123 protein-coding genes are annotated in these 112,544 nt (G+C 63.2%); 57 read left to right on the forward strand and 66 right to left on the reverse strand.

All coding sequences use genetic code 11. The features are described 5' to 3' along the window. Nucleotides 1-96: 96 nt before the first annotated feature. From CH286_RS26105 to CH286_RS26120, 4 genes are all read right to left on the reverse strand, one after another. Nucleotides 97-588: a DUF5956 family protein gene (locus tag CH286_RS26105; protein ID WP_094610824.1), complete on the reverse strand. Its 492-nt coding sequence runs from the start codon at nt 586-588 to the stop codon at nt 97-99. Nucleotides 589-642: 54 nt separating this feature from the next. Then, nucleotides 643-1,011: a fluoride efflux transporter CrcB gene (gene crcB / locus CH286_RS26110; protein WP_037147020.1), complete on the reverse strand. Its 369-nt coding sequence runs from the start codon at nt 1,009-1,011 to the stop codon at nt 643-645. After that, nucleotides 1,008-1,511: a fluoride efflux transporter CrcB gene (crcB, locus tag CH286_RS26115; RefSeq protein ID WP_094610825.1), complete on the reverse strand. Its 504-nt coding sequence runs from the start codon at nt 1,509-1,511 to the stop codon at nt 1,008-1,010. Before crcB (CH286_RS26115) ends, crcB (CH286_RS26110) begins: the two co-directional genes overlap by 4 nt. Before the next feature lie 158 nt (nt 1,512-1,669). Continuing rightward, entirely contained in the window at nt 1,670-2,815 is a 1,146-nt protein-coding gene (locus tag CH286_RS26120) for a citrate/2-methylcitrate synthase (RefSeq protein ID WP_094610826.1), read from the reverse strand. Between the two features lie 89 nt (nt 2,816-2,904). On the opposite strand from CH286_RS26120, the gene CH286_RS26125 reads away from it, so the two are divergent. Beyond that, entirely contained in the window at nt 2,905-4,113 is a 1,209-nt protein-coding gene (locus tag CH286_RS26125; RefSeq protein ID WP_255182766.1) for a citrate/2-methylcitrate synthase, read from the forward strand. On the opposite strand, the gene CH286_RS26130 is transcribed toward CH286_RS26125, so the two are convergent. Continuing rightward, nucleotides 4,107-4,745, reverse strand: a complete 639-nt coding sequence (locus CH286_RS26130) for a TetR/AcrR family transcriptional regulator (protein ID WP_032405467.1) — start codon at nt 4,743-4,745, stop codon at nt 4,107-4,109. The two genes, CH286_RS26125 and CH286_RS26130, sit on opposite strands and share 7 nt — an antisense overlap. Nucleotides 4,746-4,987: 242 nt before the next feature. Between CH286_RS26130 and CH286_RS26135 the strand changes: the two genes are divergently transcribed. Genes CH286_RS26135 through CH286_RS26145 form a run of 3 tightly spaced genes read left to right on the forward strand, consistent with a single transcriptional unit; the run spans nt 4,988 to nt 8,432 of the window. Then, nucleotides 4,988-6,112, forward strand: coding sequence for a DUF5938 domain-containing protein (locus CH286_RS26135; RefSeq protein WP_037147013.1), 1,125 nt, complete (start codon nt 4,988-4,990; stop codon nt 6,110-6,112). An 11-nt stretch (nt 6,113-6,123) separates the two neighbouring features. Further along, complete coding sequence (locus CH286_RS26140; RefSeq protein WP_094610828.1) at nt 6,124-7,680, forward strand: acyl-CoA synthetase; 1,557 nt, start codon at nt 6,124-6,126, stop codon at nt 7,678-7,680. Continuing rightward, nucleotides 7,677-8,432 (forward strand): SDR family NAD(P)-dependent oxidoreductase, encoded by a 756-nt coding sequence (locus CH286_RS26145; RefSeq protein ID WP_094610829.1) that lies wholly within the window; start codon nt 7,677-7,679, stop codon nt 8,430-8,432. Before CH286_RS26140 ends, CH286_RS26145 begins: the two co-directional genes overlap by 4 nt. A gap of 18 nt (nt 8,433-8,450) precedes the next feature. On the opposite strand, the gene CH286_RS26150 is transcribed toward CH286_RS26145, so the two are convergent. Then, on the reverse strand, nt 8,451-9,383 hold the full coding sequence (locus CH286_RS26150; protein ID WP_037147008.1) for a TIGR01777 family oxidoreductase: 933 nt from the start codon (nt 9,381-9,383) through the stop codon (nt 8,451-8,453). Beyond that, the gene (locus CH286_RS26155) at nt 9,380-10,051 is read right to left on the reverse strand and encodes a TetR/AcrR family transcriptional regulator (RefSeq protein ID WP_094610830.1); all 672 of its coding nucleotides are present in this window, start codon (nt 10,049-10,051) and stop codon (nt 9,380-9,382) included. The genes CH286_RS26150 and CH286_RS26155 overlap by 4 nt, the downstream gene beginning before the upstream one ends. A 158-nt stretch (nt 10,052-10,209) precedes the next feature. Here CH286_RS26155 and CH286_RS26160 point away from each other — a divergent pair, with 158 nt between their 5' ends. After that, nucleotides 10,210-10,626 carry a polyketide cyclase gene (locus tag CH286_RS26160; protein ID WP_094610831.1) on the forward strand — a complete coding sequence of 139 codons (417 nt, stop codon included), beginning with the start codon at nt 10,210-10,212 and terminating at the stop codon, nt 10,624-10,626. A gap of 10 nt (nt 10,627-10,636) precedes the next feature. Here CH286_RS26160 and CH286_RS26165 read toward each other — a convergent pair whose 3' ends face one another. Beyond that, entirely contained in the window at nt 10,637-11,017 is a 381-nt protein-coding gene (locus CH286_RS26165) for a MerR family transcriptional regulator (RefSeq protein ID WP_094610832.1), read from the reverse strand. A gap of 57 nt (nt 11,018-11,074) precedes the next feature. Between CH286_RS26165 and CH286_RS26170 the strand changes: the two genes are divergently transcribed. The 3 genes from CH286_RS26170 (at nt 11,075) to CH286_RS26175 (ending at nt 12,651) form a co-directional block, all read left to right on the forward strand. Beyond that, complete coding sequence (locus CH286_RS26170) at nt 11,075-11,635, forward strand: alpha/beta fold hydrolase (RefSeq protein WP_255182767.1); 561 nt, start codon at nt 11,075-11,077, stop codon at nt 11,633-11,635. Beyond that, nucleotides 11,629-11,922 carry an alpha/beta fold hydrolase gene (locus CH286_RS28320; protein ID WP_255182768.1) on the forward strand — a complete coding sequence of 98 codons (294 nt, stop codon included), beginning with the start codon at nt 11,629-11,631 and terminating at the stop codon, nt 11,920-11,922. Before CH286_RS26170 ends, CH286_RS28320 begins: the two co-directional genes overlap by 7 nt. A gap of 63 nt (nt 11,923-11,985) precedes the next feature. Continuing rightward, complete coding sequence (locus CH286_RS26175) at nt 11,986-12,651, forward strand: class I SAM-dependent methyltransferase (protein ID WP_094610833.1); 666 nt, start codon at nt 11,986-11,988, stop codon at nt 12,649-12,651. Here the strand turns inward: CH286_RS26175 and CH286_RS26180 are convergent, their stop codons facing one another. Beyond that, the gene (locus tag CH286_RS26180; RefSeq protein ID WP_032405475.1) at nt 12,652-13,008 is read right to left on the reverse strand and encodes a hypothetical protein; all 357 of its coding nucleotides are present in this window, start codon (nt 13,006-13,008) and stop codon (nt 12,652-12,654) included. Between the two features lie 150 nt (nt 13,009-13,158). Here CH286_RS26180 and CH286_RS26185 point away from each other — a divergent pair, with 150 nt between their 5' ends. Then, nucleotides 13,159-13,596, forward strand: a complete 438-nt coding sequence (locus CH286_RS26185) for a phosphatase domain-containing protein (RefSeq protein WP_094610834.1) — start codon at nt 13,159-13,161, stop codon at nt 13,594-13,596. A gap of 45 nt (nt 13,597-13,641) precedes the next feature. Continuing rightward, nucleotides 13,642-13,944 (forward strand): helix-turn-helix domain-containing protein, encoded by a 303-nt coding sequence (locus tag CH286_RS26190; RefSeq protein WP_255182769.1) that lies wholly within the window; start codon nt 13,642-13,644, stop codon nt 13,942-13,944. Here the strand turns inward: CH286_RS26190 and CH286_RS26195 are convergent. Both CH286_RS26195 and CH286_RS26200 read right to left on the reverse strand, forming a co-directional pair. Further along, complete coding sequence (locus CH286_RS26195) at nt 13,902-14,528, reverse strand: ClpP family protease (protein WP_094610835.1); 627 nt, start codon at nt 14,526-14,528, stop codon at nt 13,902-13,904. The genes CH286_RS26190 and CH286_RS26195 overlap by 43 nt on opposite strands. Beyond that, entirely contained in the window at nt 14,525-15,133 is a 609-nt protein-coding gene (locus CH286_RS26200) for a ClpP family protease (protein WP_037172932.1), read from the reverse strand. Before CH286_RS26200 ends, CH286_RS26195 begins: the two co-directional genes overlap by 4 nt. Nucleotides 15,134-15,232: 99 nt before the next feature. On the opposite strand from CH286_RS26200, the gene CH286_RS26205 reads away from it, so the two are divergent. The 6 genes from CH286_RS26205 to CH286_RS26230 all read left to right on the forward strand — a co-directional run bounded on the left by CH286_RS26205 (nt 15,233) and on the right by CH286_RS26230 (nt 19,538). After that, on the forward strand, nt 15,233-15,700 hold the full coding sequence (locus tag CH286_RS26205) for an SRPBCC family protein (RefSeq protein ID WP_032405479.1): 468 nt from the start codon (nt 15,233-15,235) through the stop codon (nt 15,698-15,700). A gap of 112 nt (nt 15,701-15,812) precedes the next feature. Then, nucleotides 15,813-16,262, forward strand: a complete 450-nt coding sequence (locus CH286_RS26210; RefSeq protein ID WP_094610836.1) for a YdeI/OmpD-associated family protein — start codon at nt 15,813-15,815, stop codon at nt 16,260-16,262. 103 nt (nt 16,263-16,365) lie between these two features. Then, nucleotides 16,366-16,854 (forward strand): hypothetical protein, encoded by a 489-nt coding sequence (locus CH286_RS26215; protein WP_032376149.1) that lies wholly within the window; start codon nt 16,366-16,368, stop codon nt 16,852-16,854. A gap of 77 nt (nt 16,855-16,931) precedes the next feature. Then, on the forward strand, nt 16,932-17,783 hold the full coding sequence (locus CH286_RS26220) for a DUF4097 family beta strand repeat-containing protein (protein ID WP_094610837.1): 852 nt from the start codon (nt 16,932-16,934) through the stop codon (nt 17,781-17,783). 16 nt (nt 17,784-17,799) lie between these two features. Then, nucleotides 17,800-18,741 carry an ATP-binding cassette domain-containing protein gene (locus CH286_RS26225; protein ID WP_094610838.1) on the forward strand — a complete coding sequence of 314 codons (942 nt, stop codon included), beginning with the start codon at nt 17,800-17,802 and terminating at the stop codon, nt 18,739-18,741. Next, complete coding sequence (locus CH286_RS26230) at nt 18,738-19,538, forward strand: ABC transporter permease (protein WP_094610839.1); 801 nt, start codon at nt 18,738-18,740, stop codon at nt 19,536-19,538. Before CH286_RS26225 ends, CH286_RS26230 begins: the two co-directional genes overlap by 4 nt. A 132-nt stretch (nt 19,539-19,670) precedes the next feature. Here the strand turns inward: CH286_RS26230 and yczR are convergent, their stop codons facing one another. From yczR to CH286_RS26260, 6 genes are all read right to left on the reverse strand, one after another. Then, nucleotides 19,671-21,134: a MocR-like transcription factor YczR gene (yczR, locus tag CH286_RS26235; RefSeq protein WP_094610840.1), complete on the reverse strand. Its 1,464-nt coding sequence runs from the start codon at nt 21,132-21,134 to the stop codon at nt 19,671-19,673. Between the two features lie 287 nt (nt 21,135-21,421). Next, entirely contained in the window at nt 21,422-22,042 is a 621-nt protein-coding gene (locus CH286_RS26240) for a TetR/AcrR family transcriptional regulator (protein ID WP_032405898.1), read from the reverse strand. 10 nt (nt 22,043-22,052) lie between these two features. After that, nucleotides 22,053-23,267 carry an NAD(P)/FAD-dependent oxidoreductase gene (locus tag CH286_RS26245; RefSeq protein WP_094610841.1) on the reverse strand — a complete coding sequence of 405 codons (1,215 nt, stop codon included), beginning with the start codon at nt 23,265-23,267 and terminating at the stop codon, nt 22,053-22,055. Next, nucleotides 23,264-23,437, reverse strand: a complete 174-nt coding sequence (locus CH286_RS26250) for a rubredoxin (protein ID WP_027495558.1) — start codon at nt 23,435-23,437, stop codon at nt 23,264-23,266. Before CH286_RS26250 ends, CH286_RS26245 begins: the two co-directional genes overlap by 4 nt. Further along, on the reverse strand, nt 23,434-23,598 hold the full coding sequence (locus CH286_RS26255) for a rubredoxin (protein WP_032405486.1): 165 nt from the start codon (nt 23,596-23,598) through the stop codon (nt 23,434-23,436). The genes CH286_RS26250 and CH286_RS26255 overlap by 4 nt, the downstream gene beginning before the upstream one ends. Next, on the reverse strand, nt 23,598-24,821 hold the full coding sequence (locus tag CH286_RS26260) for an alkane 1-monooxygenase (protein WP_032405487.1): 1,224 nt from the start codon (nt 24,819-24,821) through the stop codon (nt 23,598-23,600). The genes CH286_RS26255 and CH286_RS26260 overlap by 1 nt, the downstream gene beginning before the upstream one ends. 459 nt (nt 24,822-25,280) lie before the next feature. Here CH286_RS26260 and CH286_RS26265 point away from each other — a divergent pair, with 459 nt between their 5' ends. The 4 genes from CH286_RS26265 to CH286_RS26275 all read left to right on the forward strand — a co-directional run bounded on the left by CH286_RS26265 (nt 25,281) and on the right by CH286_RS26275 (nt 29,071). After that, nucleotides 25,281-27,107, forward strand: a complete 1,827-nt coding sequence (locus tag CH286_RS26265) for a DUF4012 domain-containing protein (RefSeq protein ID WP_094610842.1) — start codon at nt 25,281-25,283, stop codon at nt 27,105-27,107. A gap of 12 nt (nt 27,108-27,119) precedes the next feature. Further along, nucleotides 27,120-27,251, forward strand: a complete 132-nt coding sequence (locus tag CH286_RS28325) for a hypothetical protein (RefSeq protein ID WP_255182770.1) — start codon at nt 27,120-27,122, stop codon at nt 27,249-27,251. A 394-nt stretch (nt 27,252-27,645) separates the two neighbouring features. Then, nucleotides 27,646-27,864, forward strand: coding sequence for a hypothetical protein (locus CH286_RS26270; protein ID WP_032376460.1), 219 nt, complete (start codon nt 27,646-27,648; stop codon nt 27,862-27,864). A 97-nt stretch (nt 27,865-27,961) separates the two neighbouring features. Next, entirely contained in the window at nt 27,962-29,071 is a 1,110-nt protein-coding gene (locus CH286_RS26275) for a GGDEF domain-containing protein (RefSeq protein WP_094610843.1), read from the forward strand. 59 nt (nt 29,072-29,130) lie between these two features. Here CH286_RS26275 and CH286_RS26280 read toward each other — a convergent pair whose 3' ends face one another. Together CH286_RS26280 and praA are read right to left on the reverse strand one after the other, a co-directional pair. Continuing rightward, a complete protein-coding gene (locus CH286_RS26280; RefSeq protein ID WP_094610844.1) occupies nt 29,131-29,850 on the reverse strand; it encodes a hypothetical protein in 720 nt (239 codons plus the stop codon). 47 nt (nt 29,851-29,897) lie between these two features. Continuing rightward, nucleotides 29,898-30,407: an alkane oxidation protein activator PraA gene (praA, locus tag CH286_RS26285; protein ID WP_094610845.1), complete on the reverse strand. Its 510-nt coding sequence runs from the start codon at nt 30,405-30,407 to the stop codon at nt 29,898-29,900. 448 nt (nt 30,408-30,855) lie between these two features. Between praA and CH286_RS26290 the strand changes: the two genes are divergently transcribed. Beyond that, a complete protein-coding gene (locus CH286_RS26290) occupies nt 30,856-32,070 on the forward strand; it encodes an EAL domain-containing protein (RefSeq protein ID WP_094610846.1) in 1,215 nt (404 codons plus the stop codon). Between the two features lie 144 nt (nt 32,071-32,214). Here the strand turns inward: CH286_RS26290 and CH286_RS26295 are convergent, their stop codons facing one another. The 9 genes from CH286_RS26295 to CH286_RS27980 form a co-directional block, all read right to left on the reverse strand. Then, nucleotides 32,215-32,436, reverse strand: a complete 222-nt coding sequence (locus CH286_RS26295; RefSeq protein WP_080734223.1) for an ANTAR domain-containing protein — start codon at nt 32,434-32,436, stop codon at nt 32,215-32,217. Nucleotides 32,437-32,571: 135 nt separating this feature from the next. Further along, a complete protein-coding gene (locus CH286_RS26300; protein WP_032405493.1) occupies nt 32,572-32,880 on the reverse strand; it encodes a WhiB family transcriptional regulator in 309 nt (102 codons plus the stop codon). A 105-nt stretch (nt 32,881-32,985) separates the two neighbouring features. Beyond that, nucleotides 32,986-34,113 carry a cation:proton antiporter gene (locus tag CH286_RS26305; RefSeq protein WP_032405494.1) on the reverse strand — a complete coding sequence of 376 codons (1,128 nt, stop codon included), beginning with the start codon at nt 34,111-34,113 and terminating at the stop codon, nt 32,986-32,988. Nucleotides 34,114-34,128: 15 nt separating this feature from the next. Then, entirely contained in the window at nt 34,129-34,329 is a 201-nt protein-coding gene (locus tag CH286_RS26310) for a hypothetical protein (protein ID WP_094610847.1), read from the reverse strand. Between the two features lie 136 nt (nt 34,330-34,465). Then, the gene (locus tag CH286_RS26315) at nt 34,466-35,491 is read right to left on the reverse strand and encodes a zinc-binding alcohol dehydrogenase family protein (protein WP_094610848.1); all 1,026 of its coding nucleotides are present in this window, start codon (nt 35,489-35,491) and stop codon (nt 34,466-34,468) included. Then, nucleotides 35,488-36,960, reverse strand: a complete 1,473-nt coding sequence (locus tag CH286_RS26320; RefSeq protein WP_094610849.1) for a bifunctional aminoglycoside phosphotransferase/ATP-binding protein — start codon at nt 36,958-36,960, stop codon at nt 35,488-35,490. The genes CH286_RS26315 and CH286_RS26320 overlap by 4 nt, the downstream gene beginning before the upstream one ends. Before the next feature lie 41 nt (nt 36,961-37,001). Next, nucleotides 37,002-37,598, reverse strand: a complete 597-nt coding sequence (locus CH286_RS26325; protein ID WP_094610850.1) for an Rv1733c family protein — start codon at nt 37,596-37,598, stop codon at nt 37,002-37,004. A gap of 118 nt (nt 37,599-37,716) precedes the next feature. After that, nucleotides 37,717-38,616 (reverse strand): universal stress protein, encoded by a 900-nt coding sequence (locus tag CH286_RS26330; RefSeq protein ID WP_094610851.1) that lies wholly within the window; start codon nt 38,614-38,616, stop codon nt 37,717-37,719. Beyond that, the gene (locus CH286_RS27980) at nt 38,610-38,915 is read right to left on the reverse strand and encodes a three-helix bundle dimerization domain-containing protein (RefSeq protein WP_176458358.1); all 306 of its coding nucleotides are present in this window, start codon (nt 38,913-38,915) and stop codon (nt 38,610-38,612) included. Before CH286_RS27980 ends, CH286_RS26330 begins: the two co-directional genes overlap by 7 nt. A gap of 196 nt (nt 38,916-39,111) precedes the next feature. Between CH286_RS27980 and CH286_RS28030 the strand changes: the two genes are divergently transcribed. Next, entirely contained in the window at nt 39,112-40,539 is a 1,428-nt protein-coding gene (locus tag CH286_RS28030; RefSeq protein WP_217902955.1) for a DUF4389 domain-containing protein, read from the forward strand. Here CH286_RS28030 and CH286_RS26345 read toward each other — a convergent pair. Then, on the reverse strand, nt 40,514-41,287 hold the full coding sequence (locus tag CH286_RS26345; RefSeq protein WP_094610853.1) for a sulfite exporter TauE/SafE family protein: 774 nt from the start codon (nt 41,285-41,287) through the stop codon (nt 40,514-40,516). The genes CH286_RS28030 and CH286_RS26345 overlap by 26 nt on opposite strands. 129 nt (nt 41,288-41,416) lie before the next feature. Here CH286_RS26345 and CH286_RS26350 point away from each other — a divergent pair, with 129 nt between their 5' ends. From CH286_RS26350 to CH286_RS26360, 3 genes are all read left to right on the forward strand, one after another. Further along, on the forward strand, nt 41,417-42,796 hold the full coding sequence (locus CH286_RS26350) for a rhodanese-like domain-containing protein (RefSeq protein WP_094610963.1): 1,380 nt from the start codon (nt 41,417-41,419) through the stop codon (nt 42,794-42,796). 270 nt (nt 42,797-43,066) lie between these two features. Next, a complete protein-coding gene (locus tag CH286_RS26355; RefSeq protein WP_141215900.1) occupies nt 43,067-43,498 on the forward strand; it encodes a hypothetical protein in 432 nt (143 codons plus the stop codon). Then, complete coding sequence (locus tag CH286_RS26360; RefSeq protein WP_176458359.1) at nt 43,495-43,995, forward strand: flavodoxin domain-containing protein; 501 nt, start codon at nt 43,495-43,497, stop codon at nt 43,993-43,995. The genes CH286_RS26355 and CH286_RS26360 overlap by 4 nt, the downstream gene beginning before the upstream one ends. On the opposite strand, the gene CH286_RS26365 is transcribed toward CH286_RS26360, so the two are convergent. Next, entirely contained in the window at nt 43,970-44,518 is a 549-nt protein-coding gene (locus tag CH286_RS26365; protein WP_255182771.1) for a DUF1003 domain-containing protein, read from the reverse strand. The two genes, CH286_RS26360 and CH286_RS26365, sit on opposite strands and share 26 nt — an antisense overlap. A gap of 160 nt (nt 44,519-44,678) precedes the next feature. Between CH286_RS26365 and adhP the strand changes: the two genes are divergently transcribed. The 5 genes from adhP to CH286_RS26390 all read left to right on the forward strand — a co-directional run bounded on the left by adhP (nt 44,679) and on the right by CH286_RS26390 (nt 49,200). Continuing rightward, on the forward strand, nt 44,679-45,689 hold the full coding sequence (adhP, locus tag CH286_RS26370; RefSeq protein WP_094610856.1) for an alcohol dehydrogenase AdhP: 1,011 nt from the start codon (nt 44,679-44,681) through the stop codon (nt 45,687-45,689). Then, on the forward strand, nt 45,689-46,117 hold the full coding sequence (locus tag CH286_RS26375; RefSeq protein ID WP_094610857.1) for a hypothetical protein: 429 nt from the start codon (nt 45,689-45,691) through the stop codon (nt 46,115-46,117). The genes adhP and CH286_RS26375 overlap by 1 nt, the downstream gene beginning before the upstream one ends. A gap of 19 nt (nt 46,118-46,136) precedes the next feature. Further along, nucleotides 46,137-47,528: an NAD-dependent succinate-semialdehyde dehydrogenase gene (locus CH286_RS26380; RefSeq protein ID WP_094610858.1), complete on the forward strand. Its 1,392-nt coding sequence runs from the start codon at nt 46,137-46,139 to the stop codon at nt 47,526-47,528. Nucleotides 47,529-47,646: 118 nt separating this feature from the next. After that, on the forward strand, nt 47,647-48,450 hold the full coding sequence (locus tag CH286_RS26385) for a GAF and ANTAR domain-containing protein (protein ID WP_094610859.1): 804 nt from the start codon (nt 47,647-47,649) through the stop codon (nt 48,448-48,450). 150 nt (nt 48,451-48,600) lie between these two features. Beyond that, nucleotides 48,601-49,200: a hypothetical protein gene (locus CH286_RS26390; RefSeq protein ID WP_094610860.1), complete on the forward strand. Its 600-nt coding sequence runs from the start codon at nt 48,601-48,603 to the stop codon at nt 49,198-49,200. 21 nt (nt 49,201-49,221) lie between these two features. Here the strand turns inward: CH286_RS26390 and CH286_RS26395 are convergent, their stop codons facing one another. Genes CH286_RS26395 through CH286_RS26415 form a run of 5 tightly spaced genes read right to left on the reverse strand, consistent with a single transcriptional unit; the run spans nt 49,222 to nt 51,796 of the window. Further along, the gene (locus tag CH286_RS26395) at nt 49,222-49,647 is read right to left on the reverse strand and encodes a VOC family protein (protein WP_255182772.1); all 426 of its coding nucleotides are present in this window, start codon (nt 49,645-49,647) and stop codon (nt 49,222-49,224) included. 10 nt (nt 49,648-49,657) lie between these two features. Then, nucleotides 49,658-50,101 (reverse strand): universal stress protein, encoded by a 444-nt coding sequence (locus tag CH286_RS26400; protein ID WP_094610861.1) that lies wholly within the window; start codon nt 50,099-50,101, stop codon nt 49,658-49,660. A gap of 51 nt (nt 50,102-50,152) precedes the next feature. Continuing rightward, complete coding sequence (locus tag CH286_RS26405) at nt 50,153-50,980, reverse strand: slipin family protein (RefSeq protein WP_094610862.1); 828 nt, start codon at nt 50,978-50,980, stop codon at nt 50,153-50,155. A gap of 49 nt (nt 50,981-51,029) precedes the next feature. Further along, a complete protein-coding gene (locus CH286_RS26410; protein WP_094610966.1) occupies nt 51,030-51,542 on the reverse strand; it encodes a flavodoxin domain-containing protein in 513 nt (170 codons plus the stop codon). 38 nt (nt 51,543-51,580) lie between these two features. Then, nucleotides 51,581-51,796, reverse strand: a complete 216-nt coding sequence (locus CH286_RS26415; RefSeq protein WP_094610863.1) for a hypothetical protein — start codon at nt 51,794-51,796, stop codon at nt 51,581-51,583. A gap of 227 nt (nt 51,797-52,023) precedes the next feature. Between CH286_RS26415 and CH286_RS26420 the strand changes: the two genes are divergently transcribed. Both CH286_RS26420 and CH286_RS26425 read left to right on the forward strand, forming a co-directional pair. Beyond that, complete coding sequence (locus tag CH286_RS26420) at nt 52,024-52,509, forward strand: DUF5994 family protein (protein WP_094610864.1); 486 nt, start codon at nt 52,024-52,026, stop codon at nt 52,507-52,509. A 39-nt stretch (nt 52,510-52,548) separates the two neighbouring features. Further along, nucleotides 52,549-52,884 carry an alpha/beta fold hydrolase gene (locus CH286_RS26425; protein ID WP_255182784.1) on the forward strand — a complete coding sequence of 112 codons (336 nt, stop codon included), beginning with the start codon at nt 52,549-52,551 and terminating at the stop codon, nt 52,882-52,884. Nucleotides 52,885-52,945: 61 nt separating this feature from the next. Here CH286_RS26425 and CH286_RS26430 read toward each other — a convergent pair whose 3' ends face one another. From CH286_RS26430 to CH286_RS26455, 6 genes are all read right to left on the reverse strand, one after another. Beyond that, nucleotides 52,946-53,584: an SRPBCC family protein gene (locus CH286_RS26430; RefSeq protein ID WP_094610866.1), complete on the reverse strand. Its 639-nt coding sequence runs from the start codon at nt 53,582-53,584 to the stop codon at nt 52,946-52,948. Further along, nucleotides 53,581-54,066 carry a DUF2231 domain-containing protein gene (locus CH286_RS26435; RefSeq protein WP_094610867.1) on the reverse strand — a complete coding sequence of 162 codons (486 nt, stop codon included), beginning with the start codon at nt 54,064-54,066 and terminating at the stop codon, nt 53,581-53,583. The genes CH286_RS26430 and CH286_RS26435 overlap by 4 nt, the downstream gene beginning before the upstream one ends. A gap of 58 nt (nt 54,067-54,124) precedes the next feature. Then, nucleotides 54,125-54,952 carry an ABC transporter permease subunit gene (locus CH286_RS26440; protein ID WP_094610868.1) on the reverse strand — a complete coding sequence of 276 codons (828 nt, stop codon included), beginning with the start codon at nt 54,950-54,952 and terminating at the stop codon, nt 54,125-54,127. After that, nucleotides 54,949-55,896: an ABC transporter ATP-binding protein gene (locus tag CH286_RS26445; protein ID WP_094610869.1), complete on the reverse strand. Its 948-nt coding sequence runs from the start codon at nt 55,894-55,896 to the stop codon at nt 54,949-54,951. The genes CH286_RS26440 and CH286_RS26445 overlap by 4 nt, the downstream gene beginning before the upstream one ends. A 138-nt stretch (nt 55,897-56,034) precedes the next feature. After that, nucleotides 56,035-56,334, reverse strand: a complete 300-nt coding sequence (locus tag CH286_RS26450) for a DUF4342 domain-containing protein (RefSeq protein WP_094610870.1) — start codon at nt 56,332-56,334, stop codon at nt 56,035-56,037. A gap of 40 nt (nt 56,335-56,374) precedes the next feature. Continuing rightward, nucleotides 56,375-57,286, reverse strand: coding sequence for a universal stress protein (locus CH286_RS26455; RefSeq protein ID WP_094610871.1), 912 nt, complete (start codon nt 57,284-57,286; stop codon nt 56,375-56,377). 196 nt (nt 57,287-57,482) lie between these two features. Between CH286_RS26455 and CH286_RS26460 the strand changes: the two genes are divergently transcribed. The 4 genes from CH286_RS26460 (at nt 57,483) to CH286_RS26475 (ending at nt 61,694) form a co-directional block, all read left to right on the forward strand. Continuing rightward, on the forward strand, nt 57,483-58,151 hold the full coding sequence (locus tag CH286_RS26460) for a response regulator (protein WP_094610872.1): 669 nt from the start codon (nt 57,483-57,485) through the stop codon (nt 58,149-58,151). Beyond that, nucleotides 58,144-59,850 carry a sensor histidine kinase gene (locus CH286_RS26465; RefSeq protein WP_094610873.1) on the forward strand — a complete coding sequence of 569 codons (1,707 nt, stop codon included), beginning with the start codon at nt 58,144-58,146 and terminating at the stop codon, nt 59,848-59,850. Before CH286_RS26460 ends, CH286_RS26465 begins: the two co-directional genes overlap by 8 nt. 120 nt (nt 59,851-59,970) lie before the next feature. Beyond that, nucleotides 59,971-60,813 (forward strand): universal stress protein, encoded by an 843-nt coding sequence (locus CH286_RS26470; protein ID WP_094610874.1) that lies wholly within the window; start codon nt 59,971-59,973, stop codon nt 60,811-60,813. Continuing rightward, nucleotides 60,810-61,694: a universal stress protein gene (locus tag CH286_RS26475; RefSeq protein ID WP_094610875.1), complete on the forward strand. Its 885-nt coding sequence runs from the start codon at nt 60,810-60,812 to the stop codon at nt 61,692-61,694. Before CH286_RS26470 ends, CH286_RS26475 begins: the two co-directional genes overlap by 4 nt. Nucleotides 61,695-61,705: 11 nt before the next feature. Here the strand turns inward: CH286_RS26475 and CH286_RS26480 are convergent, their stop codons facing one another. Beyond that, nucleotides 61,706-64,096 (reverse strand): phosphoketolase family protein, encoded by a 2,391-nt coding sequence (locus tag CH286_RS26480; protein WP_094610876.1) that lies wholly within the window; start codon nt 64,094-64,096, stop codon nt 61,706-61,708. Then, nucleotides 64,093-64,971, reverse strand: a complete 879-nt coding sequence (locus tag CH286_RS26485) for a universal stress protein (RefSeq protein ID WP_094610877.1) — start codon at nt 64,969-64,971, stop codon at nt 64,093-64,095. Before CH286_RS26485 ends, CH286_RS26480 begins: the two co-directional genes overlap by 4 nt. A 150-nt stretch (nt 64,972-65,121) precedes the next feature. Here CH286_RS26485 and CH286_RS26490 point away from each other — a divergent pair, with 150 nt between their 5' ends. From CH286_RS26490 to CH286_RS26500, 3 genes are all read left to right on the forward strand, one after another. Continuing rightward, nucleotides 65,122-65,517, forward strand: a complete 396-nt coding sequence (locus CH286_RS26490; RefSeq protein ID WP_094610878.1) for a DUF6153 family protein — start codon at nt 65,122-65,124, stop codon at nt 65,515-65,517. Between the two features lie 81 nt (nt 65,518-65,598). Further along, entirely contained in the window at nt 65,599-66,216 is a 618-nt protein-coding gene (locus CH286_RS26495) for a DUF305 domain-containing protein (protein WP_094610879.1), read from the forward strand. A gap of 129 nt (nt 66,217-66,345) precedes the next feature. Continuing rightward, nucleotides 66,346-67,653, forward strand: a complete 1,308-nt coding sequence (locus CH286_RS26500; protein WP_094610967.1) for an NAD(P)/FAD-dependent oxidoreductase — start codon at nt 66,346-66,348, stop codon at nt 67,651-67,653. Here CH286_RS26500 and CH286_RS26505 read toward each other — a convergent pair. The 6 genes from CH286_RS26505 to CH286_RS26530 are packed head-to-tail and all read right to left on the reverse strand — an operon-like array spanning nt 67,650 to nt 73,995. Next, entirely contained in the window at nt 67,650-69,035 is a 1,386-nt protein-coding gene (locus tag CH286_RS26505) for an FAD-binding oxidoreductase (RefSeq protein WP_094610880.1), read from the reverse strand. The genes CH286_RS26500 and CH286_RS26505 overlap by 4 nt on opposite strands. After that, nucleotides 69,032-69,574, reverse strand: coding sequence for a gamma carbonic anhydrase family protein (locus CH286_RS26510; protein WP_094610881.1), 543 nt, complete (start codon nt 69,572-69,574; stop codon nt 69,032-69,034). The genes CH286_RS26505 and CH286_RS26510 overlap by 4 nt, the downstream gene beginning before the upstream one ends. Further along, complete coding sequence (locus CH286_RS26515) at nt 69,571-70,362, reverse strand: SDR family NAD(P)-dependent oxidoreductase (protein WP_094610882.1); 792 nt, start codon at nt 70,360-70,362, stop codon at nt 69,571-69,573. Before CH286_RS26515 ends, CH286_RS26510 begins: the two co-directional genes overlap by 4 nt. After that, nucleotides 70,359-71,243 (reverse strand): PCC domain-containing protein, encoded by an 885-nt coding sequence (locus CH286_RS26520; RefSeq protein ID WP_037146951.1) that lies wholly within the window; start codon nt 71,241-71,243, stop codon nt 70,359-70,361. Before CH286_RS26520 ends, CH286_RS26515 begins: the two co-directional genes overlap by 4 nt. Further along, nucleotides 71,240-72,823 (reverse strand): AMP-binding protein, encoded by a 1,584-nt coding sequence (locus tag CH286_RS26525; RefSeq protein WP_094610883.1) that lies wholly within the window; start codon nt 72,821-72,823, stop codon nt 71,240-71,242. The genes CH286_RS26520 and CH286_RS26525 overlap by 4 nt, the downstream gene beginning before the upstream one ends. A 2-nt stretch (nt 72,824-72,825) precedes the next feature. Continuing rightward, on the reverse strand, nt 72,826-73,995 hold the full coding sequence (locus CH286_RS26530) for a thiolase domain-containing protein (RefSeq protein ID WP_094610968.1): 1,170 nt from the start codon (nt 73,993-73,995) through the stop codon (nt 72,826-72,828). 245 nt (nt 73,996-74,240) lie between these two features. On the opposite strand from CH286_RS26530, the gene CH286_RS26535 reads away from it, so the two are divergent. Then, nucleotides 74,241-75,323 carry an alcohol dehydrogenase catalytic domain-containing protein gene (locus CH286_RS26535; RefSeq protein ID WP_094610884.1) on the forward strand — a complete coding sequence of 361 codons (1,083 nt, stop codon included), beginning with the start codon at nt 74,241-74,243 and terminating at the stop codon, nt 75,321-75,323. Here the strand turns inward: CH286_RS26535 and CH286_RS26540 are convergent. Next, entirely contained in the window at nt 75,310-76,521 is a 1,212-nt protein-coding gene (locus CH286_RS26540) for a PucR family transcriptional regulator (RefSeq protein WP_037146947.1), read from the reverse strand. The two genes, CH286_RS26535 and CH286_RS26540, sit on opposite strands and share 14 nt — an antisense overlap. Nucleotides 76,522-76,702: 181 nt before the next feature. On the opposite strand from CH286_RS26540, the gene CH286_RS26545 reads away from it, so the two are divergent. Continuing rightward, entirely contained in the window at nt 76,703-78,049 is a 1,347-nt protein-coding gene (locus CH286_RS26545) for an MFS transporter (protein ID WP_037146945.1), read from the forward strand. Between the two features lie 24 nt (nt 78,050-78,073). On the opposite strand, the gene CH286_RS26550 is transcribed toward CH286_RS26545, so the two are convergent. Then, nucleotides 78,074-78,472, reverse strand: coding sequence for a hypothetical protein (locus tag CH286_RS26550; protein WP_094610969.1), 399 nt, complete (start codon nt 78,470-78,472; stop codon nt 78,074-78,076). Nucleotides 78,473-78,526: 54 nt separating this feature from the next. Here CH286_RS26550 and CH286_RS28330 point away from each other — a divergent pair, with 54 nt between their 5' ends. The 3 genes from CH286_RS28330 to CH286_RS26560 all read left to right on the forward strand — a co-directional run bounded on the left by CH286_RS28330 (nt 78,527) and on the right by CH286_RS26560 (nt 80,205). Further along, nucleotides 78,527-78,661 (forward strand): hypothetical protein, encoded by a 135-nt coding sequence (locus CH286_RS28330; RefSeq protein WP_255182773.1) that lies wholly within the window; start codon nt 78,527-78,529, stop codon nt 78,659-78,661. Nucleotides 78,662-78,838: 177 nt separating this feature from the next. Further along, a complete protein-coding gene (locus CH286_RS26555; protein WP_441347144.1) occupies nt 78,839-79,804 on the forward strand; it encodes an alpha/beta hydrolase in 966 nt (321 codons plus the stop codon). 104 nt (nt 79,805-79,908) lie between these two features. Then, nucleotides 79,909-80,205, forward strand: a complete 297-nt coding sequence (locus CH286_RS26560; protein ID WP_032376174.1) for a hypothetical protein — start codon at nt 79,909-79,911, stop codon at nt 80,203-80,205. Between the two features lie 52 nt (nt 80,206-80,257). Here CH286_RS26560 and CH286_RS26565 read toward each other — a convergent pair whose 3' ends face one another. Further along, nucleotides 80,258-80,848 (reverse strand): CsbD family protein, encoded by a 591-nt coding sequence (locus tag CH286_RS26565; RefSeq protein ID WP_080730403.1) that lies wholly within the window; start codon nt 80,846-80,848, stop codon nt 80,258-80,260. 298 nt (nt 80,849-81,146) lie between these two features. On the opposite strand from CH286_RS26565, the gene CH286_RS26570 reads away from it, so the two are divergent. Further along, on the forward strand, nt 81,147-82,346 hold the full coding sequence (locus CH286_RS26570) for a lipid-transfer protein (RefSeq protein WP_094610885.1): 1,200 nt from the start codon (nt 81,147-81,149) through the stop codon (nt 82,344-82,346). Nucleotides 82,347-82,676: 330 nt separating this feature from the next. On the opposite strand, the gene CH286_RS26575 is transcribed toward CH286_RS26570, so the two are convergent. The 3 genes from CH286_RS26575 to CH286_RS26585 form a co-directional block, all read right to left on the reverse strand. After that, nucleotides 82,677-82,961 (reverse strand): hypothetical protein, encoded by a 285-nt coding sequence (locus CH286_RS26575; RefSeq protein WP_255182775.1) that lies wholly within the window; start codon nt 82,959-82,961, stop codon nt 82,677-82,679. Between the two features lie 31 nt (nt 82,962-82,992). Continuing rightward, nucleotides 82,993-84,705, reverse strand: a complete 1,713-nt coding sequence (locus CH286_RS26580) for a hypothetical protein (RefSeq protein ID WP_141215901.1) — start codon at nt 84,703-84,705, stop codon at nt 82,993-82,995. Nucleotides 84,706-84,842: 137 nt separating this feature from the next. Then, nucleotides 84,843-86,438, reverse strand: a complete 1,596-nt coding sequence (locus CH286_RS26585; protein WP_369597549.1) for an AMP-binding protein — start codon at nt 86,436-86,438, stop codon at nt 84,843-84,845. 155 nt (nt 86,439-86,593) lie between these two features. Between CH286_RS26585 and CH286_RS26590 the strand changes: the two genes are divergently transcribed. From CH286_RS26590 to CH286_RS26605, 4 genes are all read left to right on the forward strand, one after another. Then, nucleotides 86,594-87,745 (forward strand): PucR family transcriptional regulator, encoded by a 1,152-nt coding sequence (locus CH286_RS26590; protein WP_141215902.1) that lies wholly within the window; start codon nt 86,594-86,596, stop codon nt 87,743-87,745. A gap of 181 nt (nt 87,746-87,926) precedes the next feature. Continuing rightward, a complete protein-coding gene (locus CH286_RS26595) occupies nt 87,927-89,687 on the forward strand; it encodes a hypothetical protein (protein ID WP_094610888.1) in 1,761 nt (586 codons plus the stop codon). Between the two features lie 37 nt (nt 89,688-89,724). Further along, on the forward strand, nt 89,725-90,489 hold the full coding sequence (locus CH286_RS26600) for an SDR family NAD(P)-dependent oxidoreductase (RefSeq protein ID WP_094610889.1): 765 nt from the start codon (nt 89,725-89,727) through the stop codon (nt 90,487-90,489). Between the two features lie 34 nt (nt 90,490-90,523). After that, nucleotides 90,524-91,003 carry a hypothetical protein gene (locus tag CH286_RS26605; protein WP_141215903.1) on the forward strand — a complete coding sequence of 160 codons (480 nt, stop codon included), beginning with the start codon at nt 90,524-90,526 and terminating at the stop codon, nt 91,001-91,003. A gap of 13 nt (nt 91,004-91,016) precedes the next feature. On the opposite strand, the gene CH286_RS26610 is transcribed toward CH286_RS26605, so the two are convergent. Continuing rightward, nucleotides 91,017-91,691, reverse strand: a complete 675-nt coding sequence (locus CH286_RS26610) for a TetR/AcrR family transcriptional regulator (protein ID WP_094610891.1) — start codon at nt 91,689-91,691, stop codon at nt 91,017-91,019. A 144-nt stretch (nt 91,692-91,835) separates the two neighbouring features. Between CH286_RS26610 and CH286_RS26615 the strand changes: the two genes are divergently transcribed. The 5 genes from CH286_RS26615 to CH286_RS26635 are packed head-to-tail and all read left to right on the forward strand — an operon-like array spanning nt 91,836 to nt 98,540. Further along, the gene (locus CH286_RS26615; protein WP_094610973.1) at nt 91,836-92,756 is read left to right on the forward strand and encodes an alpha/beta fold hydrolase; all 921 of its coding nucleotides are present in this window, start codon (nt 91,836-91,838) and stop codon (nt 92,754-92,756) included. A 2-nt stretch (nt 92,757-92,758) separates the two neighbouring features. Further along, complete coding sequence (locus tag CH286_RS26620) at nt 92,759-93,637, forward strand: metal-dependent hydrolase (RefSeq protein ID WP_094610892.1); 879 nt, start codon at nt 92,759-92,761, stop codon at nt 93,635-93,637. Then, nucleotides 93,634-94,740 (forward strand): PDR/VanB family oxidoreductase, encoded by a 1,107-nt coding sequence (locus CH286_RS26625; protein WP_094610974.1) that lies wholly within the window; start codon nt 93,634-93,636, stop codon nt 94,738-94,740. Before CH286_RS26620 ends, CH286_RS26625 begins: the two co-directional genes overlap by 4 nt. A 42-nt stretch (nt 94,741-94,782) precedes the next feature. Continuing rightward, a complete protein-coding gene (locus CH286_RS26630; RefSeq protein WP_094610893.1) occupies nt 94,783-96,564 on the forward strand; it encodes an N-acyl-D-amino-acid deacylase family protein in 1,782 nt (593 codons plus the stop codon). Next, the gene (locus tag CH286_RS26635) at nt 96,561-98,540 is read left to right on the forward strand and encodes an SDR family oxidoreductase (protein ID WP_094610894.1); all 1,980 of its coding nucleotides are present in this window, start codon (nt 96,561-96,563) and stop codon (nt 98,538-98,540) included. The genes CH286_RS26630 and CH286_RS26635 overlap by 4 nt, the downstream gene beginning before the upstream one ends. A gap of 87 nt (nt 98,541-98,627) precedes the next feature. Here CH286_RS26635 and CH286_RS26640 read toward each other — a convergent pair whose 3' ends face one another. Together CH286_RS26640 and CH286_RS26645 are read right to left on the reverse strand one after the other, a co-directional pair. After that, on the reverse strand, nt 98,628-99,977 hold the full coding sequence (locus CH286_RS26640) for a lipase family protein (protein ID WP_094610895.1): 1,350 nt from the start codon (nt 99,975-99,977) through the stop codon (nt 98,628-98,630). Between the two features lie 154 nt (nt 99,978-100,131). After that, the gene (locus CH286_RS26645) at nt 100,132-100,431 is read right to left on the reverse strand and encodes a hypothetical protein (protein ID WP_141215904.1); all 300 of its coding nucleotides are present in this window, start codon (nt 100,429-100,431) and stop codon (nt 100,132-100,134) included. Nucleotides 100,432-100,616: 185 nt separating this feature from the next. On the opposite strand from CH286_RS26645, the gene CH286_RS26650 reads away from it, so the two are divergent. From CH286_RS26650 to CH286_RS26660, 3 genes are read left to right on the forward strand one after another with little or no spacing between them, the layout of a single operon-like run. After that, entirely contained in the window at nt 100,617-102,248 is a 1,632-nt protein-coding gene (locus CH286_RS26650; RefSeq protein WP_255182776.1) for a flavin-containing monooxygenase, read from the forward strand. Beyond that, on the forward strand, nt 102,245-103,066 hold the full coding sequence (locus tag CH286_RS26655) for an alpha/beta fold hydrolase (protein ID WP_441347143.1): 822 nt from the start codon (nt 102,245-102,247) through the stop codon (nt 103,064-103,066). The genes CH286_RS26650 and CH286_RS26655 overlap by 4 nt, the downstream gene beginning before the upstream one ends. After that, complete coding sequence (locus tag CH286_RS26660; RefSeq protein ID WP_094610897.1) at nt 103,063-103,740, forward strand: TetR/AcrR family transcriptional regulator; 678 nt, start codon at nt 103,063-103,065, stop codon at nt 103,738-103,740. Before CH286_RS26655 ends, CH286_RS26660 begins: the two co-directional genes overlap by 4 nt. A 52-nt stretch (nt 103,741-103,792) precedes the next feature. On the opposite strand, the gene CH286_RS26665 is transcribed toward CH286_RS26660, so the two are convergent. The 8 genes from CH286_RS26665 to CH286_RS26700 all read right to left on the reverse strand — a co-directional run bounded on the left by CH286_RS26665 (nt 103,793) and on the right by CH286_RS26700 (nt 112,508). After that, complete coding sequence (locus CH286_RS26665) at nt 103,793-105,142, reverse strand: ABC1 kinase family protein (RefSeq protein ID WP_441347145.1); 1,350 nt, start codon at nt 105,140-105,142, stop codon at nt 103,793-103,795. A gap of 61 nt (nt 105,143-105,203) precedes the next feature. After that, entirely contained in the window at nt 105,204-105,800 is a 597-nt protein-coding gene (locus CH286_RS26670) for a hypothetical protein (protein ID WP_094610898.1), read from the reverse strand. Between the two features lie 44 nt (nt 105,801-105,844). Next, nucleotides 105,845-106,945 carry an MCE family protein gene (locus CH286_RS26675; protein ID WP_176458361.1) on the reverse strand — a complete coding sequence of 367 codons (1,101 nt, stop codon included), beginning with the start codon at nt 106,943-106,945 and terminating at the stop codon, nt 105,845-105,847. 53 nt (nt 106,946-106,998) lie between these two features. Continuing rightward, nucleotides 106,999-108,123: an MCE family protein gene (locus CH286_RS26680; protein WP_141215905.1), complete on the reverse strand. Its 1,125-nt coding sequence runs from the start codon at nt 108,121-108,123 to the stop codon at nt 106,999-107,001. Nucleotides 108,124-108,134: 11 nt separating this feature from the next. Next, a complete protein-coding gene (locus CH286_RS26685; RefSeq protein WP_176458362.1) occupies nt 108,135-109,235 on the reverse strand; it encodes an MCE family protein in 1,101 nt (366 codons plus the stop codon). After that, the gene (locus CH286_RS26690; RefSeq protein WP_094610902.1) at nt 109,232-110,242 is read right to left on the reverse strand and encodes an MCE family protein; all 1,011 of its coding nucleotides are present in this window, start codon (nt 110,240-110,242) and stop codon (nt 109,232-109,234) included. Before CH286_RS26690 ends, CH286_RS26685 begins: the two co-directional genes overlap by 4 nt. Then, entirely contained in the window at nt 110,239-111,264 is a 1,026-nt protein-coding gene (locus CH286_RS26695; protein ID WP_094610903.1) for an MCE family protein, read from the reverse strand. The genes CH286_RS26690 and CH286_RS26695 overlap by 4 nt, the downstream gene beginning before the upstream one ends. Then, nucleotides 111,261-112,508, reverse strand: coding sequence for an MCE family protein (locus tag CH286_RS26700; RefSeq protein ID WP_176458363.1), 1,248 nt, complete (start codon nt 112,506-112,508; stop codon nt 111,261-111,263). The genes CH286_RS26695 and CH286_RS26700 overlap by 4 nt, the downstream gene beginning before the upstream one ends. Nucleotides 112,509-112,544 lie beyond the last annotated feature (36 nt).

The raw sequence follows: 112,544 nt of genomic DNA on the forward strand, positions 1-112,544 counted from the left end.
CTCCACAATCGGGATGCTCAGCCCCGCCAACTACGAACAGTCACTGATCGCGCCTGTCATGGCCGCGTAACCACTGTCCACTTTCCGGGGGGAACCTCAATAGTCGTAGTGTGACAGAGTCGGTGGTATCCCCTTCTGCATCATTTCGTACAGCTCCTTGACGGCGGCGTACACCTCCACTGGATCGACGTATTTGTTCTTCTCACGCAGTGCGCTTTCCAGCGCCTCACCGTCCTCGATGTGTTCGGGAACCAATACGTGCCAACGGTATCCATGGGGTCGCAAGCGGACACCGGCCTCGGCCAGGTAGGAATTGATGTCGTCGTTCTCGTCCTTCAAGTCGGCTTCGGTGTAGGGCTCGAACCACACTTCCGCCGGCGTTCTGCCGGGATGACCGCGAGTCACCCTGATAGGAGGGTGCGCGGCCGCGGGGTAGGGAGTTCGGTAGCACCGTCTGGGTCCGGCGACCCACGCAGTCAGCGCACCATGTCCACTCGGGATGACCGCAACGTATCGCCCGTCGGGCAGACCGTCGGGAATTTCGCCGTCGGGGTCCGCTGTCTGGAAGGTACTCCAGTACTGAGCCATGTCATCGCTCCTTGTGCGTTGCGTGAGCGAACGCGGAGATCGAACGACCCGTCATTACATGTACGCCGTGGCGATCATGGCCACGCCGACGACCGCGGTGGTACTCAGTGCCGTACCGATAGCGTTGTATGCCGCGAGGCCGTAACGTCGCCGTTCGAGTAGGCGCACGGTCTCCACACTTGCCGTGCTGAAAGTGGTGTAGCCACCACAAAATCCGACGCCGACTATTGCCTGGACCTGTTCCGGAGCCGAGCGAAACGCCACCAACCCCGCAACGATACCGAGCACAGCTGATCCGGTGACGTTGATCAGCACTGTGGCGTAGGGAAATTCGGTCTTCCGCCGTGATCGGATGACGCCGTCGAGCACGAATCTGCTGACCGCCCCTGCACTTCCGGCGAGAACGACCCACAGTGCGATCATCGCTTCTCCTCCGCCCGGGTGCCGAACCGTTGCGCGAGAACGATGCCCGCTCCGGCCGCGAACGTTCCGATGACCACGCTGATGGTCATGTACACCGCTGCAGCGACCACACGATGATCTCGTAGCAGCTCCACGGTCTCGAGGGCGAACGAGCTGTACGTGGTGTACGAGCCGAGCACCCCGGTGCCGATGCACAACCGGATCCGGCGTCGCCATCCCTGGTCGGGGCCGGCCAGTGCGAGGCGCTCCAGCAGCATTCCGAGGACGAACGCACCGGTGAGGTTGATGACGAGAGTGGTGAACGGGAACGAGCCGGCGACGGCCGGGTACGCGGACTCCGCGCCGTAGCGAATACCCGTACCCACCACGCCGCCGAGAGCTACCGCCGCGATCGCTTGTGGTTGGAGGTGCAGTGGGCGTGACGAACCCGGGCTGTCGGGGTCCACCGGCATGGATCGGTCGGCGGAGGTACCGCTCTGCGTCTCGTCGAATTCGTTCATCGAACTTCTCCCTATCTGCGGACATGCGACTGCCGAGACAGGGACTGTTGTCGGTCCGAAGACCGAGGTTCGGTTACGGCGAGCCCCACCGCCGCTGCGCACCGAGGCGCGTTTTCCATCATGGCACACCTCGGTGCGGCTTCGCCGCAGTGGCGCGGTCAAGTGCCCTGGGCGGCACCTATCCGCACCACTGCCGAAGGCACTGGACCGTCGTAGCGGGCGATCGGGCGAATGATCTTGCTGTCGTGTGACTGTTCGACGATGTTGGCGCACCACCCGACCATGCGGCTGCACGCGAACGTGGGGGTGAACATCGATCGCGGAATCCCGCACAGTTCCATCACAACGCCGGCGTAGTACTCCACGTTGGCGTACAGCTTTCGATCCGGCTTCAGATCTGCGAGCGCAGCGGCGATGACCTTCTCGACCTGCACAGCCTTGTCGATGAGCTCTCCGCCCATCTCCTGCGCAGTCTCGCGCAGCATCACCGATCGGGGGTCGTCGGTTCGATACACCGGGTGCCCGAATCCCATGATTCGTTCGCCTGCCGTGATTTTCGAGCGTGCCCACACATCCGCGGATTCTATGTCGATAATCTCGTCGAGCCCGTCGAGGGCGCGATCCGGCGCGCCTCCGTGCAATGGACCGGCGAACGCCCCGATCGCTGCGCACACCGCGGACGCGATGTCCGACCCCGTCGACGCGACAACCCGTGCGGTGAACGTCGAGGCGTTGAATCCGTGATCGATCGTGGCAGTGAGGTAGCGGTCGACGGCTCGGGCGCGGTCGGCGTCGGGCACTTCACCGGTGATCATGAACAGCCAGTTCTGTGCCATTGTCAGGTCTTCGCGCGGCTCGACGGGTTGCTTGCCGGACCGAATCCTGTGCACGGCAGCCAAAATGGTCGGCGTCATCGCGCACAGGCGTAGAGCCGTGGTCCGCTTGTCCGCCTCCGACGACTCGTACAGCGGTACCGCGCCCGCCAGACCGGACAGTACCGTCCGCAACGCCAAGAGGGGCTGCGCGGGTCCTGATTGCGCGACCGTTCTCACGGCGGCGGCGACGTCGTCCGGCAGCACTCGCAGAGGTGCCACCGCGTGCAGGAACTCGGCGCGTTCGGTCTCGCTTGGCAACCGGCCTTCGACCATCAGGAACCAGGCATCCTCGAACGTGCCCGTCAGAGCCAGGTCGATGGCCGAGTACTGGCGGTAGTGATAGAACCCCTCGTCACCTCGCACGTCTCCGATCGAGGTGGTGGTGACGACGACGTTGTGGAGCCCGCGTGGGGCTTCGAGAACGGTCATGACTGATCTCCTTTGTCCTGGTCAACCCCTACGATCCGCGTTACTGTTGATTGTTGTCAATGTTGATCCAGTCAATACGAAGGACGAGCATGACGTCGAACGACGGCCGAAATCTGCTCACCACGGCCCAGGCCGCAGCGCGACTGGGCGTCAAGCCTGAGACGGTGTACGCCTATGTCAGCCGCGGGCTACTGACCAGCACTCGACTGCCCGGGGTGCGGGGGAGTGTGTTCGACGTCGACGAGGTGGAAGCGCTCGCCGGCCGTGACACAGCCCGTCGCACCGATATCGGTGCAGTGGAACGTATTCGGACCCAGACCACACTGATCGACGACGGGCATCTGTACTACCGGGGGCGTGATGCCGTTCAACTCAGTTCTCTCTCGTTCGAGTCGGTTGCACACTTCGTCTGGACCGGTGAGCTGCCGGAAGACGTGCAATTTCATGCCGATTCCGCAGTGGTGCAACGATGTCGGCAAGCACTGGCGGCTATGGCACCGGACTGCCGCTCGATCGATCGGATACGCATAGCCGTCGATGTAGCGGCCACCTACCGCCCGCTGCGATTCGATATCGGCTCCTCCTCGGTGGTGCGCGAAGCGGGGCAGCTGCTGGCCACGGTGAGCGCGGCCCTCGGCGGGCAACCCTCGGAAGTATCGGTGACGGAATCTGTTTGGGCGGCAGTGAAGTCCGATGTATCGGATCCACGTGGACGAGTCCCGCTGCAGGCAGCGCTGGTGTTGATGGCCGAGCACGGTCTGGCGGCCTCGACCCTCGGAGTTCGAGTGGCGGCGAGCACCCGTGCCAATCTGTATTCGGTTCTCGCGGCGGGACTCGGGTGCATCGACGGCCCCCTGCACGGTTCCGCTGCCGACCCCGTGTACAGGTTCTTGGCGACGGCGATCGATGATCCGGTAGCAGCTCTCGCAACACAATTGAGGTCCGGAACGCGTATCTCAGGGTTCGGTCACGTCGTCTACACCGACCGAGATCCACGTGCGGAGGAACTGCTTCGGTTGCTCCGAGATCCTGCACACGGTGCCGATTCCTCGGTGATCGCTGCCGCGGATGTCGTCATCGACGAGGTGAGCGATCGGTTCGATACTTTTCCCAATTCGGACTTTGCTCTCGCCACGTTCGCCCTTGCCTACGGACTCAAAGCGGACACACCGGAGATGGTGTTCGCACTCGCCCGAATCGTGGGTTGGACGGCACACGCGCTCGAAGAATACGAGGAGGCACCTCTGCGTTTTCGAGTGCCGGGCATCTACACGGGGACCCGGCCGGGGACCTACTGAGGCGTCGAGCAATCCACCATCGCGAAAGCGGAGCGCAATTGTGCTCGCGCGGCGTCGATCTCGGCCGGCTTTCCTGCGAGGTGGTGCAGAAGGGCCCGCTGAAAGATGCCGTCGAGAAGGACATACGCCGACGCCCGATCGAGTGACGGCGTGGTTCCGCGAAGGTCGCAGTAGCGCGCAACAACGCGCCAGATCATGTCCACCCGACGCTCTTCGATCTCGAGCACCTCGGTACGGAACGAGTCGTCGAACAGGGCTTGATTCCGCAGGTCGTACCAGAGTCGATGGATGCCGGCGTCCGCAGCGAGAGTGGCGAAGTACTTGGCCTCGAAGTCCGCGTAGAGGCCCGTGGCGTCGACCGCGTTGGCCACCACCTCGTCGTAGCGGGTGACACAGATGGCCTCGTACTGGCGAACTGCGTGCGTGATGAGGTCTAGTTTGTCGGTGAAGTAGTAGTGCAGGACGCCATGCGAGAACTCGGAATTCTGTGCGATCTCGCGGAGTGAGGTGCGCGCATAACCCAGTTCGGCCAGCGTGTGCAGCGTCGCCTGCGCCAGTTCGGTTCGTTTGGACTCGAACTTGTTGCGAGCGCGCTCTTCGATACGCGCGCGCGGATCGACCGTCTGTGTCATGGTCCGGGTCCTTTCCGCGCGTAGGTCTCCCAGTGTATGCCCGACGGCGAGTTCGCGAACCACTGCATTTCGCCCGTCCTGGACAGTTGTCAAGAAAAAGCTTGACGGCTGTTCAAATTCTAGCTTACTGTGACCCACAGCACATGCCGGAACGGTGGATGCAGATGCGTCCCCTCCGGTACTCGAACTCGAAACCCAACTCGGTCCGCCGTGCGGACGGGCCATCCACGAGAGGACTTTCCATGCCAACGGACAAGCGCGTCGTCGTCTACGGTGCATCGGGATATACCGGCCGACTCATCTGTGAGTACCTGCGCGAGTACAACATTCCGTTCCTCGCAGCCGGACGCGACGAAGGCCGCGTCAAAGGCATTCTCGACGCGGTGCCCGGTATCGAGACCGTCGAACACGACGTCGTCGAGGTCGAACACACGGCCGCGGCCCTGGCCGAGGCGTTTCGTGGGGCCGAGATCGTCCTCAACACGGTCGGGCCGTTCTCTCGATTCGGTCACGAGGTGGCCCAGGCCTGCATCGAGATCGGGGCGCACTACACCGACACCACCGGTGAGCAGGACTGGATGATCGACGCCGAAACCAAATACGGTGCCGAGTTCGCCTCCCGAAACCTGGTGCTCACTCCAGGTTTGGCGCAGATGTACAGCATCGGCGAGATCGCCGCGAACATCTGCCTCGAGACACCGGGCCTGGACACCCTCGACATCGAGGTCTTCTGGAAGGGACATCCGACGGTCGCGTCGACCAATACGATTCTGACGAACGCCGCGTTCTCCAAGGCCTACTACCTCGAACAGAACGAATACGTGGAGTGGCCGGACGACGGAGTCATGCAGGTAGTGGTGCCCGGCCAGCACGACCTGGGCCTGGCGCTTCCGTGGGGCGGGACATCCCATCCGGTGTGGTTCAAGAACGACCCTCGAGTAGCGAACGCTCGCGCCCTCGGCGGCGTGATCAACAAGCCCCTCATGCTGGCGGTACCCCAAATCATCTCCGCCGCAATGGCTCAGATGGAGGGCAAGTCGGATGCAGAGAAGTACCAGATCATCGACACGGTCTCTGCCTCGGTACGAAGCGAGACACCTCCCCGGGAGAATCCGCGCATCAACACCTCACTCGACTCGGTCTACGCGTCGGGACCCCTCGGACGCGTGCACACGGTGATTCACGGCAACTGCAACTACAAGCAGACCGCACTACTCAACGCGTTCGCCGCGGCGCATCTGCTGCAGGGACCGCCGAAGAAGGTGGGCTTCGCGTCCAGCTGCCAGGCATTCGGGCATCGGGAACTGCTCGGCGTGCTCCGCGCCTTCGGGCTGGTGCTCGAACCCATCGTCACCGCGCACAGCTGAGGACTGGGCCGATGCGGTTGTCGGACTACCTCGACAAAGGGGTGTCGCTGGGCAGAGATGCCCCCTGTCTCACCATCGGTGACACCACTCGAAACTACGGCCAGGTGTACGACGACACGGTGACCATCGCCGCTGCGTTGCAGCACAACGGAATCGAGGTCGGCGATCGGGTCGCGGTGCTCTCCGCCAACGACCCGCTGGCACTGACCTGCGTGTTTGCGATTTCGCGAGCAGGGGCAGTGTGGTGCCCGATCAACCCACGCAACGAAGCCGACGAGAATCGGCAACTGTTCGATCTGTTCGGTTGTCGATTCCTGTTCTTCCAGAAAGCCTTTGCAGACCTGGTCGGTCGCATTCGCGACCAGCTTCCTCGGTTGGAATTGCTCGTCTGTCTGGACGGCGACGTGCCGGGAGCATTCTCCTACGAGCGATGGCTCGTCGAACACGGCTCCGATTCTGTGATCGACAGACGACCGGCGGACGGCCTGTGCATGATCGCCGGCACAGGTGGCACGACCGGAAAACCCAAGGGAGTGAGACTGACCGAGGAGAACATGATGACCTCCACGGCAACCGCACTCATGAGCTACCCCTTCGGCGACCGGCCTCGCTACTTGGCTCTCGCCCCACTGACGCACTCTGCCGGAGTGCTGACGTTTCCCATCCTCAGTCTGGGTGGACACGTCGTTGTCATGGGCGCTCCGGACGTCGGAAAGTTCCTCTCCCTCATCGAGCAACACGGAATCACCCACGCGTTTCTTCCGCCGACCGTGATCTACGGTGTGCTCGATCATCCGGATCTCGACATCACGGACCTGTCGTCGCTGCGGTGCCTCTGGTACGGGGCCGCGCCGATGTCGCCGACTCGACTGGAAGAGGCGCTGACCCGGATCGGGCCGGTTCTCGGACAGCTCTTCGGGCAGACCGAGGCACCGAACATGATCGCCACTCTTGCTCCGGCCGAACACTTCCGTAGCGACGGTTCCATCGCTATCGAACGACTCAGCTCGGCCGGTAAGCCGACGCCCCTGACGACTGTGGCGATCATGAACGACGACGGTGGGTTGGTCGATGGTGGCGAGCGCGGCGAGATCGTGGTTCGCGGGCCTTTGGTGATGCAGGGCTATCACGAGAATCCCGACGCCACAGCCGAAGTGGGTGCGCACGGATGGCACCACACCGGTGACATCGGATATCTCGACGACGACGGCTATCTGTACGTCGTCGATCGTGCCAAGGACATGATCATCACCGGCGGGTTCAACGTCTACTCGGCCGAAGTGGAACAGGCTCTGCTGTCGCATCCGGCGGTGAAGGAATGCGCCGTCGTCGGGCTGCCCGACGACAAGTGGGGCGAACGCGTCACCGCCGCAGTACTTCTACGTCCTGGTCGGGATGCATCCGACACGGACCTGATCGCCCATGTGAAGGCAAAGATCGGAAGCATCAAGACACCCAAACAGATTCAGATATGGACCGACCTTCCCCGCTCGAAAGTGGGAAAGATCCTCAAGACCGAAGTGCGCACCACCATGTCTCACTCACTATCGAAGGGAAGCACACCATGACCGAGTTCGAGGGCAAGCGAGTATTCGTCACCGGATCCGGAGCCGGTATCGGAAAAGCCATCTCCACGATGTTCATCGAGCGCGGTGCACGCGTCGTCGTCAGCGACATCGACGAAGGCGCAGCAGCGAAGACGGCCGAGGAGATCGGAGCTGCAGGCATCGCCAACTGCGACGTATCCGACGAGAGTCAGGTGCAGAACGCGGTGGCCCAGGCCGTCGAGATTCTGGGTGGTCTCGACATCGTCATCAACAACGCCGGCATCGAAGTATCGTCACCGCTGCTCCAGCAGTCGACGGAAAGCTTCGACAAGATCTACGCCGTCAACGTCAAGGGCACATTCTTGGTGATGAAGGCCGCGATCGGCGCGCTGATCGAATCGAAGGGGAACATCGTCAACATCGCGTCGCTGGCCGGCGTCGGCGGAACGGCGTTGCTCGGTTCCTATTGCGCCACAAAGGCTGCGGTCATCCAGCTCACCCGGGTCGCGGCCATCGAGATGCGAGCATCGGGAGTGCGCGTGAACGCCGTGTGTCCCGGATTCGCCGATACCGCAATGGTCGACCGCTTGGTCCCGGACTTCGAGGCTGCGACCCAGATTCCATTCGGTGACCTGGTCGCCGCAAAACAAGGACGGCTCGGAACACCGGAGGACATCGCCGAGGTGACGTTGTTCCTCGCATCCGACCGCGCGTCCTGGATCACCGGTAGCCACTACATCCTGGACGGCGGGTTGTCTGCGTCGCTGGTGTAGAGATCGAGGAGCTCCCCGTCATCCCAGGGCGACGGGGAGCAACCCTCGGGGCGTCTCGGATGCAATGTTCGCCAGCGCGTCGTCCAGCCTCGGATATCGAAACTCGAAACCGCTGTCTGTCAACACTTGTGGATCCACCCAGCGACTCTTCAAGACCAGTTCGGCCTCGGTGCGAATCACCCGTGCACCGAACTGAAGCAGCCACGCCGGTGTCGGTAGACCGTGACTGCGGCCCAGTGCATTCCGGACCTGATGCATCAGCTCTGTGTTGGTCACCGGAAACGGAGTGGCGACGTTGACGGGGCCGGAAATTCCTCGGTTGTCGTAGAGATGATCGAAAACCTGTGCAACGTCTGCGACGTGCACCCAGCTGAACATCTGACCGCCGTCGCCCATCGTGCCGCCGAGTCCGACTCGTGCCAGGTCGATGATCGGATTGATAGCTCCTCCGCCTGCACCCAACACGATCGACATGCGAAGCGCTACTTTCCGAATGGCCACGTCGGCGTCGAACAATTCACGCTCCCAGGCACGGGCGACCTCGACCGAGAAACCCGACCCCAGCTCACCCGACAGTTCGTCCATCGGCCGATCACGGGAATCGCGATAGATGGTTCCGGTACTGGCGTTGACCCACAACTCGGGTGCGGTCTTGACGTCGGCCAGGGCACGGCCGAGTTGGGCCGTCGTCTGGATGCGCGACGACATGATCTCGTCTGCGTTCTTCTTGTTGTAGCGACAGCTCACCGAGCGGCCTGCGAGATTGACGACCAGATCGGCACCGTCGAGAACATCGACAATGCTGCGATGGTCGGACCACGTTGCATCGCTGGATGTTCCGCGCCCGATGGTCTTGACTTGGATATCGCGTTCTTCGTAGTGGCGACGCAGATACCGGCCGATGTAGCCGGAGGCACCGCAGATGACGACAGTCGATGGTGAATCGTTCACTGGCCCAACCCTTCCGGAGAGGTCATTCGTTTCAGGAGACCGGCCACGTCGGTGACCAACCCCCGCGCCACGGGGAGACGAGCAAGGCGCACGGCCTTGGATACGACGGGCACGAGCCCGTCGACCAGTACGCGCGTGCGTCGCTGGTTGTCCGAGGAGTCGGTCACCCAGTGCAGAGTGACTCCCATGTAGATCATCCAGAGCAGTGTCGGGAGAGCGTCTTTCAGTGACGCCGGAACCTTCTGTTTCGATGCGCTCAGGGTGACTCGCATGAGATCGATGGCCATGGATCTGGCGTCGGAAGACTCTTCCGAGAACGGACTGGAGCTCGTGGTCGTCGGCAGCGCCAAGTGCAGGAAAGATCCACCGAACGCGTGATAGGGCTCCATCACGTCCAGGCCGGAATGCAATACGGCGGCTAGATTTTCGGATAGCGATCCGCCGTCGACGAGAACGCTGAGCGCGCGCTCGCGATGATCGCGCTGAATCACCATGTACAGCTCGTTGACCAGTTCGTCCTTGCCGGCGAAGTAGTAGTAGGCATTGCCGAGCGACACACCCGCTTCGTCGGCAATGCGACGCATCGTGGTTGCTTGAAACCCCTCCTCGCGAAAGAGGCGTAGAGCTACCTCGACCACCTTGTCGCGAGTCTCGGACGTGCGCGCCATCGATTCGCCTCATTTCTGAACGTGTTCAAATTCGACCATAGACCGCAGTTTGAACATGTTCAAGTCCCACGTGTGTGGCTAGGTTCGTGCACTCACGACTTCGGCGCAGGTCCGATTTCCGGCAGAACGTCGCGGCCCGTCGTCGTAGTGTCGCTGCTATGAATCCAGAACTCGTTGTGGCAAGTCGACACGTCAGTCGAGTCATAGGGCGCACACCCGAGGAGGTGTACGAGTTCGCAGTCAATCCCGCGAACTTACCCAGATGGGCAGCAGGATTGGCGAACAGTCCCGTGACCATCGACGGCGATCGACTCATTGCTGAATCGCCGATGGGGCAGGTGACAGTCCGATTCGTGCCACACAACGACCTCGGTGTCCTCGATCATGACGTGACGTTGCCGTCAGGGACGGTGGTGAACAATCCCGTTCGAGTACTGAGCCATCCGAACGGCGCGGAGATTCTGTTCACGGTCCGCCAGATCGAACTCAGCGATGAAGAATTCGAACGCGATCTCGCAACGGTCGCCGACGACCTGACAAGACTGGCGGAGGTGTTGGAAGCTCAGTCCTCCTGAGTGGGTCTCATCATGGCGGTGGGGTCGACGCGATCGAATACTCGCTGCATTGCGGGCATCGGGTGAGCAGATCATGTGTGCACGAGACGACGTGCGTCAGAAAGCGCTCGGCATGGTCGAGTTGAGCTTGTTGCCGTCGTATTCGAGCCAGTTGTTCTTCGATGACTGCGGTTCGTCCGAGCTCGTCTCGATGAAGTATCAGGCGAATATCGGCCAAGCTGATCCCGACGCCTTGACAGGCCTGCAATACCCGCAGTCGTCGCACATGCTCCTCGCTGTAATCGCGGTGGCCCGACGGTAGACGCTCGGGCACAACAACACCCACGTCGTCCCAATGTCTCAGGACATGGGTCGGAACGTCGAGCTCCTCGGCAACCTCTCCGATCTTCACCGTGCCGATGATCGCACATTGACTTCAGGTCGACCTGAAGTTCTAGGGTCCAATCGTATGGACGCAAGCAGACTCGATCTACCGGAGCCCATCTACGTGTCTGTTGGCGGCAGTACCGTCGCGACCTACGAGCTGAAACTCGACCCAGCGAAACCGTCCGCCGGTGTGGTGTTCTGCCATGGAACACCCTGGTCGGCTCAGGTGTGGGCGCAGGCTGCTCGCCACCTCAGCGCTGGGGATCGCGTCTACCTGTGGGACATGCCCGGATACGGCCGCTCCGCACAGGGATCCGATGTGCGGACCGATCTACCCACCCAGATGCTGCGTTTCGCGATGTTGCTCGACCACTGGCGGTTGGAGCGCCCCTTCGTCGTCGCACACGACATCGGCGGCGCCGTCGCCCTGGGAGCCCACCTGATACACGGACGCGACTACGGCAGTTTGTACTTGTGGGACGTGGTGACCCTGGACCCGTGGGGGTCCGATTCTTCCGGCTCGTCGCGGACAACAGTGACGTCTTCGCTGCCTTGCCGGATTCCCTGCACACGGCACTGGTCTCCGAATATATTGCGGGAGCCGCACATCAGCGGCTGGACCCAGACATCGTGGCGATGTTGATCGAACCCTGGATATCCGACGAGGGTAAGCCTGCGTTCTACCGACAGATCGGCGAACTGCGGCCCGAGGACACGCGACCGATCGTCGACGCACTTCCCCGAGTCCGCTGCGACACCTCCATCGGATGGGGTCAACAGGACCCCTGGATTCCCGTCGAACAGGCATATCGACTGCAACAGTTGTTGCCGGGACAATCGAATGTGAACACTCTTCCGGGTGTGGGGCACCTGGCACCGCTCGAAGCTCCATCACGCGTCAAACAGGCCTTGGACACATGGTTGGGTTGACATCGTTCTCCGCGGTGGAGTTGCCACGCCTCGTGGATACTGGGTTCCGTGGTGCTGAGACGAATGGGGACGTCCCTTATCGGAGGCAGAGGGGCCCAGTGGGTTCGCGAGCTGAACGAGCGACACCCATGGAGTCACAACGACTACTTTCACAGTTGGATTCTGGCGAACCTGCCCGACAGGCGCGGTAGAGCACTCGACATGGGCTGTGGTCGAGGCGGTCTGGTGCGTGCGTTGGCTCCCCATTTCGATCAGGTCGCGGGAGCCGACCGCGATTCGGAGATGCGCCGAATCGCCGAGTTCACCTCTGTCGACGTGAACAATGTGTCGATCACAGACAGCCAACTCGACTCCTGGGCAGACGATTCGATCGATCTTGTGACCATGGTCGCCGTCCTGCATCACCTCGACATGGACGACGCATTGCGTCATGTCGAACGAATTCTTGCGCCGGGCGGACGCGTGCTCATCGTCGGGCTCGCGCCACCGCGAAGCGCACGAGATCTGCTGTGGGACTCCGTCTCCATCGTCACCAATCCATTGATCGGATTTCTGCACCGCCCGTGGCCGAGCCCGGTTACGGCACGGCCGGCACCGTTCCCGGTGAAGGACCCGGTGCTGAGCTTCGACGAGATCGGTCACATCGTGAAGAAGCGGCTCCCGGGCGCGACCATGCGACACCGCATAGGGTTTCGGCACACAATCGAGTGGACCAAGCCGGGCGGGTAGTCACACCCACGGTGCTCGACGTTCCCACCATGGCATCGTTCTGGACCGGTCGATCTCTACGGTCACGTCGCGATACCGCTGATCCAATCGAGCTACCGCGACGCGTAATCGGTGGGCACGACGCCCGTCGCGTCGCATGAGTCGTTCCAATGCGTCGCGCGGCCCGTCGCCGAAGAAGTGGCCGTCGCATCCGGGACAACCCGTGAATCCGGCCAAGATCGGCACCCGATTGTCGAACAACGCTCTGGGCTTTTGGTCGACGCGATCTTCGAGATACTCGACTCGCCGACGCCACTGCGCCAGATATTGGAGTGCCCAACCCTCGGTCCGCGCCTTGCGCTGCCTGTGCGGGTTCACCGGACGAACGGGGGCATTGCCCTCTCGTGAAGAATTGTCATCATAAGCGCCATATCGGAGGCGGGGCCGGTGAGTGGTGCGGGCTGGTGAAGCGAACGATACCGCAGTATCGGTACTTGCAGAAGTCGACGCAGGGGAAGGAGGAGTCACATGTGGGATGTGCAGACAGCGGGCGTGATGCGGCTGCCGTCGGGCAGTCTCGTTCGGGGACGCGCCTTGCGTGATCCGATGCCCGGCGGCCCACGGCCGGATCTCGGGGTCTACCTGCAGGGCAGGGATCCCGGCGGGTTCGACTGGGACAGCCGATGGGTTCGTTGGCCCGACTTCTGGCTCCCGTCCGACTCGACGGAGCTCGGTGTTGTACTGCGAGAAGCATTGCGACGCTGCGCAACCGAGAGGGTCGAGATCGCCTGCACCGGTGGGACGGGGAGAACGGGCACAGCACTGGCGTGTCTAGTTGCACTCGACGGTATGCCCGGCAGTGCAGCCGTCGACTACGTTCGACACAACTACGCGCGTCGAGCAGTGGAGACGCCCTGGCAGAAGCGCTTTGCGAAGACGTTCGTGAAACCGGGTTCTCTGCTCTGAGCAGAATCCCCGACACCTCATGGAATCGAGGCCTAGGCTCCGATCATGGGCGAGGTCATACGAATCGATGAGCGCCGAGCAGCGCGCGCAGTGGAACCGTTGTGGCGTGAAGTGGTCGGCCGGAGGCTACGCGAGCGCAGGCACGCCCGCGGCGACACTCTTGCCGAGACCGCTGCCCGCGCAGGCATTGCGCCGCAGTACTTGTCGGAGGTCGAACGTGGCCGCAAGGACCCGTCGAGCGAAATCCTTGCGGCCATCGTCGGTGCGTTGGGCACGTCGATGGCAGACATCTCACGCCTAGCGCATCACGACCTGTCGCGAGGAGATGCGACGTTGATGGCTGCCTGACGCCCCTCGAGAACCTGGTCGACGACGCCGTACTTGCGGGCGGCAGAGGCCGTCAACACCAGATCGCGGTCGGTGTCATGGCGAAGCTTCTCGACGTCGCGTCCGGTGTGTTTTGCAAGGATCGATTCCATCTCGGCCCGGACGCGGACCACCTCGTCGGCAGCCAGAATCAAGTCGGGAATGGTGCCGCGTCCCTGCGCCGCAGGTTGATGCAACACCACCCGACTGTGGGTCAGCGCAGAGCGTCGCCCCGGTGCCCCGGCGGCGAGGAGCACTGCACCAGCTGCAACGGCTTGGCCCACACACGTTGTGGCAACAGGTGATCCGATGAACTGCATGGTGTCGTAGACGGCCAGCATGGCGGCCGTGTCACCGCCCTCGCAGTTGATGTACATCGAAATCTCCTGATCGGGGGAGTCGGCTTCCAAGTGCAGAAGTTGCGCGATCATCGCGTTCGCGACACCTGCATCGATTCCGGTACCGAGGTAGACGATGCGTTCACTGAGCAAATGCGAATACACGTCGACGACGCGTTCCCCGCGGGAATCTCGCGTGATCACATTGGGAATCGTGTACGTGCTCATCGTGCCAGCTCCATTCCGAAGGACACCCGTCGCGCAGGCATGACCTGATCGAACGAGTCGACGATCGCATCGACGAACCCGTACTCACGGGCAGCCTCCGCGGTGAACCAGCGATCGTGCAGAGAGTCGTCGAAGATCTGCTCACGTGTTTGTCCCGTGTCGTCGGCGATCAGGCCGAGCACCGTATCTCGGGTATGACGCAGATCGTTGGCCTGCACCTCCACTTCGACGGCCGACCCTCCGATGCCCGCCGAGCCCTGGTGCATGAGGATCCGTGAATGCGGCAGGGCGTACCGCTTTCCTCGCGTGCCCGACGATAATAGGAATTGACCGGCGCTGCAGGCCAATCCGAGCGCGAGGGTCGAGACGTCGCACGGGACGAGGCGCATCACATCGCGGATGGCGAGCATTGCGGGAACCGATCCGCCTGGAGAGTGAATCCACAGTGCGATGTCGGCCGAGGAATTCTCGGCGGCCAACGTCAGCAGATGAGTGGTGAGGACGGTGCCGTTGTCGTCGTCGAGCGGGCCGTCGAGCACCAGAACTCGGTGCCGTAGGAGTTGGTTGCGGAGTTCGGGCGGGAACATTCGAGGCGATTCGCTCATGAGTCGAGTGTGAGTCCGAATTCGCTTGCACACCAGTTGTTCTGCTGTGGGCAGCGACTCTGCTCTCAGCTGCGTCGGCCGCCGAGGGACAATGGTGAGATGACTGCACTCGAGTTCTCCGAATCCATCGCCGTCGCTGCGTCGGTCGACGACGTGTACGCCGTTGTCTCCGACGTCACCCGTACGGGTGAATGGAGCCCGATCTGCCAGGAGTGCTGGTGGAACGAATCCGATGGCGGTGGCGTCGGATCTACGTTCACCGGCCGCAACGTGGTGCCGGGTCGCACATGGGAAACGGTCTCGACAGTGGCTGCAGCCGAACCCGGCCGCGAATTCGCCTGGGTGGTGGGCGACAACTTCGTCCGCTGGGGTTACACGCTCGAGTCCGTCGACGGTGGCACACGCCTGACGGAGAACTGGAACTTCCTGCCCGGCGGCATCGCCCACTTTCACCGCAAGTTCGGCGACGACGCGCAGCAGGAAATCGACACTCGAAGCCGAGCGGCACTGGACGGCATCCCCCGGACCCTGGCGGCAATCAAGCGAATCGTGGAAGCCGAGGCCTGATTGCTGCCGGTCGGGTGCGCTGACTGTCCACTATTCGAGGCCTATGACGGAATCCCGCCTTTCGACGCGAATTGTGGACACTGAGAGCACCACCGACGGATAGCCTGTCCGCATGGCAGCAACGGTTCTGTGGGTGTCGACGGTCCTCGAATCACGGGGCCCTGCAGCAGCAATAGTGCTCAGTGACGAACAGGTCGCGTCGCTCGGTTCCACCAAGACTCCGCCGGTTCGGTTCACGATCGGTGGTCGGACGGTGCGCGGTCGCATCGGACGCATGGGCGGCGAGAATCTGCTCGGACTCAACAAGAGCGTTCGCGCCACACTCGGCGTGGAAGCCGGCGACACCGTCGACGTGACGATCGAATTGGACGACCAGCCGCAGGTGATCGAGGTACCGCCGGCGCTGGCGACAGCTCTGGACGCGGATCCCGCCGTCCGAGCAGCGTTCGATGCGCTCGCACCGTCGACGCGAAAAGAACACGCCCGCTCCGTCGCCGACGCGAAACGCGACGACACCCGCGAGCGGCGTATCACGGCAATCGTCCAATCCCTTCGGCCCTGAAGCGACCTGCTGCCTGCCGGGAGAGCGCCACAGGCAGCGATGCGAACTCAGCGTGACACCACTAGGGCTTGACGTGACACCATTGTGGTGTCACTCTTGATGCATGGAACTTGGGCAGTACGTCAACGACCTCCAACGTCGGTTGGTCGAGTCGGCAGCAACCGGGGACGAGAACACTCGTGCTGCTGCTGAACGACTCGTCGACGGCATGGATGCGGCGACGCGTCTGGTGATGCTCGACGTGCTGTCGGCCGCGGTAGGAGACATCAACCGCGACCTTGCCCCTGGTTCCGTGGACATCAGGCTCCGTGGACGTGAGATCGAATTCGTCGTGGCGGCACCTGTCTCGGAACCGGAAGACGATGAACAAACCCCTCCCAGCATCGAACTCGACGACACGAGCACATCCCGCACCACTCTTCGACTGCCGGACGCGCTCAAATCGCGAGTGGACGAGGCCGCGGCGTCGGACGGTATGTCGGTGAACACCTGGTTGGTGCGAGCCGTCGCCACCGCTCTTCAACCCAAACAGCGCCGTGCCGCGCAACGAACGGTTCGTACCGGGGACAACTTTGCCGGCTGGGCGCGCTGATCGTCCGCTCCAACAAAGCTTTTCAGTAACTCTGCGCCGAGCAGAGTGTCACAACCATGCCCATAGGAGGCATCGCCATGCCCGAATTCGCTACTCCGACGCCGATCGACCTGGCCATCGATCTGCAGGTCGGGAGCATCGACGTCGTTGCGACAGAACGTGCCGACTCCGTCGTGACCGTCACTCCCACCAACCCGTCCAAAGCCGTCGATCGTAAGGGGGCCGAGAACACCAAGGTCGACTTCGACGGCGAGCGCCTCACCGTCATCGGTCCCAAGGCCCGCATCAGCTTCTTCGGTCCGACTGAGTCCGTCGAGGTGAAAGTCGAGCTACCGCAGGGATCTCGACTCACTGCGGAGGTTGCAGTCGGCAGCCTACGCACCGTGGGCGATCTCGGTGCCGTGCGCATCAAGAGTTCGATGGGCTCGGTGGAAGTGGATTCGGCAGAGGACCTGTGGGTGCGCGCTGGGCACGGTAACGCGACAGTGGGTACGGCACAGGGCGATATCGACATCACTGCCGACCACGGCCAGATTCGACTCGGAACGGTCGTCGGTGATGCAGTGCTCAAGGCGTCGCACGGCTCGATCATGGTGCGGGAATCTGGCACCGAACTCGATGCCAAGCTCTCCTACGGCGATCTCGATGTCGAGAAGTCGCTCGGCGGAGTGAGCGCGAAGACCGCGTACGGCAGTATCACTCTCCACGAAGTAACCGGTGGCGCAATCCAAGTCGAGAGCGGATACGGCCAGGTCACCGTCGGTGTGCGGCGCGGTGTGCCCGCGTGGCTCGATCTGTCGTCGAAAGACGGACACGTTCGCAACGAACTCACGCCCGAAAGCGCACCCGACGAGACAGAAGAGAGCGTGTCGATTCGCGCTCGAACGCGATACGGCGACATTGCCGTCCGGCATGCACAGCACAGTTGACAGGCAAGGATCGGACATGGAAACACCCGCAATTCACGCCCGTGGTCTGCGAAAGTCATACGGCGACAAACGTGTACTCGACGGTGTCGACCTCACCGTCGACGCCGGCACCGTCACCGCTCTGCTCGGGTCCAACGGGGCAGGCAAGACCACAACCGTCCATATCCTGTCCACCCTCGTTGGGCCGGATGGTGGTACGGCAACAGTCGCGGGCTGCGACGTCGTCGGCAATCCTGATGACGTTCGTGCAGCGATCGGTCTCACCGGTCAGTTCTCGGCGGTCGACAACCTCTTGACCGGCGAGGAAAACCTGATGCTGATGGCGAGACTCCGGCATCTGGGACCGAAGCGATCCAAGCCGCGTGTCGCAGACCTGCTCGAGCAGTTCGATCTGGTCGAGGCCGCTCGAAAGCCGTTGTCCACGTACTCGGGTGGCATGCGGCGACGGCTCGATCTTGCCATGACCCTCGTCGCCCCACCGCGCGTCATCTTCCTCGACGAGCCGACCACCGGCCTCGACCCCCGCAGCCGACGCACCATGTGGGATATCGTGCGATCCCTCGTCGCCGACGGCACCACCGTGCTGCTCACCACCCAATATCTCGACGAGGCAGACGAACTCGCAGATCGTGTCGCAGTACTCGACGGCGGCCGGATCGTCGCCGACGGTACCCCGGACGAACTGAAACGTCGCATACCTGGCGGCCACATTCGATTGCGCTTCGCCGACATCATGACGCTCGACGACGCAACCCGCGCATTCGGCGATGCGGTCGTCGACGCCGACGGTCTGGCGCTGTCGGTACCGACCGACGGAAGCGTCCGCACCCTGCAGGCCGTGTTGAGTCGGCTGGATGCGGCGGGCGTTGCGGCCGACGACCTCAGTATCCACACTCCGGACCCCGATGACGTGTTCATGGCATTGACCGGCCGGACCGACAGCAAGGTCGAATCATGACAACTGCAACGACATTCGCGATGAGTGATTCGATCACCATGCTCCGGCGCAGTCTTCTGCACATTCGGCGATATCCCGGCTTGACGATGTTCGTCATCGGCGCGCCAGTGGTGTTCCTGATGTTGTTCGTCTTCGTATTCGGAGGAACCCTGGGCGCAGGTTTGCCCGGTGTGGACCCAGACGCCGGACGGTCTGCATATCTGCCGTACGTGATGCCGGGCATCCTCGCCATGACGATTGCCGGTACCGCCGGTGGAACGGCGACCACCGTTGCCATGGACATGACGGAAGGCATCACCGCGCGCTTCCGAACGATGGCGATCTCGCGTGCAGCGGTTCTCGCGGGCCACGTTCTCGGCAACACGGTGCAAGCCGTTCTCGGAGTGGTGGTTGTGCTGGCAGTGGGAATTGCCGTCGGCTTTCGACCGAATGCCAATCCTCTGCAATGGTTCTCGATTCTGGGAATGGTGCTGCTCATCGCCTTCGCGATCAGTTGGCTCGCGGTGGCGATGGGTATGGCGTCGAAGTCGGTGGAAACCGCGAGCAACCTACCGATGCTGTTGCTGCTGTTGCCGTTTCTGGGAAGTGGGTTCGTTCCGACCGACACGATGCCATCGGGGCTGCGATGGTTCGCCGACTACCAACCGTTCACGTCGTTCGTCGAAACCCTGCGCGGACTGCTGTCGGGGGAGCCACTGGGCACGAATCTGCCACTGGCACTTGCCTGGTGCGCGGTGATCGCAGCCACGGGATACGTCTGGTCGATGGCAATCTACGAGAAGAAGTCGGTGCGGTAGGGTCATCGGTGGTTGGGTGTCGTCGTCACAAACGCGTGCGCATTCGTCAGGTGCGCGCGATTCCGCTGGCGAACAGGTGACCAATTCGCGAGCGTTTCGCAAACGCGCGCGCGTTTGCGGGGGCCGGCGGGCTCAGACCACCGCAGCAGGCGTGCTCGACGCGATGGCCGCCGCCGGGCCGATCCCCGAGGACAGGCCAGCGAGAATGCCCACAGCCGAGGTGATGTCGGGAAGTGAGCGAGTGAACGGAATGCGCTGATGATCGTCGAAAGCGTATCCGGTTCCGAATCGCAGTCCGGGTGCCAGCAGCAAACCGTGAGAGTGGGCTTCGGCGACGAGTGCACTCGATCGGATGCCGTCGGGAAGGGAGCACCACAATGCCAGGCCTCCGTCCGGTACTCGAAAGTGCCAGTCCGGCAGATGATCACGCATCAATGCGACGGTGTGGTCACGAGCAACTCTCGATGCCTCCGCGCGCACCCGACGAACCTCGTCGTACTTGCCCATCAACTCGACCGCAGCCAGCTGATCGATGACGGACACCGAAAGTTGGCGTCGAGCATAGGTTGCGGCGATTCTCGCCAACAGACCTGCTTCGGCGCGAACCCAGCCGACTCGCAACCCACCCCACACCGTCTTGCTGGTGGACCCGATCGTCACCGTCGCAACATCCGGGGTGGCCGCCCCGAAAGGTTCGATGTCGGGTGACCCGTCGAGGGACAGGTCCGCTGCTACCTCGTCGACGATGGTCAGTATTGCGTGGCGGTGCATGGTGGCCGACAGCTGTCTGCGGGTGCGGAGGGGGAGTCGCGCACCGGATGGATTGGAGAAGTCGGGCATGACGTACGCCAGCGTGGGGGCGCTCTGTCGAGCGGCCCGATCTGCTGATGCCACGAATTCGTCGGTGTCATCCGGGTCGATGGGTACCGGGATGCATCGGCCGCCGAGCGAATGAACGAGCTCGACGACACCCGGATACGTCGGATGCTCGACCAACACTCGGGCACCGGGCTCTGTGAACGTTGCCAGCACCGCATGAATGGCGTCGGTGGCACCGGAGGTGACGAGAATGTTGTCGGCGGTGGTCGGGACCCCTCGCCCCCGGTAGTACGCGGCAATGGATTCGCGGAGCTCGAACAGACCGGAGGGAGCATAGCCGCCCAAGGTGAAACGATCTCGAATCTTCTCCGCCGCAACGCCGTACGCATCGGACAGCATGGGCGACGCAGAGGGGGACGCGTTGACGAACTCCAGGTTTGCAGTCTCCCGATCGCCGGCGAGCGAACCCCACGACGGCAGCGAACCGGTAGGCGAAACGTAGGTGCCCGACCCGCGTTGGGCACTGATCCACCCGCCGTCACGAAGATGCTTGTAGGCCGACGCGACCGTGACCCGACTGACATCGAGACTGATCGACAGCGCCCGCTCGGCGGGCAACCGCGTCTGAGCCGACACCTCGCCGTTCTCGATCAACCGCCGTAACTCGTCGGCGATCTCGAGGTAGAGCGGACCGCCGGATCTGTTCCGCAGCGTCGACGGGCCGATCCGTGCTGCCAACTCCGGGGCCGAGATCGCCGTTGCGTCGAAAGGATCCATACAGGCCACTCTTGCACACTGGACTGCAATATTCGGCCTAAAACCAGTCCATTGTTGTCTCATGATCGCAATTGGAGCTGTTATGGCCCTATCCGTCATCGGAGCAGGGTGGACTGTGGTCGCACTGCGCGACGGTGGGAGAAGTGCGCACATGGGCCCTCCTCGCAGCCGTATCGACGTCGACTGATCTGGCCGCGCTTCGGCAAACGCGTGCGCTTTTGCGAGAACTAGGGTGTAAGTGGGGTCGGCGTGCAAGGCCAGTGGGCTATGGGAGCCCGTTTGCGAGATCAGTTGCCGTCGGTGATCGAGTCGACGAACGGAGTCAGCAGCAGCGCGAAATCATCTGCAGCAGCGGTAATATCATGCGGGGGCTCGGGGATGTAGCTCAATGCCAGACGCACGATCGCCCTGCTGATGACGTCTGCCTGCCGCGGGCTCGCGCCTACCCAGCCGCGTTGGAAGGTATTCGCAAGACGGTCTCCCGCACGCTCGATCAGTACGGCACTGTCGGTGGTGATGAGGCGGAGCAGATCTTCGGGGGCGTCGCCACCGTGCAGTGATCGCACAAGGGGATCCAGTGCACTCAGCTGGAAGAACGACGAGAAACCCTGTCGCAGGGCAGCACCGGCATCGTCGGGATGCTCGTACAGCGCGGTTTCGCACAGGTCGACGAATATGTCCGTCAATCTGATGGCGTACCCCTGTGCGACACCGCGTCGTGAACCGAATTCGTTGTACAGGCTCTGTCTGCTCAGGCCGGCAGCCTTGGCGATGTGACTCATCGTCACGTTGCGCCAGTTGCGCTCGTGCAACAACTCGCGCAGCGCGTCGAGTGCGGTATCGCGGGCAAGGGTCGACGCGGCTTCACGGTATCGACCGGGGGTCGACGTCTGTTCGGCTGCGGGCATGAACACGACTCTATCGAACGACCGCATGCGGCTGATCCAGCCAATCCTCTCCGAGGAGATCCCGATCGACGCGGTCTCCGCTCGAGATGAGGGATCTGATCTGCCGGATGTCCTTGGGATACCCCACTCCGATAGCTCCGACGAGGGAATCGCCGCGCAGCGCACAGGCGGTGAAGCGGCGGTCCTCGATGGAGCCGCGAACCACGACGTACTCGTCGTCGGCGCTGGTCCACCCCGCGAACTGCAGGTTGACGCCGTGCTGAGTGGACCACCCCCACGGAACGTCGAGATCGCCGACGTCGAGACCGAGGATGGACCGGGCGGCCCGGGTCGCTTGATCGACGGCCCCGTTCCAGTGCTCACTCCGATAGGTGCCGCCGAGGATGGTGTTGGGCACCTCGGCGACGTCACCCGCCGCGTAGATGCCGGCCGCCGATGTTCTCATCTCCGCATCCACCAGGATTCCCGACGCGGTCTCGAGGCCCATATCCGCTCCGAGCTCGATGTTGGCGACCGAGCCGACGGACACCAGAACTGTGCCGGCAGACCATGAGCGTCCGTCCTGAGCGGTGGCACGGAGCGTGCCGTCGGGCAGCTTTTCCAGCTCGGTCACGGAGACGTCGGTGTGAATCGTTATGCCGTTGTCGCCGTGTAGGTCTCGATACATCTGCGAGATCTCGGCCGGTGCGATCCGGCTCAGCGGAGTCGAGGCTGCCTCCAACACCGTGACCTCGGCACCGAGTGACCGGGCCGCTGCCGCCGCCTCGCACCCGATCAGGCCGCCACCGATCACCAGCAGTGATCCTGTTCGGAGAATGTCGGCGTGCAGCGGGGCGACGTCGGCGGCGCTGCGGAGCGTGAACACGTGACCCGAACCCAACCGATCGAGTTGCCGTGCACGAGAACCCGTTGCCAGCAGCAGGGCGTCGTACGGGACCTGATCGCCGTCGTCCAGTTGCACGGCCGAATCGGTGACGGCTGTCGCCGTGACGCCGGTGCGAAGGTCGACACTGTCGATGGCGGCACCCAGCTGAACCTGATCGACCGACTTGGTACCCAGCAGCAGCTCCTTGGAGACCGCCGGACGACGATAGGTAGCCTCCTGTTCGTTGCCGATCAGCGTGACGGACCCGGTGAAGCCCTCGGCTCGTAGCACTTTGGCGGCGGTGTACCCGGTGGCACCGGTGCCGACGATCACGACGCGGCCGGGTTGCCGAGTATTCACCCGCGTTCGACCTCGACCATCTCGAAATCGGCCTTGGCAGCGCCACAATCGGGGCACGACCAGTCGTCGGGAATATCGTCCCAGCGCGTGCCTGGCTCGATGCCGTCCTCGGGCCAGCCCAGTTCTTCGTCGTACTCGAATCCACACTGAACGCAGCGGTAGAGCTTCATGCCTTACTCCTGAAGTCGATTTTCTCGCGGACACCACAGTCGGGGCACGGCCAGTCGTCCGGTACCTCGGACCATGCGGTGCCGGCCGGAAAGCCCTCGCGCGGTGCGCCGTTGGACTCGTCGTACACGAACTCGCACACCGGGCACTCGAAGGCAGCCATCACTTCGCTCCGTAGGCAGCGAGGATCTTCTCCCGCTTGGACGGCTGGATGTTGACGCGGGTGATGTCGCCGTCGTAGTGATCGAGAACGCGGTGGTCCATCACCTTGCGCCACACAGGCGGGAAATAGGCCAGAGAGATCATGCTCGCGTAACCACTCGGCAAGTTGGGTGCACCGTCCATGCTGCGTAGCGTCTGGTAGCGCCGAGTGGGGTTGGCGTGGTGATCACTGTGTCGCTGAAGGTGATACAGAAAGATGTTGGTCACGATGTGATCGGAGTTCCAGCTGTGCTCGGGGGTGCATCGTTCGTAACGGCCGTTGTCCTTCTTCTGACGCTGCAAGCCATAGTGTTCGAGGTAGTTGACCGTCTCCAGCAGTGAGAAGCCATAGATTGCCTGAATGACCAAGAACGGCAGCACGATCGGACCGAACACGGCAACGAGAACGGCGTAGAGGACGACGGACATCAGCCATGCGTTGAGCACATCGTTGTGAATACTCCACGTGCTCTTGCCCAGACGCTCCATGCGAGTCTTCTCGAGCTCCCAGGACGACCGCAGACTTCCCCACACGCTACGGGGGAGGAAGGCCCAGAAACTCTCACCGAACTTCGAGCTCGCCGGATCCTCGGGAGTGGCGACGCGAACATGGTGGCCGCGATTGTGTTCGATGTAGAAGTGGCCGTAGAACGTTTGTGCCAGAGTGATTTTCGACAGCCAGCGCTCGAGCTCGTCCTTCTTGTGGCCGAGTTCGTGAGCGGTGTTGATGCCCACACCGCCCATGACGCCGATGCTGATGGCCAGGCCGATCTTCGAGACGAGACCCAATCCGCCGTCGATGCCGAGCCACGAGAGGTTGTCGGTGGACCAGAGGTAGCAGGCGAACACCAGGCTCGCGAGCTGGAACGGAATGTAGGCATAGGTGCAGTATCGGTAGTACTTGTCTTCCTCGAGCGCCTTCATCACCTCGTCGGGTGGATTGTCGCCGTCGGGACCGAAGAAGCGGTCGAGAATCGGGAGCAATCCATAGACGAGCAGCGCGCCGATCCACCACCAGACCGGGGCCACCGCATTCCAGCCGAGCTGGTTGAAGGCCCACACCAGACCGGTGGCCAGGAACACCGCCGTGGGCGGAATCAGGCCCATCAGCCAGAGATGTCGCTTGCGGTCGTGCCACTCGTCGACCGGCGTCTGTGCCTGGTCGTCGATGTTCGATGCGGTCATCGTCACTCCTCGTGTAAGTCCGATCACTATGGATTGGACAATACACCGAATTTGTCAGCTTGATGGACAAATCTCGAAATTTGTACAAACTGCCGCTATGGGTGTGGCCACGCCCACAGCGACACTTTTCGGTCAGATCCAGCTGCTACCTTCCGATTCGTTGTGGTCGGTAACAGTCGGCCATGACATTCGTAGGTCCGTCTGTATCCCGTCGGGGGTACTTCACAACAGGAGTAGCTATGGACGCATTCATCGCCAAGATCATCGTCGACGTCATCCTCGGGCTCATCGGCAGCGGAAGCGCCGAGAGCGGCAGCACTGCAGTGAGCGCATTGCTCGGTTCCTGACGACGGGGGCTGCGCCGGTGCGATCCCGGCGCAGCCTGCCCGAGAGTCGAGTCGCGGTGAGGGGGACTCGTTTGTACTCTTGGCCGCGAGACAGGGAGACCGCCACCGCGCCATGAGCAATGACAACGATGACCCGCACGGTGACAGCCGTAGCTCCCGCGGTCGCAGCAGGCACCGACGGCCCAAGAAGACGAATCGACGCATCCTCGGGGGCTTCGGCCTGCTGGTCGTCGTCGCTCTCGGCCTCGGCGCGTGGTTGGCATACACAGTCAACGCCGCGTACACCAACTTGAACCAGGCCAACGAATACGCCCAAGCAGCGAAAACTGCACTGCTGGCAGGAGATACGAGCAAGGCCGAGGACTCCGTCGACGATGCGGTGCGGACATCGACCCGCGCGAAGGACGCCACCGACTCGCTGATCTGGACCGCTGCTGCGGCAATTCCGTATGTGGGGCAACCGCTGGACGTCGTTTCTCGGATTGCCGACGTCGTGCACGGTCTGACAGTCGACGTGCTGACGCCGGCGGTCGCGGTGGGCACCGCTCTGGACCCGAGTCAGCTGCGCGGACCCGACGGTGCCATCGACATCGGTGCTCTGCGCGACGCCTCGCCGGCGCTGTCTCGGGCCGCCGCCGCGGCCGCCGAGCTCGATGCGCAGTCGCAGGCGATCGGGGAACCGACGTTCATCGCGCAGATCTCCGACGCTCGGACTCGGCTGCAGGATCGAACGCACGAGCTGAACTCTCTGTTGGCGAACACCGACATCGCGGCCGAGGTGCTTCCGGCGATACTCGGGGCGGACGGCCCGCGCAGTTACTTCATGGCTTTTCAGACACTGTCGGAATCCCGAGGGACCGGCGGACTGATAGGCGGATTCGGGATCGTGCGTGCCGTCGACGGCACGGTGACGGTCGATTCGCTCGCCAGCAATGCCGAGCTCCGGATTCCCTACGACCCGATCGATCTCGGTCCGGACTTCTTCGATGCCTACGAGACTCGCTTCCAACCGACACAGAATTGGCAGAACAGCAACGTCAGCCCGCATTTCCCGTACGCCGGGCAGATCTGGCAGTCGATGTGGGAGCAGGAGACCGGCGAGCGTGTCGACGGGGCGCTGGCAACCGACCCGGTTGCGCTCGGGTACATCCTCGACGTCGTCGGTCCGATCACGATGAGCGACGGTGAAGTGATCGATGGATCCAACGTCGTACGAATCACGCAGTCCGACGCCTACTTCCGCTTCGAGAACGACAACTCCGCACGCAAGGCGTACCTCCAGGACATCGCCGCCAGGGTCGTCGCGAAGATGCAGGGCAACATCGCGTCGCCGCGCGCACTTCTCGAAGCACTCGGAAAGGCGGCCAGCGAAGGCCACATCGCCGTATGGAGCGCGGACGCGGCACTGCAATCGATTCTGGGTCCCACCAAGATCGGTCACGAAGTATCGGACAGCCCCGACCCGTACGCCGCACTGGTGGTGAACAACGGTGCGGGCGGCAAGCTCGACTACTACTTACAGCGCAAGGTCACCTACTCCGCGCAGACCTGTGACGGCGCGACGCGGACCACCCATGTGGTCGCGGAGCTCACCAACAATGCGCCCCTGCAGGACTACACCACGTATATCGCAGGCAGACAGAACGATTCGACTCGATACGACGGGCCGCCGGGAACCAATCGATCGGTGGTAGCGCTGTACGCAACTCAGGGTGCAACGTTGACGAACGCGACGATCAACGGCACGCCCCTGTTCCTGCTGACCGCCGCCGAACGCGGCCACCCGGTGTTCTACGTTCCGGTCGTCATCGAACCGGGTAGGACCGAGACCATCGAGTACAACCTCGTCGAACCGAACGTCGACGGCAAGGCTTCGGCACCGGTTCAGCCGCAATCGGTTCCGGTATCGACAGAGGTGGATTTCCCTGACTGCTCGTGATCGCAACCCGGCATGGGAACGGTGGAGCCCATCGGCCCGCGACAACTGCGCGGATACCCGGCTTACCTCGCCTATCTGCGCACGCTGCGAACGGCGGTGCTCGCTGCGGACCCGGGCGCGCGGGTGGTGATGACGCCGGAGTGACGGACCAGGAGGTTCAGGATCGTCCGTCGGACGCGGGATCCCGCCGATAGGCGTCGATAACGGACAACGAGATCCGCGGTCAGAGGCGGCCCTCATGGATTGCCAGGATGACCAGAACGACCACAGCAATCGTGAGGATTGCTAAGAGCGCCACGTAGATTGGATGTGTCGAGCCTGGCGGTCGAACCCCGTTCGGACCCCTCATCTGGAGCATGTCACAGACTGTAGGCCACCTTCTCGGATTGTGCACAGGATGAGTGGTACAAACCGCCGCCGCGAATCGACTCGCACACGTGTTCGATAAAGCGTAGTGTTGCGGTCGGCGGGGCTGGGAGGGAAGCCCGGCTCCGCCGCCCAATCTGTGCACAGCTCCCGTGAAGTGGACGGTGATCCGATGGACGACGTAATGCGCAAAGCGAAGGAACTCGAGGCGGTGGTGATCGAGCTCGAGGCGTTGGATCATCGGCGCGTCGGACTGGGGGATCGGCTGGTGGATCTCGAGCACTTCTTCCGGAGAGCCGGGTGCCCCGAACTGTCCCAGCAAGCGCTCGACGCGTTTGTGGTCACGTACGCGGGCAGGGTGCTCGAGTTGGCCGACGGTATGCGCGGTTAGCCCTACGTCGGGAAGTCACGACTTCGCAGACCGGGTGGTTTCGTCTGTGGTTGACTTGTCGATCCAGGTCCGGATACGAGGAAAGCCGCTCTTCACAGTGAACAGTCTCCGCCAATGGTGGTCGCTCCCGGTCGACTACGGGTGGAACGTCGCGTACGCGCGGTCGCAACGTGGATTGTCCATCACCAGGGTTCTCATCGGGATCTTCTGCTGGCTGTACGGCACTGCCGCGGCGATCGCCCTGACCATTCCGGGGCTCGGAGACAGCACTCTCGGTCGCTGGGCCTTGTGGTTCACCGTCATCACGACATTTCCGGTGGGTTCGGCCTGGTTGATCGGCGGCTGGCCGAAATGGCAGATGTCGATCGCATTCGTGCTGTACGCCGATATCGTGCTCGCCGCGGTTCTGCTCAGCGTGGACGGGCCGTCGGAGATTCTGCCCATGGCGGCTTTGTTCACCGTCATGGGCAGCTACGTCGTGGGATTTCACGGCCCGAAACTGTTCACCGCACATCACGTGTTCGCGCTGGTGACCACGGCCGCACTCTACGTCTCTGCCCTGGTGGACGGCCGGGAGCAGCGTCTGCAGACCAACCTCTACCTGATCATGCTGATCCTGGTGATGTTCTCGGCACCTCTGATCTGCCACCCGCTCCTCATGCTGCTGCGCCGCGACGCCACCGGCGCGTTCTACGACCCCCTGACCGGAATGCGGAACCGGCGCGGATTCGATGCGGCGATCGGAAATCTGGAGTTTCGATCCGGTTCGGACGCTTCGGTCACCGCAGTGGTGATCGACATCGACAATTTCAAAGCAGTCAACGACAGGTACGGGCACGAGCACGGAGATTCCGTCATACGAACGACCGCGACTCGAATTCTCGAGGCCTTTCCCGCGCCTGCGATCACCGTTCGACTCGGCGGCGAAGAGTTCGCGGTCGTCTGCGTGGACGACCGCGATTCGGTGATCGAACGATCCGATTTACTGCGAATCCGACTGTGTGACAAGACGGATCGATCTCCGCTGACCGCTTCGTTGGGCGTCGCGGAGGCGGTTGTCGAGGCGCGGGACATCGAGGCCGACATCAACGATCTGCTGAGCCGTGCCGATCAGGCGATGTACCAGGCGAAAAGGCTGGGCGGCGATCGCGTCGCGCTGTACGTGGACCATTCACTGCCGAATGGAGCCGTGGACGAACGGCAGTGACGGCGCCGACCGATTCCGAATCCGGAACCGGTCGACGCCGCGAGTGTCTGCTGTTACCTCTAGCGGGCAACCTCGGCTGCGATCGCGGACTGTGTGCCGACGTCGAAGACCGGGTTGGTCAGGTGCACGTCGAGGGTGTTGCCGGGGCCGGCGATGATGGCGTTGAGCACCGAGGTGAACGCGCCACAGTTCTGGAACTGCGGAATCGTGTAGGTGCCCTTGACATGTGAGTCGGTCTGGTTGTTCTGGATCAGATCGATGGCATCGAGCGAACCGGTGAGGTTGGCGGTGGTTTCCGCGGTGACGCAATTGGCACCCACGGGGATCAGATCGAGTGAGGCCGACCCTGCCGATCCGGTGTCGATACCCAGCGGCTTCACCGAATCGATTCGGATCTTGAAGCTCTGCTGAACATCGAGATCCAAGGTGGGTGCCTCGGCGGGTCCGCCCTGGACGAGGGTGCCGGACACCGGGGTCGCGTCGACGATGGAGATGGTGAACTTCGCCAGCGTCGCCGGGCCGAGCTTGAGGTTGGCGGACGCTTGCGGGAGGGCGAGCGAACCGGTGACGGTGCCGCCGACGAGGTCGACGTCGGTGACCAGGTCGGTCGTCGGGAACACCACCGGCTGACCGGTCTTGGCGATGACCGTAGTCGTGTCTGCCTGGAACGTGATGGGAAGCGTGTCGGCAGCGTTGGCCGGGGCGGCCACCATCGTTGCGAGTGCGACGGACGATGCCAGTGCCGCCATGGTGACGACAGTCTTGTTGCGGATCTTCACGTAGTTTCCTTTTCGAGGATGGGTTGTTTCTCGGACGAGGTCGAGCGTCAGGACAGGGTGAAGGCCGGATTCGGCCGGACCGACAGGCTGTTGACCGTGCAGTTACCGGACATCGGCTGGTTGGTCGACGTCAGAGTGTTGGTCATGTTGTCGAACGAACCGGCCAGGGTTGCCGGTCCGCAGTTGTACCCGACCAGCGAGAAGCCCACGTTGGACACTTCGCCGGTGGTGGCGCTGGTGGGGGTGAGGGTCCAGGGCAGGTTCTTGAGCTGCGGCAGATTGCACAGACGATTGGAACCGCTGATCTTGGCGTCCGTGATCGAAGCCGAGGAGCCGTCGGCGCTGGTGGTGCCGATGAGGTTGATGGAGCAACTCACCGGCACTCCGAACGAGGCCGGTGTGCTCACGACGATTGTTCCGGGTGCAGTGAAGGCGGTGCCGGCAGGCGAGATGGTGGCGGCACCGGCGCTGGCGGCACCGACCGTCGCTCCGGTGATGGCAACGGCGGCGAGTACGGCGGCGAGTGTACGAGAGCGGGTCGGCGGGTTGAGCGTCATCGATCGATCCTCCAAGTCCAGAAGCGGCTCCGGAGCCCTCTCGGGGCAGCCGGTGGCACCGGAGCTCCGGTCGCCAGGAGGGACGTTAGGTCGACGAAACGTATGTCGGAATTGTTTCATTTCAACTCTGTGACAAGTCACAATACGGTCGGTACGTTTGTTGTACGCAATAGTAATGAAACTGGGCTCGAACCTCGAAAGTCCACTCCGTCATGGGTTTTCGGCCCGGTTTATGGTCGTCGACGGGCCCGGGGAGGCATGGCCGCCGGGTACGGTGCCCGTTATCGGAACGTTATGCAAAGTTACCGAAACGAGATAGTTGCGACGTCGTTCGCGACACCTCTGTCGTCCACGATCGTGAGTGCGAAAAGAAACCGACGAAAGTCGGGTTTGAAACACGTATCCACCCCCGCCGGACGGGGGTCGATTTTTCGTGTCAAACTGTGGTGTGACGTTCGCGCTGGCCGAAGCAGGATCCGCAGTCGACACGGACACGGGAGAGTTGACGGTGCAGCCGTATTTCGCCCCGGTCTGTCGGCTGGACAACGGCGCGCTCGCAGCGATCGAAGTGCAGCTGCGTGGGCCCGAGAACGGTCCACTTGCCTCCGCCGACGCACTCAAGCGTGCGGCCAGGGCCATGGACGCCAAGCGTGAGCTCGACGCCCTGGCATGGGGGGTCGCTCGACTCGAGCAGTCGGTGCGATTGCCGATGCTCGTCTCGATGGATGTCGATTCGCTCGCCGCCATCGACTCCGCCACCGAAGAGCAACTTCGCCGCGACATCGTCGTCGTCACCGAAGCGGCGCTCGTGGACAGCCCGGCTCGTACTCTCGCGGCGATCGACAAGGCCCGGCGCGACGGCAAGGTCGTCGCCGTAGACGATGTCGGTCGTCGGCCACAGTCGATGACGCTCCTCCCTCTCATCGAACCGGACGTGATCATCCTGGCGGGAACGATGGTGTCCGCACGTCCCGACCTGTCCACCGCGCGAACCGCCCACGCCGTGTCTGCTCAGGTGGAACGAACGGGAGCGGTTGTCGTCGCCAGCGGCGTCGACACGGCGCTGCATCGGAGCCGCGCGCTCGGACTCGGTGCGACGTACGGGGTGGGCGAGCTGTACCCGGCCGCGCAGTCGACCGACGAGCTTCCGGCCGACGCCGCCGAGGTGATGCCTCCGTTCCCCACCTGGAGCACGCCCGCGGTCGCTCTGGAATCGCCGTACGCCATCGCATCCGCGGGAAAGAACGCCACGCGAAGCACCAAGCGCCTGTTGGTCGCGATGAGCACGTCGCTCGAGATGCAGGCTGCATCGGCAGGACCGGAAACGTTGGTACTCGGCACTTTTCAGAGGGCCGAACACTTCACTCCCACCAGCCGTGCACGCTGGGTGTCGATGGCCGAGCAGATCTCGTATGCCGGCGTCTACGGGGTCGGGATGGGATACGTGCAAGAGGGCGGCATCGTGCATGCGCCTCTCGATCCGACGGACTCGCTCGTCGAGGAGTGGAACGTGGTGGTGCTCGGACCACACTTCTGCGGAGTGCTCGCTGCCATCGACCTGCACCGTGGTGAGGCCGACGCAGACCGTGAATTCGACTACGTGATGTCGTACGACCGAGCGACCGTAGTCCGTTGTGCGCGTGCAATTCTCGCGCGCTTCTGACATACCCGTGACGGCGCTGCCGGAAGGGATGTTTCGGGCAGCCAGGGCAGGGCATACCGGTCAGCAGGTAATGAAGTAGTCCGGACTGCCGCATTGCTCAGGCCCCGTACGTTGAAAAAGCAGCGTACGGGGTCGACTCAGCTATTACCGTTCGGTCGAGGCTCTGTCCACCAATTCCTGCGCGATATCGCGAAGCTTTCGATTGCTGTCCTGCGATCGGTCGACGAGCAGAGCGAACGCCGCGTCGGCAGAAATGCGATGTATTGCCATCAACATTCCCTTCGCCTGTTCTATCGGTGCTCGCTGCGAGAGTGCCCTCTGAACATCGTCCGGCAGCCCGAAGTGGGTTACGTGCGCTGCGGTCATGGAAGCATTGTTGCGCAACTTGTTCCGACGCAGGTCAGGCATGATAAGACACACCGAATTCGCGTCGAACAGAGCTGTTGGCGTTACCGAATTCGTAGCTTTCCGTGACCGCAGTGTTATCGAACGACTGGGTGATCAGGCGGCAGGGTTGGACAGCGGTCGTCCGATCAAGAATTCGAGAGTGCGGTACGCATCGGTCCGGCGACCGTTGCTCGCATTGTCGTGGTAAGCGGCACCGGCGACCACAACGCCGACCGGAATGCGACCCGACTCGATATCGCGCGCCGTCTGCTCCGCGCAGTTGCGCAACACCGGGCAATCGGCGCACAGTCGCCATGCCTTTTCTGCGCGCTTGCGTCCATGGCGGGGGAGTTGCTGCGAGTCGTAGGCATCCATGTCGTCGATGCACGCACCCTTGAGGCGCCAGACCTGGTCATCTGTCATCGTCGTGATCCGTTTCGCGTCGTGCCGATCGTTCCACGACCCACATTCCCCACCTCGGGTAACTCGAAACACCCAAATGCCTTGCGCCGCCGCGGACCGTAGGAGTCAGACTGCGCGACGGGCCGATACCCGCGCGGCTGCGCCCGCCGCCGCGATGGTCACCAGGGCTCCGAGCACGATGGCCGGGCCCTCACCGGGAGCCAGGACGCCGCTTTGCGCGCCGAGTGTCACTGCCGAAACCGGAACGCCGAGTTGGGCTGCCGCGAGTATCCCGAGTCCGGCGGGTTGGCCGGTCAGGCGCATGGCAACGTGCACTGCCACGGCACCGCCTCCCAATACGAGTCCCAGCACGATCATGCCCGGATGACTGCCCAAGGCACGCAGATCGAGGGACGCTCCGAGCCAGACGAAATACAGTGGCCCCAGAAAACCTTCGGTGATGGCGAACAGTTGTTTCGTCAGACGTCTCGGTTCTCCGATTGCGGCGACGGCCAGACCGAAACCGAAGCCGGCGAGCATCACCGACGCGTGAGTGTGGACCGCAAGGGCCGCGAGGCCGAACAGCAGAACCAGGTTGAGGCGCAATTCGAGCGCGAGCTTGCGCTGGGCAGAGGCGTGGTGGATTCGGCGGCGCAGTCCGGTGAGGTCGAAGTGGCGCAGGACAACGAAGATCAGGCCGGCAGTTGCGATGACCGCCGCCGATCCGAGCGCGGCGGGGACGGCGCGCGGTGGATCGATCACGAGGGGCAGCGCGACGATACAGACTGCGTCGGCAAGCGCGATCTGAGGCAGAAGGGACATCAGCCCGGGTGTGGCCGTCTTGCTGGACTCGACGATCGGCATGATGACCGCGGCCGAGGACGAAGCCATCAGCACCGCGTAGAGACCGAGGTGTGGTGAATCGAATGCGGCGGAGACGGCCCAGCCGAGCGCGGTGGCCAGCAGCCCGACGGCCACAGCCCGCACAGCGCCTACCCGGAGGCCGACCCGTAGTCGCGGGTCACGAATGGGAACCTGGCTGCCGGCCACGAACATGACAAGCGCAAACCCCACCTGCGCCAGGAAGCTCAGTGTCTGTTCACTCGGATCGATGACGCCGAAGCCGGTGTGGCCGATGGCAATTCCGGCGACGAGTTCTCCGATGACGACGGGTATCCGAAGCCCGCGCGGCAGCGCCAGCAGTGGGCCGAACAATCCCACAGCGGCACACAGGGCAAGCGTCTCGAAGGTCATGCGACCGCGACGACGTCAGGCAGAGTTCAGGCTCGGGCGTCGACTCGACGGCAAAGCCGACGCAACCAGGTCTCGAGGGTGCAGAGCCCCCTGCTCGTCCATCATCGACTGTATTCGACGATCGACCACGCGCAATTGTGCAGCCAACGGGCTGCACATGAGTGCTCGTTCGTAGTCGATGCCGGCGGAGCGGAATTCAATGTCGAGATCGGTCATGTCATCGTCTCCTCGAACGTGAGTATTTCGTGTCGACGATCTACCGGACGACAGTCCTCAGCGTACGACTCGACACGAGTCTCGACATCGGTACAAATGCTCTCCTTTCGAGGACACTCGGCACTTCTTACACCGGTCACATCACGACGACCGCGGTACCGGCGAATCGGCCGTGTCGCAGGTCGCGTAGGGCTTCCGGCACGCGATCGAACGGGTAGACCGTGGTCTGCACCGTCAGGTGGATTCGACCGCAGATCTCGAGGAATGCCCGTGCATTCTCTCTGGTGTTCGCTTCGACACTGCGCAAACGCTTTTCGTGGAACAGGTGCTGCTGGTAGTTCAGCATCGGAACGTCGGTCATGTATATGCCGGCCAGAACGACAGTTCCGCCCGGGACGAGTGCCGCGAGCGCCGCGGGGACGATCTCGCCGAGCGGAGCGAACACGATGGCTGCATCCAGCTGCTGTGGAGGCGCAGCGAACGTGTCCTGCGCGGAATCGAGACCCAGGGACAGTGCGAGCTCGCGAGCGACAGGATCTCTGGTCATCACGTGCACCGTGGCTCCGGTCGAGCGAGCAAGCTGGGCGACGATATGTGCGCTGCCCCCGAATCCGTAGAGGCCGAGTATCCCGTTCTCGGGGAGCTCGGCAAGCAGCAGTGCTCGGTAGCCGATGATGCCCGCACACAACAGGGGAGCGAGTTCATCGGTGCGGTATCCGTCCGGCACCGCGAGAGCGTAGTCAGCGGGAACAACCGCCCACTCTGCGAAGCCTCCGTCGTGATCCCAACCGGTGTAACGAGATCGGGTACAGAGATTCTCCTTCCCTGCGGTGCAGAACGAGCAGGTTCCACATGTGTGCCGAAGCCACGGGATGCCCACGCGGTCGCCCACGTGGAAACTGGTGACCGAATCGACCCCGACGGCGGACACGACCCCCACGATCTCGTGCCCGGGGACGACGTGAGGGGCGTGCACCGGAAGATCGCCCTCGACGACGTGCAGGTCCGTCCGGCATACCCCGCAGGCCTGCACCGAGACCAACAGTTCTGCTGGTCCCGGAATCGGACGGCGTTCTTCTACGAGCTGTAGCGGACTGTTGTCCACCGACCCTGGGACCGTTGTGCGCCATGCCCTTCCGAATTCCGCGTTCGAATGTGTCATCGAATGCACGCAGCAGCGAGTGATTGGGTAACGGTTCCGGCAGTGTCGATCACGGATGCACTCGGCCAAGGGCATCGGGAGCCGGCCATGGCGTCGTACACGTGGGTGGATGCATCCGACGCTCCCCGCGGACGGGTCGCGATACGTTCTACGGCAATACTTTTCGGAACTCGACATTCGAGCTCGACGAAATCACTGTGCGTGGTGACGGCAAGGGTCCGCGCCTGCTCCCGCGTCTGCTTCTCGTTCCACGTTGCGTCGATGACGACCGAACGGCCCATCGTTACCTGCTCGTGCGCGCGATGCATCAGCTCGGAATAGGTGGCTGCTGTTCTCTCGGCGGTATAGAGCCCGCATCCGACGGCCGCCGGATGCGGAGACTGCGGGTCGAGCCCAGCGCTCTCCTTGCGCACCACATCGCTCGACAGCACCACCGCCCCGGTACGTTCCGCGAGTGCGGCTGCCACCGTGCTCTTGCCGGTGCCCGGCAGGCCTCCCACCAACGTGACGGTAACCGCCGACGACGCCAGGTGGTCCAGCGCGAGTTGCACGTGGGCGAGCGCGTCGGTCTGCGAAGACGGATGACCCTGATGAAAGCGAAGGCAGGCCACCTTGGCGCGCACGGTGGCGCGGTAGGCGATGTAGTGATCGATCAGAGAGCAAGGAGGATTGTCCTCGGTCGCCTCGAGGTACGACGCCACGAAGCGTCGCGCCGTATCGGGGCGGCCCTGAAATTCCAGATCCATCGCCAAGCAGGCGACGTCGTCGATTCCATCGAGAAAGCGAAGTCGGTCGTCGAAGTCGAGACAGTCCAGTATTCGGGGACCGTCCGGCAGACAGAAGATGTCGTCCGAGAGAAGGTCGCCGTGACCGTCGACAATGCAGCCCCGAGAAATCCGATGATCGAAGAGGGCACTGCGGCCGGCGACGTAGCGCGAGGAAAGACGTTCGAGTCGGTCGACCAGTGCGGTGTCGAGGACGCCGATCGCCAGGACACGCAGTTCGCGGATGTTGTTGCGCCACCGCTCGTCGAGAGCGCTCTGTTTGCCTTCGTCGTCGATGCGGGTGCCTCGGTGGCTGGTCTGGTGGGCGACCGCGATCGTACGCGCGATCAGGTCGATGACAGTACCGATATCATCGCCGGCTGCAGCGCGAGTGGACAGTCGAGTGGAGTCGGGCAGACGACGCATCTTCAACAGTGGTTCGGCGGGCCCGCCGTTCGGATCGGTGAGCTCGGCGATTCCGATATAGACATCGGGCGCGAATCGAGAATTGAGCGTGAACTCCCGGTCGCACGCGGTCCATCGGGAATCGACCGTACGAAAGTCGAGAAATTCGGTTTCGATCGGCTTCTTCATCTTGTAGACGACATCACCGAGTAGAAAAACATAAGCACTGTGCGTTTCGTGGATCAGTGCGGCACCGACGGCCGTCGGACCTGACGGATCGCACTCGACGACTGCAGGCATGGTTCATCCTTCGAATGGTGTTGGGAAAAGGTTTGACGGCACTAACGTGAGGGATGATCGCGGGCCTGTAGAAAGCGTTGCCAGTCTCTGTCCCACTGCCGCATTCGTGAACGTTCACCTGCCGCAGAGGTGAGGTAGACAAGGCCGGCGATGACGACTGCCCCGAGAAACCACACGAACACGGCGGTGGCAGCACCGTTGACGACGGCACCGGCAGCAGTGTCGGGGGCGCGCACGAGATTCCCGTCCGCATCACGCCAGATCGGAGTCGTGTCACCGATTCGTAGCGCCGAGGGTACGTCGGTTGCCCCCGAGCGCAGTGACCCGTCCGGCGCGCTCCACTGCACGATCGCGGTACCGGCCACGGTCGTGACGCCGTCGGTATCTGGCCGAGCGGATTTCGTGGCGTCGATGACACGGGCGTCGACCAGAACGTACTGTGCCCGTTGCTGTTGCGACCGCAGCGACAGGTCGCTGTAGGTCACCGAACCGATTGTTGCGGCGACGGGAATCAGCAGCAGAAGTACCGCGACACCGACGACGACTGCCGTTCGTTCGATTCTGTCGGGCAGTCGCATCAATGGATTGGAGACCCACGGATTTCGTCGCCACCACCGATGAACAAGTTCTGTGAACATGCCCCGTCACCTACTCCTACCTGAATTGAATTCGTCTTCCACGAGTCTCCGGCGTCGAGTAACACATCCGTAAGGGCACAAGGTCCCGATGAGCCGGGGCTGTCGGCAGTACGAGGACTCAGCGCACCACGAGGATCGGACCGCCCGACGCGTGCACCAGCGACTGGCCGATCGACCCGGTGAAGGGACCCGTCCATGGAACGGTCCCGCGGCTGCCCACCACGAGCAGGTGTGCAGTAGTCGATGCGAGTCGTAGCTCGTGCTCTGCGGACGCGTCGAGCAGATGCAGATGCACGGCGACCGTGGGATGCACGGACGCAGCGGCGTCGACGCGTCCGCCCAGCCACTTGAGTGCTCGAATCTGCTCCAGTCCAGTATCTTTCGCGGCGGACCGATAGTGAGGCGAACCGACGTGCAGCGCGGTGAGCGGGACCTCGAGTGCGTCGGCGAACCAGAAGGCGGCCTCGATCGCTCGGGTGCAGGAGTCCGAAAGGTCCACGCCGACGACAACCGGAGAATCCGGCGTGACATCTGGGTGCTGCGGGCGCCACACCAGAACCGGACACGCCGATTCTGCAACGATACGAGTTGCGTTGCGGCCGAACAGTACATCGCGAATCGGGCCCGATTCGTGACCGCCGATGACGAGTAGATCAGCAGTGTGCGACAGTGCGCCGAGAACCGACGCAATCGGGTCGTCCGTCAGAATCGAATCGATCGTGATCCGGGGATCGAGGCAGAAGAGCTCACTGCGAGCAGATCGGAGAAGACGTCGACCGTGTAGTCGCACCGACGACCGCGTCGATCCCCGGGGTGTCAGCGCGTGCACGAGCCGAATACGTGCCCCGGTGACCGATGCCAGACCTGCAGCCCACGACAGTGCGGCGCGAGACTTCTGGGTGCCGTCGAGTGCGACGACGATGTCACCCCAGTCCTCTTTCGCCCAGAATCCGGGAGCGGCGTCTGCCGAAGCGATCGGGGTTTGTGCGGGCAGCGGTCGCGGCTCTGTGCTCACCATGATCGTCCCGCCATGGGCGGCAGGGTGCGGCGTATCCGGGCCGAGACGGCCTCCAGGTCGTCATCGATTGCACGCTCGGCTCGTAGGCGGTCGAGCTCTACCCGGGCACGATTGGACGTCAGCGGAATCAGGTGGCCACTAACGCGAGCGGTTGCATTCAGCCGGTCGTAGGTGGTGCGGACTGCATCCTCGACGGTCGCGCGCGTCAGATCGGGAAACCTCGCGGTGAGCATCGAGGCGACGGATGTCAGTTCGTCGTTCAACAGCGGGGTGGTCGGTCCTGCGTCGGTGATGGTCATGAAGATCGGCTACCTCGCGGTCGTGGACGGGAAGAGTTCCTCCCTCGAGCGTGCCCGGAGCGGATTGAGCGATGTAGGGCCTTTCGTCGGCAAGCCTGTTACCGAAGGCCCCTCTGTCCTCCCGTGCGGCCTCGTAGCGTCGTCCACGCTGCCCGATGACCCCACCGCACGAGTTGTACCGACCGAAGGGCCCGTTATGGGAATCAACAGAGTTTTCGCACTCGTCATCGGATGTGTGGTGTCACTCGTCGCCTTCGCTGTGCTCGGTGTCGGCGTACTTCTGTTCTTCGGTTACGTAGCGCAGGACGACGAGGGGCGAATCAGTTTGCCGACTGCACCACTGACGACAGCCTCGAGGGCGCTCGTGTCCGAGGACGTCGCCCTTGTCGATTCGATCGACCCGCAGGTGTCGGACAGGGTGACGGTCTCGGCTCGGGTCACGTCGTCCGATCCCGCTCGCGAGGTGTTGATCGGGATCGCGCCCACGGCTGATGTCCGCGACTACCTTCGCGGTGTGGCGCACACCGTGGTCACCGATGTCGAGTTCGCTCCCTTCCGGGCTCGATACGACACGGTCCCCGGTAACGGCACCGCCGCTTCACCGCTGGATCAGCCATGGTGGTCGGCCAGCTCGACCGGCACTGGCACAACACAACTGGAGTGGAAGCCACAGGGTGGCTCGTGGACGTTGGTCGTCATGAATGCCGACGGTAGCGCCGGCGTCGACGTGGACGTGAGCGCAGGCGTTCGAGTGCAATCACTCGGACCGGTGGCGGCATCCGTACTTGCAGCGTCGGCGATCCTTCTGGTGCTCGGCGTCGGATCCATCGTGTTCGGCGCAGCCGGTCTCGGGAAGCGTGCCGCTCCCGAGACCGTCGCGGAATCGGAACCACTCGACGAACCTCACGCCCTGCTCAGCGCTACCGAACATTCTCGATATCCGGTGGTGCTCACCGGCACACGTCCCGTGTCTCTGTCCCGGGGACTGTGGATCGTCAAATGGCTTCTGGCCGTGCCACATTACATCGTCTTGTTGTTCCTCGCGGCAGGGTTTGTCGTCACTACATTCGTTGCCGGCGTGGCGATCCTGTTCACCGGAAGGTATCCGCGCGGGCTGTTCCACTTCAATGTCGGCGTTCTCCGATGGGTGTGGCGGGTCCAGTTCTACTCGTACTCGGCGCTGGGGACCGATCGATACCCACCCTTCACCCTGCATCACGCGGACTATCCGGCCGACCTTACGGTGGAGTACCCCGAAAGGCTCTCGCGCGGCAAAGTATTGATCAAGTGGTGGCTGCTGGCGATACCGCACTACCTCGTGCTCTCCCTGCTGGCCGGCGGCTGGTATGCAGGCTTCCGGTTGGCCGGTAGCGGGGACGCGGGCCCCACTGGTCAGCCGTATCTGTTCGGCTCCGTCCTCGGTGTGCTCGTCCTCATCGCCGGAATCACGCTTCTGTTCACCGGTCGCTATCCGCGAGGCCTGTTCGACCTGGTGCTCGGCATCAACCGGTGGGTGTTTCGCGTCGCGGCTTATGCGGCCTTGATGACCGACGAATACCCACCGTTCCGGCTCGACATGGGGCCGGACGATATCGAGGTCAGCTCAGAAACGCCGCGTCGATGACGACGTACCCGGCCACGGCGAACACCAGGTAGGCGAACAGGCGTTGCAGGCGTGCGGTATCGACCCGAGTTCCGAAGTGCGCGGCCAGAAGGGAGCCGACTATCGCAGTGCCTGCGAAGGCGAAGGTGATCGACCAGTCGATGGTGGTACCGCTCAGATGTGAGAACAGGCCTGCGACGGAGTTGGCGACGATGATGACCAACGAGGTGCCGACCGCGACCGACATCTCGATGCCGAGCATCAGCACGAGCACTGGAATGATGAGGAAGCCGCCTCCGACGCCGAACAGCCCGGTCATGAATCCCACAGCAAGGCCGGCTGGAATCGAACGTGGAGCGCAGTGTCTCCAGTTGATGCCCGATGCCGATGTCTTGCAGGCTGTTCCGATATCTCCTCGCTCGGCGAGCATTCGAGCTCCTGCGGCAACCATCACGGCTGCGAAGCCGAGCAGCAAGATCCTCTCCGGAAGCAACCGGCCGAGTGCGCTGCCGGCGAAGGTCGCTGGAATGCCGGTCGCAGCGAACACGGCCGCCAGTCGCCATTCGACGCGGCGGGCTCGCAGCTTCGGTATCACTCCCACCGCCGAGGCGGTACCGACGACGATCAGCGAGATGGGGATCGCTTCCTCTACGCCGAGGCCCAGGGCGAACACCAACACCGGGACCGCAAGAATGGATCCGCCTCCACCGAGTAGGCCGAGGAGAATTCCGATCACTGCGCCGAACCCGAGCGCCAGAGCCACTGTCATCGTGCAATCACTTCGTTTCGTAGAGTCGTTGCCATACCCCAGGGGGTACTTGACATACCCTAGGGGGTATTACACACTGTGTCTATCGCCCCGTGAATCGCGCCTGGCGACAGCAAGATGGAGGAATCCGTGATCCTCGAGCAGTACTACCTCGAATGTCTTTCCCACGCTTCGTATCTGATCGGTGACGAGACCACCGGACGTGCGATCGTCGTCGATCCGCGTCGCGACATCGCCGAGTATCTCGACGACGCCGCCGAGTACGGACTCACCATCGAGGGGGTCGTCAACACTCACTTCCATGCCGACTTCGTTTCGGGGCACCTCGAACTGGTCGACGCGACCGGTGCCTGGATCGGCTTCGGCGAGGCAGCCGAGACCGACTACCCGATCCGGCGACTGCGCGACGGGGAGCGGTTGTCCCTCGGCGACGTCGAACTCGAAATCCTCTCGACGCCCGGTCACACCTGGGAGTCGATCTCGGTGCTGGTTCGGGAGCGCCCCGGCGCGACACCCACCGCGGTCCTGACCGGTGATTCCCTCTTCATCGGAGATGTCGGACGTCCGGACTTGGTCAATCTCGGAGATGGCTCCACCACAGACCTGGCCCGTGCGATGTATTCGACGATCCACGAGAAGCTGCTGACGCTGCCCGACGAAGTCGTCGTCATGCCCGCCCACGGTGCAGGATCGTCCTGTGGAAAGAACCTGTCCACCGAGCTCACATCCACCATCGGTGAACAACGCGCGAGCAACCCGTCGGTGCAGCCGATGACCGAGGGTGCGTTCGTTGCGCTCGTCACCGACGGTCAACCGGCCGCGCCGTCGTACTTCTCCGCCGACGCCGCGATGAACAAGCAGGTGCACCCACTGCTGTCTCCGAGCCGTACGATCCCTGCGCTGACGCCGGGCGAGGTCCGAGACGAGCTCGCCGCCGGCACTCGAGTGCTCGACGCACGAAGTGTGGACGACTTCGCTGCCGGTCATCTGCGCGGATCGATCAACGTGGGGTTCGACGGTCGCTTCGCCGAGACCGGCGGCATGGTCGCGGAGGTCGGTGGTCGTATCCTGCTCATCGCATATCCGGGCGAAGAGCAGGAGGCAGCGCTGCGGTTGGCCCGAATCGGATCCGACAACGTGACCGGATACCTCGGAATCGGCCGTGACGGTGCGTTTCCAACCGAGCTGGCGACGTTGGTCGAGACGGCACCGCGCACCACTGTCGAGCAGCTCGACCTGATGCTCGCTGCGGAGGAGGTGACACTCATAGACATTCGCAACCCGGGTGAGCGCGACTTCGGCACGATACCGGGAGCGATCCCGATCCCGCTGGCACAGTTGCGAACTCGCCTCGATCAGGTGCCGACCGGTAAACCGATCGTGATGCACTGCGCCGGAGGATGGCGCTCGAGCGTGGCCGCATCCTTGCTCCGAGCGCAGGGATTCGAGGATGTCTCGGATCTGTTCGGCGGATACGACGCGTGGGCCGAAACCCACGTTCCGGCCTGACTTTCGACCTACTCGTACCAGGAGGATTCCCATGTGTTACCCCGTCACCTGCAAGAAATGCCACAGGACCGGCTGGGGCGGTTGCGGCAAACATGTCGACTCCTTCATGCGTACGGTTGCCGCAGCCGATCGCTGCACCTGCAGTGAGGATTCGACGCCGTCCGCGAAGGAGCGTCGGAGCATCCGGTCGTTGTTCGGTCGCTGAATCACCCCGCCCAGCAGGGACCTTGTGCCCTAGTTCACGCATCGCGCCGCGACCAAACTGAACAGATGATGCCTACGACTCGAGTGCTCACCGTGCAGAATCGACGATGGCCGTGGCTGGGGGCTGTCTGTGGAGGCGTGTCGATCAATGCATTCGGTGGTGCGATCGGGTTCGCCTCGGGTGCAATCGATCTGAGTCCCGACCTGCAATCCGGGTTGCCCGTGACGCTCACAGCACTTTCACTGGTACTGGTCGTCGGCATTCCTATGGGGCTTGCTGCGGCATCTGCCTTTGCAGGCGGCGGACGGTCGGGTCCCATGGCCCACATAGCCGGAGTGCTCCTCGTGGCCTGGATTGTCGTGCAACCGGCCGTGACCGGTGAGACGAGTTGGCTGCAGGGATCGTTCGGTGTGCTGGGGCTCGTCATCGCTCTCCGCGGATGGCGAATAACGGTTGCCGCAGGCAAGTCCGCGCATCTCGTATCGGACGACGCATGAGAATACTGGTCTGCACCGCGGGTCGGCATGGAGCGACCCACACCCTGGGCGAGGAAATGGCTCGAGTCTTCGAACACGATGGCGTCGACGTCGACATACGTGTACCGGAATCCGTGATCCGAGTGGACGACTACGACGCGTTGGTCATCGGCAGCGCCGTCTACTCCGATCGCTGGGTTCCGAATGCGAAGGCTCTGGTGGACAGGGTATCGAGGTCGGCGCATCCTCCCGTGTGGCTGTTTTCCTGTGGACCGCTGCATTCGAGCGACAGGCCGGTCAACGTCACCTCCGATGCCGCGCACGCAGCAGCGGTGTTGCATGCCGTCGCGCACCGAACGTTTCCTGGAAAGCTCGATCCTGAACGGCTCTCGGTGGGAGAACGTCAGATATTCGTCGTCTCCGGCGCGGTCGCCGGAGACTTTCGTGACTGGGTTCTCGTGTGCAACTGGGCACGAGAGATCCTTGCCTGTCTCACGGCTGGGAAGCCGGGCTCGTGACCTTCTGAGTATTCCCTGCACCGGCACGCTGGGCTGACGGGCAGACGTGTTCGTGTATCTCCGCCGCCAACCGAGCCACCGATTCGGTCAAGACGGTGTTGGTCTCGATCATGTCCTGGAGTAGGGCGGTGTTCGAAAGTGTGTGAACGGCAACCTCACTGCTCACCGAGTCTGCGCGTTTGGCCGAGATCAGCAGAATTGCTCCTTGAAGTCCGGCGATCATCGACAGGAACAGGTTGAGCAGAATGAAGGGGTACGGGTCGAATCCGTCGTTCTGGTTGTATGCGGCCCACAGCGCCATCACGCCCAGAAACAGGAAGACGAAGGGCCAGGAGCCCATTCCGTTTCGGACGTAATCCGCCGCTCGCTCACCGGTGGTCAGTGCATCGCCGGTTCGGACGCCCGGGTGTTTTCTCCACAGGTTCATCGCTCGCAGGTCTTCGATCGGGAGTGTGCAGCAGTATCCATGCTGCCGAGTGTCGTCCAGGTCGTCGACGAGCACCAGGGACGAAAGCCCCTGCATTTCAGACCTTTCGACTCCCGACCCGCCGGTTCGGGATACGTCCCGAACCGGCGGTGACTTCCGGCCCTACATGCCGATCGCGGGAGCGCCGACCATCGACAGTGTGCATTGCTCGATGGTCGAGAACGGCATTGGTTTCGATAGTTGGAGGTAGTCCACGATGAAAGCTGCTGTTGTCACCGAGTTCGGCGGACCCCTGGTCGTCAAGGACATCCCGATTCCGGAACCTGCGCCCGAGCAGGTGTTGGTGAAGATGGAGACGTGCGGGGTATGTCACACCGATATCCATGCTGCGCAGGGGGATTGGCCAGCGAAGCCGACCCTGCCGTTCGTTCCCGGGCACGAAGGTGTCGGAGTGATCGAGGCGGTCGGATCGCAGGTGTCCGAAGACAGAATAGGTGAGCGGGTCGCCATCGCGTGGCTCGGTTCGGCGTGCGGCGAATGCGATCACTGCGTATCGGGGTGGGAGACTCTGTGCGAGAAGCAGCAGAACAGCGGCTACTCGATCGACGGGGCCTACGCCGAATACGCTGTGGCCCATGCGAAATATGTCGTCCGCGTTCCCGACAGCATCTCCTCGTTCGACGCGGCTCCACTGACTTGCGCCGGCGTCACCACGTACAAGGCCGTCAAGGTCGGTGGCGTCACACCGGCGCAGCGGGTGGCTATTTTCGGCGTCGGCGGACTGGGCCACATGGCGGTGCAGTACGCCAAGATCGCGGGCGGATTCGTCACCGCCGTCGACATCGAGGACGAGAAACTCGAACTCGCACGTGAACTCGGGGCAGACCACACCGTCAACTCGGCGACCACCGATCCGGTGGAGGCCATCCAGGATCTCGGTGGTGCCGACGTCGCCATCGTGCTGGCAGTCATCCCCAGCGTCTTCGATCAGGCCTTCCGGTCACTGCGTCGCGGAGGTCGGTTGGTGTGCGTGTCGATGCCTGCTCACGGCGTGTTCCCGGTCCCGATCTTCGAGACGGTCGTCGGCGGAATCTCGGTACTCGGCTCGATCGTCGGCACCAGGAAAGATCTGCGTGAGGTGTTCGCGCTGCACGAGGCCGGTCGTACAACGGTATCGGCAGTCTCCCGCAAACTCGACGAGGTCAACGACTGCTTCGACGACCTGATGGCCGGACGCGTCACCGCTCGTCAGGTTTTCGAGTTCTGATGACGCAACCCTTGATTGTCGTGGGCGCGCTCAGCGAGCGTGCCCCCGGCGAACACCGGGTCAGTGTGACCCCGCATTCGATTGCTCGGCTCACCGCGCATGGCGTGCGCGTGATGGTGGAGGCGGGAGCGGGCACCGGATCATGGATATCCGACGCCGCATACGAGACCCCCGGGGCCGAGATCGGTTCGGCTTCGAAGATCATCGACACCGCGGACGCCATCACCTGCGTGGGTAGGCCCCCAGCGGAGTTCGTGGCGTCGATGCGTCCCGGCCAGTTCCTCGTCGGACTGCTGCACACCGCGACCGACTCCGATCTGGTTCGCTCGATGACCGCGCAGTCGGTCGTGGGCCTTGTTCGGCGATGCCGAACAGTCTCTGGTGCAGCTTCTCTCAGCAATCAAAACCCTCGTCGCCTGACGGGGTAACCTCACGGCAGGAGCCGATATGTCCTACGCATCGACCAACCCCTTCACCAACCGGACCGTGGCCACGTTCCGCGACATCACCGACCACGAGCTGGACAATGTGGTGGTCCAGGCCCAATCCACCTTCGAGTCGTGGAAGAACGTCCCGTTCGCCGAACGAACGCACGTCATGAAGCGAGCGGCTGTTCTGCTGCGCGACAACGCTCGTGAGTACGCCCACCTGCTCACCCTCGAAATGGGAAAGCTGTTCTCCGAGAGCCTCGGTGAGGTGGAGCTATCCGCGTCCATTCTCGAGTACTACGCCGACAACGCCGAGACCTTTCTCGCTCCCCGCACCCTGCCGTCGGCACCGGGCGAGACCGGCAACGCAGTGGTACACAGCGAGCCGCTGGGAATTCTGCTGGGCATCCAACCGTGGAATTTTCCCTACTACCAACTCGCCCGTGTGGCCGGACCGAATCTGATGGCGGGCAACGTCGTCATCGTCAAACACGCCTCCATCGTTCCCCAGTCGGCCGCCGCGTTCGAGAAGCTCTTCCTCGATGCCGGTGCACCGAAAGGCCTGTACTCCAACGTCTATGCGACGAAGGAGCAGATCTCGTCGTTGATCGACGATCCCCGTGTCCGCGGTGTCGCGCTCACCGGAAGCGAACAGGCCGGCGCGATCGTCGCGGCCCGGGCAGGCAAGAACTTGAAGAAGTCGACGATGGAGCTCGGCGGCACCGATGCCTTGATCGTCCTCGCCGACGCAGACATGGACAAGACCGTGCAGTGGGCGCTGTGGGGGCGCATGAACAACGGGGGACAGTGCTGCGTGGCGTCCAAACGCATCATCGTCGAGGAGAGCGTGGCCGACGAATTCACCGCGAAGTTCCTCGACGCGATGGCCGGGTTGAACGCAGGAGATCCCCTACTCGTGACGACGACTCTGCCACCGATGTCGTCGCAGAGCGCTGCCGACAACCTCCGTGCACAGGCCAAGATCGCGCGCGAACACGGTGCCATCGTCACCGAGGTCGGCGCACCCGTTCCCTCCTCGGGTGCCTTCGTGCAACCCATGGTGATCACCCAGGTGTCCTCGGACAACCCGGCGTACGACATGGAGTTCTTCGGCCCCGTCGCGATGATCTTCCGAGCAACCGATGCCGAGGACGCCGTCCGCATCGCCAACGACTCGAGCTACGGGCTCGGCGGTTCCATCTTCACCGACGATATCGAACGTGGACAGGCTCTCGCCCAGAAGATCGACACAGGCATGGTCTTCGTCAATCATCCGACCTGGACGCGGGCCGATCTCCCGTTCGGCGGCGTCAAGAAGTCCGGTTACGGTCACGAACTGTCCTCGTCGGGCATCGAGGAATTCGTGAACAAGAAGCTGATCAACACCGTCCCCATCGACGCACCCGCCTGAGCGTCGATCCAGCTCGGATCACCGGTGGATGTTCCCGTACGGTTCCACACGCCGTAGGGTTCTCAGTGGGCAGACACGTGCTCGACCAACGTGTGTGCCCACAACGAATCGAGCAGCGATGAATGCAGGGCACACCGGTGACCCGGATCGGGCCGACCCCGACCAAGGTCACGCCGGCTCCGAGCAATCCGTATCCGACGGGTTCGAAGACGACTTCAGGGCCAGTCTCGCGGGGCTCGGTCGCCTGGCGATGAGCACGATGTCGCTGTCGGAAACCCTTTCTCACGTGGCCGAATTCGCGGTGCGCGCCATTCCGGGGGCCGATGGGGCAGGGCTGACGCTTCTGCATCCGGATTCGCCCGCCACGATTGTGGCCAGCACAGACTTCGTCCGTGTAGTCGACGATATTCAGTACGGACTGGGCCAGGGACCGTGCATCACAGCGGCGGCCGAGGGAATCACCGTACGGTCGGGTTCTCTCGATGCCGACCCGCAATGGCCGGAGTTCGGACCCCGAGTGGGCGAGTTGGGTGTGCACAGTGTGCTGTCGCTACCGTTGATGACCAAATCCGTGGTACTCGGTGCGATGAATGTCTACGCGCACAAACCGGACGCCTTCGACGATCGAGCGGCCGAGCTGGGGGAACTGTTCGCAGTTCCCGCGGCGATCTCGGTGCAGAATGCGCGCGCGCTGGACAGCGCAGTACAGCTGACGGAACAGCTCGAGAAGGCATTGAGCAGTCGAGCGGTGATCGACCAGGCCATCGGCATTCTGATCAGTAGAACTGGATGCAGCGACGCCGAGGGGTACGACAAGCTTCGGGACATCAGTCAGACCGAGCACAAGAAAATTGCTGTGGTTGCACAATCGATGGTTTCCGAGGCGATGAAGGCAGCACGGTCGCGTCGCCGACACACATAGACAGAACAAAAGCGCGTAGCGTCATCTACGCGGGTGCACCCGAGGCATGGACTCCGACTTTCGCCTCGCACCCTCACCGGACGATGGAGATCCATCGTGCCAGGATTTACGGAAGAATCGATCAGGCGGCCGGGCCGCACGGGATTCTCGATGAAACTGCAGCCTCGTCTGCTCGCCGATCTGGCGCAATTGACCACAGCACTCGACAGCTCTGCCGTCGACCTCGCACAACTGGTCGACCGACTGTCCTCCGATATCGACGCGGCCGTATCGGCCGTCGTCTCGATAACCCTCACCATGATGGTGGACGGTGAGCGCTTCGAGGTCTCGGCGGCGACGGCGAACAGTGACGATCTCGTGGTTGTTTCGTCGCTCAGACTCACACTTACCGAGCCGCGGGGTACCGGTGCCGAGAAGGTCCTGCTCATTCGGTCCAGCACGGCCGGCGCTCTCGTGGACTTCGCGGCAGATGTCAGCTACTCACTCGGGCTCACCGGCGACTCCGCCGTTCTCGACGGTCACCTGAGCGGTACCGGCGATTCCACCTCGATCGAGTCGGCGGTACGGACTCTCGCAGCCGTGAGCGAAATGAATCGGGCCATCGGAGTCATCATCGCGGGCGGGCGCAGCGCGGCAGAAGCTCGTGCGGAGTTGCACCGGTTGGCTGCGCAATCGGGGGCACCGACAATCGAAGTCGCCCGCCGAATCCTGCGTGACGCTCGCGGTTGGTTCCCCCCGCCCGGGCCGTGATCGGCGTGTGATGGCCCGCGATCAGCGGAATCGATGCTCGATGACGCTGCGCGGCAACTGGAGTGGGCTGGGATAGGCCACGAGAACCCTGTTCCCATCCGGATCGCACCCGTCGACATAGCTGACCCCGTCGGCTGTGTGAATGTACGTCGCTGGGTAATGCTTGCGCAATCGAGTCCCGATCTCGTTGAGTGACTCCGCGCGCTGGGCTGACCACATGATTTCGCTGACTCCCAGAGCTGTCACCGGTCGCGGCATCGACAGAGGATCCGCGTGCAGGTAGATCTGAAAGCCGTTCCGAGCCAGCAACAGTGCGGCATCGGACTCCCGGATGGAAACGGTGAACTCGAAGACCGACGTGTAGAAATCGATCGACCGCTCCAGTTCCCGCACTCTGATCAACGCCGATGCCACGGCCACCGTCGCGATATGCGACCGTGCAGGCACGGCGGCCCCGCTAGTGATGATCCCTCGAATGAACGACGAGTACCGGGCAGTGTGCATGTTCGGTGCACTGTGCACTGACCGATCCCAACAACAGGCCGGTGAATCCGCCGTGGCCTCGGCTTCCGACAACGAGCATCTCTGCCTCGGCACTCGCCTCGATCAAAATCTGTGACGGATAGCCATGTGTGACAACCTTCTTGATATCGGCAGGTTCCTCACTGCCGAACGCTGCCTCGATCGCGTCGTCCAGGAACTTCCTGGCGTCGTCGTCGGGACGTAGCTCACCGGCGATCCCCGCACCCAGATATGACGGGTACTGCCACGCGGCCACCGCGTCGATTCCCCAGCCCAAGGCGTCGGCGATGGGACGTGCGCGCTGGAGGGCCAGAATCGAGCACGGTGAGCCGTCGACGCCGACGACGATGCGTCCCTTGGCCGATGAGTTGTTCGTCATGATCTTCCGTTCCTGATCGTTCGTCGATGGACTGGGTCGGAATGTGCTGGGTCAGACTGCATCGGGCACCAACGGTGCTACGAAGGTGTCGGGAACCAGAGGTTGCGCGGCAGCAGCTTCCCGGGAGAGGAAAGCGCCGAGTTCGCCGATCGTGCTCATCAGCGGGGCGGGGAACACGACCGTGGTGTTCTTGTCGACGCCGATTTCCACGAGGCTCTGCAGATTTCGCAGCTGAAGCGCGAGCGGGTGCGCCATCATGATGTCCGACGCATCGCCCAGCGCAGCCGCCGCGAGGGACTCACCCTGCGCATTGATGATTTTGGCGCGCTTCTCGCGTTCGGCCTCGGCCTGGCGGGCCATGGCACGCTTCATGCTGTCGGGCAGCTGAATGTCCTTGAGTTCGACCAGGGTGACTTCGACGCCCCAGTCGACGGTCGAGACGTCGAGAATCTCGCGGATGTCGAGGTTGATACGGTCGGTCTCGGACAGTGTCTCGTCCAACGTGTGCTGTCCGACGACCTTGCGCAACGTGGTCTGCGCAATCTGATCGATGGCGGCGTAGAAGTCCTCGATGGCGACGACCGACTTGGTCGCGTCGATCACCCGGAAGTACGCGACTGCGGACACATCGATGCTGACGTTGTCCCGGGTGATGATCCCCTGGGATTGAATGGGTTTGGTGATGATGCGCAGCGACACGCGGTGCAGTACGTCGACCATCGGGATGAGTAGTCGTAGGCCTGGATCTCGCACTCCGACAACGCGTCCGAGTCGGAAGAGCACACCCTGCTCGTACTGCTTGATGACACGAACCGATGAGGCGAGTAGGAGCAGCACTACCACGGCGATGATGACGAGGGCTGTCAGAGCAATATTCATGATGACTTCCGGAGAGGTTGGGAAACAGGGCGATTGTGGACGAGCGTCGTCATCGTGGGCTGATTGTTCGGGCGGCCAAGGTATTGCAGATGGCACCGGCCCACTCGTCGACCTCGGCGTGGGATCTATCGTCTCCGTCACCGGCGTTGATCATCCGCACCACCGCGCGCTCGAACCACGACAACGTCGATCGGTCCAGCTTGCCGCCGAACACCTTGTGTTCGATCGCCCAGGACGCCTCGCTCCATTTCGACGTGGTCGCGGAGGGTGTGTGGCTGCCGATCGGTCCACTGGAGAACAACCACACCGGCCTGGTCTCGAGTTCGGACTGCTCACGGGTGACCAGCGACCGGGCGTCGCGGAGCCAGCGGCCCATGTAGACGCCGCTTCCGAGTACGACGGCGTCGTACTCGGCGATGCTGTCCACATCGGCGGCATCGCGGACATCGACCGTCGCCGCGGTGGCGGTGTCCGCCAGCCGCGCGGTGAGTGACGAACCCAACCATTGCCCGAGCTCACGGGTGGAACCATGACGGCTTGCCGTCGCGATCAGGATGCGCATGATGCCTTCTGCTTTCTTTCTCGAGGGTCGGCGTTCGGTCAGCAATGGAGTTGTGCTGTCAGGAGATCGATGGATGTGCGGTATTGAGCGAAGTCGATATCGCCACGTGCGTACCGCGCAGCGAACAACTCCTCCAACGTGTCGGGACCGGCAACGGTGCGCGCTCTCGCCCAGGCGGGAGTGCGAATATCTGACCGCAGCACTGCGAAACACAATGCCGTGACAGCGAAAGCGAGTGCGAGGGAGAGTGTCATGCCGGTCGGTCCTGTCGGTGGTTGCTCGTGAACATCACTGACGATGACTCTGCCCGTCAGGAGCGCCCCGAAACAGGGACTTAGGACCCCCGCCGGTCGCCGAAGGTGTTCATCGTGCCGGCTGCCGACAGTCCCCATCGAATGGGTACTTCGTGCTCTTCCGTACTGAAACTGCATCTCGATAGCGTGCGACTGGACTGCAGAAATCCCACCGAGAAGGGCCCGTCATGACAAATGGAACACCGAGCGGCAACGATCGGGCCGACTACTCTTTGCCCTCCGACAGCGATCGGCGTCTGACGCTGACAGCGCCGGACTCGAGTGTCGGTTCTTCCGGTGAAGTCGACGGAGCGTGGCTGTCGTTCAGTGACGACCTCGACTACGAGGCTCCCGATCTCGTTGCCGCACTGACAGAGCGACTCGGTCCGATCGACCGAGTTCTCTACCGCCTCGACGAGTGGCAGAAGGCACCGAGACGCGTCACCGTCGGCGCACGAAGTATTCACCTGGACGGATACCGGTTTCAGCCACACCACACGCTCGGTGTGCGTACCCGCGACGGCGACAATGTGACGCTGCTCGTTATTCCACCGCTGATGAGCGCGCCTGCGGCGCAGGTAGTTCTGCGTAGCGCCGGCGAGCGAGGAAACACCGAGACGGTCCAGCAGCTTCTGGGATTGACTCTCGTCGATCCCGCCACCGACAGGAGTTGAACGATTACATTTCGAATCCCGACCGATGACGGCCGCAACCTGGAAGTACTCGACGCAGGGCCGGCCGACGCGTTTCCTCTCGTCTATCACCACGGAACCCCGCAGGGCGCTGTGCCGTTCCCGACCCTCGAACGTGCCGCCGCGGCGCAGGGACTGCGGGTCATTTCCTACTCGCGGCCAGGTTACGGAGGCTCGACGCCGCGCCCGGACGGTGCCACCACGGCCCAGGTTGCCGATGACGCCACCGACACCGTAACGGTGTTGGACCACTTCGGGATCGACGAGTTCCTCACCATCGGTTGGTCGGGCGGCGGACCGCGGGCATTGGCCTGTGCGGCACTGCTGCCCGGGCGCTGTCTGGCTGCAGCGTGCTGATGAGCCGGGTCAACGACATTCTGGACAATCTCCGCCGACTGGGCGGGGAGTAGTTCGAGAACTAGACGTGTTGCGGCGTTGCCGCATTCGCTGCGATGGTGCGCAGCATCTTTCGGCTCATGACGAATCCGATGGGTTCGACGAAGTAGCGGCCGAAGGTCAAGCGACTCTTCACTGATGCTGCATGCGAATATCTTCCCCGTTCGATCAGTCGAGTTCGACCACCGGCAACGGCGCGTAGATGGAACGACCAGAGCGCCCGGTCGGCAGAGCCCGGGTCTGCACCCAACAGCACGAAAGCGGTTCCGTCGTCGACCAGGGCCACAGTCAGAGATGGTGATCGGGGATGCAGGACTACGGTGTCACCGACCGTAAGTGTCTGGAATCGAGGGTCGATTCCTGTCGCTGACGTGATGTTGCAGCCGACCATGTTCTCGAGTCCGCGGTAGCTGTAGAAACCTGACCGCTGCTGGCCGAGCTGAATCAACCATGGCCACACGCGTTCCGGCGTTGCGTCGATATCGATCGCATGGGTGTACTGCCAGGCCGGGTGCGGCACGCGCTCGTCGCCGGGCAGTGTTTCGTCGACCTCGGCCGGCGTCGCACCCCACGTAGTACGCCATCGTCGCAGAGGGATCGAGGCCAGGACGTGGAACGCGATGAGTGCTGCGCCACCGGCCGACTCGACGAGTTCGTTCATTCCGACTCTCCGCCTTGCTCGTTCAGGTTTGTGTCTCCCCAGGTTGCGCGTGCACCTGAATCGCCGATTCGATAGACCTGCACCATCGTTCCCACCCCGACCACCAGAGCCAGCACCGCAACCGCGACGACTACGGGTTTGCTCGTTACCGGGTGTGTGCGTTCGCGAAGGTGTAGCACCACGAGGGCGATCGCGACGACGGCCAGCGCCGCGGCGAAATAGATCATTGTGTCGCCCAGCTCGGTGTGGGTCTCCAGGGCTCCACTCTCGTCGACACGCTTCTCGAGCCACTCACCGGCATCGGTGGTGATCGGGGTTGCGATCAGGGTGATGGCCGCAAAGGCGAGGATCAACCACACCAATCGACGCCGGACGGCCGGCAGAAACGCCGCCAGGATTGCCAGTAATGCCGTCAACGGTGCGAGGACGACGATGAGATGGACGAGCAGGATGTGTGCGGGCAATCCGGCGAACGTTGTCATGAGAACCTTTGCATCGGTGTGTGACTCGGGTGGTGGCTGTGAATCGACGGGTTGCTTCTCACGCGTCTCGTCGGCGCAGTAGATACGCTGCAAGGGCGAGTAGCAGGACGGTCCACAGTGCTGCGACCCCGAAACCTTGCCAGGGAGTGAGCAAATCGCTGGGAGCCTGCCGAGGTGAGGCGATCAGGCTGCCGGCTTGAGACGGTAGGTACGCCTGGATGTGTCTGCCGACAGTGCCGGGGATCAGCTGGGTCAGCGGGGCCAGTACGAAAACGAATCCGATCATGCCCGTGATGGCACCCGCGGTGTGACGGACGATGGCACCGACGGCGACGGACATGGCACCGAGCAGAGCAAGGTGCAGGCCGGCGCCAATCACCGCGCGCAGCACGCCGGGATCGCCCAGCGACACCGAGGCACGTGAATCCATGATGGCGGAACCGAGGAAGAATGTGGGAAAGGCCGTGATGTCACCGATGACGAATACGACGGCCATGAACACACCGGTCTTGGCCGCCAGCATCGGTATCCGTGAGGGGACCGCCAGTAGGCTGGCCCTGATCGTGCCGCTCGCGTACTCGCTGGTGACCACCAGGACGCCGAGTACGCATACCGCCAACTGACCGAGTTGGAATCCGGCTCCGAGAATCTGGCGCGCGGGGTCGGTGACGATCTGAAGCTGTGATGCCGGATCGACGTTGTCCCAGTAGGCGACCGTGAACCAGGTGAAGAATCCGGTGAAGCCCACCGTGACGATCACCAACGCGGCCAGGGACCATATCGTCGAGCGCAGCGAGATCAGCTTGGTCCACTCCGATGTCACCAATCCGAGAGCATCGACGCGGTGATGTTCGCTCTCGGGGGGCTTGGTTGCGGTGATGCTCATTGGGTCCCCTGTCCGCGAGAGTGGGTGACGAGTGATCGGTCGTGTTCGACGTCGTCGAGGTGGGTGAGAGTCATGAACGCTTCTTCCAGCGATGCCTCCTGCGGGGTCAGCTGATAGATCGCTATGTGTTGCTGTTGGGCGAGTTCCCCAACTCGGTGTGCCGAGAGATTGCGAACGGTGAGTTCGTCGTGGCCGAGGGCATCGCTCGAACCCCCTGCCGCCGCAATAAGGTTGGCGAGACCCGGAGAATCGGACGACGACACCAGCACCGATGCTCGACTGCTGCGAGCGATCAGCTCCGCGGGAGTACATTCTGCGATGAGCTTGCCGTGATCGATGACTACGAGATGGTCTGCAGTCTGCGCCATCTCACCCATCAGATGACTGGATACGAAGACCGTTCGCCCCTCTCCTGCCAGGTTCTTCATGAGGTTGCGCATCCAGTAGATGCCGTCCGGATCCAACCCGTTGATCGGCTCGTCCAGGATCAGCACTGCCGGGTCGCCGAGTAGTGCTGCGGCAATCCCGAGTCGCTTCCTCATGCCCAGTGAAAACGATCCGGTGCGTTCGCCGCTGACATCGCGCAGGCCGACCAGTTCCAGAACCTCGATGATGCGATTGGACGGAAGTCGTTGCGTCCGAGCGAGATACAGTAGATGATTGTACGCCGACCGCCCCGGGTGGACGGCCTCGGAGTCGAGCAGGGTTCCCACGGTGAGCAGAGGTTTGCTCAACTGGGAATACTCGACGCCGCCGATCAGTGCGGTGCCTGCACTGGGGCGATCCAATCCCACGATCAACCGCATCGTGGTGGACTTGCCCGATCCATTGGGTCCGAGAAAGCCGGTGACCGTCCCGGGTTCGACATCGAACGACAAGTCGTCGATGACGAGTTTGTCGCCGTAACTCTTGCTCAGCGCGCGTACTTCGATCGCGTACCTCATCGTGGATCAGCTCCCGCGAACGAGTCGGTAGACGGTCCACTCGAACCACGACAAATTCGATCGGTCGAACGTCCCTACCAATATTGTTGTTGCCGTTGCAATCATCATGTCCTCGGGTGTCGAGTGGCGTGCGCGAAATCAGGCCGTGGGCAGTCGTTCATCGATGCGATGGACCTCGATGGTGCAGTCGTCGACCACGGCGGCGATTGCGGCGATTGCGGCGACCGCAACGAGGACGGGTGCGACGATCGTGACCGCAACCCCAGCAGTCACCGGTATCTCGACGATGATGTGACCCTGGTCGTTTTTCACCACGATCCGCCGGATGTTGCCGTCGTGTAGCAACTTCTTCACCGTCTCGGTCAGCTTCGCGCCGCGCACCTGGAGGGTGTCGATCGGGGGAGTGGTTCGCGACTTGTCGTTGATGGGTTCGTTCATGGCAACAGCCTGCTGGGCGGCGTGTGGTCCGCGTAGGGCCTTATGGCACCTGCTCGGCGGCAAATGCTGTCGTCGATGGGTTGCGGGCAGCATCGGGAACTACGGTCACCGAACACGATGCGCGAGCAATGACCGTTCGGCTGGTGGAGCCGAGCATCATTCCCGGGAAACCTCCGCGCCCGTGACTGCCGATCACGAGAAGTTGGGCGCCCTGCGCGTGATCGAGGAGTGCCCGTACCGGCCGGTCCTTGACCACTGCCGTTCGTACCGACACCATCGGATAGCGACGTGTGTGCGGCTCGAGAATCCGGGCGAGCTGATCTGCCGCGGCGGGCCGATTGGCCGGCCATTCCAGTCCCCGTATCGGAACCCCGACCGTCAGATCCGCGTCGGACCAGCTGTGCACCGCCGTGAGCGGTGCCGATCGAACGTCGGCTTCTTCGAAGGCCAGCTCCAGCGCCGCAGCGCTCGCCTTCGTGCCGTCCACCCCCACGACCACCGGATGAGTGGCGTGATCCAGGCCTTCCCCCTGCCAACCGCGGACGACCGTGACCGGGCATCGAGCATGAGTGGTGACGGCGAAACCGATCGACCCGAGCGATCGTTGCTCGGTGCCGCCGAGGCCCCTGGTGGCGATCACCACCATGCGAGAAGTCGCGGAGAGTTCGAGCAGCGTGGCAACCGCCGAGTTCTCTGACGAGACGCTGACCGTCGCGCTCTCGAGGGCCGCGAGCTCCGCGGCCTCGTCCAGAATTCTTCTGATCTCCGATCTCGATTGCTGCACAACGGGTTCGGGCAGAATGCCCACCCCCGTCAGGGCCTTCGGCAGCGAAATCGCCGAGACCAGAAGCACATCGGACAGGTGTAGCCGTGCGTCACGAACTGCCCAGCGCACGGCATCCAAGGATGCAGCTGATCCGTCGACTCCGACGACGGTCGGTAGTGAACCCATCGAGTGACCTCCTCGGTCGTGGTGTCGGATCCTTCATCAGACGCCTCGCACAGCATCGGGCGCGGCAGGACAACAACACCGACACAAAGGACTTTGGTCTCCCATTTCGGTGACGAAAGGTCAGGTTGGCCGTGCCCGCGACACGTAGGCTCAGAAGTCGAGGCGTCCACTGTGGACGCAGTTGAGAGGTGCCGCCGTGGTCACGGTGTTCTTGGTGGACGATCACGAGATCGTGCGACGCGGTCTGATCGACCTGATCGACTCCGATCCGGACCTCGAGGTCATCGGTGAAGCGGGCAGTTGCGCCCAGGCCCTGGCCCGTATTCCGGCCCTGCAGCCGGACGTTGCCGTGCTGGACGTGCGCCTGCCGGACGGCAACGGCATCGAACTGTGCCGCGAACTTCTCGATCGTCTGCCGAATCTCAAGACCATGATGCTCACCTCGTTCACCGAGGATCAGGCCATGCTCGACGCGATACTCGCAGGCGCGAGCGGCTATGTGGTCAAGGACATCACCGGCATGGAACTGACCCGAGCGATCAAGGACGTCGGTTCCGGTCGGTCGCTGCTCGACAATCGTGCAGCAGCGGCGCTCATGGACAAACTGCGGTCCGGAACGGCGACCCCCGGACCTATCGACCACTTGACCAGCCAGGAGCGCACCTTGCTGGATCTGCTGGGTGAGGGCCTGACGAACCGACAGATTGCCGCCCGGATGTTCCTGGCGGAGAAGACGGTGAAGAACTACGTGTCGCGGCTGCTCGCCAAGCTCGGCATGGAACGTCGCACCCAAGCTGCGGTGTACGCGTCGAAACTCGCCGATACCGCTCCGGCGACAGGGCAACCGGGGCCGCGTGATGGGTGATCGACATGAAGATTCCGGATTGTCCTTGCCGCAGCTGCGGCTCGGTGAGTTGTTGGCCGAGGTCCAGGACCGGATAGGCCAGATCGCCGATGCCCGAGTTCAGGCCGACGGTCTGCTCGATGCCATGCTCGTCATCACCTCCGGTCTCGATCTGGAAGTCACGCTGCGCTCGATCGTGGAATCGGCCGTCGAGCTCGTCGACGCTCGATACGGTGCCCTCGGCGTACGGGGCGACGGTCATGGTTTGAGCGCGTTCATCAATCACGGCATGGACGAGGACACCCGCGTCGCCATCGGCCCACTTCCCACTGGCCGCGGGGTGCTCGGACTGTTGATCGACCAGCCGAAAGTGCTTCGCCTCGACGACCTCTCGGCACACCCGGAGTCGGTGGGATTCCCGGCGAACCATCCACCGATGAAAACGTTTCTCGGCGTACCGATTCGCGTGCGCGACGAGATATTCGGCAATCTTTACCTCACCGAGAAGAAGAACGGTAAGCAGTTCACCGAGGACGACGAGGTCGTCACGAAGGCGCTGGCGTCCGCCGCCGGTATCGCCATCGAGAATTCTCGGCTGTACGAGGACTCACGTCTACGTCAGGCCTGGATGGAGGCAACTCGAGACATCGGCACCGAGCTCCTCGCCGGCACGGATATCGACGAGGTACTGCAGATGGTGTCTCGTAAGGCGTTGCACCTCACCGGTTCCGATGCGGCGTTCATCGCGGTACCCGAGGACGCCGACCAGCCGTTCGAGGATGTCACAGAACTGGTCGTCACGGTCGGCGAGGGACTCGGATCCGACCGCATTGTCGGAGCAGTCATCCCGATCGAGGGCTCGAGCTCGGGTTTGGCTTTTCGACGTCGAACGGCGTTGCGAAAGGAGCGACTCGAGTACGGGGCGAAGGGATTGGACTCCGCCTTCGGGCCCGCGCTGATTTCACCTTTCCGCGTCGCCGAGGGCGTCAGTGGCGTCCTCGTGATGCTCCGCACCGAGGGTCGGGGACCGTTCGACGACTCCCAACTGGAATTGGTCTCGAACTTCGCGAACCAGGCCGCGTTGGTGATGCAGATCGCCGATGCCAGCCGCCGGATGCACGAACTCGAAGTGCTCTCCGACCGGGACCGCATCGCACGCGACCTGCACGACCACGTGATTCAGAGAATTTTCGCTGCCGGCTTGGCTTTGCAGAGCACGCTGCAGCGCACCGAATCCGAGGACATCAGGCAGCGGTTGTCGCGAACGATCGACGACCTGCAAGACACGGTGCAGGACATCCGGACAACGATCTTCGACCTGCAGAGCACATCCCACTCGGCAACACGGTTGCGTCAACGCATCAACGCGGCGGTACTCGAACTCACCGAGAACGTTCCTATCCGTGCCGTCGTTCGGATGTTCGGGCCGTTGTCGGTCATCGACACCAAGCTCGCGGACCACGCCGTTGCCGTCGTCCGCGAGACGGTCAGCAACGTTGTTCATCACGCTCAGGGCGACACGGTGACCGTCACTCTGTCGGTCGGCAACGACTTGCAGATCGTCGTGTCGGACAATGGGATCGGTATGCCCGAGGACACCACTGCCAGTGGACTGTCCAATCTCGATGCCCGTGCAGTCGAATGCGGCGGGTCGATGATCATCGGACCAGGCTCCTCCGGAAGCGGCACTGACGTGACGTGGTCCGTACCGCTGCCCTGACGGGTGCAGTCGTTCGTCACCACTTTCGGTGACCTCCGACCGCTGCGTCGAGCGAGGTTGCGCTCGTAGCGTTCTCCGTGAAGGTGCCGAACCTTTCGCCGCACCACCGAGAGGAACCCGATGAACATCGCACACACCACCGGACCCGTTGTGGTCGGAATCGACGGATCGACGGCCGCACTCGACGCAGTCCGCTTCGCAGTCCGAGAGGCGCGCGGGCGTGGAACGTCGCTGCGACTTGTGCACGTGATCGAACCCCACCTGCAGCGCGAAACGGTGTACGGGGCACCCGACGTGGACGGTGATTACGCGCGCACCGTCTTGGATCAGGCCGCGATCATGGCGAAGACGAGCGATCCGACCATCATTGTGGAGGCCATTGTTCTGCAGGGAAGCCCGGAAACCGTGATGTTGTCCGAAGCCGCGTCCGCTTGTCTGATCGTCTTGGGCACCACGACCGAGAATTCGCTCGCTGCATGGGTTCTCGGATCCATGGTGCACGCGGTTGTCGAATGCTCTCCGAACCCCGTGGTGATCGTGCGTACCTTCGATTCCGAGCGCGGCGGCGCAGTCGTCGCCGCTCTGGGAGACGTCAAGGTCTCGGCATCGGATGTCGTTGTGGCGCAGGCATTCCACGAAGCGTCGATGCGCGGGGTCAGCGTGTTGGCCGTGCACACCCAGACGGTCTCGACCATTTTGGCCAGCGCCATCAGTGGTCCGGTCGACCATCTGCACCCCGAATCGGCGATGGACGTCCGGTTGGAACCCTTCGGTGCGGACTACCCCTCGGTACGAGTGGCGTCGGTCTACGCCGAGGCAGATTCGGGATCGGAACTGGTCGCGGTGTCCGATACCGCGCAGTTACTGGTGGTGGGACACGAACGCGACCGCGTACCGGGAAGCACGTTGACGACGGTCCTGCGGCATGCCAAGTGCCCTGTCCTCGTCGTCCCGCACGCATGAGTACCCGTAGTTCGTCTCCGGTCGTCGTCGGTGTCGATGGCTCCAGTTCGTCTCTCGACGCGGTCGGCTGGGCCGCACGTGCGGCCGAATTGCGCGGCATACCGCTGAAACTGGTGTCCGCCTATCAGGTCAAGGCCCTGTACACCAGTTTCGTTGCGCTCCCGTCCCATATCGGCTCCGCGGAGCATGCGGCCGCAGAGTCGATTCTGACGTCGGCGTCGCTGGTGGCGAGGCGATCGGTCGAGAATCCGAACGCACTGACGATCACGACCGAATCGATTGTCGGACCGACCATTCGGTCCATGCTCGACGAGTCTTCGGACGCTTCGATGATGGTCGTGGGCTCGCGCGGCAATGGCGACTATTTCGCGGAACTGCTCGGCTCGGTGAGCACGGCGGTAGCCGTGCAGGCGCAGTGCCCGGTGGCTATCGTGCCGGGAAGCGTCGAGTTGCATTCGGCACGAGGTCCGGTAGTCCTCGGAGTCGACGTGTCGGCGCACAACCAGAAGGCCGTTCGGTTGGCCTTCGAGGAAGCCTCGCTACGGCATACCGGACTGCTTGCAGTGCACGTGTCGACCGATGAGCTCGTCTCGTCACCCGATGCGTCCGCGGCTGACAGGTCCGACGCGATCGTGTTCAACGGACGCACGGTGCTCGCCGAGAGCCTGTCCGGCTGGAGCGAGCAGTATCCCGACGTAGCGGTGGAACGAACAGTACTGCGCGGCAACGTTGTCGAGATCATCCTCGAGGTGTCGTTGCGCGCGCAGGCTGTCGTCGTCGGATCGAGTGGACGCAGTGGCTTCAGCGGTCTGCTGCTCGGGTCCACCGTCCGGTCACTGGCCCACCGTGTCGACTGTCCATTGATCGTCGCTCGCGGGTAGCTGCCGATCCGTCACGACCACCGCCATTCGCGAATCTCGGGGAGATCCTCGAAATGTTCTCGAATGTAGGTGTCGTGTCGGGTCAGTTGGTCTTGGCAGAACTGTCGAAGTTCCGCGCCACCGTCCGGTTCGCTCGATGCGCGATCGAGAGCTTCGAGGGCCAGATGGTACCGACTGATCTTGTTGAGCACGACCATGTCGAAGGGTGTTGTGGTGGTGCCCTGTTCGATGAAGCCACGAACATGGAAACGCTGGGCGTTCGGGCGACCGTGCAGTAACTGGTGCACTGCTCGTGGGTAACCGTGAAACGCGAAGACGACATCGACCGCGTCGGTGAACAGATCGACGAACTGTTCGTCGGAGAACCCGTGCGGATGATCGACGACGGGCAGTAGGGCCATGAGGTCGATGACGTTGACCACGCGAACCCGTAGCCCGGGTGTCCACGTACGCAGAAGGTCTGCGGCCGCGAGGGTCTCCTCGGTCGGCACATCGCCGGCGCACGCCAACACGATCTCGGGATCAGTTGACGCGTCGGTGTTCTCGGTACCGGCCCAATCCCACCGCGATGCACCGGCTGCTGCATGCGCGCGAGCCTCGGTGAGCGTCAGATACTGGGGATGGCTCTGCTTGTCGACCACCAACACGTTGACGTGACCTCGGCTGCGGAAGCAGTGGTCGGCGACGGCGAGCAGCGTATTCGAGTCCGGCGGAAGCCATACGCGAACCACTTCGGGGGCCAATGGGATCACCGCGTCGATCAGGCCGGGACCTTGGTGGCTGAACCCGTTGTGATCGTTGCGCCAACACGTGCTGGTGAGCAACACGTTCAGTGACGCGACAGGCGCTCGCCAGGGGAGAGAGCTCGCGTGCTGCAGCCACTTGGTGTGCTGAATCAGCATCGACACACTCACCATGGCGAAAGCCTCGTAGCTGGCGAACAATCCGTGCCGTCCCGACAACAGGTACGCCTCCAGCCAGCCCTCGCACAGATGCTCGCTCAGGACTTCCATGACGCGGCCGTCGGGGGCCAGGTTGTCGTCGAACTCGGTTGTCGGCAGCTGCCAGCATCGGTCGGTCGCCTCGAACACGGCCTGGAGTCGGTTGCTCGCAGTCTCGTCGGGGCAGAACAGACGAAAGTTACCTCCGCCGTTGGGTTGTGCGTTGTCGAGGTAGATGTCGCGCATCATCTCTCCGAGTACCGTGGTCGTCTCGTGCGAGGTGCGCCCCGGGGATTCGACGGTGAGTGCGTACTGCTCGAGCTCCCGAATGATCAAGGGTTGCAGCAGTAGACCGCCGTTGGCATGGGGAGTGGCCCCGAGCCGTGCGTCTCCTGTGGGAGTGAGTTCGCGGATGGACGTCGCCGGCGTGCCGTTCTCGTCGAAGAGGGATCCGGGATCGTACGAGAGCAGCCACTTCTCGAGCTGCGCAAGATGCGACGGATTCTCACGAACACCGGACAGCGGCACCTGATGGGCCCAGTGGGTTCCCTCGATCAGTTTGCCGTCGACCTCGTGTGGTCCGGTCCAACCCTTCGGGGTGCGCAGCACGATTGCGGGCCACTCGATGCCGTGGTGCGGTTCGCCGGCGCGGGCGGCATGCTGAATTCTGCGGATCGTGTCGTGGGCGCGAGTGAGAGCGAATTCCATCGCCGGGAACACCTCTCGCGGATCGTCGCCCTCGACGAAGATCGGAGCCCAGCCCTGACCACCGAGATAGTCGGCAATCGACTGGTCGGTGCTGCGCCCGAGCACGGTTGGACCGGAGATCTTGGCGTCGTTGAGATGCAGGATCGGCAGCACTCCACCATCGCGAATTGGATTGAGAAAGGCCGGAATCTTCCACGAGCCCGACAGCGGTCCGGTTTCGGCCTCACCGTCGCCGACGACGCAGGCGACCACCAGATCAGGGTTGTCGAATGCTGCACCCGCGGCGTGGATCAGTGCATAGCCCAGTTCGCCGCCCTCGTGGATGCTACCGGGGGTCTGCACGCTCACATGGCTCGGAATGCCTCCAGGAGTGGAGAATTGGCGGCACAGACGACGCACACCGTCGTTGTCGAGTGAAATGGCCGGGTAGATCTCGCTGTATGTACCTTCGAGGTAGGTATTCGCGACCAATGCCGGGCCGCCGTGGCCAGGTCCGGTGACATAGAGCCACTCCGAACCGGTTCGGCAGATCAGACGATTGATCAGCGTGTAGATCATCGACAGTCCGGGGCTGGTGCCCCAATGCCCGAGTAGCCGGGGCTTGATGTGCTCCACGGTCAGAGGGTGCCGTAGCAACACGTTGTCCTGCAGATAGATCTGCGCCACCGTGAGGTAATTCGCCGCCGCCCAGTAGCGTAGGTCCACGTCGAGTTCGCCGGAGCTGTAGGTGGTTTCGGTAGTGGACGCGCTCATCGGTTCGTCGGCACGACGACGACGGGAACATCGACCGAGTGCAGCACCGCGCGGGAGGTGGAACCGAGAAGCATCGAGGCAAAGCCGCCCCGGCCACGGCTACCGACCACGATCAGCTGCGCGTTCTCGGACGCGCGGACCAGTTCACGAACCGGCCTGTCCTGAACCACCACTCGCCGGATTCCGACGTCGGGGTAGTCGATCGACCACCCCGCCAGGCTCTCGGCCAGCGATGTCTTCTCGGCGAGTTCGGAATCGACCCACGGACCCTCGTCGTCACGCGTCAGGACGCTCCCGAGTTCGAGGTCGCTCCAGGCATGTACCGCAACGAGATCGACGCCTCGCATCGACGCTTCCCGCAACGCGAACCCGATGGCGGGCTGGCTGTTGGACGTGCAATCCACACCCACGACGACCGGACCGTCGCTGACGATGTTCGACTTGATCACTGCAACGGGGCATTTCGCGTGCGACACGACGGCGGTACTGACCGACCCGACCAGGCCGCCGGTGAACTCGCCCAGGCCTCTCGAACCGACGACGATCAGCGCCGGCGCGACATCGAAGTGCGTCAGATTGCGAGCAGCCGAGCCGTGTTCGAGACGAGTGTCGAGAATCAGCGAATTGCCTGCCGCGGTCTTGTGCGCAACGTCGACCGCGGCGGTCAGGACCCGCTTGGCCTCGACATCCGGATCTGCGAAGGCCCCGATGCGGAGGCTGATGACATCGCCGTAGGTGCCGGGCGCGAACAGTGACGACGTGACCAACTCGAGCGGGGCGTGGCGTCGAACGGCCTCGCGTGTTGCCCAGCGGACCGCGTCCAGCGATGTGGCAGATCCGTCGACTCCGACGACGACTCGGCTCGATGCATTCATGATGTGTTCCCGTCCATTGACTTCTCGTGTGCCGATACGCCTCGAGCATGGCTGGATCGGACCCCACACCGACAGAGGCGGAAGTCCCTCGACTTCGGGCGGAAGTCCCGCAAGTTACCCCCCGGGGGTATCGCTGCTATCGTCGGTGGCATGCACTCAGTGGATCGACACGGCCGCCGGGGCCGTGCCGTGGTGACGACAGTGCTGATCGCTGTGTCGATTTTCGGGGTGCTCCTCATGCACTCGGTGACACCGACAACATCCATGAGCGGGGCCCATTCCGCCATGGCGTCGGTGTCCCACCACGGGAGCGTGGATCAGGTAGCGGCCGCTGAGCCCGATTGTCCGTCGGCACATCAAATGATGCATCCCTGTGCAGGAACCACGGCGTCGTGGCCCGCCCTGTCGGGACCCATGGCCGGCAACGCCATCGACGTCACGTACACGAGCGTGGAGGGCATCGGTGGTCGTGTCCAGTTCGCCTCGGAGCGGGCACCGCCCTGGACTCTGTGGGAGCTGGACCGATCGGTGACCTTGCGAGTGTGACAGGGAGCCCGGTGGGCACGCGACCCGGCGGATCGACAGATCTCAGTTACCTGTTTCAACCTCTCGTGCAAGGAGATTCACATGCATACCAAGCTTGTCGCTTCATTGGCTACTGCCGCCGTCAGCGCGCTTCTCATCGCCGGCTGCAGCAGCGACACCTCGTCGGATTCCACGCCGACGGGGAGTTCGTCCTCGCCCGCCTCGTCATCAGCATCGGCGAACGTGTCCGAGGTGTTCAACGATGCCGATGCGATGTTTGCGCGAATGATGTACCGGCATCATGCGCAGGCGGTCGAGATGGCCGCGATGGCCGCGGGTCGAACCGACAACCCCGAGATCTTGACGTCGGCGTCGGCGATCGAGGCGGCGCAGCAGCCCGAGATGGATCGAATGACCGCGTGGCTCACCGAGTGGGGCCAGCCCGCACCCTCGTCCGACATGGGTGAGATGAGCGGAATGGACCACAGTTCGGGCATGGGCATGATGTCCCAACAGGACATGGATGCGTTGACTGCTCTGTCGGGTGCGGAGTTCGACCGCCAGTGGCTGACGATGATGATCGAGCACCACGAAGGCGCAATCGAGATGGCGAACACCGAAATCGCGGACGGCTCCAACGCGGACACGCAGCAGATGGCTCGCGCGATCGTGGCAACTCAACAGCAGGAAATCGACACCATGCGAGGGTTGCTCGTCTGATCCGAACCGATGTCGAGTGCCGCGCCCTCTCCTCGGGGGTGCGGCACTGGCGTTGCGATGGGCCTGCTCGAGTACGCTGAACACTCGGAGAATCCATCTCCGCAGTTCGGTCCGAGGGAGAACGTTCAGATGGCACGTCCACGGGTTTTGGTCCTCGGCGGCGGATTCGGCGGACTTCACGCTGCGCGACGCCTCCGCAACGAGGACGTCGATGTGACCGTGCTCGAGCGCGGCACCTCGCACGTCTTTCAGCCGTTGCTCTACCAGTGCGCCACCGGTCTGGTGTCCGAGGGCTCGATCGCCAGCCCCCTACGGCACCTGCTGCGCAAACAGAAGAACGTCTACGTGGCACTGGGTGAAGCGACGTCCGTCATCACCGTCGGCGACGGCGGAGTGGTGACGGCCAGTCGATTCGACGGGTCGACCTTCGAGCTGCCGTACGAGTACCTCGTCGTGGCAGTCGGAATGCAGCAGGCGTATCACGGTCACGACGAATACGTGCAGTGGGCACCGGGCATGAAGACCCTCGACGACGCCCTCGCAATCAGGCGAAAATTGATCTCCGCCTTCGAGATGGCAGAATCTCTCCCCACCGCCGAGGAGCGTCGGCCGTGGCTCACCTTCGCCGTCGCCGGGGGAGGCCCGACGGGCGTCGAACTTGCCGGCCAGATAAGGGAACTCGCCACCAGGGCGTTGGCGAAGGAGTTCGATTCGATCCACCCGTCCGAAGCTCGGGTGCTCCTCTTTCACGGCGGCGATCGCGTACTCGAATCGTTCCCCGACTCGTTGACGAAGAAGGCGCAGCGGACTCTGGACACCGTCGGTGTGGAAACCCATCTCGGGGTTCACGTCACCGATGTCACGGCCACCGACGTCGAAGTGACGGCCAAGGCCGAACCGAAGACGGTCACTCGCTACGACACTCACACAGTGCTGTGGACCGCAGGCGTGGAAGCTGTTCCGTTCGTGAAGCAACTCGCAGACGCGATGGGCGTGGAGCAGGACCGATCGGGACGCATCGCCGTGCAGCCCGACCTGTCGATCCCCGGACACCGCAACGTCTTCGTCGTCGGAGACATCATGTCGCTGAACAAGCTCGCCGGAGTGGCAGAAGTGGCGATGCAGGGCGGTAAAGCTGCGGGTGCGGCGATCGCGGCCGACGTATCCGGTTCTGCGCGTTCGGATTTCAAGTATCGAGACCTCGGCACCGCGGCCTACATCGCGCGCGGACACGCACTGGTGCAGGCCGGGCCGCTGAAGATGTCGGGATTCCTGGGCTGGGTATCGTGGGGCGTCATCCACATCGCGTTCCTGGCCGGCAACCGCAATCGCGTCGGGACGCTGATCAACTGGGCCGCAACCCTGGCCACCGGAACCCGACGCGAACGCGCCATCACATACGGCGACCCGGCAACGGCGCGCAAGCCGTACAACTAGGGGGCGACGAGAACCGCGCCGGGGTTCAGGATTCCGCGCGGGTCGAGCGACTTCTTCAACGCGTGCTGCACCGACATCGACACTTCGTCATGCTCGACAGTCAGCCACCTGCTCTTCAGCCTGCCCACACCGTGCTCACCGGTGATGGTTCCGCCGAGTGCGAGGGCGCGACGGGTGATTGCATCGAACGCGGACACCGCTGCGGCTCTGCTTGCCGGATCGGCGGCGTCATAGATGATGGTCGGATGCAGGTTGCCGTCACCCGCATGCCCGAAGACGCCGATGGTCAGATCGTGTTCGGCAGCAATCTCTTCCACTGAGGTTATCAGATCGGTGATGGCCGAGCAGGGAACAGCGACATCGTCCAGTAACCAGTCGCCGAGACGTTCGAGCGCAGGGAGTGCGAGTCGACGGGCTTCGAGGAGCATCGCCGCCTCGGCGGGATCGGAGCCGACGACCACATCCTCGGCCCCGAACTCGGTACAGATGGACTCCAGCGCGGTCACCACGGATTCGGCATCGGGCTCGTCGCTCTGAATCAGCAGTAGCGCTGCGGTGGTGTCGCCGATTCCCATCCTCGTCAGATCGTCGACTGCTTTCACCGTGGTGCGATCGAGGATTTCGAGCATCGATGGGGTGATTCCTGCGGAGGAAATCTTCGATATCGCCGAACCTGTGCCCTCGAGAGTGGGGAAGGCGGCGACCAGGGTGTGCGGGGCACGCGGCGCAGGCAATAACCGAACGGTGATCTCGGTGATGATGCCGAGGGTGCCTTCGGAGCCGACGAGTAGATGCGTCAGGTCATATCCAGCAACACCTTTCACGGTGCGCCGGCCGGTCCGTAGCACCCTTCCGTCTGCCAATACCACTTCGAGAGCGACGACAAAATCTCCGGTGACGCCGTACTTCACGCAGCACATTCCGCCCGCGTTGGTTGCGACGTTTCCGCCCATGGTGCTGAATGTGACGCTGCCTGGATCCGGCGGATAGAAAAGACCGGCCTCCGATGCCGTGGTGCGCAGATCGGAAGTGATGACTCCCGGTTCGACAACGGCGAGGCGGTTCACCGTATCCAGTTCACGGATTCGTGTCATCCGATGAAGGCTCAGCACAACGGAGTCGGCAGACGCGTTGGCTCCGCCGCTCAGTCCACTCCCCGCACCGCGCGGTATCACTGCGATCGAATGCTTGCTTGCCTCCGTCATGCAGGCCACGACCTCAGCGGTGGTGCGGGGCATGAGCACCGCTGCCGGAGCCTCGCTGTGGGTGAACTGGGACTGATCGCGGGCATAGCCGGCGACGATGTCCCGGTCTACGACGACGATGTCGGCAGGTAGAGCATCGACCAGAGCCGCGATGTCGGTGGTGCTAGCCGCATTCATCGGAGATCCTCGATAGCTGCCCGATGTTCTCGAGCGAGTTCGACGTAGTGGTGGGCATTGGTGCCGTTCGCCTCAGCAGTCTCTGCATCGAGCATGCGCCGGATCTTGCCGGGAACACCCGCAACCAACGACCCCGCTGGAATCACGGTGCGCTCGGTGACCACCGCCCCTGCGGCGATCAACGAACCGGCACCGATAACGGCTGCGTTCATGATCACTGCACCCATTCCGATGAGGACACCGTCCTCAACGGTGCAGCCGTGCAGGATTGCACCGTGACCGACTGACACGCTGTTGCCCACAAGAACCGGCATTCCAGGGTCGGTGTGGACCACACAGTTGTCCTGAATATTGGTTCCTGCGCCGATGCTGATGGGTTCGGCGTCTGCGCGCAACGAGGCTCCGTACCAAACACTCGTGTTCTCTTCTAGCGTCACCGCGCCGACGACGGATGCGTTCGGCGCAATCCACGCGGACTCTGCGACAACAGGTCGCTTCGATCCGAGGGGCACCACAAGACTTGTTTTCGTGGTGGTCACAGTGCCCGCACTGCCAGTCCGCCATCGACGGGTAAGCAGACGCCGTTGATGTAGGCCGATTCGTCAGAGGCGAGGAACACTGCGGCGTTGGCGACGTCCCACGGTGAGCCCATCCTTCCGGTCGGACTGTTGGCGTGTCGAGCCGCCATTGCCTCGGCTGCAACGTTCGGGTCCACCAATTGGCCTGTCACCAAGGGAGTATCGATCAGACCGGGGAGAATCGCGTTGACCCTGACGCCCTGGCTTGCGTACTGCAGGGCCAGTGCGACGGTCAGCTGATTGACCGCGCCCTTCGTCGCGCTGTAGCTCGGGTAGTTGAAGCCGGTGTAGCGGATGCTCGCGGTGGAGGAGACGTTGACGATCGAGCCGCCGCCGTGCGCGAGCATCGCAGGTAGGACATGCTTGCAGGTCAGGAAGACTCCGGTCATGTTGACGGCCACCGATCTGTTCCACTGTGCAAGATCGAGTTCGGTGATGTCTCCGACGCCTGCTACGCCGACATTGTTGTGCAACACGGTCGGTGGGCCCAGCGCCCCGATGGCCTCTGCCACTACCGATCGAACCTGTTGCTCGTCGGTGACATCGGCAACCAACGCCACCGCGCTGCCTCCAGCGGCGGTGATCTCCGCTGCGGTCAACTGCGCTTCGGTGTGATTGCGGTCGATGGCGGCAACCGTCGCGCCTTCGCGGGCGAACGCCAACGCAGCAGCGCGGCCGTTGCTCAATGCCGCACCGCTCGAACCAGCACCGAACACCAGCGCAACTTTGCCTATCAGACGGCCGGTCATCCTGAGATCTCCTCTACCAAAAGCTCGAATGTCACCGCTACGAGATTGCCGTGCTCAGCGAGTTCGCCGGTGTGCACGGTGCCGTGGCGGTCGATGGCACAGACCGACAGGTGCGCCTCGGAGAGCCGGTCACCGTCGACACTCGCGTGTCCGGCAATGGTCACTTCCGTTGCCGGACCGTCGACGACAGCGTTGCCGCCGTCGCGAATCAGGGTGGCACCGACGAGGCTGCCCAGGCTGCCGCGAACCGATGCCGTTCGCATTCCTGCGTCCACCATGATGCGCCGGATGGCGTCGTGGATTTCGACTCCTGGCCGGACGCGAGTCATAACGCCGCGACGAGAACTGCTGAGAGACAATGCTGTTGGTGAAGGCGTGAACACTGGCATCGCGGTCTCGTCGTCCACGTCGCTGGTGAGAGCGACCGAGTCGAAGGCATGCAGAATTGCCTCCACCGGGGTGGCACCGACGATGGTGTCCGGCCAGAGATGGCCACCGCGCAGAGCACCCTCCGCATCGAACCATGCTGCGTGACAATGCATGAAGCGTTCGCCGTCGCGGCGACCTACCGTTGCGCTCCCCGCGACGATGGTGGCAGGCGCTGCGGTCTCGAACGTCTCGCTGTACCAGGCTGCGCGAGAACCGTCGGTGCACAGTGCCGGAATGCAAAAGGAGACGCGGGACAACGGTCCACCGAGCAGTTCCACCTGCGCCGAATCGGCACCCAGGCGCGTCAGTGCCTCGTCGATCGCGTCGATCAGGCGGCGTCCGGGAGTCAACGACAACCGCTCGACCGCGGTTCCCGTCGTAACGGACTCGAGTCGTTGCAGCGCTTGTTCACCCGGGTGCACGAGCGGTTTCAGTACCGTGGAGGCGGTCACAACGCCGTCCCCAACTTCTCCGCGTACGGGCCCCACTTCTGCTCGGCGAGTTCGTCGCGAATGGTGCGCTTGACGATCTTGCCGTATCCGGACTTCGGCAGCGAGTCGCGGAACAGCACATAGCGCGGCAGCTTGTAGCGAGCCATGCGCTCACCGAGCCAGGCTGTGAGCTCCTCGGCCGTCACTGTTCGGTCGGTGCTGCGAACACACACTGCGACACCGACTTCACCCCACTTCGGGTCCGGTACACCGAGTACCGCGACCTCGTCGATTGCGTCGTGGGTGAGGATTTTCTCCTCGATGTCGCGCGGGTGAATGTTGGAGCCACCCGAGATGAACATGTCCGACGACCGGCCGGTGACGTAGACGAACCCGTCCGTATCCATGACGCCGAGGTCGCCGGTGCGAAACCAGCCGTCCCGGAACGCCTTTGCATTCGCTTCGTCGTTGTCGAGGTAGCCGGCGAAGACGGCGGGTCCAGCGACGCACAGTTCACCGATGTCGCCGGACGGAACCTCGTGACCGGTCTCGTCCTGGACGCTGACCAGCATGCCGGTGCGCGGATAGCCACACGTGGACGCGCCGAGCCCGGCGGGTACCGGCCGTCCGTGCTCGGCACTGGGGAGGACGGTGATATTGCCGGTCACCTCGGCGAGACCGTAGTACTGAACCAGGACCTCGCCGAGTACCGCGCGCGCTCGCTCCTGATCCGGGGTGTACATCGGAGCGCCGGCGTAGATCACATGCTGGAGCGAAGAATGGACGTGCCGGTCCACTGCACCGTCGTCGACGAGAACCTTCAGAATCGTCGGCACGGTGAACATGTTGGTCACTCGCTCGGATTCGACCAGGCTCCAGACCTCGTCGGGAACGAGGCTTGCCGACGCAGGCAGAACCGTCGCGGCACCGCGTGCAACCTGCGGCAACATGTGCACACCTGCTCCGTGGGACAGCGGCGCAACGACGAGGGAGACGTCGTGGCGGTCGGTGGTCGGCATCAGATCCGCGAGATGATTGTTGATGACGAAGCCGAGCTGATCGTGCGTCAGAATTGCAGCCTTCGGGGTGCCACTGGTGCCGGATGTGAAAAAGTACCAGGCCGGATCTCCCGCCCAGGTGGCCAGGTTTTCGGGCGTTGTCGTCGACGCGATGCCGGCGACGGAGCCGGCATTCTCGCTCTCGATCCACAGGACTCCCGCGGGCACACCGTGCGCGGCCTGGACTGCATCGACGTGCGAGGTGGTCGACGCATGGCCGATCATCACACTGGGCCTGCACACCCCTGCGATGACCACGACGTCGTCATCGTGCAACCGCGAATTGACGGGTGCGAGAACAGCGCCCGCTCGCCAGGTTGCGAACATCGCCTGGATGAACTCGGGATGGTTGGGGCTGTCGAGCATGACGACATCGCCCTTCTGGACGCCACGGCGCTGCAGATCTGCGGCCAACGCGTCGACACGTCGATCCAAATCCTGCCAGGTCCACCTCGTGGTGCCGTGCACGACGGCGGTACTGCCGGGGAGACGCCGAGCGGTTTGCCTCAGTATTTCCGCCAGATTCGCAGCTCGTCTCGGCATGCTCATCGGACTCCCTCCAGAACGGTGGCGTAGTTCGCGACTGCCGCGCCGCCCATGTTGAAGACGGCGGCACGATCTGCGTGCGGCAACTGCATGTCTCCGGCCTCACCGGTCAATTGCATTGCCGCCATGACATGTTGGGAGACACCCGTAGCCCCGAGCGGATGCCCCTTCGCCTTCAGGCCACCGGATCGATTGACCGGCAGCAGTCCGTCTGCCTCGGTGCGGCCCTCGGCCAACACCTCGCCGCCCTTGCCGGGCTCGGCGAGTCCGAACGCCTCGTATTGCAGAAGCTCCGCGATGGTGAAGCAGTCGTGCGTCTCGATCAGGTCCAGGTCCGCGAGGGTGACCCCAGCGGCGGCAAGAGCTCCACGAAATGCGCGAGCACCACCGTCGAACGCAAGCACGTCATTGCGTCGGGCCAACGCGAGGTGATCGTTGGCTTGATGACGACCGAGAATGCGGATCGAACGGCGTGCAGTGGCAGCAACATCCGGTAGCGCGACGACCATGGCGGCGGCACCGTCGGACACCAGAGAACAATCGGTACGCAGTAGCCTGCCCACGACAGCAGGGTTCTTGTCCGACGGCGTTGCGCAGAAATCGAACCCTAGATCGCGTCGTAGATGCGCGTAGGGGTTGTCGACACCGTTGCGGTGGTTCTTGGCTGCGATGCGGGACATCGCCTCCCGCGGATCACCGTATCGATCTGCGTAATCATCTGCGAGAGAGGCGAATACACCAGCAAAGCTGCCCATGTGCTCCTCGGTTGCCCGATGAGAACCGGAGAGGAGAATGTCGTTGATGTCGTCGTTCGAGGTAGCCGTCATCTTCTCGGCACCCACGATCAACGCGACTCGGCCGCGGCCTGCCTGCAGATGATCGAGACCGGTGTACAGGGCAGCGCTGCCGGTGGAGCACGCATTCTCCACGTGCACAGCAGGAACGAGAGCAAGATCGGGCTGACCGGCACCGACGAGTGCGCCTTCGAACCCCTGCCGGGAAAAGCCGTTGTTGAACACGCCGACGGTGATGATGTCGACGTCCACGGCGTCGAGTCCTGCGTCGGCGAGAGCGCTGACCGACACCTCGGCGATCAGCGACTCGACGTCCGGGCTATCACTTTTCCCGAATCGGGTATGTGCCCAGCCGATGATGTGCGGTGCGCTCACGTCTGTCCTCTCGTCATGTCGCGTGAGGCGGATCACGTACCCACGCCCTGTCATGGTCGTCGTACGCCACGTTGCGTTGCACCGTCGCAGGACGAGAGGACTTGCAGCGAATTCCTCTCGTTGTCGAATGCCGCTGTTGCGACAGCGGGAGGAAAGCTGGACTCGTTTCCCCTCTCTCGGCTCGATGACCGGGGATGGCTGCTGCAACAGACTTAGTGCACATCGACACAGAATGAGGGGTTGACGTGCGCGCAGTGCTCAAGACCGAACCTGCTCCGGGCTTCGACCTGGTGAACGACTACCGCGAGCGAGACCTGGAGCGTGGATGCGTCCGCATCGAAGTCGGTGCAGTGTCGGTGTGCGGGACCGACCGTGAGACGTACGAGTACGGCCCGGCCGTCCGCGACCTCGGCTTGCGGTTGCCGGTAGTCACGGGGCACGAATGCGCGGGCACCGTGATCGAGGTTGCCTCTGACGTATCCACCTTGCGCGTGGGAGATCGCGTTGCTGTCGAGACTCACGTCGCGTGCTTGGATTGCTTCCAGTGCGCACGCGGTAATGCCCACAATTGCCTGCGGATGGACTTGCTCGGTCTGACAATGGACGGCGCATTCGCCGAGCGAGTGGTGCTCCCGGCGTCGACGTGCTTCCGTCTACCGGACGAGCTGACACTCGAGACGGCTGCCCTCCTCGAACCTGCGGGGAGCGCGATGCACGCCGTGCAACGGAGCGGGCTGAATCTGGACGGCGCACACGTCCTGGTCAGTGGTGCCGGGCCTGTCGGCCTGGCCGCGCTGCAGATTGCTCGCGCGAAGGGAGCCGAAGTGCTTGTGGTCGAACCGAACCCGCACCGCGCCGCGATGGCAGTCGAGCTGGGTGGATCGCTGGTGACGCCGGACGAACATCTCGTGGAGCGGGTGTGGGGACGGACCGGCGCGGCGCAGGGCGTCGACCTGGTTCTCGAATGTTCCGGAGCACTCCCTGCGCTTGCGGCAGGATTCGACGTCGTCCGCCGTGAGGGCACCATCGTGAGCGTCGGGTTGACCAACCGGTCTCTCGAGCTGAACGCGACACGGCAGTTGATCAGCCGGGGACTGACCCTGCGCGGCAGTTTCGGTCGTCGGATCTGGGATTCGTGGACGGAACTCGCCGGCCTCGTGGCGTCGGGAAGCGTCGATCTTTCCCGTCTGGTCTCGCACCGTATGGAACTCGAAGATGTGGAAACGGCCATCGGGATGCTGTCCGGTGAGGCCTGCAAAGTGGTCCTCTATCCGCAGGGAGTGCCTGCGGAGCTTCGTGATTCGGCCGCGTCGGTCAACGCCCTTTGAGGGGCCGGAACGGATCGAATCCCTCGGCTCTCATGGCATCGGCGACGCGTAATCCGAGGTGCAGGTGCAGACGAACGGTGCCGTCGTCGAGGTCGATGTGGACCGCGTCGCGGATGCGGTCGAGTCGGTAGTACAACGTGGTTCGGTGAATGAACAGGGCCTCCGCGGCTCCCGGGCCCGATCCGGCGTGGTCGAGGAATGCCCGCAACGTATCGAGCAATCGGCCGGACGGGTCCACCTCGGCGAGGCGGCGTAGCTCCTGCGGCACCGCGGTGATGTCGAACTCCTGCGTCGGGATCCTGGCCAGCACACCGAGGACACCGGCATGCTCCCAGCTCACGACCGAGTCCTCACCGAATCGGCGCGCGATGGTGGCTGCGAGGCCGGCCTGCCGTGCGGACAGCCACGCCTCGTTCATCGCGGGTACCAGGGCCCCGATTCCTGCTTCGACACTCGTACCGCGGCCCGCCACGTCTGCTGCGTCGCGCACCATCGTTCGGGCCTCGGCGACGACGGTGTCGAGATCGCGTGCGGCAGTCGCGAGGTACACCAGGTGCCCGGCGGCACCGTCCACACTGTGCAGCGCATCGCCGCGACTGCGGGAACGAGCGGCGACCAGCGCATGCCGCAGCGCGATCGCAGTCAGGTCGTTGTCCTTGCCCTGCCGTAAGGCCAGGGTGACCACGCGGACACCTCCGGGTACGACAGCCAGTTCGGCGAGGGCACCCTCGCGCGCGGATTCCTCGGGCCCGAGTGCCGCAGTCACCAAGGCCTCGGAACGACCCGAATCGAGTGGCATTCGGTCTACCACCATCAACGGGGCGACCTCGTTCGCCACCTCACCGATTCGAGCCAGATCGGCATCGGTGACGGTTTTCTCGGCATCGATTACAAGGATCATGCCCAACGTCTCGCCCCTCCAGCGAATGGGCACGCCTGCACGGGCGTGAAGACCGAGCGCTTCGGACCCGTCGATCCTGCCGGGCTTGGTCCATTGTCCGATGCCGCTGGACAGCAGAAAACCGATAGCCTCGCTGCCTGCATCGCGGTTCAGAATAGCTCTGATCCGAACAGGGTCCTCGTCGCCGAAATGGCGGCTGGCGAACAGCATTCGTACTTCGGGGTCGTTGACGACGACCGATCTGCCGAGCTCATCGGCGAAGCGGTCGACCACAGCTTGGACGCTGTCTCTCGACATGGGCCGAGCGTACGCGTGGTGAATTCGGCCCGAAGGGGCCCTATACGGTGCGTTCGACAAAGAGAGGAAACTGAGAGCTCGAGGTTCGTCAGTAAACGGTCGTGACTCAGGTCACTGCGGGAGCACAGTGTGTGAGCCCGCCTCATGTGGTGGGTCTCGGATCGAAAGACTGGAGCGATAGATGACGTCACGCACCCACCTGCCCGGCGCCGCGACGCTGGACAACGAGATGGCCAACCGCGTGATGCGCAAAGTCGCACTGCGCCTGATTCCGTTTCTCGGGCTCGCCTATTTCCTGAACTACATCGACCGGACGAACATCTCGTTCGCCAAGTTGACGATGAGTGAGGATCTCGGCCTGACCGAGACAATGTACGGACTCGCCAGCGGCTTGTTCTTCGTCGGATACATCCTGTTGGAAGTGCCGAGTAACCTGGCTCTGCACAAGTTCGGTGCGCGTCGTTGGATTGCTCGAATCCTGGTGTCGTGGGGACTTATTGCGGCCCTGATGGCATTTGTACCCAACGCGACCTGGCTGAACATCGCCCGCGTTGCGCTCGGTATCGCCGAGGCCGGCTTCTTCCCCGGCATCATGCTCTACCTGACGTTCTGGTTCCCCAGGGCTGTGCGCGTCCGACTCGTCGGCGTGTTCATGGTTGCACTACCTCTGTCGAGTGCATTCGGTGCACCGATTTCCGCCGCGATCATCCAGTACTGGCACGGTTTGTTCGGCCTGGAGGGATGGCGAGTGATGTTCCTCGTCGAAGGCATCCCCACGATCCTGCTCGGCATCGCAGCATGGTTCTACCTGACCGACCGGCCGCGTGAAGCCAAGTGGCTGAGCGCAGATGAACGTACCTGGCTCGACAAGCGTATGAATTCCGAGCACTCCGAGAAGGCCGAGTCCGGCCACGGGTCCGTTCGTGATTCACTGCGCAACCCGACGGTGTGGCTACTCGGCGTGACGTACTTCGGTATCGGCTACGGGTTGTTCGCGATCAGCTTCTTCCTGCCGACTATCGTCGCCGGATTTGCCGAGCAGTTCGACACCACCTTCTCGATTGCCGAGAACGGAATGATCGTCGCGGTGCCGTTCTTCATCGCCTCGGTTGCCATGATCGCGTGGTCCAGACGATCCGACCGCCGCAAAGAGCGTATGTGGCACCTCATTGCCCCGACGGCCCTTGCTGCAGTGAGTGTTCCGATCGCGATGTACATGAGCTCGCCGTTCCTCACGATGGTGTTCATCACGCTCACCGCAGTCGGTATCTTCTCCGCACTGCCGATCTTCTGGTACTTGCCGACAACCTTCCTCACCGGGGCAGGAGCCGCAGCGGGCATCGCACTGGTGAACACCATCGGTGCATCGGCAGGACTGGCAGCGCCCTACATGACGGGTTGGCTGCTCGACACCACGGGAACCTCGAAAGCGGGCCTCTGGGTGGTGGGTGCCTTCATGGCCATGGCGGTGGGACTGCTGTTCGTGGTGCGAGCGCGCTTGGGCAAGCTCGATCGAGAACTGGTGTGATTCAGTCGTAGTAGGTCGACCGGGTCAGCCGACGCCAGGGATGAATCCGGGGTAGACGAAGTGCCCTGGGCCGCCGCCGGGGAGCAGGTGGCCCGTCGAACCCGGGTAGTCCATGTTCAACTGAATCAGCTTGTGCGGGTTGCCGTTCGAATCGGCCTGCCAGCATTCGAGCAGCACCCCGTGGAATCCGGTGCACACGATGCGGGTGCTGTTGCCGTAGGGCGAGGTCAGTCGATTCTCGCTGACGAAGGGATTCCAGTAGTCAGGGTCCTGAGGCGTGAGGAACACTCCGGCGACGTCCTGCGGAGCAGTCGGGCTCGGATACGGCGGCGGAGTAGGCCACTCGTCGGCGTTGGCGGTACCCATTCCGAGGGCGGCGGCACCTGCAATGACGCTGGCAATGACGGCTGTGCGACGAAACATCTCGATCGACTCCTTCGCGGGGCGGGCACCCAATAGACCACAGACACCCGTCTCGTGGGAACACATCTGTATTCACCGCTGCCGGTCGGGGTGGTGACGGCGGTGATCGTCGTCGTGGCCTGTGTTTTCGCAATCCGCAGCGGCAATCCGGAGCATCACGATCGGGTGTCGGATTCCTCCGGTCCGTGACTCCCCGGTCGGTTGCTCGAGGTAACGTCACCTCATCTTCGGCCGATGTAGAAACTCGACCGGTGTAACTCGACGAAAAGGTGAAACAGCGTGCCACGATCTCGACGACACGGCTTCCGGCGAATCGGTTCGGCTACGGCCGTCGCCCTCGCAGTGGCGATTCTTCCGACCGCGCTGATGACGCCCGTCGCGTCCGCGGACGAGCTGCCCGCTTCGACGACCCAGTCGAGCAACGGATCCCGCATCGAGTCGGTGAGCACTCTCGAAAACCGCCAGGTGCAGTTGCAGGTGTTCTCCGCGTCGATGAACCGCACCATTCCCGTCACGGTGCAGCGGCCTGCCGACGAGAGCGTGTCGCGTCCGGTGCTGTACCTGCTCAACGGTGCAGGCGGCGGCGAGGATGCCGCTTCGTGGCAGTCGCAGACCGACGCCGAGGCATTCCTTTCCGACAAGAACGCCTGGATCGTGACCCCGCAGAAGGGGAAGTGGTCGTACTACACAGACTGGCTGCAGGACGATCCGAAGCTCGGCAGCAACAAGTGGAGCACCTTCCTCGGTGAAGAGCTTCCCCCGCTGATCGATGCTCAGTTCGACACCAACGGTCGCCAGTCGCTCGCAGCGCTGTCCATGACGGGTACCTCGGTCCTCAACATCGCGATCAAGTACCCGGGCAAGTTCACCGGCGTCGCGGCATACAGCGGTTGCGCACAGACGTCGGACCCGATCGGACAGCAGTTCGTCAAGCTCGTCGTCGAGACGTACGGCGGCGGCAACGTCGAGAACATGTGGGGACCGCTCGACGGCCCCGTGTGGCGCGAGAACGACCCACTGCTCAACGCTGAGAAGCTCCGCGGCACGCAGATCTACATGAGCACCGGCAGCGGCCTGCCCGGCATTCCGAACGACACCTACGCCAACCCGCGCTTGAACAACGATCCGGCGACCCTCGCCAACCAGGTCATCGTCGGCGGCGGTATCGAGGTGGCCACCAACTTCTGCACGTCGAACCTGGCGAAGCGACTCGACCAGCTCGGAATTCCGGCCACCGTCGACTTCCGTCCGGTCGGCAACCACTCCTGGGGCTACTGGCAGGACGACCTGCACAAGTCCTGGCCGTTCCTGGCGGGATCGCTCGGCATCTGATCTTCGTAGAGCACAACAACGGCCCCTCGCACATCATGTGCGAGGGGCCGTCGTTCGTTGCCGGGTGTGTAGATCGAGGCGGTAATCGAACGTATGATCGAACGATGGCACGGCGCGCGCAACCTCGACCGGCGTCCGCCGTGCGCCCCTTCAAGTTGCTCCGACCACCACTGAAGGTATGGATCGACCTGAACATCCTCTACCCGCTACCGCCACACCACGCATCGAAGTTCAACCCCGAAGGATTCGATGTTCGACGCGTGGTGCCCGGCGATCTGGTCGAATGGTCCATCACGGTCGACGGCGACTGGCTGGGCCGCGTCACCTATGAGTTGATGTCGCGCGATCGCAGTGAAACCGTCACGCACTGGGTGCCCAGCCGCGCGCTCAAGCCGCTGTAGAGACGCAAAAAAGCCCCGCCTCGAACGAGGCGGGGCTTCGGTGTGATCACCTTCAGAAGCTGTGCTTACGTGCCTTCTTGGCGAGCTTGCGGGTGGTGCGCTTCGACGGAACGAACAGGTGCGCGGCGCTGCGGCGACGGTTGCGTCGACGAATCAGTACGAACGCGACGGCTCCGGCTGCGGCTGCGATGGCTGCGATGACCGGCGTGCCGACCTTCGCCGCCTGGGCGACATCGTCGCTGTCGATGTTGCGAACCGTGTTCTTCACGTCGTCGGCGACGGCGGAGGCCTTGTCGGCTGCCTTGTCGGCGACCTGGGAGGCCTTCTCCTTCACGTCGTCGACATCGACGTTCTGAACCTTGTCCTTGACGGTGTTCTTGACATCCTCTGCCACGTCAGCAGCCTTGTCTGCCGCGTCGGAGGCTGCGTGCTTGGCTTCCTTGGCGGCATCGGCTGCGGTGTCGGCGACGTTCTCGGCTGCGTCGGACACGGAGTCCGCAGCCTGGTGGGTGTTGGCCTTGGCCTGGTCTGTTGCACCCTCGGCGCGGAGGCTGTCGTCACCGGTGGCCTCGCCGACCTTCTCCTTCGCAGTCCCGGCCAGTTCCTCTGCCTTGTGCTGAGCCTTGTCGATGAAGTCGGCCATCGTGCGTACCTCTTTCGTGTAGGTCGTCTCCGGACATCCGGAGTTGGGGGCGTCGCGGACGACGCCGATAAGTATGAGTCGATCGAACCGCTCCGAAACATACGTCCGATAGAGGTGTTCCGGGTCACTATCTGAGGGGTGGGCCCGACGTTGTGCACTGTGTCCATCCAGACGGTCGAAATGTCGGTGAACTGCACCTGTCGAAAGGGTCGGTTCTGAGCCACAGTCGACGAGTATCCGCACGGATGCGCCGACCGCCACCACGGTCGATTTCATATCGAGGGGAGCGTCCAGCACCGTGAGCGGCAACAGAGTGTTCGTCATAGGCGTCGGGATGACGAAGTTCGAGAAGCCCGGCAGCAAACCGGGGTGGGACTACCCGGACATGGCCCGAGAATCCGGTACCGCCGCCCTCATCGACGCAGGCATCACCTACACAGACGTCGAACAGGCGCACGTGGGGTACGTCTACGGAGACTCGACGTCCGGGCAACGCGCCGTCTACGAGCTCGGCATGACCGGCATTCCGATCACCAACGTCAACAACAACTGCTCCACCGGCTCGACGGCTCTGTACCTGGCGACTCAGGCCATCCGTGGGGGTCTTGCCGACTGCGTCCTGGCTCTCGGGTTCGAGAAGATGCAGCCGGGCTCGTTGTCGGTGACCTACGAGGATCGAGTGATGCCGCTGGGGCTGCACATTCAAGCCGAGGCCGAGCTGTTCGATTTCCAGTTCCCGGCCGCTCCCTGGATGTTCGGTGCAGCGGGCCGCGAACACATGAACAAGTACGGCACCACCACCGATCAGTTCGCGCGCATCGCGGTCAAGAACCATCGCCACTCGGCGAACAATCCGTACGCACAATTCGACGACGAATACTCGCTGGACGAGGTCACGGCATCGAAGATGATCTACGAACCGGCGGGGTTGACGCGCTTGCAGTGTTCGCCCACCTCCGATGGATCCGGTGCCGTGATCCTTGCCAGTGAGGCATTCGTGGATAGGCGTGAGCTGTGGGATCGAGCGGTCGAGATCGTCGGGCAATCGATGGTCACCGATCTGCCTTCGACGTTCGACGACCACAGTGCCATCAGCATCGTCGGCGCGGACATGTCCCGTCATGCGGCTCGAAAAGTCTACGAGCAGGCGAACATCGGGCCCGCAGATGTCGACGTGATCGAATTGCACGACTGCTTCTCGGTGAACGAGTTGCTCACGTACGAGGCTCTGGGACTGTGCGACGAGGGCATGGGCGGGACGTTGATCGATCAGGATCTGACCACCTACGAAGGTACCTGGGTGGTCAATCCTTCCGGTGGACTGATCTCCAAGGGCCATCCCCTCGGTGCCACCGGTCTGGCTCAGGCCAGCGAATTGACGTGGCAGCTGCGTGGGACAGCCGGGGACCGTCAGGTGCCCGGTGCGCGAATTGCCCTGCAGCACAACATCGGGCTGGGCGGTGCTGCGGTGGTGACCGCCTACCGTTCGGTGTCCTGAGCCCGACGTCTCAGCGCCGAAACAGCGTGGAACAGAATCGATTCATCGGACGCGATCGTGCAGGACTGTATGCCCCGGCGAGAGAGCGCCGATCGAAATCCATGCCGGATCCGCTCGACGTGAGAAGGATCAGCGCGATGACTCCTGCGACCCCGACCGCCACAGGAGTCATCGGCTGCTCTCTCCCGTTGCGGGGGAGACGCACTTACCGGAGAGAGTGGTTCATGAGAAATCCTTTTGTAGTCCGTACTTCGGAACGGTGTCACTAAAGTAGCCACTAGTCAATGGCACATTGTGTGATGATAATCGCGGTATCGGCATCCCCGCTGGTCACGATGACTCGGATGACTCGGATGACTCGTCGGCGACATGAATCTCGACGTCGTCTGCGAAAGCCAATGTCCCGGAATCGAGGGCAATCGCCCACCGGCGCACCGGTGCCCACGTCCTGTTCAGTTCTTTCCTGTCGACCGTGAACTCGGCGTAGTCCTCGATCAGGGTCCCGATGTCGTCCTGTCCATTCGGGCTCGGGATTCGGACCTTGTCACCGACTGTCGGCTCCCTGGAGCGACCCGGTTGGTCGTCGGCCTTGTCGGGCTTCTTTCGGATTGGCATCGGGGCTCCTGTTCTCTGTACGGCTGCCTACTCACCGGCTGCGGGTGATGAACGCGGCGATGGCCGCACTTGCGGGTTCGGGGAGTCCGCTGTTCTGCTTTTCGGCTGCGGTGACGACGTCGTAGTGCCGATACCCCGGTAGGTAGATCGCGTTCGCCGGAACCAACGCGCCGTACTTCACGTTCTGTACCGGGGAATCGCCGGACAGTAGTGTCAGAACTGGAACCGTGGTAGGTGTGCTCTGCCAGCGCTTTCCGTGCAGGAGATGCTCGAGAATTCCACCCTCGCGATTCTGCAGACCGGCGAGCTCGTCATTGCGGATGCCGCCGAGCGCAAATGCCGTGTCGGTGATCAGGCGCAGCGGGGTGAATCGCTCGAAGAAGTCGACCGGCGCAAGTCCCGGTGTCATTGCCCGGGCGAGTTGGTCGATGTCGGTGACTTCATGATCGGCGTCTGTCGGCGTGCCGTTGGGTGAACCCGGCAGTTCGACCTGTGATGGCCACACCTGGTCGTAGTTACGCCAGCCGCACAGCGTGTTCGGATCGGTTGGAGTGTAGTTCTGGCCGTATCCAACGCGGTGGGGAATGACCAGCAGTTGTCCGATGATCGGGATCGATGTCAGGCCGTTGGGAACGGGGTAGGTCTTGCCTGTCACCGCGCAGTCGTAGAACCCGGTGCCGGCCTGCAGAACGTACTCCGACGAGTTCTGATCGAAGTACATTCCGAGAGCGGCCTGGTTGGTCAACCGCTGCTGATCCGGCAGCTTCTGCGGCGAGATGAGATCGAGATAGTCGGCCCCGTAGAAGGTGCGCATCCATGCTTCGGTACTCAGGTCGCGCGGTGCGGCCTGCGGTAGATCGCTTTCGGCCTCCGGGTTCTGATGCGCTGCCATTGCGGCCAGGCTGTAGGTGTTCATGATGTTGCCAGCGCTCAAGATCGGAGTCTCGGCAACTGGCAGCAGGTCGGTCACTGCACCCGCGACATCGCGCACGCCACCGAGTGCGTCGGAGAGCAGCTCGTCGAGCAGTCCGGTGCCGGCAACGCCGACGGGGTCGCTGATGGCCAAACCGTCCAGTGCGATACCGCCACCGCCGCAGAGCGAGAAGCCGGCATCATCGACGGTGGCGGGATCGGTGTCGAAGTCCCACGCCAGCATCGGGCCGACCAAGAACGCGCCGAGAGAATGCCCGCCGCAGAATGATTTACCGCGATCGACGGGGTCGGGCAGCACCTGCTCGATCACCGCGCGCCAGTCGTCCATGGCCAGTGCCAGCCCGAACTCGCCCAGGTAAGACAGTGATTGTGGCGTGGGCGGCGCGTAGCGCTTGCCGTCGACCTCTTTGCCTCGAAAGTAGTATTCGGCAGCTCGGTGGTAATCGCCCTCGCGTGCAGCGGCATCCCAACCAGAGTTGTCCTCGGCACAATTGGCGCGGCGGTCGAGGGCAATGTATTCGACGAACTTGCCCTGCGCGGCAGCCTTTCGTACAACTTGGGGTGCCTGCGGAGCCAAATTTGTTGCGCCGGAATAAGTACCGGGTTGAACACTGATGACGGCATCGGCATCGGCACTGTTCTGCGGACCGTCCTTGTGGCGGTACCGCAGGTATTCCAACCACTCGCACTCCGGCGGTGTCGAGACTCCGGTGAGGTACGGGCTGGCATACCGGATACGGACGTGTGTCTCCTCGATATCCGTGCCGAGCGCAGGATCTCCCACCACAGGTTCGGTGACGACTTCGGTCACAGTCGATCCCGGCGGGGGAGCCGGTTGTGCATGTGCCACAGCCGAACTCGTCATTACCAACCCGGCGATCGAACCGACGACCATTGTAGAACGAATCCAGGATGGGGTGTGCATGGTGCGGCTCCTCGGTGTACGCATCACTGGCCGTTGGAGGTCAGTGATGTCATGGCCTTGCGATCGATCTTGCCTGTGGTGGTTCGTGGCAGTTCGTTCACGAACAGCACGTCACGCGGTACCTTGAAACGAGCCAATTCGGTGCGGATGTACTGCCGCACGGCATCTTCGGTCAGCATGGGGTTGCGTCGGACTACGACCGCCGACAGACGCTGGCCGAACTCGTCGTCCTGAACCCCGGTGACAGCGGCCTCGTCTATATCGGGATGCGCGTAGAGCGTCGCCTCGATCTCGCCGGGGAAGACGTTCTCACCTCCCGAGACGATCATGTCGTCGTCCCGGCCGTCGACGAACAACAACCCGGCCGAATCCCGATGCCCCACGTCGCCGGTGGACATCAGACCGTGCACGATAGCTTTGCCGCCCCCGGACGAATATCCGTGGAACGAGATGGCATTGCCAACGTGGATCGTGCCCCGTCGATCCGGTTCGGTAACCAGTTCTCCATCGGTATCGACCAACCCGACCTCGATGCCGAGTGGGGGACGGCCTACCGTTCCTGGGCCCGCGAGCCAGTCCGCGGGTGTGGCGATTGTTGCGGTCCCGGTTTCGGTACATCCGTAGTAGTTGTAGACGACCGGACCGAATCGAGCGATTGCCCGATTCCCCAGACCGGGAGCGAGAGCCGCACCTGCGGTGAAGATGATGCGCACACTCGTCGTATCGCGTGAATCGATGCTCGCGCAGGACAGCAGGCGATGCAGCATGGTCGGGACCAGTACTACGACGTCACAACGAAGCGATTCGATCTGCTCCAGCGCTCGGTCGGCATCGAAGCGCCCGTGGATGGCGACGGTGCACCCCAGATTGACAGCAAGTATGAACTGCGACAGCGCCGTTCCGTGAAACAGCGGTGCGCAGAGCAGGACGGTCTGGCCCGCTTCCAGAGGTACCCGGTCGAGAAACTGGGCCGAAGCGAAGGCGGAATCCACCGACCGAGGTGCCCCCTTCGGGGTACCCGTCGTACCTCCGGTCAGGAGGACGAACTGACCCTGCCGCGACGGCAGCGGGATCGCAGTGTCGGTGCCGCCGGCAGCGGCAGCGTCGGTTGGATCGCCGAGTCGCTCGATGTGTTGGGGCAGTTCGGTCATGATCGGGTCGAACTCGGTATCGTACGCGACCGCCGAAACGCGCTCGCGCACTGCGACATCGGCGAACTGCGGGGCGCTGAAGCCGGTGTTCATCAGGACCAGCCGGGCACCGAGTTTCGCTGCCGCGATCATGGTGATGACCAGCCCGCGGTGATCTCGGCACAGCACCGCGACCGTCGACTCCTCTCCGACACCCTGAGTCGACCATCGATGAGCAACGGTATTGCTGGCGAGGTCGAGCTCGCGATAGGTCACTGAGCCTGCGCCGTCGATCAGCGCCACTCGATCGCCGTACCACCGTGCGCCGGTGGTGACTCCGCTGGCGATCGGGCCGAGCGTTCGCACAGCCCTCGACTTCTGGCGAACGCGAAGTGGCCGCTTGAGATCGATGATCCCGCTGCGCTGCATGACAGCGATCTGCCGCGCGCGGATCACTGTGGCCGCGAGCGGGGAGTGTGTGGAGGTCAATCTGGAGCCCTTCTGTGGCCGATCGGTGCGACCCGACGGTCGTGCGACTGAGTGGTACCGATCACACAGCACCGCCGGTCCTCGGCACAGTGGCAATAGAACGATGTTGATCGCGCACTGTTGTGCACATCGCCAACGCCTGTCAGGGTGAAGGAATGGACCCCGAGGCACCACACGAGCCCGGCCACTCGGTGAGTGAGCGCCTGGCGGCCGCGATCGGCTCGTACGCGGCCGAGGGCGGGCCGTCCTACCGGCACGTCCCCAGCGAATTGGTGGTGCACGACTTCTTCGACGGTATCGAGTTGAACGCCCGAGCACTGCTGCGTTTCATCGAGACCGGAAAGATGCCGACTGCACACGAACTGCGCCCGGTCACCGAACTCGCGATGGCTCGACTGGCCAACGGTGCCGGGTTGCAGGAAGTGATCGGGTCGTACCAGCAGGTCTCGGCCGATCTGTGGCGACGGTTCGTCTCGGAATCGGAGCCCGTCGACCGCGACGGTGCGCTGGAGCTGATGCCGAAGGTGACCGAATACATCTTCAACGTCGTTACCCTCATCGCGACCGAGGCGGCACACCGGTCGGCCGACCCGCGATCGGAGGCGCGAGATCGAGACCGTGCTGCGCTCGACGCGCTGCTGGCCGCAGGCGTGGCCGCGGGACCCTTCGACGTCGGGCGTCCGTGTTTCGTCGTCGCCGTGTTCCAACTCTCCGGTGCCCCGGGTGCTGGTTCGTCGGTGTCGGCACTCAAGTCCCGAATCGAGTCCATCGCCGACGTCCACCTGCGGCTCGACCTCAACGGATGGGTGGCGGTGCACTGGTCGAGCCGCAGCAGGCAGGATGCGGTTGCCGACTTCTGCGCCACACTCGTTCGCGCCCACGACGAGACCGCCGTCCGTTGCTGGGCCGGTATCGCCTCGTCGTCCACCGCGGCCGGCGTACCCGACGCCTACCGAACCGCACGCGGTCTCGCGGCGACTGCCCACGCGTTGAATCGGTCCGAGTTTGTCGCCGATCTGGGCAATCTGACGGTCGAATACCTCAGCGCCGCATCAGGACCCGATCTCCCCGCCGTGGCCGAACTCGTCGCAGGCCTGTCGGCGGCCGATCCGATCTTCGAGCACACCCTGCGAATCTTTCTCGAAGAGAACTGCAATCAGCTGGCGACTGCTCGTCGAATGCATGTGCATCGAAACTCGGTGACATATCGGCTAGGCAAGGTCCAGGCGTTGACCGGCCTCAATCCTTTGGTCTTCACCCAGGCCGCGTCGTTGCACGCAGCGTTGATCGCACGCGACTTGTCCTGAGTTCATTGTCGAAGTGCACAACTGAGTAGGTCGTACGGCGGGCGGTTTACCCATGGACCACGCGGATCGCGCCATGTTGCACTGATCACATCGGGGCGTCAGGCCACCAGCAGTCGGTCGCTGGTCACCGCAGACGTGAACGCGCATCGCGTACCCGACGACCAACGATCACAGGGGAACGATGTCTCACTTCACACGCGCCGCCACGATTTCCGTGGTGACGGCCGCTCTCGCGCTGGCTAGCGCCCCGTTCGCGCAGGCCGATCCTGCCCCGGTCACGACGGCATCCGATCGGCAGGAAACGTTCGTTCGCTCGAGCGGCGGAATCGAGGTGTCGTACGTGTCTCTGGCACTTCCGCTTTCGGCACCGGGCGTTGCCTATCCCGCCGCGTGCGACCGCGTCGGCTACTGGCGATACCGTCCCGCGGACGGGGCCGAGAAGTCCTCGGACGCCGACGCCGTCGTGGTCCAGCAACAAGGACTCGGTGCAGGAGCCGTGCACTCCGAACCGGTGGCCCGCAACACAGTGCTGTCCGCCCTGGATCAGGGCAAGCACATCGAGTTCTGGGCGCTTGCCCGTCGCGCTGCCTGTCTCGACGAAACCGTCGGGTTCGACGAGGCATTGCGCACCGGAAATTACCTCGACGCCGTCGACTACTACTTCGGGGACAAAGCGATCGCCGGCAACACGTTCCCCGGTATCCGTACTGGCGAGAATCTGCGTGTGCTCGATGCCATGGGACTGCCGCGGGTGGTCCGCGACCAGTACGAGGTGATGCTGCACGAGCTACCCGATCAGAAGGTTCGGCAGAGCAAAGCGATCTGTACCGGAATCTCGCTCGGCGGACTCATGACCGGGCTGTTCTCCGACTGGGACTTCGACGGTAATCCCGCCACGACGGCTGACGCCGGGTACAACCAGTGCCAATCGTTTGCCGCGCAGGACTCGATGATCAGCTCCGATCCCGCAGCGCTGCAGAACACCCCGGTGCTCGCCGGACTGACGAACCTCGTCACCGGTAGTGCCGCAGCCGTTCTCGATTCCGGTCTGAGCAACGGCGTCATACCGCGCACATTCGGCGAAGCCCCGGTGCTCGGCACCAAGACCTTCCTGTTGCTCAGACTGGCAGGCCTGGCCGCGCACTTGGATCCGGACGGCGAAAGCCAACTTCTGCAACATATTCCGCAGGACGCCGGCTTGGAACTGTCGTTGAACTTCCTCTTCGCGCGTTCCGCGGCGGAGTTCGCATCCGATATCGTCGGCCGCGCCGGAATTCGTGACTACCGATTCACCAACGAAGCCATGCTGGGCATGCTTCTCGACAACAACTCCGTCAACTTCTCGTTGTTCCAGATGAGCCTGGGTGCCCTCGGCGGTGGCCCGGTGGAGGAGAAGACCTTCCCGATTCCCGGGTCGGCCACGCAAGTCCCGATACTGGGCTCCTTCCTCGAACTGGCCGCGGGAAAGCAAGCCCGTGTCGCCCCGACCGACCCGAATGCGCTCTACGCCTGGCGCGACTACCGCGACGTTCGGGATGTGCCCTACACCTCGCCCGACCACGAGGTCACCGACATCACGAAGCTGGCCGAGGTGCTCTCGACCGGTAGCCCGAACGGTTACTGGGAGACGTACTTTCCGCTGGAGCTCCTCAAAGACCTGGGCGCCGCCTACGGTGGTTCGCGAATGGGCGAGTTGTCTCACCTGGCCACCGCCGGAATGAGCCGCACCAAGCCCAATCTGGTCGTATTCGCCGGTGACAGCCCGGTGCGCAAGTCCGCAGGCACGTTCTTTCCTGCCCCATCGCTCGCGGTCGAGCGGCTGCTGCCCGGTTACACGCATGCCGACACCATCGGGGCAGCAGAAATCCAGAACGACGGTAAGCGCGACTACAGCGGGCACTACCTTGCCGAATTCATCTCCCGTCAAATCGACGGCAACTGAACATAGTTGCGCCACAACAACGAAGAGAGAAGCCGGCATGGACATGTCAGGAACGACAGCGGTAGTGACAGGTGCGGCATCCGGCTTGGGTGCTGCGGTGGCGCGCAGGCTCGTCCAGCACGGTGCGCATGTACTCGGCCTCGATGTACCGCATTCGATCGACCGAGCGGGTAACGGAGTTCCGGCCGGTGTGCAGTTGGTTGCCGCCGATGTCACGAGCGAGACGGAGGTCGTGACGGCGCTCGATCTCGTCGATGCGATTCATCCGATCAGAATTGCGGTCAACTGCGCGGGTGTCGGGTGGGCGGGGCGAATCGTGTCCAAGCACGGGCCGCACGACCTGGAAATCTTCCGCACCGTGATGACCGTCAACCTCCTCGGCACGTTCAACGTCATGCGATTGGCCGCCGACAGAATGCGAGTGCTCGGTCCGGTCGACGCGAGCGGCCAACGCGGGTTGATAGTCAATACCGCTTCGGTGGCGGCCTTCGAAGGCCAAGTGGGGCAGGCGGCATACGCTGCGTCCAAGGGCGGAATTCACGCGATGACCATCACCGCGGCACGAGATCTGGCGCAGTACGGGATTCGGGTCAACACCATTGCCCCGGGCACCGTCGACACTCCGATGGTGGCGGCGATGGACGCGGGATATCGGGCTGCGTTGGCCTCCAGCGTGCCGTTCCCCGCGCGTCTGGGGCGGCCGGACGAGTTTGCGCAATTGGTGCAGATGTTGGTCGAGCACGACTACATCAACGGTGAGACCACCCGAATGGACGGTGCAGTGCGGATGGCTCCCAGATAGCGGGCCCGGTCCGGTGGGTGGAGGGGACCAGAGTATGACGAGCAAGTCGATCGCCACGCGGCGGCCCCTGGTGCCCGACCTGTTGACGTTGCACCGGAATCGAGTGCGGTGCCTCGACGGATTTTATGACGTCGAGCGTTGGGGCGAGGGCGGCGAAGCGCGAACACACATGCAGCACTGGTTGTTTCGCGCTGCAATCGATACCGGTGCAGTTGCCTGGGACGTCCGGAAATGGGGTCGACCCGAGTTCGTGGCCGTGTTCTCGCACCCGAATCAGCATGAGCTCGAGTTCTCGATCGTGTACGACATTCGGTCGGTGCCCCCGGTTCTGGCCGGCGATGCCACCTCCTATCCAGTGCATGTTCGGTCGTTGTCGCCCGAAGCGATCGCCGCTCTGCCATCGACACTGATTCCCAACCCGCCGAGCGAGCTGGCGTGGCTGAGGTATCTTGTGTCCCGATTCAACGACTTGCACCGTCGTACAACGGCATTGGTAGAGGGGTGGCCCCGATGAAGACCTGGCTGGGTTATTTCTTCAGCTCCGCCAGGATCATGAATGCAGGCTGGTCCGGGTCTATCTCGACGCCGTTTCGCCTCAAGAATGCCTGGAGGAGCCCGCCGATCAAGTCGGTGAGCTGATCGACGAACTGATCTACGTCGGTGGCACCGGAATCCTCCTCGAGCCACAGATCGGTGGTGGCCACGATAGCCCCCACTGCGGCACGACTGGTGAATTCGACGCCCTGGTCGTCGAGCCCGATCGATGTCAACACAGATGTGGCCACGGCGGCGAATCGGCGTGCAACGTCCCTGCCGATATCGAAGGTTCCTGATGAACTATCCTCCGACCACGAGCGTGATTGGGCCAATGCGCGGAACACGTTGGGGTGTTGAGCTACGACGTTCGAGTAGCCACGCAGCGCGTGGCGCAATGCCGACGACGGAGCGTCCAGAAGAAAGTTGAAATCCGCAACGGCGAGTTGATACACCTCGTCGGCCATGCGTTCGCCGAGTGCGGAGAGCAGGTCGGACTTGTCCGAAAACTGTCGGTACAAGCGCGGTTTCGTCGATCCGGCCTCACGAGCAATGGCATTCATGCTCGGATTCGGACCGTCGGTATCGATGACTCGGATTGCAGCATCGACGAATTCCTCGCGGGCACGGGTCTGCCGGGAGGTCGGAGATCTTCGAGAGTCGGGCACAGCGGTCAGTCTAGGACGCCCTCTCGAGCTCGACGTGGTCCGACAGGGCTTGACATACCGCGTCGGACTGCGCCATGGTTTAGCCGTAACCGCCGGTAACGAAAAGCGTACCGAGGGTTCATTTCAGTGAGGAGCGTCGTGTCGATGCCAGTCTCCTACGGCCGGTCGTTTCAACCGCAGCACAGGACGGTGGAGATAGCCGGCGCACAACTTTCGGTATTCGAGCAGGGAAATCTGCATGGTCCGACGGTGATTCTGGTACACGGCTGGCCGGACACCCACCATCTGTGGGACGGCGTCGTGCCGCATCTGGTGGATTCGTTCAGGGTGGTCACCTACGATACCCGCGGTCATGGACGGTCCACCTCGCAAGGAACTGTCGCCGAGATGCGGATCGAGCAATTGGCGGACGACTTTCTCGCTGTCGTCGACAGCGTTCGAGCCGATCGACCCATTCATGTTCTCGCGCACGATTGGGGATCGGTGCAGGTGTGGGACGCTGTATGCAGGCCAGGGGCCCATCGGACCATCGCATCGTTCACGTCGATCTCGGGACCGAGCCTCCATCACATGGGTCGGTGGATGCAGTCACGGCTCGCCGCGCGGACCCCGATTGCGCTGTGGCAGTGGTTCACTCAAGTTGTCTCGGGCATGTACACGCTCTTCTTCATGTCGGGGATTCTGTCGAGGACCTTTTTTCGGGTCTTCGGGACGCGGTATCTGTGGTCGTTGTTCCTGCGCATCGTCGAACGGGTCGACCGCCGAGACATTCACCTCGCAGAGAGTTTCACCGACGACATGGTCTCGGGCCTACGGATATACCGGGCCAACATCTTTCGCACCGTTCTGTTTCCGAGCAACCGATTCACGTCGGTGCCGACCCAGTTGCTCATACCCACTCGCGACCCGGCGATTCGCCCGGCTTCGTTCTCGGACATCGAACAATGGGCTGCTGAGGTCGACATCCATCGAGTGAAGTCCGGGCACTGGCTCCCTCTCAAAGACCCCAGGCTGGTCGCCTCGTACGCATCAGCATTCATCGACAAGCACACAGCAAAGGATTAGCCGTGGACCCCCTCGATCCAGGTGTCGTTTCGCTCACCGCACGCAACGTCGAGTTCGATTGGACGGACACACCTCTGCACTGGATTCCCGACGAGCCCGTGGCCTCGCACACGATCAGCGCCCTGAACTTGTTGCTCCCGGAAGGTGAGCGGTGGTTCTGCGCCACATACGCCGAAGCCCTCCCGTTGATAGCGGACGACAGGCTACGAGAAGACGTTCGTGGTTTCATCGGACAGGAAACGATGCACGCCGAGACCCACAATGTGGTGCTGTACGACTTTCTGGACACCCATGGCATAGATCCTCGGCCGTTCGCTGCGCAGGCAGAGTTCTTGATGCGACGTGTCCTCGGGCCGCGCCCCAGCCGCTCACCGAAAGGTCAACGCCAGCAACTGGTCGAACGCATCGCGTTGATAGGTGCCATCGAACACATGACGGCCTTTCTGGGTGACTACGCACTGAATTCGCAGTGGGACAACCTGGGCGGCGACCCCACCATGATCGATCTCTATCGATGGCACGGTGCCGAGGAGGTCGAGCACCGGAATGTCGCCCACGATGTCGCCCAATACTTCGGTGTCGGCTATTTCCGACGCAACATTGCCATGATCATTGCGTTCGTCGGGTTCTTGGTGCTCATGCTCCGCGGCACGAAGTACATCGTTCGACAGGACCCAGCCTTGAAGAACAGGGGATACCTTCGCATTTTCGTTGCCTGGATGGGTGCGATGAGGCGTGACGCATTGCCATCGCTTGCGCATCTGACCTGGGGAGTCGCGCGATATCTCAAACCTTCCTACTCGCCGGAACACGAGGGCAGCACCGCGCAGGCGGTGGCGTACCTGGCATGGTCTCCGGCCGCGCGAGCAGCTGCGCGATGACAAGCGCACTTCCGGTGCCCACGGCTGTGCCGCCGGATCTGTACGGACGCCGCCGTCGGGATCTGTTTCTCGGTGTCATCTCCACCCTGATGAACGCGCACATGGCCGCAGTGGGTCGGCTCCGCAGGACTATGCCTGCCGGGCAACCGGTGGACAGATCTCTCGCGGTCGTCGTCAGCGCTCGTAGCGTCGAGGCCCGCGACGACAACGTCGTCGCTCTGACCTTCACCCGACCGTCCGGAGGTGTTCTCCCGCCCTGGCGACCCGGCGCACATATCGATCTCACGCTCCCCTCGGGGCTCCGGCGTCAGTACTCGCTGTGCGGAGATCCGGCCGACGCGGACCTATACCGGATCGCTGTGCGGCGAATCCCCGACGGCGGGGGCGGGTCGGTAGAAGTGCACGACGCTCTGGACGTGGGGACCGAGATCGTGATTTCGGAACCGCGCAACGCGTTCGCTTTTGCTGTGCCGGGCTACGGATCGCCGGCCCGGCATCTACATTTCGTCGCCGGTGGTATCGGGATAACCCCCATCCTGCCGATGCTGCGCCTCGCCGACAGCCTTGGCATCAGCTGGTCGATGGTGTACACCGGCCGCAGCACCGACTCGTTGCCGTTCGTGCCGGACGTGCTCGCATTCGGTGACAAGGTGACTGTCCGCACCGATGACGTCGAGGGCATACCGACGTCCGCCGAACTGCTCACCGGCATCCGCCCGTTCGCAGCCATCTATGCCTGCGGACCCACGCCGATGATCGGTACATTGCGGACCGGTGCCGACGCCCTCGCCGATTGCGAGTTTCATTTCGAAAGATTCTCTGCACCAACGATTGTGGACGGAAGAGCGTTCACGGTCGAACTCACCCGATCCGGTCGAGTCGTCGACGTGCCTGCCGACGTCTCTGCACTCGACGCAATCGTTGCGGTGCAACCCGACGCCACGTATTCCTGCAGGCAGGGATTCTGCCGCACCTGCATCGTCGGAGTGCTGAGCGGCACACCGGATCATCGCGACGGCGCTCTGACCGATGCCGAGCGAACGACACAGATGCTGATCTGTGTATCGCGCTCGCAGGGTGAACGACTCGTGCTCGACCTCTGACTCTTGTCAGGACCACATCCCGAACCAGAAGGAGCACCATCGATGCACGACTTCGATCTCGTCGTAGAGAACGGGCTGTGGTTCGACGGCACCGGAGCCGAAGGGCGGATGCGCAACCTCGGCATTCGCAACGGACTGGTCGCCGAGATTTCCGCCGACCCATTGCCGGTGGGTGGCACCACCGAGATTCTCGATGCCCGGGGAAAGTGGGTGATGCCCGGATTCGTCGACATACACACGCATTACGACGCGGAAGTCCTCGTCAACCCACTGTTGCCCGAGTCGATTCGGCACGGGGTGACGACCGTTGTGATCGGCAATTGCTCGCTCTCGACCGTGTTTTCCACCCCGGAGGAATGTGCGGACCTGTTCAGCCGAGTCGAGGCGATCCCTCGTCAGTCGATGCTCGACATTCTCGACGACGGCCGGAGCTGGACGAGTCCGTCCACCTATGTATCGGTACTGGAATCGCTACCGCTCGGTCCGAACGTTGCGGCGTTCATCGGTCATTCCGATATCCGCACCACGGTCTTGGGAATGTCCAAGGCCACCTCGAACAGCTATCGCCCCTCGTCGATCGAACTCGATGCAATGGGGGAGATGCTGACGCAGAGCCTCGATGCCGGGTTCCTGGGCCTGTCGTCGATGACCAACAAGCTCGACAAGATCGACGGCAAGGAATTCCGGTCCAGGTCGCTGCCCTCGACGTACTCGCGGTGGCGTGAGATGCGTTTCCTCAATCGCATTCTGCGTGATCGTGGACGCATCCTGCAGAGCGCGCCGACCATCAATCTTCATCCCAACATTGCCGCGTTCTTCGCCGAGAGCTCCGGTTTCGGTGGTCGGCCGAGATTGAAGACGTCGTTGCTCTCGGCAGCGGATTCCAAGGCGTATCCACCGATCGTCTACTTCATGCTTGCCGTGGCTCCGCTACTGAACAAGTTCGCCAAGACCGACTTTCGCTGGCAGCACCTGCCGGTTCCGTTCACGGTGTACGCCGACGGTATCGACCTCGTCGTGTTCGAGGAGTTCGGTGCCGGTGCCGCCGCATTGCATCTGCAGGACGAAGTGGAACGAAGCGAACTGCTGCGCAACGAGAACTATCGACGATGGTTCCGCAAGAACTACGACGACAAGCTCAGTCCCCGTATCTGGCATCGAAATTTCCACGACGCGGTGATCGTGGCAAGCCCCGATGCCTCCTTGATCGGCAAGACATTCGGCCGAATCGCCGATGAACGGGGAATCCACCCCGTCGATGCCTACCTCGATCTGGTTGTGCTGTACGGAAAGTCGCTGCGTTGGAGGACGACGATAGCCAACGACCGGCCGAAGTATGCGGACAGGCTGGCCCGAAGTTCCGGAGTTCACATGGGTTTCGGCGATGCCGGAGCGCATCTGCGCAACATGGCGTTCTACAACTATCCGATTCGATTGCTGAAGCGAGTGCACGACACCGGCTTCATGAAGATCGAGCACGCCGTGCACCGACTGACCGGTGAACTGGCCCAGTGGTTCGGGATCGATGCCGGTCATCTACGGCTCGGTGACCGTGCCGATCTGGTGATAGTCGACCCGTCGGGGCTGAACGCGAGTGTCGACGGCGTGTACGAGGCACCGATCGAACAATTCGGTGGAATCTCTCGCATGGTCAACCGCAACGACGAAGCGGTCGACGCAACCGTCGTGGCCGGAGAAGTCGTGTTCCGCCGCGGAAGATTCACTGCGGGCAAGGACGGCGTCGGAACCGGCCGATTCCTCAGGGCCGGTGCGCATTCCAGAAACATCGACTCGACCGAACAATTGATCAGGAGTGCACTGTGAGCGTCAACTTCTTCGTTACCGGCGGAACCGGATTTCTCGGAAAGCGAGTGGTCCAGGAGATACTCGATCGTGATCCGTCGGCCTCGGTCTACGTGCTGGTGCGTACGGGATCGCTGCATCGCGTCGCCTCCCACCACCGAGTGCTGCCGGTCATCGGGGACCTCACCGAACCGGGTCTCGGTATCGACGACGGCATGCTGCCGGCCCGCCTCGATCACGTCGTACACCTCGGTGCCGTCTACGACCTGACCGCGGGTGACGATCAGGCAGTGACGAACGTGCAGGGAACACGTGAGGTGGCGCTTCTTGCTCTGCGCACCGGCGCCGTCATGCACCACGTGTCGTCCATCGCAGTCGCGGGCGACTTTCGGGGACGATTCACAGAGCACGACTTCGATCTGGGTCAGGGCTTTCCGACTGCGTACCACCGCACCAAGTTCGAGGCGGAGAAGCTCGTACGCGACATGGACGGGTTGGACTGGAAGGTCTACCGCCCAGCGGCGGTGATAGGGGACTCGCGAACCGGCGAGATGGACAAGATAGATGGTCCGTACTACTTGTTCGGCGCACTGAAGTTGCTCGCTGCGCTCCCTGCCGGCCTCCCGGTGGCAGTCCCCGCTATCGGCGCGACCAACCTCGTTCCGGTCGACGTGGTTACCCGTGCACTGGTCCATCTGATGCTGACCGACACCGGCACGGAGCGAGTGTTCCATCTCGTCAACCCCACACCCCAGCCCGTCCGTGAGGTGTATCAGGCGTTGGCGGCCGCCGCGGGGGCTCCGCATCCGGTCGCGTCGCTCCCGGGGTCTTTGGGACGAGTCGCGTTGCGAAAGCCACGTCAACGACAACTGCGACTGTTGCGGGCGGCCGCGCTCCGCCGCTTGGACATACCGAGCGTCGTACTCGAGCACTTTGCCATCCCCACCGAATTCTCCTCCGCGATAACATCGTTGGCACTGAGGGGGAGTGATGTCACGTACCCGCCGCTCGCCGACTACGCCACCGCACTGTGGACATATTGGTACAACCACCTCGACCCCACTCGCGTCCGTCGCCCGTCTGACCGGGGTCCGTTGGCGGCTCGCCACATCGTCATCACCGGGGCGTCGTCGGGCATCGGTCGCGCAACCGCGATCAGGGTGGCCGACATGGGTGCCCTGGCAATCCTGTTGGCCAGGAACGAAGAACAGCTGTTGGCGACGGTGAACGAGATCCGCGGTAACGGTGGACGTGCGTTCGGTTACGTGTGCGACGTGACGGACTCGGACGCCGTGGATTCCACCATCACTCGTATTCTCGCCGAGCACGATCACGTCGACATGCTGGTCAACAATGCCGGTCGATCCATCCGTCGTTCGCTCGTCCGGTCGACGGATCGGTTTCACGACTTCGAGCGGACCATGGCGGTGAACTATTTCGGTGCCGTCAGGATGACCATGGGACTACTTCCCCAGATGCGATCGCGAAGGTTCGGACACGTGGTCAACATTTCGAGTGCTGCGGTGCAGAATCACGTGCCCAGATTTGCCGCCTACGTAGCGAGCAAGTCGGCACTCGACGGATTCAGCGAGGTGGCAGCAGCAGAGCTGTTGCACGACGGAATCACGTTCACCACAATCCACCTTCCGCTGGTCGATACGCCGATGATCTCCCCGTCCGACGGCTATCACGCCGGACCGATAACGAGTCCCGAGACCGCGGCCGCCATGGTGACCCGTGCTCTGATCAAGCGGCCCCGAAGAATCGACGTGCCCCTCGGCACGATCGGCGAATGGGGACATACGTTCACACCGCGCTTGAAGCTACGAATCGCGAGCGCCATGCATCAGGCCATGGGTGACTCGCCCGCCGCCAGAGGCACGGCATCAGTAGAGATCGAACAGGTCGAGATCACATCCGCGTCTGTTCGGCGTGATAAGCACGTGCACAAGCCGCTTCGTCGTCTCGCGTCCATGGTTCCCGGTGCGCAGTGGTAGCCCTGACTCGCGGATTCCGACTTCCGTGAAAGCAATGCCCATCCCGCTGCGGGCGGGATGGGCATTGCGCACTATCGCGTCGATGCGTCAGCGAAGCGAATGCTCTTGCGGTGCAAGCGAGTTACCCGGATCGATTCGGCCGCAGTTGCTCGGAGCGGGCCGATCTGCGAATCGATCCGTCAACCATGCCAACGCACCTGGAAGCCACAGAGCCGCGCCGACGGTGTGGCTGATGGTGTTGTACTCGTCGTACTGAATGGACAGACCTGCGTCGCAGTACTTGTTCATCAGAGTGCGGACGTCACCGGCCACCATGACACCGTCACCGGGTCCGGTCCCCATCGGCCCGGGCAGGGTGCCCTCGAGAATGCCGTTCGATGCCTGCGCTACGAACATCGGGATCGTGGGAATCGAAGCTTGTCCCATGTTGATCTTGTTGACCACGTCGACGAACTCGGGGACCGAGTTGGGGTCGGCGTACTCCGGTACGACCACGTCCGACCACCTCAGGCCGGGATACTGAAACAGGACGTTCAGGATCGAGGCGTCGTCCACGTGCGCGAACAGATCGCGTCCGCGGTCGTTGTAGTAGGGAGTGAAGTCGATGTCGTAGGCACGGCCGAGACCGATGATGGCCATTCCTGCGACGCCTGCCCACCCGATACTTCCTTCGATGTAGCGCAGGTTCTTGGCCGGATCGACCAGCAGTCCGCCCTGGGCTGCACCGATCAGGTTGTCGTTGATGTCGGGCGCGTAGCTGGGGGCGAGGATCGCTGCCCAGTTCGTCGCGATCGCACCGCCCGAATACCCGATCAGTCCGATCTCTGCGTTCTGGCCGATACCCGTTTCCGCCACTCGTTGGGTTGCCCGCAACGAGTCGAGAGTCATCTGCCCGTATTCGGGACCAGCTGCGAAATTCGCTGTGGGCCCTTGGGTATCGGCAACGACAACGGTGTACCCGAGCAGGAGGAGTGGTGCGAGAACGGCCGCCTCTGCCGAGGCGACCACACCACCGACCGCAACGTTGCGGCCGCTCGGCGTCAGTTCGAGCAGCGGTGTGTCACCGGCGATGGCTCGCGAGGGGCTGTCGTCGGGATTGAGGGAGTCGTAGGCGGATTGGTAGGCAACCACCTTGTCGGGCCGCGCATTCGGTGGCCGCAGAACCGAGGTGACGTTGGCGGCTGGACGGCCCTGCGAGTCCGTCGAGCGGTACAGAATCTGGATCGCCTGCAGGGGCGTCGGCACGTTCACGACGTGATACGGGACGGTCCGAGTCGCCAGCACGGCTCCGGGCTCCAGGTCCGCGAGCGCAGCCGCACCGGAGTACTCGAAGAACGAATCCTGAACGGGCGCAGCTGTTGCCGCCGGTGCCGCGACAGCTCCTATCGCCCCGACACAGGCAATCGCCAAGAGTCTCCGCAGTGTTGAACCAACCATTCGATCTCCCCCGACTCGCACGCCTCCGATTGTGAGGCGCATCACCTGTTGTTACCGCTGGGTAAGGTAGCACAGGAATTTTGTTGCGTTGCCTAGATTTTGCGGTGTTCGCCGCCCTCGAGGTGCGTCGATTATAGGGTCTGGCGTCCGCGGCTCAATGGCCGTTCGGTGCACCTGGTGCAGCCTGCCCATCGTGTCGGCGAATGGCGCGGGTGGGCCGATGTTTCCCGAGGGGGTCGCTCGACGAGAGTCTCGGTGCCACGATCGTCGAATCGGCTGCGGTCTCCGGAATGTCGGTGTTGTGGGGCTCTCTCGCGGCTCTCCCGAAGAGTCGACGCAGCTCGGCAGCCTCATCCTCGAGGCTGCTGCGGGAGATGGCAGTCCCCATGCGCACGGCGAGTACGGTCGACGCGACCAACCACAGAAGAAAAGCGATGTAAACGATGAGCCACATCGTGCACCTGCCCTCGCCAATGCGAATCTGCACATGAACCACTGTGTGATGGTTCATAGAATGATGGCACGGTATCAGGTTATCGAAGTGTGTGCAGCATGTGGCGTCGCGAGGGGCTACTCCATCGAAGACGCGGGACCGCGCGGTCCTACCATTGACATAGCCATTCGCCAATGGCACATTAAATGATGATAGTCGCGGTGTCGCTGCTCCTCGGCGAGAAGGCGATGGTGTTCGGCGAGACAGTGAGGGTTGGCGTGACGAAAAGACCAGGTCGATGGCCCGAGTTCGACGGTTTCGGAGACGACTTCAAGGACGTTCTCATCATCGGTGCCGGCATATCGGGAATCGGAGCCGCGTTTCGCCTGCAGCAGATGGCCCCGGGCCTGAGCTACTCGATCCTCGAAGGCCGGGAGCGAGCAGGCGGTACCTGGGATCTGTTCCGATACCCCGGAATTCGTTCGGACAGTGACATCTTCACGTTCTCGTTCCCGCACACGCCGTGGCAGGGGGACACCCTGCTCGCTCATGGCGAAGACATCCGCAACTACATCGTCGACACCGCCTACGCCAACGGCATCGACGAGCACACGCATTTCTCGACCATGGTCACGGCCGCGAACTGGGACTCCTCGACGGACCTGTGGACGGTCGACGCCCTGACCAACGGTGTTCCCACCACCTATCGCAGTCGATTCGTGTTCCTGTGCACCGGCTACTTCGACTACTCGGGTGGGTACACCCCCGATCTTCCCGGGCTCGAGGATTTCACCGGTCAGGTGGTGCACCCCCAGCAGTGGCCGGAAGGTCTCGACCACACCGGCAAGAAGGTCGTCGTGATCGGGAGCGGTGCAACCGCAATCACATTGGTGCCCTCGCTGGCGGCAGACGCCGCGTCGGTGACGATGCTGCAGCGTTCACCCACCTACATTGCGTCACTGCCGATGACCGATCCGTTCACCACGCTCACTCAGCGTGTACTGCCGGACTCCCTGGCACACAGTGCACTGCGGTGGCGCAATGCACTGCTGATGGTCGGCTCGTATCAGCTGTGTCGACGCGCGCCGAAGACGGCCCGCAGGGTGTTCCGTGCGATGACGAAGGCGCAGCTGCCGCGTGGATACGACGTCGACAAACACTTCAAACCGACCTATGCCCCATGGGACCAGCGACTGTGCGTCGTACCCGACGGCGATCTCTTCAAGGCCATTCGCTCCGGTCGAGCGACCGTGGTGACCGACAAGATCGCAGAGATCACCCCCGACGGGATCAGGTTGGAATCGGGTGACGAGATCCCAGCCGACATCATCGTCACTGCAACGGGGTTGAAGCTGCAGGCGTTCGGAGGTATCGAGCTCTCACTGGATGGTGAGCGGCTCGAGGCGAACGACAAGTTCGTCTACAAGGGCCACATGCTCGAAGACGTACCCAACGTTGCATGGTCCATCGGGTACACCAACGCATCGTGGACGCTCAAGGCCGACATGACAGCGCAGGCCGTGGCAAAACTTCTGGTGTACATGCGATCTCACGGCTACACCCACGCCGTCCCGGACCGGCAGGGTAAGGCCGTCGACTCCCGTCCGGTTGTCGACCTCGCCTCCGGTTACGTCACGCGGTCCCTGAACGAACTACCCAAATCGGGGACCGAGCGTCCGTGGTCGGTGCGCCAGAACTATATTCTGGACAGAATCGACGCACGTTTCGACGATCTGACGGAATCGATGACGTTCGGCCGAGCGGCGGACGCAGGTGTTGTGGGATCCGATGTCACGAACGTGCGCAGTATCCGGCCGAGAAAGGTTGGTATGCAGTGACTTCCGACATCGATGGACTGACCCTTGCGCACACGATCCGGGGTGAGGGCCCGACGTTGGTACTCATCCACGGCATCGTGCACCGGCAACATGCATGGGACAGTGTTGTGGAGACACTGGCCCGGCACCGGCGAGTGGTGACGGTGGATCTGCCCGGCCACGGTGATTCGCCGGAGCTCCCCACCGAAGAGTTCGACCTCGGGCCGTGGATCGTCGCCGAACTGGAGCGGTTCCTCGAGTACGTGGCGGTGGATGGTGAGAAGCCGCACGTGGCCGGGAATTCGCTGGGTGGTTACTTCGCACTCGAACTCGCCGCCCGCGGGTCGGTCGCCTCGGCCACCGCACTCTCGCCGGCCGGCTTCTTCCGCGGCCACTGGGATCAGACGCGGGCGCTGCTGGTGTTTCGTCTGCTGCGGGCCCTGTCGCGAGTCATCAGTCCGATCGCGCCCACAATCATGCGTTCGATCGTCGGACGCACGATCGCCAACGGCGTCTTCTACGCCAAACCGTGGCGAGTTCCCGCGGAGACGGCCACGATCGACGCACTCAGCATCACCGACAACCGGGCGATCGACGCAGCCGGAAACGCAGTGCCGCGCTTCAGTGTTCCGGTCGACGAGGGTGTTCCCGTCACGGTCGCATGGGGCCGTCGCGACTGGGTTCTGCCGGTGTATCAGGCACCCCTGGTTCGTCGAACATTCCCGCAGGCGGAGGTCACGACGTATCCAGGGCTCGGGCACGTGCCGATGTCGGACGATCCGGAACTGGTGGCGTCGATTCTGCTGAGGGGATCACGAGCAGTATCGCAGTCGGCATGAACGTGGCGGTCAAGGTCGACGGGCGAAGCGACCGGTGGCGCGATCACCGGATCACCCGGCGGCGTGAATTACTCGACTGCACCCTCGATGCGATTCGTCGACATGGCTACAACATCGGGATGGACGACATCGCCGCTGCGAACAGCGTGTCGAAGACTGTTCTGTACAAGCACTTCGCCGACAAGAAGGGTCTGGCCGACGCCGCAATGGCGCGATACGTCGAGACCGCGCTGGTGCCTCGGATACGGGACGCGATCTCCGAGGACCTCGACGAATATCACCTCACCCGCGCAGTGATCGCTGCCTACGTCACGACGGTCGCCACCGATCCCGATATCTACATCTACGTCCACGCCAACAATGCCGTCGGCGGCAATCAGGACGTCGTCACCGTGGCGGAGGAACTGATCGCAGACTTGCTGGGGACCGTCATCGCCGACAGATTTCGAGAGCGCGAATTCTCGACGGCCGGTTCGATACCCATCGCTTTCGCCATGATCGGTGCGGTCCGGTTGGCGTCACACTGGTGGATCTTCGATCGAACAATGACGGCCGACGAGCTCGTCGACTACCTCACCATGATGGTCTGGGGCGGAATCGCGGGAATAGCGCGCGCTGCGGGATCGGCCGCGACCTTCACGTCGGCACCTCACTCGTTGACGTCGGAGGGCTGAGCGTCCTCCCCATAAGTCACGAGTCGCACTCGGGTTGGTCCATCACGGACGCCTAGTCGGGAAGCGCAATGTGTTGGGAGAGCGCGGCGGCGGCCACCTCGTTCGGCAGTATGTTTCGGAAGAGGAAGAGGTCTCGGCCCAGAATCCAGTCGGGAGCCAGTGTGGCCGAATATCTTTCGAAGTAGCCCAGTTGCTTGCCGAACAGGACCAGTTCTTCCGGCGTCGCGACGCCCCAGCGCCTGCCGGTCTCGACGAGCGACGCGACCAGCCTGCTCAGATCCAGTCGGCCGGCCCCTCGGCCGAGAACCGGCTCGAACAGCTTCCGCAACTGGAGACCGATCAGTTTGTCGCCCAATGTGGTTCCCTCGGTGATGCCCAGCATGCGGATGCGTCGGGCGGCCTCGGTGTAATCACCGTCGAACAGAGATGCACGGAACATTTCGCGCAACACGTCGCGCCACTCTTCGGGCAATTCACCGACGATCCCGAAGTCGAGGAACCCGACCCGTCCGTCGTCCAGCTCCCACAGATTGCCCGCGTGCACATCTCCGTGGAACGGACCGTGCAGCACAACGGCTTCCAGCCAGACCTTCACGCCCCGACGAAGCTGTAGCTCCGAGTCGACCGTGGCCAGATCGTCCGACATGATGCGGCCGACCGGAGTGCCGCGAACTCGCTCCATGCAGATCACCCGAGGTCCGCAATGGCTCCAGAAGATCTCCGGAACCATCACGTGAGAATTGTCCCCGAACACGTACAGATTGTCGCGAAAACGCTCCTGGCGCAGCGCTTCTGCTGCGCTGTTGAGTTCCTGGGCCGTCAGGTCGTTGAGATCGCGGACGACAGCCGTCGCATTCGCTATACGGAAGAACTCGAAGAATCTCTCCAGCAACGCGGCTCCGGTGTAGGCGACCCGAAGATCGACCCGCATGCGTCGTCGAATCTCCGGCCGTTGCACCTTCACCACCGCCTCGCGGCCGTCGGGTAGCACGCAGGCGTGTACCTGCGCCACGGATGCAGCCGAGAGAGGCACGTCGTCGAACGATCGAAACAGCTCCGCAACGCTGCCACCCAGGTCGCGCTCGACCGCGCGGCGAGCCTTGTGCGCCGGGACGGGTGGGACACCGTCGAGCAGTCGTAGACATGCGTCGGCCAGAACCGGAGGAAACACGCCGGGCGACGACGCCATGAACTGGCCCAGTTTGACGAACGTCGGCCCCAGCGCCTCGAACCCCTTCACCACACCCTCGGCGAGAGCCACCGTGAAGCGACGGCGTTTGGCGAGCCAGGACACCGGCCATCGAATGACGGCAATGGCAGCGGCCGCAACGAGGACCACGGTGATCCAGGCGGCGCGGCCCAACTCCTCGAGTCCGAAACGAGTGAGGTCCGGGTATTCGATGTCGAGGGCTTCGGGAGGCGGGCCGTCCGAGTACGGACCAGGGGAGAACGCGTCGCTCGGATTACTGCGCGGAGCTGGGATTGGCGACGTCACTGGTCAACCACCTACCGTCTTCCTGCTTTTCGAGCGTCATGACCACTGCATTCACCGCCTGACGCGGTTCGGTGACCGTGGCGTTCGAGGCCGTCTGATCGATGATCACCAACACTTCCACCCGCTCGACGGCCGTGGACTTCGCAGCGATGTCGAGGACCTGCGCCGTCGATGTGGCACCGGCCTCCACCAGAGTCGCCTGCAAATCGCTGCTGGTCTCGGTAAACGTATCAGCCAATGACCCAGTGGCACCAGATAATACGTCGTCGACGTAGGTGTCGAACGTATCTGCACTGTAGGTGAACAAGGTGATCGCGAAGGCCCGAGCGGTATCGACGGCCTCGGCGCGGGAGGTGTCGAGCGAGCGTCGGTGTTCGAGCTGGTACGCGAACACGCCTGCGACGGCCATCGCCGCGATCAACGCCACCGCGAGAGCCGATATCACCGCTGACGGTCGTCGACGTGGGCGCTTGGGAGTCGCAGGCGAGTCGCCGGTCTCGGGCAACTCGGCGGGCGTGTCCACCTCGTCGTCGGTTGTCGGTTCGTCGGTCTTCAGGTCGGTCATGTGAGCTCCTTCGTTGCGAAGACTGGGATGAGTCGGGAGACCGGTCAGCCGCCCGACGTCCGCTCCTGCCCGGTAACGCCGGCAGGAGGTCCTCCGGTGTTGTCACCGGGCGGACGAGGAACGTTCTGCGCGCCCCGAACCTGTATCTCCGGGTCGGTGCTGTTGCAGTACATGTACTTCAGCGGCGGAGCCATCGCAGCGATGGACGGCGAGACCGTCGGATTGAGGTAGTCGCAGGTGGGTCTCGGATAGGGGTCGGCGACGACGTTGAGCTGGTTGTCGTGGCTGGCGAGACCGAACACGCCTGCGCCCGCCGACATCGCCGGGAACAACGCCTCGATCGCAGGTGTGTGCAGGCGCGCAGCCCTGGCGATGCGGGCCAGGTTCTTCAGCAGATCCCCGCCGGCATCGCGGTTCTCGCCGATGACCGCCCTGGCGGAATCGAGCCGGGCAGGTGTGTCGTCGAGCAGAGCGCGGATCTCGGCGTCGGACGCTGTCAACTGATCGGCCAACGCTGTGCCGCCGATCGAGAGGCGAGTCAGATCGGGCTCGATGTCGCCGACGGTTCTCATCAGTGTCCGGCCGGTACGAATCAGCGTGATCGTCTCGGGTAGAACGGAATCCAGACCGGCCAGTATTGCGCCGCCGCCGTCGATGATCGCCTGCAGCTGCGCGGGGCCACCTGCCGTCGCAGCATCGAGCTCGTCGATGATCGACGACAGCTGTGCCGGATCGATCTGGCTCACCAGATCGGTGACGCTCACCAACATCGTCGCGAACGGCACCGGAGTGGTTGTCCGGTCCTGGTCGACCACGGCACCGTCTTCCAGATATGGACCGTTGTCGGAATCGGGACGGAAGTCGATGTACTGCTCGCCCGCAGCGGACAACGCCGCCACCACGACGGTGCCGTCGGACGGAACGAGGTGACCGGCCGAGATGTCCAACTGGGCCTCGACCCCGTCAGCGGTGATGTCGACAGCGACGACACGCCCGATTCGCTGACCACGCACCGAGACGTCTCCGTTGGCCTGCAACCCGCCGGATGCGTCGAGTCGCACGGTGACGCGATAGTCGTTCGCGAACGGGTCGATGCGCAACGCTCCGATGGTCAGGTATGCCGCCCCCACGAGAAGGACGAGCACGAGCGCTGTGTTCGAGACGAACACACGATGTCGATTCACCCAGCGTCGCAGGATCATCGGCCGGCCTCGCCGCTGTTCGGCGTACCGGTGGGAGTGGGCAGCTCGACGGTCGGGGCCGGCGTGAGCCCCTGTCCGGTCACGCGACCGTACACACGATTCAACGTGTCGGTGAGGCTACCGACGAAGTCCTCGCCATCCTTGGCTCCCAGCCAGTGGCTGGCCGGATCGTTCAGCGCCGCGAGGCTCAGCCACGAGAGCCGAACGTAGATCGCGACGGAATTACCCTTGGTGTTCGAGGTCAGCTTCGGTGCGAGCTGCTCGAGTTGCTTCATGGCCACGTCGAGGTCGTCGCCGATCGCCGCAACGGACGAGAACGTCTGCTCGGCACCGACCAGCAGCTCGCGCAACGCCGGACCTGTTTCATCGGTGAAGGTTCCGAGTTTGTCGGCGGCACCTCCGGCCGCAGCGATGACATCGGTGATGCCCTTGCTGTTGTCGGCCAGAGTGCGGGTGAGTTCGGGTAACTGCTGCGCGATCGCATCGATCGCCTCGGTTCTGGCACCCAGGATCGAACTGAGCTCCTGCGTCCGGTCCAACATCGAATCGATCCGATCGCTGCGTTCGTTCAGCTCGGTCACCGTGGCCGTCAACTCGGTGAGAATGTTCGACGCATCGGCGCTGCGACCGGCCATCGCGGTGTCCAGTTCAGCGATGATGGTCTGCAGTCTGCTCACACCGCCGCCGTTGACGACGAGAGACGCCGAGGCAAGCAGTTCCTCGACACTGGCACCCGCGGAGGTGGAGGCGACATCGATGGTCGAATTCGGTTGCAAACGAGGGCTGTCGGAGCCCGCGCTGGGCGACGACAGAGAGACGAAGACGTCTCCGAGCGGCGTCGCCTGTCGCAGTTCTGCGTGCACGTCGACCGGAAGGTTCACGCCGGCGCGGATGGCCATCTGCACACGCGCGGTGTAGTTCTCGGCGTCGATCTCCTGCACCTGGCCGATGTCGACGCCGCCGAGTTTCACCTTCGCCTGCTGCGGAAGGTTCAGCGCATCGGCGAACACCGCGTCGATGCGGTACGAGTCGGCACCGACTCCTGGTGTCGGGAGCGGCAGATCCTCGAGTGTGGTGCTGCAGCCGACGAGAAGCATGGCCGAGACGGCGACAATGGGCATCGTCCAATACTTCACGGCTGACTCAGCCCCAGCAGCGCGGCCGAGATTCCGAAGTCCGGTCCGAAGTCGTAGACGCGACCGGTTCTGCAGCCCTCCGACTTCAGTTGGATCCGCTGGCAGAATTGGTTGACCAGTTCGGTGTCGAATACCGTTCTGTCGGTGAGGAAGTGCACCCGCAGGGCTTTCGAGACCGGGTCGGTGGCGTTCTCCAGATTGCGGAACAGGGTCGGTGCCGTATCGATCGTCTCGGACAGTTCACGACCGTGATCGGTCAGCCCCGAGACCGCAGTCTGCAAGTTGGCGAACAGCGCCGGGAAAGAGTCTCGATTCGTATCGATCAGTCCCGTCAGCTGACTGGTGAGCCGATTGACCTGTGCGACAGTGTCTCCGAGAGCGGCCGACTGATCTCCGGCTTCGCCGATCAACTGCGCCATATTTGTCGAGAAGTCACGAATCTGCGTATCATTCTCTGCGGCAACACGAGTCAGTTCGCTGACCGAGGTGATCAGGCGAGTCAACGAGTCCTCGTTGTCCACCCCGACCGCCAACGCCGCGGACAGATCATCGAGCGTGGACCGGATCTTGGCACCGTTGCCCGTCAAGCCATCGTTCGTCACCGCCAACAGGTCCGCTATCGGCCGATTGCTGTCGCTGCTGTCCGCGAGAGTGGTCGACAGTTCGGTCACCGCGGCAAGCACCCTGTCGATCTCGACCGGTACGTGAGTGCGGGCCAACGGCACGTGCGCGCCGTCTTCGAGTAGTGGCCCGGTTCCCGAGTACGGCGGGGTCAATTCGACGTGCCTATCGGTCACCACCGAGGTGGAGATCGCCGCCACGTCGAGATCGGCGGGCAGTGGCACCGACCCGTGGACCGTCATGCTGATGCGTACGTGTGAACCCTGCGCCTCGATGCTGTCGACCGTTCCTACCGACATGCCCAACACCGCAACCTCGTTTCCCTCGTAGAGTCCGGCAGCGCTGTCCAGATCGGCGGTGATGGTGATGGTCGAACCGGTGACGGACGACAGCGATCGGGGCACACCGCAGCCCGCGCTCGACAACAACACCGCCGCCACACATACGGCCGAAGCAACACGAATTCCGATTCTCATCTGCATCCCTGCACAACCTGGGCCGAGCACAACCAGTTGTCCGGCAGCAGCGACCACGGAGTGGCGATATCGGCGTAGGGACCGTTGCCGAAGGCGTTCGTCATCTGCCGGACCGTCACGGGCAGACCCTCGTAGACCCGGCGCAGCGTATCGTCGTTGTTGGCCAATCCCTGACTCAGCGCGGTCAATTGGCCGATCAATGGATCTATGGCAGCGCGATTCTCGGACAACGCGGTACCGAGCTCGGCGGTGAGGGCATCGGTAGCCGATATCAGATTTGCCACCGCACCTCGTTGCGCCACAATCGATCCCGCGAGTGCGGCACCTTGGCCCAGCAGCGATATCAGGGCCGCGCTGTTCTCGGACAATCGTGCCGTCACTTGGTCGGCGTTCTCGAGCAGCGCGGCTATCTGGTCGCGACGGTCGGCGATCACTCTGGACAGGGCCGAGATGCTGTCCAATGCCTGCCCGGTCAGTTCTGGAGTTCCCTCGAGTTGATCGGCGACCGTGGTCAGTGATTCGCGCACTGCCGCCGCGTCGATCTGTTCGATCACCGGTGTGCCGGTCTGGATCGCCTTCTGTAGATCGAAGGGAACTGTGCTGTGCGACAGATCGATCGGTCGCTCGCCCAACGGGGTGTCGCCATCGGGGGTCAGTGAGATGTAACGCGACCCCAAAATGGTGGACAGCTTGATTTCGGCTCTCGTGTCGGCCCCCAGGTCCACGTCGTCTTCCACCTCGAGTACGACCGTGACGTGGTCGCCCGTCAGCTCGAGAGAATCGACTTTCCCGGCCGATACCCCGGCGACGCGTACGTCGTCACCGACTCCGAGTCCGGCGGACTGGGCGAAGAGGACGTCGACGGTGCGGTTGCCGATACCTGCATGCTGGTAGCCGATCACCGCGACGAAGAGCAGAACGAGTACCACGCAGCCAGCGATGCCGCGCCAGAAGTCGCGGGGCATCGTCGGTACCAAGGCCCGGATGCGGGCCGGTAGTGATGTCATTCGAGGCAGACCTCCGACTGTGCGTTGCCGCCGACCTGGCTGAAAACACCGGGTGGAAAAAGTAGTCCGGCGAAGCTGACGTCCAGGTTGCAGACGTACATGTTGATGAAACTGCCGTTCTCGGTGATACGCGAGAACGAGGCGAGTACGGAGGGGAGTAGCCCGATCGAGGTGCGCAGCTGCGCACCGTCGCCGTTCACGAGTTCGGTGGTCGCACCGAGCTGGTCGATCGTGCCCGCGAGGGTGGGCCGCAATTCGTCCACCATCTCGGCGACAGGACCGGCGGTGTCTCCGATCGTGCGGACGGCGGTGGCCAGCGGCTGCGCCTGCGCGTTGAGATCGGTCATCAATCTCTGCGTGGACTCGATCAGGGCCGCGGTGTCGTCACCTCGATCGGCAACGTCTGCCAACACCTCACCCAGGTTGGTCACGATGAGACCGAGTATCTCGTCCTTGTCCGCGAATTCTGCTGCCAACGAGGTGCTTTGAACCACCAGAGAGCTGATCGAGACACCGTCTCCCTGCAGGGTGTGCACGATGGACTCGGACAACGAGTTGACCTGCTGGGGATCGAGCACGCTGAACAGCGGTTGAAAGCCGTTGAGTAGAGCCGAGACATCGAACGACGGCTCGGTGCGGTCGGTTCCGATGGTCGAACCGGGCTGGACCGACCCGGTGGATCGACCGGCGGTGTCGAGTGCCAGGTAACGCTGGCCGATCAAGTTCTGGTACTTGATCGAGACTGTGGTGTTCTCGTACACCGTCTGGCCGCGCTCGAGGACGAACTGCGCTCGTGCCATACGGCCGTCGAGCGATACGTCCTCCACTTTCCCCACCCGCACGCCGGCGATCCGGACGTCGTCGCCGCTCTGCAGTCCGGATGCATCCTCGAACAGAGCCGAATAGGTCTCGGTGTCTCCTGCGACCGAACGGCCGAGCGTGGTCCAGATCAACGTCGTCACCGCGATGGCCAACACCATGAAGATGCTGAACCCGATGAGTGGTCTGCGAATCGACTTCATGGTGCACCGACTTGGTCGGCGTTGTCGATCGCGATGGTCTGCCCGCGCAGCAATGGTCCGAGCAGGATGACCGAGGTGGCGTCGGCCGGTCTACCCATCACATCTCCGATTGCGGCCTTCTCCTCGTCGCTGCCGACGGATCCGATGTTGCCCGGCGAGTACGAGATTCCCTCCGCCGAAACACCCGTGCCGCCCGGCGTGTCGTCGCCCGAGGGTGGAGACGACGGCGCAGTGGTGCAACTGGCTCCTGCCATGTCGCCGTATCGGGGGCAGTCTTCCCTGGAGTACGGAGTGAAGGGAGTGGCGGTGATGTCGATCGACCAGATCAAGCGGCCGTTGGGGCCGGTGAACGCGCGGTTGAAGCCCTCCAGGGTCTTTCCGAACGCACGCACACCGGCAGGAAGGTCGTCTCCGTTGACGGCCAGAGCTCCCATCACCGGATTCAGGTCTCGAACCAGCCCGATCGCCCCGGACAGGTTCGGGGCCAGCGCCGCGTCGAGACTCGACGTTGCACCTGCCGCGCTGGCCAGGAATTGCGTCAGCTGATCACGCTTCTCCGCAATGGTTGCAGCGGGAATCAGCGAACTTTCCAACGTGTCCAACAACTGTGGTGCCGTTCTGCTCAGGCTGCCGATCGAGGTGTCGAGCAGATCGATATCGGACGTGAGATCCGGCATTTCGGCTCGGAGTGTGGTCAGGTACTCGCTGGCTGTCGAGATGGTCGAGCCGATCGATTCACCGCGGCCGTCCAGAGCGTCGGCGAGCGTGGACAGCACCGAACTCGACTTCTCGGGGTCGATCGCGGTCAGCACGTTGCGCAGACTCGTCATCGCGGTCTGCAGCTCCAGTGTTTCTCGTGAGGAGTCGCCCGCAATGGTTGCGCCCGCCTGGATACTGCTTGCGCCGCCGGTGTCCACCAACTCGATCGAGGAAACGGCGAAGATGTTGCTGGGCACCACCCGCGCGGTGACGGTGTTCGGGATCGTCTCGGCACGTGCGGGATTCAATCGAATCTCCACTGTGCTCGAGCCTGTCGGATCACTGTCCACCCCGGCAACCGCGCCGACCAGAACTCCGCGGAACTTGACGTCTGCGTTCTGCGGCAGACCGTCACCGAGTGAGGGCATCGACGCGACGACGTCGACGGTGTTTCGCCATATGCCCGTGTAGCGCGCCAGCAGAAGCCCGGCGATCACGCTGAACACCAGGAACACACACACGCCCCGAAAAACCAGCGTGGACATCGATGGTGCCCGTCCTCCCACGTCGAACATTCGCCG

This window comes from Rhodococcus sp. WWJCD1 (genome assembly GCF_002258735.1).
Classification (GTDB): domain Bacteria; phylum Actinomycetota; class Actinomycetes; order Mycobacteriales; family Mycobacteriaceae; genus Rhodococcoides.

Coding starts and splice junctions, on each gene's coding strand:
- CH286_RS26375 (WP_094610857.1), top strand. CDS start 45,689: ATGACGCAACCCTTGATTGTCGTGGGCGCGCTCAGCGAGCGTGCCCCC.
- CH286_RS26660 (WP_094610897.1), top strand. CDS start 103,063: ATGAACGTGGCGGTCAAGGTCGACGGGCGAAGCGACCGGTGGCGCGAT.
- CH286_RS26145 (WP_094610829.1), top strand. CDS start 7,677: ATGACCGAGTTCGAGGGCAAGCGAGTATTCGTCACCGGATCCGGAGCC.
- CH286_RS26410 (WP_094610966.1), bottom strand. CDS start 51,542: ATGCGCATCCTGATCGCGACGGCAAGCCGTCATGGTTCCACCCGTGAG.
- CH286_RS26435 (WP_094610867.1), bottom strand. CDS start 54,066: ATGACAACGTTCGCCGGATTGCCCGCACACATCCTGCTCGTCCATCTC.
- CH286_RS26625 (WP_094610974.1), top strand. CDS start 93,634: ATGACAAGCGCACTTCCGGTGCCCACGGCTGTGCCGCCGGATCTGTAC.
- CH286_RS26555 (WP_441347144.1), top strand. CDS start 78,839: ATGACGCCCGTCGCGTCCGCGGACGAGCTGCCCGCTTCGACGACCCAG.
- CH286_RS26210 (WP_094610836.1), top strand. CDS start 15,813: ATGGCAGCAACGGTTCTGTGGGTGTCGACGGTCCTCGAATCACGGGGC.
- CH286_RS26390 (WP_094610860.1), top strand. CDS start 48,601: ATGAAACTGCAGCCTCGTCTGCTCGCCGATCTGGCGCAATTGACCACA.
- CH286_RS26650 (WP_255182776.1), top strand. CDS start 100,617: ATGATGATAGTCGCGGTGTCGCTGCTCCTCGGCGAGAAGGCGATGGTG.
- CH286_RS26430 (WP_094610866.1), bottom strand. CDS start 53,584: ATGAACGAACTCGTCGAGTCGGCCGGTGGCGCAGCACTCATCGCGTTC.
- CH286_RS26695 (WP_094610903.1), bottom strand. CDS start 111,264: ATGAAGTCGATTCGCAGACCACTCATCGGGTTCAGCATCTTCATGGTG.
- CH286_RS26560 (WP_032376174.1), top strand. CDS start 79,909: ATGGCACGGCGCGCGCAACCTCGACCGGCGTCCGCCGTGCGCCCCTTC.
- CH286_RS26525 (WP_094610883.1), bottom strand. CDS start 72,823: ATGCCGAGACGAGCTGCGAATCTGGCGGAAATACTGAGGCAAACCGCT.
- CH286_RS26155 (WP_094610830.1), bottom strand. CDS start 10,051: ATGGCGCGCACGTCCGAGACTCGCGACAAGGTGGTCGAGGTAGCTCTA.
- CH286_RS28320 (WP_255182768.1), top strand. CDS start 11,629: ATGTTGATCGAACCCTGGATATCCGACGAGGGTAAGCCTGCGTTCTAC.
- CH286_RS26550 (WP_094610969.1), bottom strand. CDS start 78,472: ATGTTTCGTCGCACAGCCGTCATTGCCAGCGTCATTGCAGGTGCCGCC.
- CH286_RS26670 (WP_094610898.1), bottom strand. CDS start 105,800: ATGACCGACCTGAAGACCGACGAACCGACAACCGACGACGAGGTGGAC.
- CH286_RS26450 (WP_094610870.1), bottom strand. CDS start 56,334: ATGAACGAACCCATCAACGACAAGTCGCGAACCACTCCCCCGATCGAC.
- CH286_RS26415 (WP_094610863.1), bottom strand. CDS start 51,796: ATGACACTCTCCCTCGCACTCGCTTTCGCTGTCACGGCATTGTGTTTC.
- CH286_RS26255 (WP_032405486.1), bottom strand. CDS start 23,598: ATGGCTGCCTTCGAGTGCCCGGTGTGCGAGTTCGTGTACGACGAGTCC.
- CH286_RS26480 (WP_094610876.1), bottom strand. CDS start 64,096: ATGAGCGCGTCCACTACCGAAACCACCTACAGCTCCGGCGAACTCGAC.
- CH286_RS26175 (WP_094610833.1), top strand. CDS start 11,986: ATGGGGACGTCCCTTATCGGAGGCAGAGGGGCCCAGTGGGTTCGCGAG.
- CH286_RS26470 (WP_094610874.1), top strand. CDS start 59,971: ATGAACATCGCACACACCACCGGACCCGTTGTGGTCGGAATCGACGGA.
- CH286_RS26240 (WP_032405898.1), bottom strand. CDS start 22,042: ATGCCCGCAGCCGAACAGACGTCGACCCCCGGTCGATACCGTGAAGCC.
- CH286_RS26455 (WP_094610871.1), bottom strand. CDS start 57,286: ATGGGTTCACTACCGACCGTCGTCGGAGTCGACGGATCAGCTGCATCC.
- CH286_RS26605 (WP_141215903.1), top strand. CDS start 90,524: ATGACGAGCAAGTCGATCGCCACGCGGCGGCCCCTGGTGCCCGACCTG.
- CH286_RS26400 (WP_094610861.1), bottom strand. CDS start 50,101: ATGACGAACAACTCATCGGCCAAGGGACGCATCGTCGTCGGCGTCGAC.
- CH286_RS26120 (WP_094610826.1), bottom strand. CDS start 2,815: ATGACCGTTCTCGAAGCCCCACGCGGGCTCCACAACGTCGTCGTCACC.
- CH286_RS26505 (WP_094610880.1), bottom strand. CDS start 69,035: ATGAATGCGGCTAGCACCACCGACATCGCGGCTCTGGTCGATGCTCTA.
- CH286_RS26355 (WP_141215900.1), top strand. CDS start 43,067: ATGATGCCTACGACTCGAGTGCTCACCGTGCAGAATCGACGATGGCCG.
- yczR (WP_094610840.1), bottom strand. CDS start 21,134: ATGGATCCTTTCGACGCAACGGCGATCTCGGCCCCGGAGTTGGCAGCA.
- CH286_RS26230 (WP_094610839.1), top strand. CDS start 18,738: ATGACAACTGCAACGACATTCGCGATGAGTGATTCGATCACCATGCTC.
- crcB (WP_094610825.1), bottom strand. CDS start 1,511: ATGAACGAATTCGACGAGACGCAGAGCGGTACCTCCGCCGACCGATCC.
- CH286_RS26190 (WP_255182769.1), top strand. CDS start 13,642: ATGGGCGAGGTCATACGAATCGATGAGCGCCGAGCAGCGCGCGCAGTG.
- CH286_RS26205 (WP_032405479.1), top strand. CDS start 15,233: ATGACTGCACTCGAGTTCTCCGAATCCATCGCCGTCGCTGCGTCGGTC.
- CH286_RS26195 (WP_094610835.1), bottom strand. CDS start 14,528: ATGAGCACGTACACGATTCCCAATGTGATCACGCGAGATTCCCGCGGG.
- CH286_RS26130 (WP_032405467.1), bottom strand. CDS start 4,745: ATGACACAGACGGTCGATCCGCGCGCGCGTATCGAAGAGCGCGCTCGC.
- CH286_RS26225 (WP_094610838.1), top strand. CDS start 17,800: ATGGAAACACCCGCAATTCACGCCCGTGGTCTGCGAAAGTCATACGGC.
- CH286_RS26495 (WP_094610879.1), top strand. CDS start 65,599: ATGCATACCAAGCTTGTCGCTTCATTGGCTACTGCCGCCGTCAGCGCG.
- CH286_RS26135 (WP_037147013.1), top strand. CDS start 4,988: ATGCCAACGGACAAGCGCGTCGTCGTCTACGGTGCATCGGGATATACC.
- CH286_RS28325 (WP_255182770.1), top strand. CDS start 27,120: ATGGGAACGGTGGAGCCCATCGGCCCGCGACAACTGCGCGGATACCCG.
- CH286_RS26265 (WP_094610842.1), top strand. CDS start 25,281: ATGAGCAATGACAACGATGACCCGCACGGTGACAGCCGTAGCTCCCGC.
- praA (WP_094610845.1), bottom strand. CDS start 30,407: ATGACGCTCAACCCGCCGACCCGCTCTCGTACACTCGCCGCCGTACTC.
- CH286_RS26220 (WP_094610837.1), top strand. CDS start 16,932: ATGCCCGAATTCGCTACTCCGACGCCGATCGACCTGGCCATCGATCTG.
- CH286_RS26445 (WP_094610869.1), bottom strand. CDS start 55,896: ATGAGGTACGCGATCGAAGTACGCGCGCTGAGCAAGAGTTACGGCGAC.
- CH286_RS26215 (WP_032376149.1), top strand. CDS start 16,366: ATGGAACTTGGGCAGTACGTCAACGACCTCCAACGTCGGTTGGTCGAG.
- CH286_RS26365 (WP_255182771.1), bottom strand. CDS start 44,518: ATGCAGGGGCTTTCGTCCCTGGTGCTCGTCGACGACCTGGACGACACT.
- adhP (WP_094610856.1), top strand. CDS start 44,679: ATGAAAGCTGCTGTTGTCACCGAGTTCGGCGGACCCCTGGTCGTCAAG.
- CH286_RS26310 (WP_094610847.1), bottom strand. CDS start 34,329: ATGACCGATCTCGACATTGAATTCCGCTCCGCCGGCATCGACTACGAA.
- CH286_RS26380 (WP_094610858.1), top strand. CDS start 46,137: ATGTCCTACGCATCGACCAACCCCTTCACCAACCGGACCGTGGCCACG.
- CH286_RS26385 (WP_094610859.1), top strand. CDS start 47,647: ATGAATGCAGGGCACACCGGTGACCCGGATCGGGCCGACCCCGACCAA.
- CH286_RS26300 (WP_032405493.1), bottom strand. CDS start 32,880: ATGACAGATGACCAGGTCTGGCGCCTCAAGGGTGCGTGCATCGACGAC.
- CH286_RS26615 (WP_094610973.1), top strand. CDS start 91,836: ATGCCAGTCTCCTACGGCCGGTCGTTTCAACCGCAGCACAGGACGGTG.
- CH286_RS26440 (WP_094610868.1), bottom strand. CDS start 54,952: ATGAGCATCACCGCAACCAAGCCCCCCGAGAGCGAACATCACCGCGTC.
- CH286_RS26700 (WP_176458363.1), bottom strand. CDS start 112,508: ATGTCCACGCTGGTTTTTCGGGGCGTGTGTGTGTTCCTGGTGTTCAGC.
- CH286_RS26105 (WP_094610824.1), bottom strand. CDS start 588: ATGGCTCAGTACTGGAGTACCTTCCAGACAGCGGACCCCGACGGCGAA.
- CH286_RS26330 (WP_094610851.1), bottom strand. CDS start 38,616: ATGGTGAGCACAGAGCCGCGACCGCTGCCCGCACAAACCCCGATCGCT.
- CH286_RS26595 (WP_094610888.1), top strand. CDS start 87,927: ATGTCTCACTTCACACGCGCCGCCACGATTTCCGTGGTGACGGCCGCT.
- CH286_RS26485 (WP_094610877.1), bottom strand. CDS start 64,971: ATGAATGCATCGAGCCGAGTCGTCGTCGGAGTCGACGGATCTGCCACA.
- CH286_RS26575 (WP_255182775.1), bottom strand. CDS start 82,961: ATGCCAATCCGAAAGAAGCCCGACAAGGCCGACGACCAACCGGGTCGC.
- CH286_RS26500 (WP_094610967.1), top strand. CDS start 66,346: ATGGCACGTCCACGGGTTTTGGTCCTCGGCGGCGGATTCGGCGGACTT.
- CH286_RS26200 (WP_037172932.1), bottom strand. CDS start 15,133: ATGAGCGAATCGCCTCGAATGTTCCCGCCCGAACTCCGCAACCAACTC.
- CH286_RS26270 (WP_032376460.1), top strand. CDS start 27,646: ATGGACGACGTAATGCGCAAAGCGAAGGAACTCGAGGCGGTGGTGATC.
- CH286_RS26420 (WP_094610864.1), top strand. CDS start 52,024: ATGACAAATGGAACACCGAGCGGCAACGATCGGGCCGACTACTCTTTG.
- CH286_RS26160 (WP_094610831.1), top strand. CDS start 10,210: ATGAATCCAGAACTCGTTGTGGCAAGTCGACACGTCAGTCGAGTCATA.
- CH286_RS26540 (WP_037146947.1), bottom strand. CDS start 76,521: ATGTCGAGAGACAGCGTCCAAGCTGTGGTCGACCGCTTCGCCGATGAG.
- CH286_RS26260 (WP_032405487.1), bottom strand. CDS start 24,821: ATGACCGCATCGAACATCGACGACCAGGCACAGACGCCGGTCGACGAG.
- CH286_RS26645 (WP_141215904.1), bottom strand. CDS start 100,431: ATGTGGCTCATCGTTTACATCGCTTTTCTTCTGTGGTTGGTCGCGTCG.
- CH286_RS26345 (WP_094610853.1), bottom strand. CDS start 41,287: ATGACAGTGGCTCTGGCGCTCGGGTTCGGCGCAGTGATCGGAATTCTC.
- CH286_RS26320 (WP_094610849.1), bottom strand. CDS start 36,960: ATGCCTGCAGTCGTCGAGTGCGATCCGTCAGGTCCGACGGCCGTCGGT.
- CH286_RS26630 (WP_094610893.1), top strand. CDS start 94,783: ATGCACGACTTCGATCTCGTCGTAGAGAACGGGCTGTGGTTCGACGGC.
- CH286_RS26140 (WP_094610828.1), top strand. CDS start 6,124: ATGCGGTTGTCGGACTACCTCGACAAAGGGGTGTCGCTGGGCAGAGAT.
- CH286_RS26315 (WP_094610848.1), bottom strand. CDS start 35,491: ATGACACATTCGAACGCGGAATTCGGAAGGGCATGGCGCACAACGGTC.
- CH286_RS26490 (WP_094610878.1), top strand. CDS start 65,122: ATGCACTCAGTGGATCGACACGGCCGCCGGGGCCGTGCCGTGGTGACG.
- CH286_RS26545 (WP_037146945.1), top strand. CDS start 76,703: ATGACGTCACGCACCCACCTGCCCGGCGCCGCGACGCTGGACAACGAG.
- CH286_RS26475 (WP_094610875.1), top strand. CDS start 60,810: ATGAGTACCCGTAGTTCGTCTCCGGTCGTCGTCGGTGTCGATGGCTCC.
- CH286_RS27980 (WP_176458358.1), bottom strand. CDS start 38,915: ATGACCATCACCGACGCAGGACCGACCACCCCGCTGTTGAACGACGAA.
- CH286_RS26125 (WP_255182766.1), top strand. CDS start 2,905: ATGACGTCGAACGACGGCCGAAATCTGCTCACCACGGCCCAGGCCGCA.
- CH286_RS26170 (WP_255182767.1), top strand. CDS start 11,075: ATGGACGCAAGCAGACTCGATCTACCGGAGCCCATCTACGTGTCTGTT.
- crcB (WP_037147020.1), bottom strand. CDS start 1,011: ATGATCGCACTGTGGGTCGTTCTCGCCGGAAGTGCAGGGGCGGTCAGC.
- CH286_RS26360 (WP_176458359.1), top strand. CDS start 43,495: ATGAGAATACTGGTCTGCACCGCGGGTCGGCATGGAGCGACCCACACC.
- CH286_RS28030 (WP_217902955.1), top strand. CDS start 39,112: ATGGGAATCAACAGAGTTTTCGCACTCGTCATCGGATGTGTGGTGTCA.
- CH286_RS26250 (WP_027495558.1), bottom strand. CDS start 23,437: ATGAAGCTCTACCGCTGCGTTCAGTGTGGATTCGAGTACGACGAAGAA.
- CH286_RS26565 (WP_080730403.1), bottom strand. CDS start 80,848: ATGGCCGACTTCATCGACAAGGCTCAGCACAAGGCAGAGGAACTGGCC.
- CH286_RS26405 (WP_094610862.1), bottom strand. CDS start 50,980: ATGAATATTGCTCTGACAGCCCTCGTCATCATCGCCGTGGTAGTGCTG.
- CH286_RS26590 (WP_141215902.1), top strand. CDS start 86,594: ATGGACCCCGAGGCACCACACGAGCCCGGCCACTCGGTGAGTGAGCGC.
- CH286_RS26295 (WP_080734223.1), bottom strand. CDS start 32,436: ATGACCGCAGCGCACGTAACCCACTTCGGGCTGCCGGACGATGTTCAG.
- CH286_RS26305 (WP_032405494.1), bottom strand. CDS start 34,113: ATGACCTTCGAGACGCTTGCCCTGTGTGCCGCTGTGGGATTGTTCGGC.
- CH286_RS26465 (WP_094610873.1), top strand. CDS start 58,144: ATGGGTGATCGACATGAAGATTCCGGATTGTCCTTGCCGCAGCTGCGG.
- CH286_RS26515 (WP_094610882.1), bottom strand. CDS start 70,362: ATGACCGGCCGTCTGATAGGCAAAGTTGCGCTGGTGTTCGGTGCTGGT.
- CH286_RS26185 (WP_094610834.1), top strand. CDS start 13,159: ATGTGGGATGTGCAGACAGCGGGCGTGATGCGGCTGCCGTCGGGCAGT.
- CH286_RS26640 (WP_094610895.1), bottom strand. CDS start 99,977: ATGGTTGGTTCAACACTGCGGAGACTCTTGGCGATTGCCTGTGTCGGG.
- CH286_RS26685 (WP_176458362.1), bottom strand. CDS start 109,235: ATGAGAATCGGAATTCGTGTTGCTTCGGCCGTATGTGTGGCGGCGGTG.
- CH286_RS26325 (WP_094610850.1), bottom strand. CDS start 37,598: ATGTTCACAGAACTTGTTCATCGGTGGTGGCGACGAAATCCGTGGGTC.
- CH286_RS26680 (WP_141215905.1), bottom strand. CDS start 108,123: ATGCCCATTGTCGCCGTCTCGGCCATGCTTCTCGTCGGCTGCAGCACC.
- CH286_RS26690 (WP_094610902.1), bottom strand. CDS start 110,242: ATGACATCACTACCGGCCCGCATCCGGGCCTTGGTACCGACGATGCCC.
- CH286_RS26600 (WP_094610889.1), top strand. CDS start 89,725: ATGGACATGTCAGGAACGACAGCGGTAGTGACAGGTGCGGCATCCGGC.